Source organism: Polaribacter sargassicola, assembly GCF_021991835.1.
GTDB classification, from domain to species: Bacteria; Bacteroidota; Bacteroidia; order Flavobacteriales; family Flavobacteriaceae; genus Polaribacter; species Polaribacter sargassicola.
The window spans coordinates 173,015-288,357 of record NZ_JAHDAU010000005.1 but is presented as its reverse complement, the minus strand read 5'-3'; the positions used below and the strand labels follow the sequence as shown (position 1 = coordinate 288,357).

The following is a 115,343-nucleotide window of genomic DNA, read 5'->3' as shown; positions in this document are numbered from 1 at the left end:
TAATGTAAATTGGCACTCTATTTTGTATGCTTTTTAAGCAAGAAAAAATAGTTTTACAATTAAGGTTATTATCTAAAGAAACAGTATTTAAAAGAGTATGATTGTAAGAAAAGTGAACGTTATATTCTTTTTCTAATTGTGTTATTTTTTCGGAAAATTTAATTTTTTTTTGCGTTTGTGCTCTACAAAAATTTATAGTAACCAAACAAGCAATTAAAATAACTAATCTTAAATTCATCCGTTAATTAAAGGTAACTGTATTATTTTTATCAATACTATATTTAATTTCCATAGAGGTAAATAAAGTTTGTAATGCTGTATTTAAATCTTTATGTGTTAATGTACCTGTAAATTCTAAAAGATGATATTTTTTTGGTAAGTTAATTTGTACATTATAATACTTTTCTAAATCATTAATAACATTTAACAAGTTAGTTTTGTTGTATTTACTAAACCCATTAATCCATTCTGGTACACTTTTATCATGTGTATAATTAACCAGTTTATCTTGTTTAGCAGTAACCCATTGTCCTTTGGTTAAAATTTTTATATCTGTTTTGTAAACTACTTCTACCTTTCCTTCATAACAAACAACTTCAAAAATATTTTTATTGTTATTTACGTTAAATTGAGTACCCAGAACGTTAATTTGTCCTGTTTTTGTAATAACTTTAAAAGGATTTCCTTTAATAACATCAAAAAAAGCTTGACCATCTAATGTAACAACTCTATTATTTTTCCAATCTTTCTTTTCATAAGAAACACTAGACAATGCATCCATTTTAATAATTGTACCATCAGGAAGTGTAATTTTTTTGTTTTCTGCTATATCTGTAGTAATTGTAGTGGTTTGGTTATTAAAATTAAGAAACATAAAATAACCTGCAGAAATCAATAGTAGTAAACTTGCAGCTATACTTAACCAAGAGATTTTCTTTTTTTGTTTTAATGAAGTAGGAGCAATTACATGTTTTTTACGTGCTTTAAGGTCTTTTAAACCTTTATCAATATCCATTTTTTCTACTTTCCAAGTATCAATATCATCTAAAACAGATTTAAGAGCATCTAATTCTCCAGATTTTTCTAATTCGATTTTCTCTGTATCGTTTAAACGATTATCGAGCCACCGAGCCATAAAATTTTCTTTGTTAAATTTATCGTCCACGATTAAATCTATTTTAATTTACTTTTATACGCACAGCATAACATATTACCCAACCTTAAAAATTGCGTTTTTGTAATTCCGTAATTTCTTTTAATTTTATTAATGCTTTTGCAATACGTTTTTCTACCGCAGTTTGACTAATTTGAAGCTTTAATGCAATTTCTTTGTACGTTAATTTTTCAATTCTATTTAACAAAAAAGCTTCACGCTGTTTTTCTGGCAAAGCAGATATTGTGTCTTCTATTTTTTGTTGAAATTCTTTAGTTCTTAAATAAAAATAAGGATCTTCATAGTCGTGGGTTTGTACTGCATTTTTTTCGAACTTTAAAGCTACTTTTTTAGATCTAATAATATCAATAAACAAATTTTTAGAAACAGTATATAAAAAACCAGCCGCCTTTTCGTAAATAATAGTACTACATTTTGCCCATAATTTAATAAAAGATTCTTGTACAACATCTTCTGCTTGTGCTAAATTACCAAACTTAAAATACAAGTGATTCCTTAAGCTTTCTGCATGTGTTCTATATAAATTATTATATACATCTTCATCGCAAATAGAAAAAGATTTATTCATTTATTCAATTAATTTGAGTAAATATAAGTAATAATTTATAAGAATTGTGGCTTGTAAAAAACAGTAGTAAACGGTAAGAAGATTAAATAGTGTAAATAAGGTACTTATAAAAATAGATTAAGCACAACATGTTTCGCATTTTCCTTGTATTAAAACCTGAGAAACAAATACTTTTCTTTTATCAATTTTAGGAATATTTACAGTTACAGATAAGCAATCTACTTTACCACAACTTAAACATTGAAAATGAGGATGTACATCTTTATGTTCACTAGTTGTACAACCATTACATTTTGCGTACCATTTAAGCCCTTCTTTACCAAGAAAAGAGTGTAAAACACCATCATCTTCTAATTTATCTAAAACACGATAAATAGTTGTTTTGTTAAACTGTGTATCTAATTGTTCTATTAATTGCTTAGCAGAAATAGCTTCTGAGCTATTTTTAAATTGGTTAAGTAATATTTCTACCGATTTTGTTTTCCTAATAATACCCATACAACAAATATAATGCTACTTGGTTGTATTAACAAGTTTTTTATCTACATTTGCAACTCAGTTGTATTAATAATTATTTAAATGATATTTACAAAACAAAAAGCAGACAGTATTGGTGCAATATCAAGCACACTATGTTTAATACATTGTGTTGCAACACCTTTTATTTTTTTAGCACAAAGTAGCTTATTAAATTGTTGTAATGAAGTACCAAGTTGGTGGAAATTATTCGATTATTTTTTCTTAATAATTTCTTTTTTTGCGGTAATCCGTACTACACAAACAACAACCAAGCAATGGGTTAAAACAGCTTTGTGGTTTAGTTGGGCGTTTTTATTTACAGTAATAATCAATGAAAAATTTGAATTATTATCTCTTAACGAAAACATAATATTTATACCAACAATTTCATTAATATATTTACACCTGTATAATAGAAAATATTGCCAATGTAATACAGATAAATGTTGTACACATGAAGGATAAAGAACAGATAATACTTACTGGAGATAATCATATTTCTACAAGCATAAAAACACCTTTGCGTGCAGATGCTTTTGATAAATCTGATGATGAAAAGATAACAAATATTCAACATCATTTTAAAATGATTATGGAAGAAATGGGACTAGATTTAACCGATGATAGTTTGTCTGGCACACCATACAGAGTAGCAAAAATGTATGTTAAAGAATTATTTTATGGTTTAAATCCTGCAAACAAACCAAAACTATCCACTTTTGAAAACAAATATAGTTATCAAAAAATGTTGATAGAACAAAATATTACCATAGACTCTGCTTGTGAGCATCATTTTTTACCAATAGTAGGTTTTGCCAATGTTGCTTATATTCCTAAAGATAAAGTAATTGGTCTTTCAAAAATTAATCGTTTGGTAGATTATTATGCACGTCGCCCTCAAGTACAAGAAAGGTTAGTACTGCAAATTTTAAACGATTTACAAGAAGTTTTAGATACAAAAGATGTTATTGTTTCGGTAACTGCAAAACACCTTTGTGTTTCTTCAAGAGGAATAAAAGATCAAAGTAGTTTTACGACTACTTTAGAGTATGGAGGTTGTTTTTCTGATTCAGAAATAAGAAACGAATTCTTAAAAATTATATCACAACAAAAAATATAATAGACACTATAACAACTATATATTTAATTTTTTAGCTAAAAATAAAATGGATTATAATAGAAGAAAATTTATTTCCTTTATGGGAAAAGCAAGTTTAGCATCACTTGTATTACCTCAATTTTTAATGAGTTGTGGCAATACAGCAAACCCTACAAAAGGATTTAATACTATTTCTGATGAAAGATTGCAAGAACTTCAAAATTTAATTTTAGAAGGAATAACTGCTTCAGATAAAGATGATTTATTGTTAACTAAGGGATTAGATTACCATACCATATTAAAATGGGGAGATAAAATTAGCGATACAGACACTTTTGGCTTTAATAATGATTATACTTGTTTTATTCCGTTTGATGATACGAATCCTAAAGATGGATTATTATGGGTTAATCACGAGTATATAAACCCTTTATTTGTTTCTGGTTTTGATGAAAATATTGAGAACAAATTACCAAAATCAAAAGAACAAGTAGACAAAGAAATGTATAATGTTGGCGGAACTATTGTACGTATAAAAGAAGAAAACGGGGTTTGGAAAGTTGTAAAAAACGATCCGCATAACAGAAGAATAACAGCACAAACAGACATTGCTTTAAATTGGGATACACCAATTAAAGGAAAAAATAGTGTAAAAGGTACACTTGCCAATTGTTCTGGCGGAATTACACCTTGGAAAACATTTATTACTTGCGAAGAGAATTACGATGGTTTTTGGGGGGAAACCATATATGATGAAAATAATGCAGAAAGCCATGTAAATAGTGATTATGGCTGGGAAAACTTTTATGATTATCCGCCAGAACATTATGGTTGGGTTGTAGAAGTAAACCCTAAAGACGGAACCGCGCAAAAACACATTGCTTTAGGGCGTTTTGCACATGAATGTTGTACTTTGTATGAATTAGAAGATAAGAGAGTGGTTGCTTATACAGGTGATGATCATAACGATGAACATTTATATAAATTTATATCTTCTAAACCAGGTTCTTTAAAAGAAGGAACTTTGTATGTTGCAGATACCATTAACGGAAAATGGTTGGCTTTAGATTGGGAAAATCAACCGATATTAAAAAGTAATTTTAAAGACCAAACAGAAGTTTTAATTAGAGCAAGAGAAGCATCAAAATTAATAGGTGCAACACAACTTAATAGACCAGAAGATATAGAGATAGACCCAATTACAGGAAACATTTTTATTACCTTAACAAACAACAAACCTAAAGGAGATTTTCATGGTTCTATTTTAAAAATTGAAGAAAAAAATGGTGCTTTTGATGCTTTAACTTTTAAAGCATCTACTTACATTGCTGGTGGAGAAGAGAACGGTTTTTCTTGTCCGGATAATTTAGCTTTTGATATGTCTGGAAATCTTTGGATAACTACAGACATGTCTGGTAGTGCTATGAATCGAGCAGATAAACCATATATGCCTTTTAAAAACAACAGTTTGTTTGTAATACCAAGGCATGGTAAAGAAGCTGGAAAAGTAATTAGAGTTGCTTCTGCACCAAGAGATGCAGAATTAACGGGGCCTTGGTTTTCTCCAGACGGTAAAACATTATTTTTAAGTGTACAACACCCAGGAGAACAAACCAAAGATGTAAAGAACCCAACAAGTACCTGGCCATTTGATACCGATAATATTCCTAAATCTGCAGTAGTTGCTATTACAGGAGATTTAATAGAAAAAATGAACAGATTAAATATGATAGAGGCTTAATTTAAAACCTTTATCTATCCTTTAAAATATATGGAAGCAATTATTACCATTGTTGGTTTTTTAGGTTCCGGAAAAACAACTTTATTAAACTTTTTAATAGATCGTTTTTCTAAAAAGGATTACCATCCTTTTGTTATTTTAAATGATTATGAAAATGCCCAAATAGACATACAACAGTTTTTAGATAAAGTAGATAATAAATACCTAAAAGCACTTTCTGGTAGTTGTATTTGCTGTAGTGGTATTAACGAACTTAGAAATTATGTAAATGGAATTCCTACTCGTAAAAACGGAATTACATTAATAGAAGCAAACGGAACATCTGATGCTTGTTCTTTAATGGAGTTTTTAGGTGTTGGTGTAAATGATCGTTTTTTACCACCAATACAAATTGCTGTGGTAGATGTAAAAAACTGGCAAAATAGAGGAGAGTTTAATGATTTAGAAGCAAATCAGGTACAAGTATCATCTTTAATTGTGCTTACACATTTAGAAAATGCATCAGAAGAAAGAAAGAATTTTGTAATAAATAATCTAAAAGAAATAAATCCTTACGCTAAAATTAGCACTATAAATACACTTGATCTAGACTTACTACTTGTACTTTCTCCTTCTAAAAATGTAGCAGAAAGATTAGAACATCAAAAAGCACATTGGACTTCTTGTTCTATAGATTTACCTGTTTTACCTAATATTGGTTGTATTGAAGAAATTTGCAAAAAAATACCTAAAAGTATTTTAAGGGTTAAAGGTTGTGCTAAAATAATGAATCAAGAAAATTATACTTATTTTGAAAGAGTGCCAGATGGTAACGTATTTGTTAGGCCATTTAGAGGCATACCAATTACTGGTACAAAACTGTTAACAATTGGTGCTGGAAGTGATCCGTCTTTGTTAGAAAAAATTATTAAATCATCAATTTTAAATAAATAATTTTTTTCGAGTAATAAACCTTTTAAAAAACTAAATTTTAACTAAAATATCTATCGCAACTTTGTTGCATTATTGTAAAAAAAGAATACATTTGTACAATAAATAGATAACAATTATTTGTAATAGCTTAGTATTTTTATACTTTCAATGAAACACAGTCGTTTTAAAAAAAATATCACTTTTTTGTTTCTTGTCTTTTTTCTATCAATGAAAATGACAGGAATGCATTCTTTGTCTCATACAGATGATGGTGAAGAAATTTGTGTTGTTTGTGATTATGCTATTGAAAATAATTTAACACCAACAATTACTCCGGATATTAATGATTTCGAAATAGAAAATATCGAATTTATTATTCAGAAAGAAGTTGCAATTTATTACAATTACACTATTCTTAGTGATTCTATTTTAAGAGAACTCTTTTCTCGTCCACCACCTTTTTTAGTATAAGTTTCTATACATTTTATTCTTTACAAGAGTAATTAGTAGTTAACTCTGTTTTGTGATTTTCTATAAGTAATATTATTGAATTTACACAAAAGTTTAGCACTCACTATTTTTTACTAGATAAATAAACTATTGATAACTAAATCAATAGATGTATGGATTTTATCCTAGTTCTTTATCAAGAACAATTATTAAAATCTTATTGTATTTCAAAATTATGTTAAAAAAAACACTATTAAGTGTCTTACTATTTTTTAGTTTTTACACTGTATCATTAGGTCAAGATCTTTATCAAATTAAAGGTTCTGTACTAAATGCTAATACTTTACAACCTATAGAAGGAGCTAATATTATTGGTAAAAACCGATATGCAATTTCTTCTAAAACAGGAGAATTTATTTTAAAAAATATAGCAAAAGGTACTTATACTTTTACTGTGTCTTATGTTGGTTTTATTACAAAAAAAATTACAGTTAATGTAAATTCTGAAACTGAAAATTTATCTATTCATTTAATAGAAGGTACAACATCATTAGAAGAAATTAAAGTTTTAGGAAAATCTAAAGAAAGAATTGTAAAAGAAATACCAATGGTTTCTCAGTCTGTTTCTAAAGAATTTTTAGAAAACAATAGAGAAAATAGTTTGATGCAAACCCTAAGTAAAATACCTGGTGTAAGCACTATTAATATTGGTTCTGGGCAATCTAAACCTGTAATTAGAGGTTTAGGTTTTAATAGAGTTGCTGTGGTACAAAACGGAATAAAACACGAAGCACAACAATGGGGAAATGATCATGGTTTAGAAATAGATCAGCAAGGAATAGAAAACATACAAATTATAAAAGGACCCGCTTCTTTGTTATATGGTTCGGATGCAATTGCTGGTGTTGTAGATATTCAGCCTAATAAAATTCCATCGAAAAATTCTTTTAATGTTGAAGTAAATATTTTAGGAGAAACAAATAATGATTTAATAGGAGTTTCTGCCGGAATTACATCAAGAAAAGAAAATTGGTTTTATCGTGGTAGACTAACTTACAGAGATTATGGCGATTATAAAGTACCAACAGATCAAATAAATTACGAAAATTACATTTTCGATTTACATAACAACAATTTAAGAAATACTGCGGGTAAAGAGGCTGATGCTAGTATAAGTATTGGTTATGATAAAAACAGCATAACATCGGAAACTTCTTTTAGTAATGTAAATGCCAAAAATGGTTTTTTTGCCAATGCTCACGGATTAGAAGTAAGAACTTCTAGCATAGATTATGATAGTTCTAATAGAGATATAGATTTGCCTTTTCATAAAGTAAATCACTTTAAAATTACCAACAATACTTCTATAAAAACAGATAATCACAAATTGTATTTCGATTTTGGTTTTCAAAACAACCATAGAGAAGAACACTCAGAACCGGTACCACATGGTTATATGCCTAAACCTTCGGATAGTAAAGAAAGAGTTTTTAAAAAGAATACCTATTCTTTTAATGCAAGAGATGCTTTTAAACCAAATAGCAAACACGATATGGTTGTTGGTTTAAATATAGAATATCAAGATAATAATATTGATGGATGGGGATTTTTGATTCCAGAATACGATCGTTTTACAGCAGGAATATTTGGTTATGATCAATTTGAAGTTAACTCTAATTTACACATTTTAGCAGGATTACGTTATGATTACGGGTTTGTAGATACAAAAGCCTATTACGATTGGTTTCAATCAACCATAAATAATGATGATGGTTCTACCTCTTATGTATATTTACAAAGATCGCAAGACAAAACACTTAATTTTGGTAATGTTAGTGCTTCTTTAGGGCTTAGTTATATCAACAATAAAACTACTTATAAAGTAAATATTGGTAGAAGTTTTAGAATGCCGTTGTCCAATGAATTGGCATCAGACGGTGTAAATTATCACATGTATCGTTATGAGCGAGGAAATATAGATTTAGATCCAGAAATATCATATCAATTAGATGTTGATGTAGATCATACTTCAAAATCTTTTAGCATTGGTGTAAGTCCATTTGTAAATATATTTGAAAACTATATTTATTTAAATCCTACTTCTAGTTATTACGAAACTTTACAGATTTACGAGTACACACAAGCCAAGGTTTTTAGAATAGGAGGTGAATTTAGAGCAAATACATCTATTAACAAAAACTTACAATTAGATACCTCTGTAGAGTATGTATATTCTAGACAAACAAGTGGTGCAAAAGAAGGATTTACCTTACCGTTTTCGCCACCATTATCTGGTTTGTTATCTGTAAACTATCGATTAAAAGATGCTTTTTTATTTAAAAATCCGCAATTAATGGCAGATTTTAGAATTACTGCCGCACAAGAAGAAATTGTACCACCAGAAGAAAAAACAGTTGGTTATCAAGTATTAAATATGTCTTTTTTATCAGAATTAGATGTATTTAAAAATAATGATCCGATTGAAATGCGTTTAAAATTGAACAATGTGTTTGATACAAAATACTTTAATCATACAAGTTTTTACAGATTGATAGATGTACCAGAAGCAGGTAGAAATTTATCATTATCTGTAACCATACCATTTTAAAAATAATTTAATACTAGTATAAATAATAATCAAATCAATTTAAATTAACACAAATGAAAACAAAAATTAACAAATCAAAATTTAAAATTTTAGCAGTAATTGCTTTTTTCGCCCTGTCATTTCAATCTTGTAGTAATGATGATGATCCTGTAGATTTAGCAGCACCAGTAATCTCTAGTTTTGAGTATGGAGAAGGTCATCATGACGAAGAAGAAGAACATGATGAGGAAGAAGAAGCATATGCATATAGAGGTTCTGACTTACATTTAGAGGCAGAAATTTATGCAGAAGCAATTGTAAGTAGTATAGAAATCTCTATTCATGCACACGATTTAGCTGTAGGAGAAGGTGAAGAAGAGTGGGATTTTGAGCAAGTATATACAGATGCAAATTATTTAGTGATTAACGCAAGTTTTCACGAACATATTGATATTCCGGCTACTGTACCAGCAGGAGAATACCATGTAGAATTAATAGTTACAGATGAGTTAGGAAATGTAACTGAAGTAGAAGGGCATATAGATATTTTAGATGTAATTACTTTAAGTGATATTTCTATTGATAGTGAAGTGGTTAGAGGAGAAGACTTTCATGCAGAATTTATGATTGACGCTGTAAATGGTATACATAGTATTTCTGTTGATGTACACGCGCACGATATAACACCTGCAGACGGAGAAGTTGAATGGGATTATGAAGTAGAATTTTTAGATGGTTACCATGAAGAAACAGAAGTAGAATTTCATGAGCATATAGATGTTCCGGCTACAGCTCCTGCAGGAGAATACCATATTACTTTTACAGTAGAAGATGAAGATGGTAATACCAAAGAGTACGAGACTCATATTGATGTTACTGCTTCTTAATTAAAAGAAAATAATACTGCATTGTGTATAATTATATACAATGCAGTTTAAAAATTATAGAATGAAATTTACATTAAAATATTTTTATTTTTTATCAATTATAATACTATTTGCTGCATGTTCTGGTAGTGATAGTATTGAAATAGATGAAGAAAAACCAACCATAAGTATTGATTATACAGACGGTTTTCCTCAAGGTTGTACATCTTTAATAAAAGGAGAAACGTATAATTTTAGAGCAATGGTTACAGATAATCAAGAATTAGCCGCTTATAGTATTGACATTCATCATAATTTTGATCATCACACACACGATGATCAAGTTGCAGAATGTAGTTTAGAAGACACAAAAACGGCTGTAAATCCGTTAATTTTTATAGAAAATTACACTATAGAAGAAGGAGGAACAAATTATGAAATTAACGTTTCTATTACAATACCTGATGATGTAGATACAGGCGATTATCATTGTGCATTTTCTGTAACAGACGCAACAGGTTGGCAGTCTAGAACTTCTGTTGACATAAAAATTATAGATTAAAAAACACCAAAACAGTTTACTACATCAACCTAAGTTTGAATATGGATTATTTTTAGATGTAGCTAGCAGTGTCATAAAACTTATTATGGCACTGCTTTTAAAACAGAACCCAAATTATACCAAAAACCAAAAAAAACTAAAACATTGAAAGCCATACAAACAATTAAAACTATTACATTAAACCTATTAGTTTTAACATTTATATTTAGTTCTTGTACTAACAATAAAGAAGAAATTGATTTGGTTTTACCAACAATATCTGAAATTGAAATAGGTTTACATAATAATGAAATAGGAGTTATTGGTGAAGATTTTCACTTTAATGCAGAAGTACTAGCAGGAGACTTATTAGAAAATGTTACCATTAACATAGTACAAAAAAGCGATATAGAATATTCAGAAGAATGGACTTATGAGATTATTTTTACTGAAAGAATTACAGATCTAAAAAATGCTACACTTCATAGACATTTTGATATTCCAGCAGATGCACCAAAAGGAATGTATGATATTGTAATTACAGTAAATGATCAAAATGGAACAAGTTTAGAAGAAGTTAGAAATATAGATTTAATTGATGCTAACGATTTTCCTGAAGTAACGCCATGGGTAAGCGTATTTAGTGTAGATAAAATAAATGAAGACAATCCTAGTGGAGGTTGGAATAACTTTTATAATAACGGAGAATTTAGAAATGAAGAAGAAGCTTTTTTTAATAAAGATGAATCTATATGGTCTTCTTTTCAAATAGGTGATGTTAAAGGCAATGGAATTATGTATGGTCTATTGATAAAAAAGAGTTACAATCATTTACCAGAAAATATAGAAGAAATTGATTTTTCTAAAGTTATTGTAACAGAAGTTGTTGAGCATTTTGATGAAGAGGAAATTTTTATTTTAAAAAATAACAAAGATACTGGGCACTGGAACTATGGAGTACCTTTACAAATAGGAGCAACAGAAGACAATTTAACACCAACTGCAAACGCTATAATAGACGGCAGAGCTTGGGAAACAGGCACCTATTATTATGGTGTAGTATACACAAACCTTTCTTATAATAGAAGTACATTTAAGTATATAGAGTTCGATATTATAATGGAATAATTTACAAAGCAGTGTTATAAAACTTATTATGGCACTGCTTTTTTTTTGATAAATAGTTAAAATAAATGATAGTTTTTTACATTAAAAAAAGATTTTTTTTAAAACACTTTCAATTAATTGCATTTTAACAAACTGTAAAACTATTTTATTAGAATAAAATAAGGATGTTTCTTTATAATTTATTAGCTTTCGAACTCATAAAAAACACCATGAAAATATCTCACATTATTTGTTGTTTCTTACTATTAGTTTCTTGTAAAAAAACGGAACAACAACTTACTAAAATAACGGCAAAAAACATTGCAATAGACAGTATTATTGTACCATCAACAAAAATTAATCAATTAATAGCACCTTATAAAGAGCAACTTACAAGTGATATGCAAGAAAAATTAACTTTTACGCCTGTAAAGTTAACCAAACAAAATATTTCTATGCAAAGTACTTTAGGTAATTTATTAGCAGATTTAAGTATAGAAATGGCGAATCCTATTTTTAAGGAAAAAACAAAAACAACTATCGATTTTTCTATGTTTAACAACGGCGGAATTCGTGCAACTATTCCGGCAGGTAACATATCTAAAGAACACGCATTTAAACTAATGCCTTTTGATAATGAATTTGTAGTTGTTACTTTAAGTGGAGATAAAATAGAGGAGTTGGTTTCTTATTTAATTAAAAACAAAGCTGCACATCCGCTGTCTAAAAATATAGCACTTACTATTAAAAAAGACAAAACTTACACACTTAAAATTAATGGTAAAAATTTTAGCAAAGATAAAACCTACACTGTTTTAACTACAGATTATTTACAAGGAGGTGGAGATAAAATGAATTTCTTTAAAGAACCTTTAAAACTAACTATTTTAGATTATAAAATGAGAGATGCTATTATTGATTATTTTAAAAAAGTAGATTCTTTGCAAACGGATATAGATAACCGCGTAACAATTAAATAATGAAAAGAAGAGATTTTATAAAAAGTACAAGTGCAGTTTCTACTTTAGCTTTAGTAGGTGGTTTAACAATACCTTCTTTTACAACAAAAAAACAAAGGCACATAACTATTTTACACACAAATGACACACACAGTCATATAGAGCCTTTTAAAGCAAATGATAACCGATTTCCTAATAGAGGTGGTGTTGCCAGGCGTGCTACATTAATAAGTAAAATTAGACAAGAAAATAAAAATACACTGCTTTTAGATGCTGGTGATATTTTTCAGGGAACTCCTTATTTTAATTATTTTGGTGGAGAATTAGAGTTTAAATTGATGAGCACTTTGCAATATGATGTTGCTACAATTGGTAATCATGATTTTGATAATTCTATAGATGGTTTATACAAACAATTACCAAACGCTAAGTTCGATTTTGTTTCTGCAAATTACGATTTTAAAAACACCGTTTTAGATACACACATAAAACCTTATAAGGTTATAGTTAAAGACGGAATTAAAATAGGAGTTTTTGGTTTAGGTATAGAGTTAGAAGGTTTGGTTGGTAAAAAAATGTACAAAGAAACCGGATATCTAGATCCAATAGAAATTACACAAGAAATTACTCAAAAATTAAAAAATGAAGAAGAGTGCGATTTAATTATTTGTTTATCACACTTAGGGTATTATTATAAAAACAATCCTAATAAAATATCTGATTTAAATTTAGCAAAAGTTACAAAAGATATCGATTTAATTATTGGCGGACATACACATACTTTTTTACCAAAACCAACTATTGTAAAAAATAATGAAGGTAAAAATTTATTAGTAAATCAAGTGGGGGCTTATGGTGTAAATCTAGGTCGCATCGATTTTTATTTTGATGAAAACAATCATAAAACAGCAAAAGGAACAACCATTTTAGTGTAAAAACTAAACCAAAATTATATCGTTTATGAAAATTCTATCAACAGTTGTATTGTTAGCATTTGCCTTTTCCATACAGGCTCAAAAAAAAGTTATGGAACATGAAGACAAAGCTTTATGGAATCAAATTAAAAATGTGAGTATTTCCAATTCAGGAGATTATCTTTTATATGGTTTAAATAAAGACGAAAAAGATGAAACTTTATTTTTAAAAGATTCTGATGGAAAAGAAATCATGTCTTACAACAGAACCAAAGGAGGTAAATTTACTTACGATTCTAAATTTGCTGTTTTTTCTGTAAATGCTTGGAAAGATAGTATTACAGAAATGAAACGAAAAAAGGTAAAAAAGAAAGATTTCCCTAAAGACACTTTAGTAATTTTTAATATTGCTAATAAAGAAATTAAAAAAATCCCGAACGTAAAATCATATAAAATACCAGAAAAATGGTCGGGTATTGTTGCTTATTATTTAGAAGAAATAACTCCTCAAAAAAAGAAATCAGAAAAAGAAGAAAAGCCTAAATCTAAAAAGAAAAAAACAAAAAAGGTTTCTAGTAAAAATGGTTATCACTTAGTAATAAGACATTTAGAAAATGGTTTAGAAGATACCTTACAATTTGTTACAAAACACGCCATTTCTAAAGAAGGTAAAGTAATAACATACTCAACCACAGGTTTTAAAGATAAAATAAAAAGTGGTGTTTATAAATACGATGTAAAGAAAAGAACTACTAATTTATTATTTGAAAGTCATAACAAAACAACATATCCACAAATCGGTATTTCAAATTCTGGTAAAAAAATAGGTTTTGTGGTAGATGCAGATACTACCAAAGCTTTAATTAAAAAACCTAGTTTGTTTGCTTATACTTTGGGTGATGAAAAAGCCAAAGAAATTGTAGTATCAGAAAAAAATGCCTCTAAATTATTAGTTTCAGCAGATCAAAAATTAGAGTTTTCTAAAAATGAGGAACGTTTGTTTTTTGGCTTAAGAAAACCACCAATAGTTAAAGACACTACTTTAATTGACGAAGAAATTGTAAATGTAGAAGTTTGGACGTATAATGAGCCAAGATTGTACACAGTACAAGAAATGCAAGTTAAAAAAGATCAAAAAAAAGCATACTTATCTTTATATGATTTTACAGAAAATAAAGTAGTACAAATTGCCACTGAAGAATTTGATGAAGGAAAATATGCAGATGAAGGAAACTCTAATTATGCAGTAATTAGTAACAGCACACCTTACATGTTACAAAGCCAATGGACAGGCCAACGCCCAATGGATATGATGAGAGTAAACTTATCTACAGGAGAAAAAACAATGCTAGGTAAAAAGATTTACGGAGGTAATTCTCTTAGCCCGAAAGGAAACTATTTATACGGATATTCTAGAAAAGATTCTACATGGTTTACTTACAATCTTAAAACTTTAAAATACAAATCTTTAACCAAAGGAAAGCAGTTTTACAATGAATTACACGATTATCCAGACGATCCTAGAAGTTACAGAGCATTAGGTTTTACAGAAAATGATAAAGAATTATTAATTTATGATCGTTATGATATTTGGTCTTTCAATCCAGATACTGGAGCATCAAAAAAATTAACCAATGGTAGAGCTACTAATACTAGCTACCGTTATGTAAAATTAAATGACGACGAAAAATCAATTTCTACTAGTAAAAATTGGTTTTTAAAGACCTTTAATGACGAAACAAAATTTAGTGGTATTGCTATTTACAATCCAAAGAAAAATAAAGTAACTCAAATAGTAGAAAGTGGTCATACTTATGGTGATTTTAAAATGGCTCAGCAAGATAATAAAAACAGCATGCTATATACGCGCCAAAATTTCACTGAATTCCCAAACTATTGGTTAACAGATGTCAACTTAAAATCTCCAAAACAAATTACAGATGCAAATCCGCAACAAAAAGAATACAATTGGGGAACTGTAGAAATGGTAGAATGGACCTCTTTAGATGGTATACCTTTAAAAGGAATGTTAGTAAAACCAGAAGATTTTGATCCAAATAAAAAATACCCAATGATTGTAAATTTCTACGAGAAAAGTTCTGATGGATTATACAGATACAAATCTCCTTCTTATGGTAGGTCTACAATAAACTATCCTTTTTATGCCAGTCGTGGTTATTTAATTTTTAATCCAGATATTTCTTATAGAGATGGTTATCCAGGAGAAAGTGCTTTAAACTGTGTAATTCCTGGTATTACCGCTTTAATAGATAAAGGCTTTGTAGACAAAGATAATATTGGTGTACAAGGGCATAGTTGGGGTGGTTATCAAATTGCTTATTTGGTTACCAAAACAAATATTTTTAAAGCTGCAGAATCTGGAGCTCCAGTACCAAATATGATTAGTGCTTACGGAGGTATACGTTGGTGGACAGGCTTAAGCAGACAATTTCAATACGAACATACACAAAGTAGAATAGGTGGTACTCCTTGGGAATATCCGCAAAGATATATAGAAAACTCACCAATTTTTAATATCGATAAAATTAACACACCTTTATTAATTATGCACAATGATGCCGATGGACATGTACCATGGTATCAAGGAATTGAGTTTTTTGTCAGCTTACGTAGATTAGGCAAACCTTCTTGGTTGTTAAATTATAATGGAGAACCTCATTGGCCTTTAAAAATGCAAAATAGAGTAGATTTTAACATCAGAATGGCTCAATTTTTTGATTATTACTTAAAAGGTGCTAAAAAACCAATGTGGATGGAACGTGGTGTACCAGCCATAGAAAAAGGAATTAACCAAGGTTATCAATTAATAGAAGAAGATAAATAAATAGTAGTATGAAATTTAAAACAATAAAAATTAGTCTTCTTTTTGTGTTGATGGCTTTGGGTAGCAAGGCACAAGATTTTGATGCTTTTCAATACAGAACCGTTGGGCCAGAAAGAGGTGGTAGAGTAACCACAGTAACAGGAACTCCACAAATTCATGGCACTTTTTATTTAGGAGCTTCTGGTGGTGGTGTTTGGAAAACCGATGATTATGGTGTTTCTTGGAAAAATGTTTCTGATGGATATTTTGCAACTCCATCTATTGGTGCAATTGAAGTAGACGTAAACGATGCTAACATTGTATATGTTGGTACAGGATCCGACGGATTAAGAAGTAATGTTATTTCTGGTAAAGGAGTTTACAAATCTATTGATGCAGGAAAAACTTGGGAACATTTAGGGTTAAAAGAAACAGGACAAATAGGTGCTGTAGAAATAGATCCTAGAAATAATAATACTGTGTGGGTAGCCGCTATTGGTAATGCTTTTAAAGCTAATAGCCAACGTGGTATTTTTAAAACAACAGACGGAGGAAAAACTTGGGAAAAAATTTTATTTATTTCAGATAAAGTAGGTTTTGCAGATTTAGAATTACTACCAAATAACCCAGATATTGTGTATGCTGCTGCTTGGAAAGCAGAACGTAAACCTTGGACAATTATATCTGGTGGAAACCAAGATGAAGGCGGAATTTATAAATCTATAAACGGAGGTAAAGATTGGACTAAGTTAGATAACGGTTTGCCTAAAAACTTAATTGGTAAAATAGATTTAGCCGTTTCTCCTGTAGATTCTAGCATTTTATATGCGGTTGTAGAAGCTCCTGGTAAAGAAGGTGGCTTGTATAAATCTGTAAATCAAGGTAAATCATTTGTACAAGTTTCTGATAATAGTGGTTTGGTAAACAGACCCTTTTATTACACTAATATAGAATTAGACCCAACAAATCCAGACATTGTATATTCCAATGCAAATCCGCTATTAAAATCTATTGATGGAGGAAAAACATGGAAACGTATGAGTGTACCTCATGGAGATAATCATGATATTTGGTTAAACCCTAACAATCCAGAATTATTAATACAAGCCAATGATGGCGGGGCTAATATTTCTCATAATGGTGGTAAAACATGGTCTTCTCAATTTAATCAACCTACAGCAGAATTGTATCAAGTAGAAGTAGATGATCAATATCCTTATTGGTTATATGCAGGTCAACAAGATAACAGTTCTACAATATCTGTACCTAGTTTTCCACCTAGTGCCATTCAATATCCAGGTATTGGTTGGATAATGAATACAGGAGGATGCGAAACTGGCCCTGCAATACCTAAACCTGGTAATGCAAATATTGTGTACTCTAATTGTAAAGGTAGGTTTTCTGTATTTGATAAAATTACAGGTACAGAAAAAAGTTATTATGTTGGCGCATCAAATATTTATGGTCATAACCCTAAAGATTTAAAATATCGTTTTCAAAGAGTAGCGCCTATTCATGTTTCGCCACATAATCCTGATGTTATTTATCATGGCTCACAATTTTTACATAAAACGACTACAGATGGCGAAATTTGGGAAACCATATCGCCAGATTTAACTGCTTTCGAAGCAGACAAACAAGTTATTTCTGGAGGTCCTATAACAAGAGATATTACAGGAGAAGAGTATTACAGTACCTTATATTCTATTAGAGAATCTAAACTAAAAGAGGGTTTAATTTGGACAGGCTCTAACGATGGTGTAGTTTCTGTAACAAAAGATGGAGGAAAAACTTGGGAAAATGTTACACCTAAAAAAATGCCAAAAGGTGGCCGTGTAGAATCTATAGAACCTTCTCACTTTAACCCTGCAATTGCTTATATAGCTGTAGAAAGACATTTATTAGGTGATGATAAACCATACATTTATAAAACTTCTAATTACGGAGATTCTTGGCATTTGCTTACAACAGAAACAAACGGAATTCCTTCAGATCATTTTACAAGAGTGTTAAGAGAAGATCCTACAAGAGAGGGTTTATTGTATGCAGGTACAGAATTTGGAATGTTTGTTTCTTTTAATGATGGTAAAAACTGGCAATCTTTTCAACAAAATTTGCCTGTAACCCCAATTACAGATATTAAAATATTTCGTGGAGATCTTATATTAAGTACAATGGGTCGTGCTTTTTGGATTTTAGATAACATTACAGCTTTAAGAGATTTAAAAATAAATCAATTAAACAATACACCTGTTTTATTTAAGCCAGATAACACCATTCGTTACAGATACCCTAAAGTAAGTGGTAGAGCAGGAGTGGCACAATATCCTAGAACAAGTGTAATTATTGATTATTATTTACCTAAAGGAAATAAATCTCCAATTCAATTAGAAATTTTAGACGCCAATAAAAATGTTGTGGCAAGTATTGTTAGTGATAAAAAGATGATGTCTAAAATAGAAGAAGTAGAAGACATGAATTTAAGTCAAGTTTTTAGATATGTAGATACAAAACTTGAAACAGCAGCAGGAATTAATCGTTTTCATTGGGATTTACGCCAAAAAGGAGCGTGGTCTAGCAATAAAAGTAGAAGTTTTAAAAGAGGTCCTTTAGTTGCTCCTGGCATTTATACAGCAAAATTAATGGTTGATGGACAATCTTTTGAGCAATCTTTTGAAATTGAAATGGATCCAAGAGTTGAAAAAAATGGATTAACTAAAGCAGACATTATAAATCAAATTGAGTTACAAAAGAAAGTAACGGTTTTATTATCTGATGCAAGAAAACTACAAGCTAAATTAGAAAAAGAAAAATCTGATAAAGCAAAAAAAGTTTTAAAACAATTAAAAAATGGTGATGAAATTTACCCACAACAAATGTTTGTTGCACAGGTTTCTTACTTACTTAATATGATAAGTAATGCCGATCAAAAACCTGGGCAAGAAGCAGAAAACAGATATAAAGAGTTGGTAGAACAATTACAAAAACTACAACAAGAAGCAACTAATTAAACAAAATAATCTAACGGTTTAATTTAATTAATATTTTAGGCATTATTGTTTTCACATAACAATAGTGCCTTTTTTATTTAAATAACTGTAAATGAATGTTATCGCTTTTTACACAGTAAAAAGAGGTATTTTTATTGTAATTTTTTTAAAAAAATTGCCATCTTTTTTAGGTCATTTATAAAAACTTTGTATTTTCGCAATCCTTAAGAAAACAAGGTTGTTTTTTCTATAAAACAATAAGTAAAAAGGGGAGATACTCAAGCGGCCAACGAGGACGGACTGTAACTCCGTTGACTATGTCTTCGCAGGTTCGAATCCTGCTCTCCCCACAATTTACTATTCTATCCAATAAATACTTCAAGTTTTTCTACTATTTTTTTATATTGATAAGTAAAAAATAAAATACTTTAAAATTTTTAAATAAGTTAGATTAAGACATCAATTACAACTCAAAATTTTAATTTAATTCTATTTTCTGAGAATCGCGTATTTTAAAAATAATTTACAAGAGTACAGAATATTCAATTCTCAGGTTATTTCAAATTATAGTATTGCATTCACGTTTATAAATATTATTCCATATTTTAGCGTAAAAAACACGCATAAAATGCAACAATCAATTCAACTTTCAGTAGATGCCGTAGTTTTTGGTTATGAAGCAGGATCAATTTCTGTATTACTCATCAAAAGAAAATATGAACCCTTTAAAGGAGAATGGGCAATTCCTGGTGGTTTTGTTTTAGAAAATGAATCTTTAGAAAGTGCAGTAGAACGAGAATTGAAAGAAGAAACAGGTATTACAATAGATTACCTAGAGCAATTATACACATTCGGAAATCCAAACAGAGATCCAAGAAGTAGAGTAGTGTCGGTAGCCTATTTCGGATTGGTAAAACCGAGTGCCTTTAAAATATTTGCTTCTACAGATGCAGAAGAAGTACAATGGTTTCATATAGACGAACTTCCTAAACTTTCTTTCGATCATGAAGAAATACTAAAAAAAGCAATAGCTAGACTACAAGCAAAAATAACTTACGAACCTATAGGTTTTGAGCTGTTAGACACCAAATTTCCGTTTTCAGATTTAGAAAAACTATACACAACCTTATTAGGTAGAGCTATAGATAGACGTAATTTTAGAAAGAAAATATTGAGCCTAAATATATTAGATCAATTAGATGAAAAAGTTTCTAAAGGCTCAGGAAGACCTGCTAACTTATTTAAATTCAATAAGAAAAGATATTTTAAATTAAAAGAAGAAGGTATTATTTTCGATATCTAAATCATTCAACTAAATAGTTTGTGTAAAATAAACACAAATAAGTTTTGTTAGAATATTCATCTTATATATATTTGTGTTATAATTACGCAAAATATACTATTATGAATGGACTACTATTAACAGACGGTTACAAAACAGGACACCACCAACAATATCCAAAAGGAACAGAAGAAGTATATTCTAACTGGACACCTAGAAGCAATACATATGCACCAAAAGGTTGTAATAAAGTATTGTCTTTCGGTCAGCAATATGTATTTCAATGGTTGCATAATTATTTTCATGATAACTTTTTCTCTAAACCAAAAGCACAAGTGTGTAACGAGCTTAAAGAAGAATTATCTTTGTATTTAGGTACATATTATGATGTAAAACACTACGAAGAATTACACGATTTACAATATTTACCAATAAAAGTAAAATCTCTACCAGAAGGTACAGAAGTACCTATTAGAATACCTATACTAACTGTAGTAAATACAGATAAAAAGTTCTACTGGATTACAAATTTCTTAGAAACTATTTTATCTACCATGTTGTGGCAACCAATGACGTCTGCTACTATAGCCTTACGTTATAAGAGAATATTTAAAGATTGGACATTAAAAACGGATAAAGAGAATTTAGCATTTATCGATTTTCAAGGTCACGATTTTTCTATGCGCGGAATGGGAGGTTTGCAAAGTGCTATATCTTCTGGAATGGGCCATGCTGCTGTATTTTTAGGTTCTGATAGCTTACCAATTATTAGTAGTTTACGCAAATATTACAAAGCAGAAGGTTTTGTTGTAGGTTCTGTAAATGCAACAGAACACTCTGTAATGTGTGCAGGTACAAAGGATGATGAAATAGAAACATTTAGAACTTTAATGAATACGTATCCAAGCGGAATATTATCAGTAGTTAGTGATACTTGGGATTTATGGAAAGTATTAACAGACTATTTACCAAAATTAAAGGATGAAGTTTTAGCAAGAGACGGAAAATTAGTAATTCGTCCTGATAGTGGTGATCCGGTGGATATTATTTGTGGAGAAACAAGAGAACTAGGAGGAAACACACCAAAGGATAAAGGAGTTATAGAGTTACTTTGGGATATTTTTGGAGGAACAGTTAACCAGCAAGGTTTTAAAGTTTTAGATACACATATTGGAGCTATTTATGGTGATAGTATTACAACAGAAAGAGCAGAAAACATCTGTAAGCGTTTAAGCGATAAAGGTTTTGCAACCACAAATGTAGTATTAGGTATTGGTTCTTTTACGTATCAGTTTAATACTAGAGATACCTTTGGTTTTGCAATGAAAGCAACATCTGTAGTAGTTAACGGACAAAGAAGAGAAATTTTTAAAGATCCAATTACAGACAATGGTGTAAAAAAGTCTGCAAAAGGGTTAATTAAAGTTGATAAAATAAACGGAGAATATGTTTTAGTAGATCAAGTAAGTCCTGAACAAGAAAATGAAGGCGAATTACAGGTTATTTATGAAAACGGACAGTTTAAGAATTTAGTTAATTTAGAAGAAATAAGAAATAGAGTAAATAAAGAGCTTTAATTATGTGGTTTAAAAAATTAACAGGTTTTAATGAAATATCACCTGAAAATGTTAGAAAAAACATCATAATAGATGGTAAAAATCTTATTTCTAAAACAAATAATAAATCATTCCAGTTTGGAGAATTAGAAATTGTTTCTTTAGAAGAATTAAGAAAAAAAGCTATTAACTTTCAAACCAATACCCAAATAAAAGTTTCTGAACAGGTAGCGAATGTTCAAGAATTGCATTGCAAAACAGAAAATGAAAATGCGCTTTTTCAAGCAGCTTCGCAATTTAATTTACTAGAAATGGTTGAACCAAGTGTAACACCAGAAAAAGGGATTGATATTTATGACAGAGATTATACTCAAGGTCCAGCTTGTGCTATTGCTTGCGGAGCAGGAACAATATACAGAAATTACTTTGTACCAATAAATGGTAATATTGGTCAAAGTTCAAAGAATCAAGTTGATTGTTTATACAATATAGGTAAACAATTAGGGAATGAAGCACATGATCTATGGGAAATGAAAAATGGGTATGCTTTATTAAGTAAAGATGGTATTCTTAGGATAAATAAAATTATAAGTAATTTATCACAAGAAGAAAGAGAAGTTTTAAAAGGAAAATTAAAAGTTGGAATTCAATGGAATACTGAAGTTACTATTACAGAGAATAAGCAAATAGTATCTCAAATTTATTGTTCTGCACTACCTGTAGCATACTCTCAATTAGAACCTTGGTATTGGGCAAGTTTTGCAAGGGTTATTTTAGAAGCAACCTATGAAGCAACTCTATATGCAGCCATGCTAAATTTACAAAAGAACAAATCTAATAAAGTATTTTTAACCTTAGTGGGTGGTGGAGTTTTTGGTAATGATATCAATTGGATACTAGAATCTCTTTTTAAAGCCATAGAAAAGTTTAAAAACGTTCCTTTAGATGTTAAAATTGTAAGTTATGGTAAATCAAATGCGTTGTTAAAAGAGGCAATTGAAAATTATAATTGTTAAAATAGTTAAAATGAAATACGATATAAAAAAATTTAATGATGGTCAGGTAACTGCTAAAATTGTAGCAAATGGCGATTTAGATATTAAAATACGCGGAAATAGTTACGAAGATTTATTTAGAGCAGCTGCAGTAAAAGAAGCTTGGGATGCCGAAAATACAACTAACAAAAATGCAGTAGCTAGGTTAACCTTATTTTGTTTAATTGGTCAGCGTTCAGACAGACGATTTAATAAAGGAGAATCTTTCGATTTAAAAATCATTTGTAATTTTATCAATAGCATGCAGTTTGATAAAGTGTCTGTTTTACATCCACATAGCCCAATTTCTTTAGCATTAATAAATAATTCTGAAAAAATATCTCATTTCGAATTTGTTAAAAAAACATATCTTAAAATAGGACAACCAATATTGGTAAGTCCAGATGCTGGTGCCTATAAAACCACACATGAGATTGCGGAAAAACTGAATGCAGATTTAGTTCCGTCTAACAAAGTTAGAGTAAACGGAGCGCCTGTAATTAGCATTCAAGGCGATGTGAAAAACAAAGAATGTTTAATTGTAGATGATTTAGCAGACGGAGGAAGAACGTTTAAGTTTTTAGCCGAAGAACTAAAAAAACAAGGCGCATTAAAAGTATATTTATATGTAACACATGGTCAATTCAATTATGGTTTTGATGAGTTAAAAGAAACAATAGATCATATTTATACAACAAATAGTTATAAAGATATTGATGATGATTTTGTAACTCAATTTAAAATTATTTAACCACAAATTAAAAGTTCTTTATAGTAAGTTGAGAAGTAATATATAGTAATATCAAGTTCTCGACTCCGCTTGAATATCATTTAAATTTCATATCCATTAAAATTTAGTTGATATCAGCAAAAAAGGGTTGCACTTTTCCACGAAATTTGTAACATGGAAAATATATTAGTAGCAGGTGCCAATGGTACCACAGGAAAAAAAATAGTAGACTTATTAGCAACATCACAATATTTTACACCAGTAGCAATGGTTCGTGAAGAAGAACAACAAAAGCAATTTGCACAGAGAAATATAGAAACCATTTTAGCAGATTTAGAAGGTGATGTTTCTCATACCGTTAAAAATATTGACAAAGTTATTTTTGCTGCAGGTTCTGGAGGTAAAAAAGTAAAAGAAGTAGATGAAAATGGAGCAAAGAAATTAATTGAAGCATCAGCACAACAAGAAGTTAAAAAGTTTGTGATGTTAAGTTCTATGGGGGCAGATCAACCAAAAGAAGCAGAAGACTTACAAGAATATTTGCAAGCCAAACACAATGCCGATGAATATTTAAAACAAAGTAAATTGCCTTTTACTATTGTAAGACCTGGATCTTTAACCAACAACAAAGGCTCTGGAAAAATAGAATTAAAGCACAAACTGAATAAACAAGGAGAAATTAGTAGAGATGATGTAGCACAAACTTTAGTGAGTGTTTTACACGATACTGCAGGCGCAAATGATACTTTTGAGATTATTAAGGGAGATACTTTAATTAGTAAAGCTCTTCCAAATTAATATTATAAAAATGACATAAAAACCTTAGTTAACTTGGGTTTATTTAAAAAAACTATCGATGTTATATTCGATAGTTTTTTTATGTTTTGAAATATAAGGTTTCTCTAAAGGTAAAGATGACAAAAGCTTTATATCATTTAGAGTGGAGCTTATAAACTTATATATAACATCATATCTTATATTGTGTATAAATAGCCCTGAAATACAGCTATGCATAAATCACTATATAATTGTATTATAATTTATATTATGTTAAATAGAATATTTCAAAACATCTACTCTACATGTTTTGTGTATAATAATTATAATCCTTTAAAACCGTATCTATAAAATCGTTATCAGATTTGTGTACAGAAGTAATTTGGGTTACCTCAATAATTTTATTGCGTAATTTTATAACCGTTTCATAATCATTAAACTTTTTAGCAGATTTAAAAGTATTTTTTATGATGCGTGCATCGTTGTCTGATAATTTTATAACATTAGGATATGTTGGTACATACTTAGTAGAAATGTTTTCTAAAATTGTATCAGAAAATTTTACATCATCTTTAAGATAAATAACTACAGTATTTGCAATTATATCTCCAAACCTTTGGTGTTTATTAGTAAATAAAATTAAAAAAAAACCAAACATTTTACCAAATAAAAAAAGAACTACCAATAAAACAACTTCACTATCTAAACCTAAAGAAGCTACATAAATAAATAAAAGTGTAAATAAATTAAAATCTATCACTCTTAAAAACCAGCGTATTACAAAATCTAAAGTAGATGGTTTAAAACCATCAATATTAATTACTTTTAAATGCAATAGTTTTTTGCCAATTGTTTGTCCGCCCAATAATAATTCTGTGTATAAAGAGTAAAAAGTTACCGGTAAAAAAATTAAAATATCAATAGCTTTTACAGACCAAGAATCACCGTTTACTGCTGTAGAAAACAGTTTAAAACTTAAAAAAGATATAGCAATATATATATAAGCAAATTTTAAAACATTGTCTATAAGAAAGGCAAATAGACGTTGCCAAACATCTGCTAGGCTAAAATTGATGTTTACATTTTGTGCTGTTTTTATTTGGAGTCTTTTCATTCAATATGTAAATTCGCTCTTAATGAGAGAAGTCGCTTTTATAAAGCAAAATAAAGAAAAATGGTTAGAATTTGAACAAGTTATTTCAAATAAAGAAAAAAAACCTTCAGACGACATAGCCAACCTGCATATAAAAATCATGAATGATTTGGTATATGCACAAACTTATTACCCAAAAAGTAAAGTTACACAATACCTTAATAAGTTAGCAAAATCAAGCTTCGACAAGGTTTATCATTCTAAAAGGCGCAGTAAAAATGTTGCTTTGTATTTCTTTTTTGATAAAGTACCACTACTAGCCTACCAATACAGAAAATTTATTTATTTATCATTTATTATCTTTTTTGCCTTCTTTTTAATTGGTTTATTATCTACTTTTAATGATGATTCTTTTGCTAGACAAATTTTAGGAGATAGTTACGTAAATAATACATTAGAAAATATTGAAAGTGGAGACGCTATGGCTGTTTATAAAAGTGGTAGTAATTGGGGTTCTTTTATTGGTATTTATGACAATAACCAACGTGTTGGACTAAATATGTTTCTTTCTGGATTGTTTTTAGGTATCGGAACCGCTTTTTATGTAGTTTATAACGCAATTATGGTGGCTGTATTTCAAGCTTTTTTTTATCAAAATAATAGTTTTTTTGATAGTATAAAAGGTATTTGGATACATGGAACTTATGAAATTTTTGGATTGATTATAGAAGCAGCAGCTGGTTATATAATTGGTGCAAGTATTTTATTTCCTGGCTCTTACAAAAGATTTCAGTCTTTTAAACAAGGTGTTAAATCTGCCTTTTATCTATTTATAAGCACCATTCCTTTTACAATTATGGCAGCTTTTTTAGAAGGTTATGTAACTAGATATGCAAATGTTATGCCCACATTTTTAAGTTTTGTAATCATTGGTTTTAGTTTAATTACCATTAGCTATTACTATTTAATTTTTCCTTTTAAAGTGGCCAATAAACATAATTTACGTTAATGAGAAAATTTTTATATATTCTATGTGTTTGCGTATCAACAGTTTGTTTTGGTACAGATTTACAAAAAGATTCTCTTATTGTTAAAGAAGAAATTTCAGCTAAAAGTATAGACTTTATACAGGAAAGATCTTTTAAAGAAGATTTAAAAGAAAAATACAACGATAAAGATTTTATTTACACCGAAGAAGAAGAACCAGAAGAAAAAAAAGAATCTGAAAGCAATATTTTTGGTGAAGCATTTGTAGGTGTTTTTCTGTTTTTTATCTCCAACGTATTTCCGTATTTGTTAGGTGCTTTTGTCATTTTTGCTATTCTTAAAACCTTTTTAGGTTCAGAAATTAATTTTTGGAATTTTAAAAGAACCAAAAATAAAAAAGCTAAAAAATTGATTTATGAAAACGAAGATATTACCGAAACAGATATTGAGGGATTGTTACAAAAAGCAATCAATAATAAAGAATACAGATTGGCAATCCGTTATTATTATTTATCAGTTTTAAAAACTTTGTACAACAAAAAACTAATTGATTATCATAAAGATAAAACCAATTCAGAATATCTTTTAGAAATTGAAGACAGCATCATAAAAAAAGAATTTTCATATTTATCTTACGTGTATTCTTATGTTTGGTATGGAGATTTCCCTATAGACGAAACCAATTTTAAATTGGCAGAAAATAAGTATCAATCTTTTAAAAAATTATTAGAATAATGATACTTAACTTACTAAAAAAATACGCTCCTCTCCTGCTCTTATTTCTATTAATAAGTTGTAACAAAACAAATTGGGAAGAAAATTTTAAAGAAAAAGAAAAAAGTCCGTTTGGCAATTATATTATTTATAATGAAGCTTCTCAACTTTTAGAAAACAATAATATTACCTTATTAAAAGAGAATATTTACGATTATTTAATTTTACATTCTGTAGTAGATAGTTTAGAAACTAAAAATTATGTTTCTATAAAACATAGCGGTTATAAATACCCTGTAGAAGTTGTACCAGAATTATTAAACTTTGTAGCTAAAGGTAACAATGTATTTTTAGCATTTAATAGTTTTAAAGACAGTTTAAAATCTTCTTTAAATTTTACTACAAATAATTTAGATAAACATAAAAATTCGATTAACGAATTAAAAAAACTAAAAGGCACATTATCTTTTAAGAATAGTACGTTTTCTAAAACTTCTTTTTATTTTGATAAAAATCTTAGAAGAAATTATTTTTTACAATACGATAAAAAAACAACCACTGTTTTAGGTACTATAAAAGTTGATGGAGAAAGTGTACCAAATTTCATCAAAATAAATCATGGTAAAGGAGCTTTTTATTTAAACTTACACCCTGTTGCATTTACCAACTATAATTTATTAAATGGCAAAGAAGAATATGCCGCAAATGCTTTTTCTTATTTGCCTAATAAAGTATATACTCTTTGGGATCCGCAAATAAAATCTAGTAAATATGCTGATAAAAAAGAAGACGATAATAATATTTTTAAATTCTTTTTAGAACATGCTACATTAAAATGGTTTTTATTTGTTTCTTTAATCGGTTTATTATTGTTTATGCTTTTTAATGCAAGAAGAAAACAACGTGCAATTCCGGTAATAGAACCCTTAAAAAATAGTACAGTTGCTTTTACACAAACCATTGCCAATTTGTATTTAAAAGAAGAAGATCATAAGAATTTAGCAGATAAAAAAATTGCCTATTTCTTAGAAAAAGTAAGAACAAAATATTTATTAAATACCAGTAATTTAAATAACGATTTTATTGAAAAATTGGCTTCTAAATCTGGTAATGATTTACAAAAAACAAAATATTTAGTAAATACAATTATTACTTTAAGTAACAAAACAGAATGTTCTAAAGAACAGTTAATTGTATTATATAAAATGATAGAAAATTTTTGATTTATGAATGATATGGAAGCACCTAATAACGAACAAGTACCTAATGATTTAAAATTTGAAAGTAGGCTTAATTTATCTGAATTACAAGACAGTGTTTTAAAGATAAAAAGCCAATTAAAAAAAGTAATTGTAGGGCAAAAAAATATGATGGATTTACTATTAGTTGCCATCCTTTCTGACGGACATGTTTTAATAGAAGGTGTACCTGGAGTAGCAAAAACAATTACAGCAAAATTATTAGCAAAAACAATTGATGTAGATTTTAGTAGAATACAATTTACACCAGATTTAATGCCATCGGATATTTTAGGAACTTCTGTTTTTAATGTAAAATCATCTGAATTTGAGTTTAAAAAAGGACCTATTTTTTCTAATATGGTTTTAATTGATGAAATAAACAGAGCTCCTGCAAAAACACAAGCCGCTTTGTTTGAAGTTATGGAAGAACAACAAATTACAATTGATGGTAAAACTTTTAAAATGACAGCTCCTTTTGTTGTTTTAGCAACTCAAAACCCAATTGAGCAAGAAGGAACTTACAGATTGCCAGAAGCACAATTAGATCGTTTTTTGTTTAAAATAAATGTTGATTATCCGAATGCAGAAGAAGAATTACAAATTTTACTAAAAGAACAAGCTTTAGAAAACACATCTAAAACTAGTAAAATAGAAACAGTTATTACCGGAGATAAAATTGTTGCGTTTAGAAATTTGGTAAATCAAATTAAAATTGAAGAAAACCTTTTAACCTACATTGCTAATATTGTGGTAAATACGCGTTCTAATTCTTTTTTATATTTAGGTGCTTCACCTAGAGCAAGTATCGCAATTTTAAGTGCTTCTAAAGCATTTGCTGCAATAGATGGTAGAGATTTTGTAACACCAGAAGATATTAAAAATGCAACAATTCCTGTTTTAGAACATAGAGTTATTGTAACACCAGAAAGAGAAATGGAAGGTTTGTCTAGCAAACAAATTATAGAACAAATTATAGAATCTGTAGAAATACCTCGATAAAATATTAAAGTTTTAAACTCTTTATAATTATCAAAAAGGACGATATATAAGTCTAAAAATCAAGAAATTAACAAAGTATTGAAATATTTTTATAACACTTTATTTTTAAACAATAGATTCTTCTACTTTTTAGGAGCAATTGCCTTGCTGTTTGTAGTTGGCTTTTTTGTGCCGTTATTTTTTATAATTTCTAAAGTTTTACTTTTTATTTTAAGCTTTTTGGTTTTGGTTGATATCCTAATTTTATATAAAACTAAAAATGCAATAAATGTAACCAGATATTTACCCGAAAGATTATCAAACGGAGACAACAATAAAATTACTATAAAATTAAATAGTCTGTATAATTTTACAACGTATTTAAAAATCATAGAAGAAATTCCGCATCAATTTCAAAAAAGAGATTTTATTTTTAATTTAACTTTATTACCTAAAGATAAAAAAACAATTCATTACGATTTAAAACCTACAGAAAGAGGTGTTTACTTATTTGGTAATATAAATATTTACACCTGTTCTCCTTTAAAATTGGCAACCAAAAAATATATTTTGGGTAAAGAAAAAGAAATAAAATGTTATCCTTCTTTTTTAAAATTAAGAGAATTCGATTTTAAAGCATTTAACAATCATTCCGTTTCTTACGGAACAAAAAAAATAAGAAAAATTGGACATTCTTTAGAGTTTGAACAAATAAAGGAATATGTTTCTGGTGATGATATTCGTTCTTTAAATTGGAAAGCTACTGCAAAAAGAAACCAATTAATGATCAATCAATATGTAGAAGAAAAATCGCAACCAGTTTATTCTATTATTGATAAAGGGCGTGCAATGCAAATGCACTTTAATAATTTAAGTTTATTAGATTATGCCATAAATGCCACGTTAGCAATTAGTAATGTTGTACTTAGAAAACAAGACAAAGCAGGTATGTTGTCTTTTTCTAAAAAACTAGAAGATTGGGTAGTTGCAGAAAAAAGGAATTCTCAAATGAGTTTAATTTCTGAAGCTTTACATAATATAAAAACAGATTTTTCAGAATCTGATTTTAGTACATTATATGCGGTTGTTAAAAGAAAAATAACACAGAGAAGTTTATTAATTTTATATTCAAATTTCGAAACTATAGACGGATTAAACAGACAACTCCCCTATTTAAGAGCTTTGGCAAAAAATCATTTAGTTTTAATTGTTTTCTTTGAAAACACCGAATTAGAAATGCTTACAAAATCTAAAAAAGACGATATTTTAAGTATTTACGACAGTATTATTGCAGAAAAGTTTCTTTTTGAAAAGAAAAGTATTATTAAAGAACTGAAAAAATACGGAATTCAGTCTGTATTAACAAAACCAGAAAATTTAACAGGAGATACAATTAATAAATATTTAGAGTTAAAATCTAGAGGACTTTTTTAATTATAATTTACATTTGTTGATGAACTAACTTTATAAAAAAATAAAATGAATTGGTATTTAAAAGTATTAAAAGATAATTACTCAAATTTTAATGGAAGAGCAAGAAGAAAAGAGTTTTGGATGTTTATATTATTTCAATACATTGCTACTATTGTTTTTGTAATCATTTTTGCTTTTATCGGTGATCTTTTAAATTCTCCTGCAATTATGTTTATCTCTTATGTTTATATTTTAGCTACAATTATACCAAGTTTAGCTGTTACGGTAAGAAGATTGCATGATGTTGGTAAAAGTGGTTGGTACTATTTTGTTTCTATAATTCCGGTAATTGGTGGTATTTGGTTGTTTGTACTTTTATGTTTAGATAGCGAAAACGGCAGCAATAAATGGGGCGAAAACCCAAAAGGTTTTGGCAATAATTCTTTAATAGACCAAATAGGTGTAGAATAACCCCCTATAAAACCTTAATCAATATTCATTTTTTTCAATCTTATTTTATTTTTTAACAACTTAAAATCAGATTAAAAACTAAATAAAACTATTTTTGTTTCCATGAAGATTAAACAAAAATCAGAATTCGAATTTATTGCTATTATGGCATCATTAATGTCCTTAGTAGCCTTGGCAATAGACGCTTTATTACCCGCTATAAAAGACATCAGTATCGCTTTAAATGTTGTTGACCAACACAATAATCAATTATTAATTACAATGATTTTCTTAGGGTTAGGTAGTGGACAATTAATCTCAGGTCCTTTATCTGATAGTCTTGGTAGAAAACCTGTAATATATTTAGGTTTTATTGTTTTTTTAATAGCTAGTGTAATTTGTGTGTTTGCTACCAATTTAGAAACAATGATTGTTGGTAGAATTTTACAAGGTATTGGTATTTCTGCACCAAGAACCATAAGTATAGCAATGGTTAGAGATCGTTTTGAAGGAAATTATATGGCTAAAATAATGTCTTTTGTTGTAGCTATCTTTATACTAGTTCCGGTAATTGCACCAGCATTGGGTAAAATACTTTTAAACTTATATGGTTGGAAAGCCATTTTTTATTTTCAAATGTTTCTTGGTTTATTAATTATGTTTTGGCTCTGGAAAAGACAACCAGAAACATTAAAACCAAAGGATAAGAAAAAAATGAAACTCAGTCTTTTTATAGACGGAACAAAAGAATTTTTAAAACATAAAAATGCTGTAATTTTTACTATTTTTTCTGGCTTTGTTATGGGTTCTTTTATCGTTTATTTAAGTGCTAGTCAGTATATTTTTGAACAACAATATGGTCTAAAAGAAGAGTTTCCTTTTATTTTTGCTTGTCTATCTATGGGTATTGGATTGGCTACTTTTTTTAACGGAACTCTGGTTATTAAATTTGGTATGGAAAAATTAGTGAAAATTTTCACTATCATTTTTACAATCAACCCTTTAGTTTATATTTTATTGTTTTCTCAAACCGAAAATCCAAGTATTTATATAATTATTATTTTCTTTTGGATACAATTTTTTGCATTTGGATTTTTATTTGGTAATACCAGAGCTTTAGCAATGCAACCAATAGGACACATTGCAGGAGTTGGTGCTGCAATAAATGGTTTTGTTTCTACAATGATGGCAGTACCTATTGCATCTTTAATTGGTAGTTTTTTAGATAAAGAAGCTTTGCCTTTATTTTTTGGTTTTTTTGTTTGCGGTACAATTTCTTTTCTTTTAATTATTTATTTAAAATATCATAATAAAAATAATAGTTTAAAAGCTGAAGTTGAGCTACCTGCTAATAATTAAAATATGAGTTTAGATATAATTTTTGAAGATAATTATATTATTTGTGTAAATAAACCAAACAATATATTAGTGCATCATGCACATCACTCTAGAAATGTTGCAGAAGAAAACTCTTTATTACAGTTAATTTTAGAAGAAAAAGGAATTAAAGTTTATCCGATACATAGATTAGACCGAAAAACTTCTGGAATAATTTTATTGGCAAAAGAAACACAATACGTTTCTAAGTTTCAAGAACTATTTACAAACAATCTAATACAAAAAACTTACTTTGGTATTGTTAGAGGGTTTTCTCCAGAAACAAAAACAATAGATTCTCCTGTAAAAGGAAGAGATGCCAAAGTACATAAAGATGCTCTAACATTTTTAAAAACTTTAGAGCAAATTACATTAGAAATTCCTGTAAAACCATATGATTCTTCTCGTTATAGTTTAATTGAATTACTACCAAAGACTGGTAGAATGCATCAATTAAGAGTACATACCAACAAAATTAGTCATCCATTAATTGGAGATCCAAAATATGGAGATAAAAACCATAATATGATGTTTGAAGAAAATTTTACATGTAAAAATATGTTTTTACATGCTGGTAAATTAGAATTTCAACATCCGTTTACAAATGATAAAATGCTATTAAAAGCAGTTTTTCCAAAAGATTGGAGCATACTTTTCCAAAAGTTTTCTTGGAAAAACCCTTTAGATTAAATAATTTCTATAAAAAAACCTTATTTAAAGAAATAAGGTTTTTTAATTTATTATCAATATTAATTATAATCTTGAAAGATGGCGTGCATCATTCTTTTCTTATCATTAATACTTTCTTCTAAAGCAATCATAGTTTCTGTTCTTTTTACTCCAGGAACATCATCTATTCTATATATAATGTCTTTTGCATCATTTGTTCCTTTTGCTCTAACCTTACAGAAAATATTATATTTCCCAGCAGTTACATAAGCTACAGTTACATTGGCAATTTTTCTTAAATCTTCTATAACGCTTTGTGTCATAGATGTTTTTTCTAAATAAACACCAACATGGGCTATAAAAGAATATCCCATTTTTTCGTAATTTAATGTAAGAGTAGAACCCTGAATAATTCCTTCGTCTTCCATTTTTTTAACACGAACATGAATTGTACCTGCAGAAACTAATAACTGTTTTGCAATATCGGTAAATGGAGTTCTAGCGTTTTCAATTAAAATATCTAAAATTTGATGATCGATTTCGTCTAGTATAAATTTTTTCATTTTTTTAAGCATTATTCAAATTACTGAACAAATTTATGAATTTAATTTATTTAATTACTAATAAAACTAATAAATACTTAAACTTTTTTTAGTCAAAATTGATTTCTGAGTGCCCAATTTTAGATTTTAAACTAATTTTATCTACTTTGTTTAATTTTGATACAAATTTATTATCAATAATTAAGTCTTGATATTGGTAAGCACAATCCTTATTACTATCTGAATATCTGTGTATTACATCATAAAAAACACTATCATTATTAGGAATATCAAAGTATTCTTCATAATCATTAAAAGAAATGGAGTTTGTAATATAATAAAGACCTTGAAGGATTGAGAAAAAAGTATATTTTCTTGTTTTCTCCCTTTCATAATCATTTGGATAATGACCAGACTCTATTAATATAGTATTATGACCTAATTTCTGAAAATTATCGCCTGTAGCTGTAGGATAAAACTCATCTGTATATCTACCAACAAAATTAGGAATTATGTTTTGCAGCATTTTATTCATGCTAACAATAACACTCATCGTTTCTATTCTACCTTTTGTTAATTTTCTTGTAATATCCTCTGAAGGAGCTAAAAATGATATAGTTGCAGGATTTGTTGTTCCTCCTACATTAAAAATAGTTCTTTGATCATGTAAGTTAAAACAAAATTTAGGATTAAAATCTTCTAAAATTTCACGAAGAATCTTACTCTCTTTAGCTACTCTATCTACAGCATCTCTATTTAAATCTACATTATTTGCATTAACTCTTGTATAAGCTTGCGCTCCATCAGGGTTTAACATAGGTATAAAAACCAAAGTACATTCTTTTAAAATTTCTGTAAAAATTTTTTCTGAGGAGTTAACTATACAATTAAAAAGGTCGAATAATGCTCTTGTGCCTGTACTTTCATTACCATGCATTTGAGACCATAATAATATTCTTTTAGCACCAGTTCCTATTTCTAATTTATTAATTGGTCTATCATCTTCTGATGTACCAATTTTAGTTATTAAAAATTTAGAGTCATAATTAGAAATAATTTTTTTTATGTCGTTGTATGTAATCCATTTTCCATACAAAGAATCTTCTTTATGCTTAAGGTAAAGAGCCTCTATAAATTCTGGTTGTAAAGTATTCATGTAAAAAATATTATTTTTTTCAAAAGTAAAGAAATTCTTAAAGCAATTAACATTTTTAATTTTTATCCAATATAAATCAATTTACAAATGTAAACACAAAATTGATTTACATTTGTAAACTGCTTGTAGTTTACAAATGTAATCTATAATAAAGTTTATTAATTTACTTTTCTAACAACTAGTTTTATCAGAAAAACTCAATAAAATTCAAGCATAAAACTCAATAAATAATCTCTATTTTAATTTATAACATACTATTATTTAGATTGTAAAATAACAATACTTAAACTAAAGGTTTAATATGTTTATTTACATAATTTTAAATATTTATAGATTAATTTTGATGTTAGATTTACTTTGTTTACATTTGTAATTGTTATAAAATTTACAAATGTGAATACTACTGAATTTACAATTAGACTTAAAAAAATAATGGATGCTTATCAATTGACAGGTTCGTTATTTGCTGATAAAATAGGCGTACAACGTTCTAGTATATCACATATATTATCAGGCAGAAATAAACCTAGTTTAGACTTTGTCTTAAAAATTACATCAGAATTTAATGATGTAGACATTAATTGGCTCTTACACGGCAAGGGAGTATTTCCAAAAAAAACAGAAACAAAGAGCAATAGTACTACCTCTCCTACTTTATTTTCAACAAATAAAGAAGAAACAGAAAATGGTAATGGAAAAAAAATTCAGCGAATTGTTGTTTTTTATAATGATGGAACTTTTGATGAATATCAGAAATAACCGAATTCTGTCTTTTTTCTGTTTTAAACTTATATAATTGCTTTAATTTTGTTCTTATGGATACAATTGATATTAGAACCGTAAATGTTGTTCAATACTTACAACCTTTACGTGAAGGTGGATCTTTACCTGCTATTGTAAAGGGTGATGATGATTTTTTGTACGTGCTTAAATTTAGAGGTGCAGGTCAAGGTAAAAAAGCTTTAATATCTGAATTTATTGGAGGAGAATTGGCAAGAGCCATAGGTTTAAATGTGCCAGAATTAGTGTTTATGAACCTAGATGACTCATTTAGTAAAACAGAACCAGACGAAGAAATTCAAGATTTGCTAAAGTTTAGTGTTGGTTTAAATTTAGGTTTACATTTTTTATCTAGCGCCATAACTTACGATCCACTAGTATCTAAAGTAGATTCTTTAACGGCTTCTAAAGTGGTTATTTTAGATAGTTTAATCAGTAACATTGATAGAACGGCTAAAAACACCAACTTATTAAATTGGAAAAACGAATTGTGGATTATTGATAATGGAGCTAGTTTTTATTTTCATCATAATTGGCAAACATGGGAAAATCATTTAAAAAGAACTTTTCCTTTAATAAAAGACCATGTTCTTTTACCAAAAGCTACTCAATTACAAAAAGCCTCTAAAGAAATATTATTAGCTATAAATACTGATATTGTTAGCAAAATTGTAAATAGCATTCCGGAAGACTGGTTGATAAATGAAGGAGATTTATTTAACCCTGACCAAATGAGAGCTGCATATATTCAATTTTTAAATGCAAAAATTTCTATGATAGATTCACTTGTAAAAGAAGCTGAAGATGCAAGATAAAGTTACGTTTGAATATGCCATTATAAGAGTTGTGCCTAAAGTAGAACGCGAAGAGTTTTTTAATGTTGGCGTAATTCTCTTTTCTAAACGCAAAAAATTTTTAGGGATAAAATACCATGTAGATAGCAATAAATTAAAGGCTATTGCACCAGATTTAGAAATTGATTTACTGAACAATTATTTAAATGCCTGGAAATTAATTTGTAACGGAGGTAAATCTGGTGGTAAAATTGGTGAGTTCGAGATTTCTGATCGTTTTAGGTGGCTAGCTGCCTGTAGAAGTACAATTGTACAAAGCTCTAAAACACATCCTGGTCTTTGTGAAAACCCAGAACTTGCGCTTAATGATATTTTTGAAAAATATGTTTTATAGTTAAGTTTATTTAATTTTTTATCAATAAAGTTGTAGCTAAAAGCTTTAACTAAAAAATTAAATTCCTATTATTGCGGGAAATAATAAAAAGTAAAATGGCGAAAAGAAAACCTTCATTTGCATTACAAGTTAGAATTATCCATAGGTATTTAGGCTTTTTTTTAGCCGGAATTATGTTTATTTATGCATTAAGTGGAATTTTAATGATTTTTAGAAATACCAATTTTCTAAAAAAAGAAGTAATTACCGAGCAACAATTAGCTCCGAATTTATCTGACAGACAATTAAAACCTGTTTTTAAAAAAGGTGCAGACGTAATTAAAGAAGAAGGTGGAATTTTATATCTTAAAGGAGGTACATACAATAAACAAACCGGTCTTGCCATTATTAAAAAACAAGAGTTGCCATTTATTCTTAATAAAATGGAAAAATTACACAAAGCAACTACAGATAGTCCCGTATATTTTTTAAACATCTTTTTTGGTGTTTCTTTATTGTTCTTTGTTTTGTCTGCATTTTGGATGTACACCCCAAAAATGGCAATTTTTAAAAAAGGAATGTATTATGCCATTGGCGGTATTATTTTATCTCTTATTCTAATTTTTGTTTAAAAAAAAGCAATAAAAATTATTTAATTAATTGATTTAGATAAACGTTATAAAAACATTAAAATCAGTTATTTATGCTTTTTTAAAAAATTGAAAAAAACATTGATTAATTATTAATATCATTTAATCCCCATTTATCTAAACTTCTTAAAATATTTTCTAAAGACGCTCCTCTTTTACTTAATTTGTATTCTACCTTTGGCGGAACAACCGGATATACTTTTCTTATAATCAACCCATCTTTTTCTAACTCTCTAACAGTTTGCGTAAACATTTTATTAGAAATGCCAGAAATTTGTTTTTGTAAAACTCCAGAACGCAAACCACCATCTAATAAATGAAATAAAATTAAGGGTTTCCATTTTGTTCCTATCAAATTCATTGTATAATTTAAAGGACATTTAATTTTTTCCATAAAAATTTAATATTTATTTTACTGATAATCATTATTTTACTCTTTTTGGTAACTATAATACTTTTTAGTAAGTTGTTGCCCAAAGAGCAAATATATATTAATTTTGCAGTCTAAATTAAATATGATGACTAAAAATAAAGATTATCCTAAATCATTTTCTCACATAGGTATTACAGTACCTAATATTAAAGAAGCGGTAAAATTCTACTCAGAAGTAATGGGTTGGTATGTAATAATGGAGCCTTCTACAGTAAAAAAAGAAGCAGACACTGCTATTGGTATTATGTGTATTGATGTTTTTGGTGAAGATTGGACAGAATTTGAAATTGCACATTTATCAACATCTGATGGTGTTGGTGTAGAATTATTCTGTTTTCCAAACGGAATTAAAGAAGCGCCAGAGTTCAACCCTTTTAATACAGGTCTTTTCCATTTTTGTGTTCAAGATCCTAATATTGAAGAGTTAATTGAAAAAATTATTGCTTACGGTGGTAAACAAAGAATGCCTATAAGAGAATATTATCCAAAAGATAAACCTTTTAAAATGTGTTATGTAGAAGATCCTTTCGGAATTGTTTTTGAAGTTTACACACATAGTTACGAATTAACATATTCTTCTGGAGCTTACGCAAAATAATAAATGTTATTTCTTTTTAACTAACAAAATCCTTGTAAGATTAAACATTAAAAGTGGTTTGGTTTTATAAGGATTTTCTTTTTGTTGAAAGACAACATTTTATTTGATAAGAAATATTGTTTGTAAATAAGTTTAGCCCTGATTGAGCGGCTTGTTTGAGCTCTTTTTGAGGAACGATAAAAAAGCGAGTAGCGAAAGCAGGAAATAGCTTCTAAAAAAAATTATTTATTTAAATGATTAAAAATCAAATTATTATTGATAGTTACTTTTGGTACTTTAAAATCGAAATAGCTGTGCAAAGGAATTTCGAAACCTTTGTGATTTAAATAATTATTTAAAGCCATATTTAAACCTTGGCTATATAAGTGATGCTCTGCTCCTGTTGGATCTTCGTGATACAAATCGTTTTCTGCAAAACCTTTAAATTCTGGCCCAATAATATTTATTTTAAATTCTTCTGGGTTTTTACCAACCGGACTATGACTTGTACATGCAAATTGATGCCAAAATGCAGATTGAATACAATTATTATAAAACAATTGGCGTACAACCTCTAAAGAATCAATGGTTTCTTGCGCCGTTTCTGTAGGAAAACCAAACATTAAATAAGCGTGTACCATAATATTTTCATCAGAAAAAGCTTTGGTAACTCTAGCTACCTGACCTATATCTACTCCTTTTTTCATTTTAGCCAACAACCTGTCTGAAGCAACTTCTAACCCGCCAGTTACTGCAATACAACCAGATTTAGAAAGTAAAGCGCATAATTCTGGCGTAAATGTTTTTTCGAAACGGATGTTTGTCCACCAAGTAATAAATATTTTTCTTTCTATTAATTTATTAGCTAAAGCTCTTAACATTTTTGGCGGCGCAGCTTCATCTACAAAATGAAAACCTGTAATTCCTGTTTCAGAAATTATTTTTTCAATTTTATTTACCAAATCATCTGCAGTTGTATTTTGGTAATTACCAATATAATCTAAAGTAACATCGCAAAAAGAACATTGTTTCCAATAACAACCGTGAGAAATGGTGAGTTTATTCCATTTACCATCAGACCACATTCTGTGCATCGGATTCATTACATCTAAAAAAGACAAGTACTTATTTGTAGGCAAACCAATATAACTTGGCGCAGGCAAATTTTTGTGATGAAAAATAGTATTTGGTAATTTATCTACATAAACAACCTTATTGTTTTTACAAATAAAAGTTCTTTCTAAAGACTCCTCTTCTATTTTACTTGTTAAAAATTCGGTGATTCTTAATAATGGTCCTTCTCCATCATCTAGCGTAATAAAATCTACAAAATCAAAAATTCTTGGGTCAGATAATCGTCTTAATTCTGTATTACAATAACCACCACCCATTGCAACTTTTATTTTTGGATATTCTTGTTTTATAAATTGTGCACAACGTAATGCCGAAAATAAATTACCAGGAAAAGGCACTGTAAAACAAACTAGATTATATGTATCTTGTTGTAATTGCTCGTTTAACAAATACAACATTTCATCTTCTATTAATGTAGTTTCATATTGTAAACAATCATCAATCGTATCAAAACTAGAAGCGGCTCTACCAATTTGTTCTGCATAACGTGTAAAGGAAAAAAACTCATCTACATTGGCGTTGATAAAATCGCCCAATTCTTCTACAAATAAAGTAGCTATGTGTTTGGCTTTGTCTAAAATACCAAGTTTACCAAACTCTGTACTTAAATCTTTTTCTAATTTTATACGTCTATGTCCGTAAGGTAAATATTCTTTGTGTACAATTTGGTACGCAGCGGTAACTTCTTGCACTCGTAAATAATCCATTACAGAATCTACTTTATTAATGTAATCTTCTTTATTATTGTAAACTAAAGGAAACTCTTTATTACCAAGCATTTCTGCTTGTTTAAAAATAGCATCTATAAATTCTTTAGTAAATACTGCGGTAAACAACTCTATACTTAAATCTAATTGAGTTGTTTTTACATTTTTAGAATCTAAAAACCCTTTAATATAAGCAGTTGCAGGATATGCTGTATTTAATTGCGTAAAAGGAGGTGTTATTAATAGTGTATTTAATGGCATAAATTAATTAAAGTGCAAATATACTACCTGATTTTAAAATGATTAGTTTAAAGTAAAAAACTTGAGAAAAAAATAATTTAAAAAATAGTTAACTATTTTTTAATTAAATAGTTATTAAAAACTTATTTTTATTCTTATTAAGAATAGATTAAGAATGAAATTTATTAATTTAAGAAATCTTTTACTAATTTTTATACCATTGGTATCTATTAGTTACTTTGCTATAAATCATTATTTTAATGTAATTACCCAAAATGAAATAGAAATAATAAAAACTGCTGCTGCAAATGATTTAGATGCAAAAAGTATCTTAATTAATGATATGTACAAATCTCTTGCAACCGATATTGATATTATTCATTGGGGACTTAATAATTACCCTGAACTAAAAAAGAAAAATATAGAAGAATATTTTCTTCATCTGTCTAACTTACAATCTACTTACGACCAAATTAGACTATTAGACACTATAGGGAAAGAAACCATTCGTGTAGATTTTGATGGTATTAACTCTGCAAAAAAACAAGAACAAAATAAGCTGCAAGATAAAAGTGATCGTTATTATTTTAAAGACGCAAAAAATTTAAGCAAAAACGAAATATATTTTTCTAATATCGATTTAAATATGGATTATGGAAAAATTGAAATCCCGCATAATCCTGTACTTAGAATTGCCACAAAAATATATGACAAAGACGGTGTAACTAACGGAGTTATTGTTATCAATTATTTTATGAAAAGCTTATTTAATAAGCTTATTACACAAAGCAAACCAAAACACTCTACTTTCGAATTAATAAATGATAAAGGTTTTTATTTAATATCTAAAGATTCTTATCAAAATTTTAGTCATTTTGTGTCAAATTCTGATAGTTTGGCTCTATACAATACAAACAAACAACTTTGGAATAAAATTAAAAAAACATCTAAAGGTGCAGACATTCAAAAAGATGCTATTTATGTTTATAAAAACTTAATAATTAACAGTAATAGTACCACTAACATTAATTTTAAAGGCGAAAAATCTTTAATTCTTGTTCATAAAATAGACTTAAAAAAAGTAAATGAATCTCAATTTATTTACGCTGTTTATAAATGGGTCTCTTTTGGCCTTTTTTGTCTTTTTATCTTTGCTATTATATTAAGCATACAGTATTATAATTTTAAATTAAAGTCTAAAAACGAAAAATTATCAGATTCTAATAAAGAATTAGAAAAACTAAAAAACAAAATTCAAAAAACTCTAAACATAAAATTAGACGAATTAAAACTAACCGAAAGAAAATTTTATTCAATTTTTAATAATGCTGGTATTGGTATTACTTTGGTAGATTTAGAAGGTAAACCAATTTATCCTAACAAAAAATTTATGGATATTTTAGGTTATACTAAAGAAGAATTGCTTGGTATGCCTTTTTCTAATTTTACACATCCTAATGATGTAAATACAGATTTAAAAAAATTTGAAGAGCTAATTAATAGAGAAGTAAGCTCTTACAATATAGAAAAACGCTACATACGTAAAGACGGAGTTGTTATTTGGGCAGATTTAAATGTATCTTTATTGCTTGATGAAGAAGATAATATTATAAGTGTAATTGGTGCTGTTACAGATATTACAGAAAGAAAAGATGCACAAAGAGAAACCAGAAACCTTAAAAAAATTATAAAAGGACTTAGTTATATTGCTAAAGTTTTAAATATTGAATCTATAGAAAACACGTCTGAAATTAATGAATCTGTAAACTTAGTACAGTACATAGAAAAACAATCTGAAGATATTTTAAATGCCAACAAAGCAAGAGAAGAACTTCTTAAAAACCTAGAAAACAAAAACAAAGAGTTAAATAATTATGCACAAATTGTATCGCATGATTTAAAAACTCCTTTAAGAAGTATTTACACTTTATTTAATTGGATTGATGGTGAAGCTGAAAATAAATTAACCGAAGAAAGTAAAATGTATTCTCAGTTAATTTTAGAAAATATAGAAAAAATGGAATCTTTAATTACAGGGATTTTAAAATATACCAGTATTGATAATAATGAAATGATTGAGTCTGATATAAATACTTATGACCTGGTAAATGAACTAGTAAAATTAATGATTATCCCTAATAATATAGAAGTAAAAGTTGCTAATAATCTACCAATTATACAAGGTAATAGACATAGAATTTTACAAGTATTTCAAAATTTGCTTCAAAATGCTGTAAAAAGTATTGTTGATAAAACTGGTAAAATAGAAATTGGTGTAAAAGATAAAAATCAATTTTGGGAATTTTATATAAAAGACAACGGAAAAGGTATTGAAGAAAGATATTTTAAGAAAATATTTGAACTTTTTCAAAGTGTAGATGAAAATGACGGTAAATCTGGTATTGGTCTTTCTATTGTTAAAAAGGTAGTTAATTTTTATAATGGAGAAATTTGGGTAGAAAGTGAGGTTTCTAACGGAACTACTTTTTATTTTACACTCCCTAAAAACATAACTACTTATATTAAAGAGAAGTAAAAAACTTATTTGCAGTTATTGCTTCTGGCTGAGTAATTAATAAAAAATTAAAAAATGCGAAAAATAATATTAATATTTTTATTTAATTTTCGGCAATATTAAAAAGAAAGAAAAAACTGAAAGAATAACAGACTTGTGTATGAAACGTAGCGTGCAAAAAGACACTAACTTTTCGGATTAACACAGAGCCAAATTTTTATATTTTGTTTTTTAGTTTATCATTTTTTAAAAGCCAAATTAAAAATTTGGCGGACTTTGCAAATAAGCGTGAACCTTTCGGCTAAACACTTGTTAGCTATGTTTTATACACCGTGTTGTGAGTAGTTATTTTCTCGGCAAAACTCTGTATCTAATTAGTAAAAAGTCATCGCAACGACCAAATTTATGCCAACTCTCATTCGTAACTACTCTAATTTGAATATCAATATTATCTCCAATATGTCTTTCTTCTATCAATAAATTTAAAATATTCGAATCATCAACATTATTAATTCCTTTCGCAGAACTCCATTTAATAGTATAATCAGTTCTTTTAAAAGTTGTATCCATTTCTACTTCAATTTTAAGTTTATCTCCTGGGTACAAGTAAAATTCAGGTTTTATGAAACTAATATGTTTATTACCAATATTTCTAGGGTTGAATTGTTCTCTGTATTGAGAATTCCCAAACGAATCCGTAAATTTTAAAATTTTAGGAACATTAAATTCTTCATTCATATTATTTTCTAAGTAATAGTGTTTTATTGAATCTATAATATCATTAGTATAACAGACTATTTGTTCTAAAGCTCTAATCGAAATAGGATTACTATGATAAAGACAATTTCTTGGATAAATAAGACGATTTAAAACTTCAGCCAACATTTCACGTCCAATTTTGAAATTCAATTCAAAATATTTTCTGAAGTGTAATTTAAATAAATGAGGTTTTGTTATAATTTCAATTGAAGTATCTAATAAACAAGCATCAATCGGTCTTGGGTACCGTGATTTTTCAGAATTATATCTTGTCTCTATCTCTTTTCTGATATTTCCATTAAGTAAGAAATTACCTTTATCATCTTTAGCGTTAATATAATTAGTTCCATAATTTGTTCGTAATTCTCTATCGATGACTATTCTCAACCAATATTCAAGACTCTCGATATATTCCTTACCAAATCCCCTTATATCTCTGTCTGGTAAATTGTTTAATGGCATTCGCTGGTTGGTTTTAATTACTCACAACATTGAATATTAATAGTTATTATACAATAGCTACTCAAAATAAAAATTCAAGTAAATTAATTTATAAATTGATTACTGAATAAATTTGTTATAATAACACATAAAATTTAATATTTCCGAGAGTAATTATGATGGAATTGAAAAGAAATTCATAAAAGCTCAAAACAAATCAATTATAATAACTTAGAAATAGCTTCTTCTATAATTGCTATATTTCTAATTTTATTCGGTAAATTTTTAACCTTTTGATCTTGTATCATTTTACGCATTAAATTAATAACAACTTTGTCAAAATTAAAAGATTTGTATTGTTTTCCTTTTACAACCATATCATCAACTAAATTCTGTATTGCTTCAGAGTTATTGCTTTCAGAAACCTGTTTAAAAGCTTTTTCATAAAGTACTTTTGTTGCATCGTCTCCTGATAAAAACATACCAGACAATACACTTTTAGCTATAAAGGGAAGTTCGTTTTCATCATTTTCTTCAATATAAATACGAGTTAAAGGTGTCGCTAATATTTTTTTAACTTCATCTGGCAACTCTTTAGATTTGCTAATTGCTGTTTCTTTATCAATATAATACATTGAAACTAAAGCTTTACCTAAAACAGCATAAGACTCACTATTTAAAGCTTTTAAGAAAATTGATTTTAGTTCTGGGTCTGTTAATTTCCCTAACGTTTCAATCGCTGAAGCTTGTACTAAAGTCTTTTTATCATTGTTGGCTATTTCAATTATTTTTTGAATTGCATCTTTTTTAGAAAACTTATTAATTAAATCTATATTCTGTAAAGCTAAAATTCTAATCTTGTAAGAAGCATCATTCATAGCATTTACAACAGCATTAAAAGCATCTTTTTCTTCTTGTCTTTTTACAACCTCTAATAATGCTTCTTTTCTATGCTCAAAGTTTTCAGCATTTTTTAATTGAAAAATATAATCACTTAAAATCTTATTCTCGCTAATTTCACATAATAAAACACCATCTGCATTTATTTGTATTAAAGTCGGTTGTTTGTTATAATCAAAAGTAAAAGAAGCATCTTTGGCATCTACAAAAACATTATGTCTTGTTTTTTGTCCATTTTCAAAAATATCAATAGCCAAAGGAAATTTAAATTCATTTATGTTTAGTTGTAATAAATTTACTGTAACTTTTTTCTGAATTGTATTGTAATCATAAGAAACTTCTATATTAGGATGACCTGCATTATAATACCATTGATTAAAAAACCAATTTAAATCTTTACCTGTAATTCTTTCAAAAACTAATCTTAATTGATGTACTTCTGCTGCCTTGTATTTATTTTCTGTTAAATATGTTTTTAAACCTAAGAAAAAAGCTTCGTCTCCTAAATAATTACGTAGCATATGTAAAATTGCGCCACCTTTATTGTAACTAACCAGATCGAACATGTCTTCTTTATCATCATAATTAAAACGTACCAAGTTTTTATCACTACTTTGTCCGTTTAAATATGCCTCTCTATCTTCTGCCAAATGCATGTCTGCATTTAGTTTTCCGTACTTATATTCTCTCCATAAATACTCACTATAATTTGCAAAAGACTCATTTAATGTTAAGTTAGACCAACTTTCTGATGTTACTAAATCTCCAAACCAATGATGAAAAAGCTCGTGTGCAATTGTGTTTTCTTGTATATTTTCATCTATTAATTGACCCGGTTTTTGGTAAGCTTGTTCTCCATGTATAACTGCTGTTGTATTTTCCATTGCACCAGAAACATAATCTCTACCAACAATTTGGCTATATTTATTCCAAGGATATTCTACACCTAATATGTTAGAGAAAAATCCTATCATTTCTGGGGTTAATCCAAAAATGTCTTTTGCATATGGTGCATATTCTTTTTCTACATAATAATTTACAGGAATATTTTTATAATTATCTTTAATAACCTCATACTCTCCAACTCCCATAAAAAATAGATATGGAGCATGTTTTTGATCCATTTTCCAATAATCTGTTCTGTTTGATCCGTTTTTTGTTTGACTTTCTAATTTTCCGTTAGATAGTGTTACATATTTATCTGGTACTGTAATGTAAATTTCTTGTGTAGTTTTTTGATTAGGACTATCTATTGTAGGAAACCAACAGCTACTTGCTTCGGTTTCTCCTTGTGTCCAAATTTGTGTTGGCTTATTTTTATCTGCACCGTCTGCATTTATAAAATACAAACCTTTAGCATCTGTTATTGCTGCACTTCCTTTTTGTTTTACTTTTTCTGGTTGTGCTGTATATTTAATATAAACCGTAAACTCCTCTTTTCTAGTATATTCTTTAGGTAATGTTATGCTAATTTTAAAATCATCATATTTATAATTTAACTCTTTATCATTAAGAGAAACAGTATGAATAATCATAGCTTTAGCATCTAATGTAAATGTATTAGTTGCATAAAAATGAGGTTTGGCAGTAATCCAAGCTTCACCATTTAATTGTTTTTTATCAAAATTAAAATCTACTTTTAATTTTGTATGAACTAAATCATGAATCTTATCTCTTTCTGGTTGGTATGTTTTATATGTTTGAGAAAAACCAACAAAACTTACCAATATTAATAGAAAAAATAAAAACTTTTGTAACTTCATATACTTCACTTTCTTAATGTTTCAAAAATAATAAATAATACTACTGAAGCTGTTAATGAGCAGTTAAAAAGATATTTAGAAAATGAAGACATTAAATAAATTAAAAATTTAAGATGATTTATTAATAGTTTCTATATTGTTTGGTTTCTTCAAAAACATGCTCTAAAATTTGTTTTTCTTTATCATCAAACTCCATATTTCTACGTTCCATAACAACAGTTGCTACTTCAAAAAATTTATTGGTTTTATATTCTGTAAAACCAGAAGAACCACCCCAACTAAAAGAAGGTACAAAATTTCTTGGAAAACCAGTACCATAAATATTTGTACAAACACCAATAACAGTACCTGTGTTAAACATAGTATTTATACCACATTTAGAATGATCTCCCATCATTAAGCCACAAAATTGCAATCCTGTTTTTGCAAATCTACCTGTGTTATAATCCCACAGTTTTACTTCTGCATAATTGTTTTTTAGATTAGAGTTATTAGTATCTGCACCTAAATTACACCACTCACCTAAAACAGAATTTCCTAAAAAGCCATCGTGTCCTTTATTAGAGTATCCCATTAAAAGAGAGTTGTTAACCTCACCTCCTACTTTACAATAAGGACCAATAGTTGTACCTCCATAAATTTTTGCTCCCATTTTTAACAAAGCGCCACTACACATAGCAAAAGGTCCTTTTATAGAACTGTTTTCTAAAATAACAGCATCTTTACCTATATATATAGGTCCGGCAGAAGCATTTAGTATAGCAAAAGTTATATTTGCTCCTTCTTCTATAAAAATATTTTCTTTATTAATACATCTAGTTCCTTCTGGTATTGGTTGTGATTCTCTTCCTTTTGTAATTAAATCGAAATCTTGTTGAATGGCTTTAAAGTTTAACGAAAAAATATCCCAAGTATTTTTTACTTGCAACAAATCTTCTGTAAACTCTATTTGTTTGTAAGTATCAAAATTTATTTCTTCTTGTGTATCTTTCGTAAAAAAAGCTAAAACATCTTCTCCTTTAAAAATTGCTTCGTTTTCAGATAAGTTTTTTATTAATTCTACTAAATTTTCATTGGGGCAATAAGATGCATTTATTAATATATTCTCTTCCATTTCTACCATTGGGTATTTGTCTTCTAAATACTCTTCGGTAATTGTAGTTGTAGTTAAACCTAGGTGTTTTTCCCATTTTTCTCTTATGGTTAAAATACCAATTCTAATATCTGCTACAGGTCTTGTAAATGTAAAAGGCAATAAGTTATTTCTAACTTCACTATCAAATAGAATATAATTCATTTTTCTTTTTTTAACTAAAGCAAATTTACTTTAAAAAGAACATTAAACAAACAGATTATAACAATTACAATCTACTTTGTTTAATATAATTTAAATATTGATTTGTAAGTCTTTAAATTTTAAATTGCCAAAAATATTATAAATTAGTAAATAAGTTTTTAAAGCATTTCGCTTTTTTCTTAAAAATAGATGTAAACAAATGAAATCAAATTTTAAACACATAAAAGAATCTCAAATAAGTATATCAGAGTTAATGCTACCTTCTAATTCTAATTTTAGTGGTAAAATTCATGGAGGATATATTTTAAATTTAATGGATCAAATTGCATTTGCTTGTGCCTCTAAACATTCTGGTAATTATTGTGTAACCGCTTCTGTTAATAAAGTTGATTTTTTAAATCCTATAGAAGTTGGTGAATTAGTAACAATGAAAGCATCTATTAATTTTACAGGAAGAACCTCTATGGTTGTAGGTTTACGTGTTGATTCTGAAAACATTAGAACAGGAGAAACAAAGCATTGTAATTCTTCTTATTTTACAATGGTTGCTAAAGATGATAATGGTAAAAGTACACCTGTACCTGGTATTATTTTAACCAACGAAGATGAAGTTAGACGTTTTGTAAGAAGTATTACTAGGCAAAAAGAAGGTCGTAAAAGAACTTCTCGTTTTAGTAGTAATGTTTTTAAAATGAAGGATAATTTACATTTATTAAAAGAAAGTAACTCTAAAATAGAATTAGAGAACAAGTAATTTTCATCATAATTTTAATAAAAAACAGTATTTAAACTAGGAGATGTAATTTTATGTTGAATACTGTTTTTTAATTTCTACTAAACTTCACTAGACTAAATTGTATAAAAAACTCTTTAGTTCTTCTAGTAAATTATCAGTAAAACTTAATATTTCTAAAAAAAAGAGTAAAAATAATTAATAATGATTTGTCTTAACACTATATAAAATTACTTCTGAAGCTGCTGTATAATCTTTATTCCACTTAAAGTAATTACCTGTTTTAAAATAATTATCAAAATTATAGCCATTACTTTTATAATCATACAAAGCGGTGTATTCTTGAGCAATACTTTTAGATTCGCAAACCAAAGCATATTGCAACACTCCATTTACAACACGTAATTTTATGGTAAATTTTTCATTATCTACTGTACCAATTGTTATTTTTTCATCATAACTGCTAGTCCAAACACCATTATCTGGTTTTACATAATATTCTATTACAATATCACCATTTTTCCATTGAACTTTAACAGTCGCAGGAGATCCTGATAAAGTAGCACTGCTTTTACCATGAATTTGAGCTACATAAGTTTGTCCACTTCCTTCACAAAAATTTACTTGTAAAGTAGATTCCATTTCATGAGTTCCTTCATCCATATACCAATTGTCTTCAGTATCTTGTACTCCTTTCCAATATTCTCTTAATTCTGTTCTACAATATTTACCGTCATCTAAATCGGCACCACCAGAAGTTGTAAAACCTGTAAATTTTGTATAGAAAGTATAACTCTCATCATCATTTTTATAAAAATATTTTTTTTCTGTTGATGTTAAATTATACGCTATAATATCTTCATAATATATAGAAGTAGCTTTTTCAGATCCATCTGCTCTATCAATTGGCACAGACAAATACCAGTTTTTCCAAACAAAATTACCTTCATCAGCAACATCATCATCATTGTCATCAATTTCTTCATCATCTATTATTTCTTCTTCTGTAGAAGAACTACTAGTTGTACAATTAAAAACAAAAAAGAGTGAAATCACCAAAAAAGAAAAAAAGATAATTTTGTTTTTCTTCATAATTATTAAAATATATTTTACTTATGTCTTCCTTTTAATTCTTCTTCTATATCTTTTAAAGTAAACCCTTTAGCTTGTAATAGCATTAAATAATGGAATAACAAATCTGCAGATTCATATAAAAATAACTCATCATTATTGTCCATTGCTTCAATTACAGTTTCTACTGCTTCCTCTCCTACTTTTTGGGCAACTTTATTAATTCCTTTAGCAAATAAACTTGCTACGTAAGATTTTTTAGTGTCTTTATTGGCAACTCTTTCTGCAATAACATCTTCTAAAGTTGAAAAGAAACCATAATTTTGATTGTTTTCTCCATTCCAACACGTATCAGTTCCTGTATGACAAGTTGGCCCTTTTGGATTTACAAAAATCAATAAAGTATCATTATCACAATCTAGTTTAATATCAACTAAATTTAAAACGTTTCCGCTTTCTTCTCCTTTTGTCCACAATCTATTTTTAGTTCTAGAAAAAAAAGTAACTAATTTAGTTTCTTGTGTTTTTGCAAAAGCTTCTTCATTCATATACCCTAACATCAATACATTTTTTGTTGTTGCATCTTGTATGATTGCAGGTACTAATCCGTCGTTATTTTTATTGAAATCTATGTTCATAATTGTTGGTTTTGGTTGTTGTTTTTTTGGTTGTTGGCTTTACTAATAACCATCAACTAAAAACAAAAAACTATTTTTATAATCTAACAGGAATATTTTGTTTCTTTAATTCTTCTTTTAATTCCTTAATCGGTATTTCTCCAAAATGAAAAACACTTGCTGCCAAGGCTGCATCAGATTTTCCTTTTGTAAAAGTGTCTGCAAAATGTTGAATTGTTCCTGCGCCACCAGAAGCTATAATAGGAATATTTAATATTTCTGATAAATGTGCCAAAGCCTCGTTTGCAAAACCTCCTTTTGTTCCGTCATGATTCATAGAAGTAAACAAAATTTCTCCTGCTCCTCTTTCTTCCACTTCTTTTGCCCAATCAAATAACTTAATTTCTGTTGGTATTGTTCCGCCTGCCAAATGCACAAACCATTCTCCTTCAATTTGTTTTGCATCAATTGCAACAACCACGCATTGACTACCAAATTTTTCTGCCAATTCGTTTACTAAATCTGGTCTTTTTACTGCAGATGAGTTGATAGAAACTTTATCTGCACCACATTTTAACAATTTATCTACGTGTTCTACAGAAGAAATTCCGCCACCTACTGTAAACGGAATGTTTACTTGCTCGGCAACTTTTAAAACCATATCTAAAGTCGTTCCTCTATTTTCTAGCGTTGCAGCAATGTCTAAAAAAACCAATTCATCTGCGCCTAAATCTGCATATTGTTTTGCTAAAACTACAGGATCTCCTGCATCAATTAAATTAACGAAATTAACACCTTTTACAGTTCTTCCATTTTTAATATCTAAACAAGGTACTATTCTTTTTGTTAACATTTATTCTTTGGTTTTTGGTTTTTAGTTTCTCGTTTTTGGTTTGAGTGATAAACCATCAACTAAAAACTATTAACCGTTAACTATATAATTCTCTAATTGTTTTAAGCTGATTTTATTTTCATAAATCGCTTTTCCAATAATTACACCTTCGCAACCATTTTCTGCTAATTTTGGCAATTCATCAAAAGATGATATTCCTCCTGAAGCAATTAGTTTTAAAGGTTTTACTTCTGATAAAATTTGTTGATAAATATCAAAACTTGGTCCTTGTAACATACCGTCTTTAGAAATATCTGTACAAATTACATACTGAATTCCTTTTTGCTGATAATCAGAAATAAACGGAATTAATTCTAAAGAACTTTCTTCTTGCCAACCGTTTGTTGCTATTTTTCCTCCTGAATTATCAGGATAAAAATCGGCTCCTAAAATTATTTTTTCTGATCCATATTTGGCAATCCAACTTTTAAAAATTTCTGGATTTTTTACAGCAATACTTCCTCCTGTAATTTGATTTGCTCCAGAATTAAAGGCTATTTCTAAATCTTTATCAGATTTTAAACCACCACCAAAATCAATTTTTAAATTGGTTTTAGAAGCTATTTGCTCTAATACTTTATAGTTTATAATCTGACTAGCTTTTGCGCCATCTAAATCTACAACGTGTAAATATTCAATCCCTGCAGCTTCAAATTCTTTTGCAACTTCTATCGGGTTTTCGTTATAAATTTTCTTAGTATCATAATCTCCTTTTGTTAAACGAACGCATTTTCCGTCTATAATATCTATGGCTGGTATTATTCTCAAAATAGTTGTTAGTGTTTAATTGTTAGTGTTTAGTTCTAAAAAATTCTTAAGAATTTTTGCGCCTTCTACTCCACTTTTTTCTGGATGAAACTGAACTCCGTAAAAATTATCTTTTTTTAATGCTGATGCATATTCTATTTCATAATCTGTAGTTGCAATAGCTTCTGCACAATTTTCTGCGTAAAAACTATGTACCAAATACATAAATTCTTTTTCTTCTATTCCTTTAAACAAATCGGATTTTAAATTATAAATAACATTCCAACCCATTTGCGGAACTTTTACAGCATTCGAAAACTTCTTAATATCAACATCAAAAATTCCCAATCCTTTTGTGTTACCTTCTTCAGACGAATTACACATTAATTGCATGCCTAAACAAATACCTAAAACAGGTTGTTTTAAAGTAGGTATTACTTTATCTAAACCACTTTCTTGCAACATTTTCATTGCAGAACTTGCTTCTCCTACTCCTGGAAAAATCACTTTATCCGCAGTTTTTATTTCATCAATATTATTTGATAAAACAGCATTTACACCCAATCTTTTAAAAGCAAACTGAATACTTTTAATATTTCCTGCTCCGTAATCTATAATTACTAATTTCATTTTTTAGCTTTTAACTATTAGCTATTAGCAAAAGGCTAACAGCTATAGGCAGTTTTACAAAACTCCTTTTGTTGATGGTAAAAACATTTTGTTTGCATCTCTTTTTACAGCCATTTTCATTGCTTTTGCAAAGGCTTTAAAAATTCCTTCAATTTTATGATGTTCGTTATCGCCTTCTGCTTTAATGTTTAAATTACATTTTGCACCGTCTGTAAACGATTTAAATAAATGTAAAAACATTTCTGTTGGCATATCTCCAATCATTTCTCTTTTAAAATCTGCTTCCCAAACCAACCAAGGTCTACCGCCAAAATCTACTGCTACTTGCGCCAAACAATCATCCATTGGCAAACAAAACCCGTAACGTTCTATACCTAATTTATTACCTAATGCTTTGGCAAATAACTCTCCTAAAGCAATCATTGTATCTTCTATTGTGTGGTGTTCATCAACCTCTAAATCTCCATCAACTTTTACCGTTAAATCCATTGCTCCATGACGACCAATTTGATCTAACATATGATCGAAAAACTTAACACCTGTATCTATTTCATTTTTACCAGAACCATCTAAATTTAGTTTGATATAAATCTTAGTTTCATTGGTGTTTCTAGTTATTTCTGCAACTCTATCTTCTAGCTTTAAAAACTCATAAATTTCTTTCCAATCTGTAGAAGTTAAGGCAATACAATTTAATATTTCTTGTTTAGAAGTTTCAATTTCATCTGCACCTAATTCTGGATCTTCAGATAAAAAGATTCCTTTTGCACCTAAGTTTTTAGCCAATTCCATGTCTGTAATTCTATCACCTAAAACAAAAGAATTTTCTAAATCATATTCTTCAGAAAAATATTTGGTTAACAAACCTGTTCTTGGCTTTCTTGTTTCTGCATTTTCATGCGGAAAAGTTTTATCTATACAAACTTCAGAAAAAACAACACCTTCTTTTTCGAATGCAGAAATTACTTTGTTTTGAGCTGGCCAAAAAGTCTCTTCAGGAAAAGAATCTGTACCTAACCCATCTTGGTTTGTAACCATTACCAACTCATAATCTAGTTCTTCGGCAATTCTTGCCATATAACGAAAAACCTTTGGATAGTATTCTAACTTTTCTAAACTATCTAGTTGATAATCTACAGGTGGTTCTAAAACTAAAGTTCCGTCTCTATCTATAAATAATACTTTTTTACTCATTTTTTTTCTAGATTGATTTTAATCTTTTAAAGACTAATATTTTATTTTATGGCTCTTAAAGCTCTTAATAATCGTTGATTTTCTTCACAAATACCTACACTTACTCTCAAGCAATTTTCACATAAAGGTTGTGTTGTTCTGTTTCTAATAACCACACCATATTCTATCAATTGATTGTAACGCTTATTAGCATCATCTACCTTTATTAATAAAAAATTACCATCAGAAGGATACACTTTTTCTATATAACCATTACAACCTTCTAACTCTTTTTTAAGACGATTTCTTTCGCTAATTAATTGTGCAACTTCATTATCAATTTCATCTATTTGTTTTAATCTTTCTATAGCTCTTTGTTGGGTTAATTCGTTAACATTATAAGGTGGTTTTATGTTGTTTAAAACTTTTATAATTTCTTTAGATGCATAACAAACACCTAAACGAATACCAGCTAAACCATAAGCTTTAGAAAGAGTTTGTGTAATAATTAGATTCGGAAATTTATTTAATTTCTGTAACCAACTTTTTTCTTCAGAAAAATCGATATAAGCTTCATCTAAAACCACTAAACCTTTAAACTTTTTTAATAATTTTTCTACAGCTGCTACCGTAAAACTATTACCTGTTGGGTTGTTTGGCGAACACAAAAATAGAATTTTACTATTTGCATCTGCAGCTTCTAAAATTTGTTTTATTCTCGGTTGAAAATCTTCACCTAATAAAACCTCTCTATTTTCTATGGCATTAACATTAGCTAAAACACTGTACATACCATATGTTGGTGGCAATGTTATAATGTTGTCTCTATTGGGTTCGCAAAAAGCTCTAAAAATTAAATCTAAAACTTCATCACTACCATTACCTAATAAAATATTTTCTTTAGAAACATCTTTAATTTTAGAAAGTAAATCTTTAACATCGTTTTGTTGTGGATCTGGATATCTATTTACGCCATTTTCAAAAGGATTTTCATTAGCATCTAAGAAAATCATTTTATTAATAGAAATGTCTTTATACTCGTCTCTTGCAGAAGAATATGGTTTTAGAGCTTTTATATTTTCTCTAATTAGGTTGTTGATGTTAAATTCTGTTTTCATAATTTAAAGACTCTTAAAAAAGAGTTTTAGTTACATTTATTATTGCAAATCTTTTAAACGAATTGAAACTGCATTTTTATGTGCTTGTAAACCTTCTGCTTCTGCCATTAATTCTATAGCGTTACCAATAGTTTTTATTCCTTTTTCTGATATTTTTTGAAAAGTAATACTTTTTGTAAAACTATCTAAATTTACACCAGAATACGATTTAGAAAACCCGTTTGTTGGTAATGTATGGTTTGTACCAGATGCATAATCTCCGGCACTTTCTGGCGTGTAATTGCCTATAAAAACAGAACCTGCATTTTCTATATTATCTATATAAAAATCGTTATTATTTGTACAAACAATAAAGTGTTCTGGGCCATATTCATTAATTAATTCTAAAGCAATTTCATCATTTTCTACAAAAATAGATTTAGAGTTTGCAATGGCTTTTTCTGCAATTTCTTTTCTTGGTAACGCTAATAACTGTTTTGCTACTTCTTTAGAAACTTCTGAAATTAATTCTTTTGATGTTGATACTAAAATAACTTGGCTATCTGCACCGTGTTCTGCTTGACTTAATAAATCTGATGCTACGTAACTTGCATTTGCAGAATTGTCTGCAACAACCAACAATTCACTAGGGCCAGCAGGCATATCTATTGCCACACCATATTTGGTAGATAATTGCTTGGCAACTGTTACAAACTGATTTCCTGGACCAAATATTTTATACACTTTAGGAATACTTTCTGTACCAAATGTATAACCAGCAATTGCTTGGATTCCGCCAACTTTTACAATTTTTGTAACACCGCAAAGGTTAGCAGCAAATAAAATTGCTGGATGAATTTTACCTTCTTTATTTGGTGGCGAACACAATACAATTTCTTTACAACCTGCTATTTGCGCAGGAATTGCTAACATTAAAACAGTAGAAAACAAAGGTGCTGTTCCGCCAGGAATATACAAACCAACTTTTGTAATTGGTCTTTTTTCTTGCCAACAAGAAACTCCGTTTGTAGTTTCTACAAAAACTTTTTCTGTTTTTTGTGCTTTATGAAAATTGGTAATATTTTCTTTTGCTAATTCTATAGCTTCTTTTAATTCTTCTGATACTAAATTAATTGCTTCGTTTATTTCTTGTACAGAAACAATATTATTATCTAAAGAAACTCCATCAAACTTTGTGGTGTATTTATCTACAGCTGCATCTCCGTTTTTTTGAATATCTGTAAAAACTTCGTTTACAATACCTTCAATATCATCTACTGTTTTTGTTGGTCTTTCTAAAATTTGAGTCCAATCTTTTTTTGATGGATTTATAATTGTATTCATAATTACTATCTCTTATAAATTAGCTTTTTGCGTTAGGGATTGTAGCATTTGTTTGAGCTCTTTTTTCTTTTTCAGAAAAAAAGCGAGTGCGAAAAGCCCGTTAAAACGCCCAAATAAAAATATTAAAGCACCATTTTTTCTATTGGACAAACTAAAATACCTTCTGCTCCGTTTGCTTTTAATTCGTCTATAATTTCCCAAAACTGATTTTTAGAAATTACTGTGTGTACAGAACTCCAACCTTTTTCTGCTAATGGTAAAACCGTAGGACTTCTCATACCTGGTAACAATTTTAAGATACTTTCTAACTTATTATTAGGTGCATTTAATAATACATATTTAGATTGTCTTCCTTTTAAAACAGACTGAATTCTAAATTGAATTTTTTGTAAAATTGCTCTTCTTTCTTCTGAAATTGCTGGCGAAACTGCTAAAACTGCTTCTGATTTTAATAGTACTTCAATTTCTTTTAATCCGTTTTTAAACAAAGTAGATCCGCTAGAAACAATATCGCAAATACCATCTGCTAAACCAATATTTGGTGCAATTTCTACAGAACCGTTAATTTGGTGTAATTGTGCATCTATATTTTGTTCTTTTAAAAACTTTTTTACTGTTTCTGGGTAAGATGTTGCAATTCTTTTACCGTCTAAATCTTTTAAAGAACTTGCTTCTGATTCTTTTGGTACAGCTATAGAAACTTTACATTTAGAAAAACCTAAACGTTCTACAAATTCTAAATCATTTCCTTTTTCAATTAAAACATTTTCTCCAATAATAGCTGCATCTACAACTCCGTCTCTTAAATATTGAGGAATATCTCCGTTTCTTAAATAAAAAACTTCTACAGGAAAATCTGTAGCAGAAGCTTTTAATTGGTCTTTACCGTTGTCTATAGAAATACCAATGTCTTTTAAGATTCTCATTGAATCTTCATTTAATCTTCCTGATTTTTGTACTGCAATTCTTAAGTTACTCATTTTTATTTTTTTGTTTGATGCCTGAGCAAATTGGTTTTAAAATTGAAAAAACCCGTTTGATTTGCTCAAACGGGTTTATAAATATCTTGATTTTATTCAATACATTTTTAAATCGCCTGAGAGCAATTGTAAAAATGATGATGATGTGCTTGAATAAAAGTCATGTCTTTTTTATTATAATACAAATATTCTAAATTTATTTTGACAAATCAAAATGATTCTGCTATAATTTTCAGAAAAAACAAATATTTATCATTTTTTTATTTTTTGTTATATTTTACAACTCCTTATTAAATAGCAATTAAGAGTATAAATCATCTAAAAAAATGCATAGATATGACTAATGTCATATTAAGAAACTTTTTAAGACGATACTTTTGTGTAACTAACTAAAACAATCACTATCATGAAAAACATAAAAGTACTAGGAAACGGTTGTGCAAAGTACAATAAACTGGCAAAATTGGTTACAGAAGTTGTTTATGAAAACAATCTAAAAGTTACCATAGAAAAGATAGAAGATTATATAATGATAATGGAATACAATATTATGACTATACCTGCATTAGCAATAGATAATGTAATTACCACAAAAAAAGAAATTCCGTCTAAAGAAGAAATACTAAAAATGCTTATTACAAAACAATATCAATACTAAGACAATTAACTATTCTTAGCAGAAATTACTTAGCAGTAAAATCCTTAATTTTATTTATAATTAAGGATTTTTTTTATAAAAATAGTTTTTACACTTTATATACAAACTACTATTTTTGCAGCTATGGAAACACAAAAACAGGTTACTAAAAAATTACAACGTTCGGTAGCAGAAGCAATACAACAATTTTCTATGATTGTAGAAGGCGACAAAATAATGGTTTGCTTATCTGGCGGAAAAGATAGTTATGCTATGTTAAACATGCTGTTACATTTTAAAAAAGTAGCACCAATTAATTTTGATATTGTAGCTGTTAATTTAGACCAAAAACAACCTGGTTTTCCAGAAGAAGTTTTACCCAAATATTTAAGCAATTTAAAAGTTGATTATAAAATTATAGAAAAAAACACCTATAAAGTTGTAATGGATAAAACACCCGAAGGCAAAACAACTTGTAGTTTGTGTTCTAGATTACGTAGAGGAACCTTATATGAAGCTGCCAAAGATTTAGGTTGTAACAAATTAGCTCTAGGGCATCATAGAAATGATATTATAGAAACTTTTTTCTTAAACTTTTTCTTTGCTGGTAAAATGGAAACGATGCCACCAAAATTTAAAAATGATGCTGGAGATTTAGTTGTTTTAAGACCTTTAGCCTTTTGTAAAGAGAGTGATATTGAAGTTTATGCAGATTACATGCAGTTTCCTATCATTCCTTGTAACTTATGTGGATCTCAAGAAAACTTACAACGAAAAAAAGTAAAACAAATGATTTCTGATTGGGAAACAGAATTTCCTAACAGAAATGCTATTATGATGAATGCCTTACAAAACGTGTACCCTTCTCACCTTTTAGATCATAATTTATATGATTTTAAAAACTTAGAAACTAAAATTAATACTACTGTTAGTACAGATTAAACTAAGCTAAAAACGTATTAACATGTTAAATAAAACAAAAAAGAGTGAAAATATTTTTTTATTACTAACCGATTGTTTAGTTTTGCAGAGTAATAGAAAAAATGGCACGTAAAAAAAAATATAACGAAACAGAAGTAGTAGAAAAAGCAATGCACCTTTTCTGGAAAAATGGGTACGAAACTACATCTATGCAAATGCTAGAAAAAGAAATGGGCATTAACAAGTTTTCTATTTACGCTAGTTTTGGTAACAAACAAGGTCTATTTTTAGAAAGTATAAAACATTACAAAGCTCAAATAAATAATATTTTTAAAAAATTAGAAGAATCTAACAATGGTATTTTAGATATTAAAAACTTTTTCTATGATTCTGTAAGTTCTAATTTTAATGACGACAATATAAAAGGATGTCTTGTAACAAACACTTATAATGAGTTTTCTGACAGTGATGATCCGATAATAAAAGAACAAATGATTACTTTTATGGATAAACTTAAAAGTTTATTTGTAGAAAAATTAAGTATGGATACTTCTAAAAGCGAAGAAACCATTTTAAAACAAGCTAATTTTTTACTACTTGCTAAACACGGTTTAGCAGCGGCAGCTAGAGTAAATAGTAAAGAAGAAATTGAAGATTATATAGAAATGATATTTAAAAGTTTATAAACTTTTTTTTAACCCAAAACTAAACGATTGTTTAGAAATAATAAAAATTAAAATAAAAACAAATAATTATGACAACTTTAAAAGTACACAACATCGAGTCTGCACCAGAAGAATCTAAACCATTATTAGAAAAATCTCAAAAAGGATTTGGAATGATTCCTGGTTTACACGGTGTTTTATCTTCTGCTCCAAAAACATTTGAAGCTTACCAAACATTACACCAATTGTTTACAGAAACTTCTTTTAACCCAGAAGAACTAACAGTTGTTTGGCAAACAATAAATGTAGAGCACGAATGCCATTACTGCGTACCAGCACATACAGGTATTGCAAAAATGATGAAAGTAGATGATGCTATTACAGAAGCATTACGTAATGAAACTCCGTTAGAAAACGAAAAATTAGAAGCTTTAAGAACTTTTACTTTAATTATTGTTAGAAATCGTGGTCATGTAACTAAAGAAGAATTAGATACTTTTTATGCAGCTGGTTACGGAGAACAACAAGTATTAGAAATTATCTTAGGTTTATCTCAAAAAGTAATTAGTAATTATACTAATCACATTGCAAATACACCAGTAGACGCACCTTTTCAGCCTTTTGCTTGGAAAAAATAATTAATAATTATATTTACTAAATAATAAAAAAAACCTTCTGCTCAAAAAAGAAGGTTTTAGTGGTAATTATAAACTCTATTTTTACCATAATAAATACTCTAAATTGTATAATAAATGAAAAAATTAAAAATAGATATCGTATCTGATGTTGTTTGCCCTTGGTGTACTATTGGTTACAAACGCTTAGAAAAAGCAATTTCTGAATTAGAAATTCAAGATCAAATAGATATAGAATGGCAACCATTTGAATTGAATCCGAATATGCCAGTTGAAGGACAAAATGTTACGGAACATATTACTGAAAAATACGGAGCAACTATAGAGCAACAAAAGGTTTCTCAACAACAAATGACAGAAATTGGTGAGGAATTAGGTTTTAAGTTTGATTATTTTGATGAAATGCGAATGGTAAATACTTTTGATGCTCATATTTTATTAGAATATGCTAAAGACTTTGGCAAACAAACCGAATTAAAAATGTGCTTAACAACAGCATTTTTTAGTGAAAGAAAAGATGTTTCTAAAAAAGATATTTTAAAACAAGCTTTATTGGATGTTGGTTTAAACCCTGAAGAAGGATTGACAAAACTAGAAGATGAAACTGCTAAAAAAGAAGTTGCGAACAAACAAAATTATTGGAAAAGTTTGGGTGTAAACTCTGTTCCTACAATTGTTTTTAATAGAGAAAGTGCTGTTACAGGAGCACAACCAATTGCTACTTTTAAAAGTGTTTTGTTAGAGTTAATTAAAAAGCAATAATAATTAACAAGTACGCTTTTAATTAAAATACAGGTAAATCAAATAAATTACAAAATGGAAACAAATAAAGTAACATTAAAAGAGCTATTAAGCACAAAACAAAAAGAAGGTGCTACAAAATTTAGTGAAGAAAAAAAACAAATTTATGCAGCAGGAATTAAAAGTGTTATAGAATCTAACATTGTAAATAAAGCTTTTAATGTAGGTGATAAAGCACCTAACTTTACGCTTAATGATGCTTTAAACAAACCTGTTTCTTTATACGATCAATTAAAAAATGGACCTGTAGTTTTAACTTGGTACAGAGGCGGATGGTGTCCGTATTGTAATATTACTTTATATTATTTACAAGAAAAATTACCTGAGTTTAAAAAAGCTGGTGCATCACTTTTAGCATTAACACCAGAATTACCTGATAACTCTATAGATACTGTAGAAAAAAACAACTTAAAATTTACTGTTTTAAGTGATATTGATAATGTAATTGGTAAAAAATATAATGTTGTTTTTAAATTAACCGATGATGTTGCCGCTATTTATCAAGATAGTTTTAACCTAAATGATAAAAATGGGAATAAAAATAATGAATTGCCTTTGGCTGCAACTTATGTTATTGATACAACCGGAATTATTAAATATGCTTTTTTAGATGCAGATTATAGAAAAAGAGCAGAACCATCAGAAATAATTTCTGTTTTAAAAAATCTATAAAATAGAGTTACATTTTAATAATTAATCACATCTAATTTTGTTTGGTAAATAATACTTCTATTTACAACCTAAATTAATATTTTCTTTTTAGTCTTATAAATACAAATAGTATTTATGGCAGGCTTTTCTTTAGTTAAAAAACAAGCAAATCACCTATTTTAATACAACAACAGTGTATTTATTTTTGTATTAAAATAGGCTTGAAACAATATGTTTGTTAATTAAAGAAATATGTACCTAAAATTAAAATTTATAAAAATTAAGTACCTTTTACTTATTTACATTCCGATCATTACAATTTTATATTTGGGAATTAATCAATATTATAAAATTGTTACCAAAAATCAATTAGAGATTATAAAAACTGGTGCTAAAAATGATCTTAATGTAAAAAGTATTTTAATTAATGATACATATAAATCTTTATCTACAGGTATTGATATTATACAAATGAGTTTTTTTAATAATGGAATTCAAGAAAAAGAAAAAGTAACCAATTTTTTACTTCACTTATCTAAATTACATACTAATTACGACCAAGTTAGATATTTAGACACTCTAGGTCAAGAAATTTTAAGAGTAGATTTTGATAGTATTAATGGCGCTAAAGTTCAAGAAAACAACAAACTACAGAATAAAGGTAATAGATATTATTATAAAAATACTACTAAATTAAATAAAGACGAAATCTATTTTTCTAACATAGATTTAAATATAGATTTTGGTAAAATTGAAATTCCTTACAACCCAGTTCTTAGGGTTTCATCAAAAGTATATGATCAAAATAATAAATGGTGTGGTATAATTATTATCAACTTTTTTATGAAAGATCTATTTAATAAGCTAACCACACATAGCAAACTTAAATATTCTTCTTTTGAGCTATTAAATAAAGATGGTTACTATTTAAGCTCTAAAAATAAGATCAAAAATTTTAGTCATATTTTATCAAATTCAGATAGTCTATCATTAAAACAAACACATAAAAACCTTTGGGATAAAATTCAGCAAAACAATAGTGGTAACTATATAGACAAGAACATTATATATGTTTATAAAAAAATAATTATAGACAATAAAAGCACAAATAATGTTAATTATAAACAAGAAAAATCATTAATTCTTATTAATCAAATAGATTTAAAAGAGGTAAAAAAATCTCAAATTATATACGTTGTTTATTTATGGAGCTCTTTTATTATATTAAGTATTTTTATTCTTTTTGTTTTAATAAATATTCAATTTTTCTATTACAACTTACAAGATAAAAATAAACAACTGCTAAATAATAACAAGCAATTAAAAATACTTAAAAATAAAATACAAGAAACTTTAGATATAAAGTTAGATGAATTAAGCTTAACAGAAAGAAAATTTTATTCCATTTTTAACAGTGCTGGTATTAACATTGCACTTGCAGATTTAAATGGTAGACCTGTTTTTGCTAATAAAAAATTTATAAACACTTTTGGTTATTCCGAAGAAGAAATTACCAAATTAACTTTTAAAGATTTTACGCATCCAGATGATGTTAAGGGTAGTCTGTTTAGGTTTAAACAATTAATTGATGGAAAAATTGAACCTTTTAATATAGAAAAAAGATACATTAGAAAAGATGGTAGCGTAATCTGGATTAATTTATTTGTTTCTTTACTTAAAGATGAGCATGATAATATTATTAATGTAATTGCTATTGGTAATGAAATTACAAATCTTAAAAACGCGCAAAAAGAAACCAAAAAACTTAAAAAAGTAATTAAAAGTCTTAACTACATTGCTAAGGTTTTAAATATAGAATCTATAGAAAATGCTACAGAAATTAATGAGTCTGTAAATTTAGTAGAATATATAGAAAAACAATCTGAAGATATTTTAAATGCAAATAAAGCTAGAGAAGAACTTTTAAAAAACTTAGAGCATAAAAACGAAGAGTTAAACAACTATGCACACATTGTTTCTCATGATTTAAAAACACCTTTAAGAAGTATTTACACTTTATTTAATTGGATTGAAGAGGATGCAAATAATAATTTTACCGAAGAAAGTAAAATGTATACTCAATTAATATTAGAGAATCTAGAAAAAATGGAATCTTTAATTAAAGGGATTTTAAGCTACTCTAACTTAGACCAAAATAAAATGCAAGATTATGATATTAATACTTATAATTTAGTAAACGATATTGTAAAATTAATGCCAATACCAAAGTCTATAGAAATTAAGATAGACCCTAATTTACCAACAATTATTAGTAATAAATATAGAATTAATCAAGTATTTCAAAACCTATTAGAAAATGCTATTAAAAGCATAGATAAAGAAGTGGGTATTATAGAAATTGGAGCAAATGAAAATACAGATTCTTGGGAATTTTACATTAAAGATAACGGAAAAGGAATCGATAAAAAATATTTTCATAAAATCTTCGAACTTTTCCAATGTTTAGATAATCCTGATAAAAATTTAGGAATGGGTTTATCTATTGTTAAAAAAGTAATCCAATTTTATAACGGAAAGATTTGGTTAGATAGTGAGGTTTCTAAAGGAACTACTTTTTACTTTAGTTTACCAAAAAATGCATAAAACTTAAAATGTAACAAACGTAATTTATTTTATTTCTTTGCCAAATTAACACTAAAACAGCAAAAACAATAAACATTCATATAAAATTTATTATCTAATATAATTCTATTAATTTTATCGCAAAATAAATTAGATTAATAAAAACATCAAACTAATTACTACCATAATTTAGTTATAAATGTTTTTAAGTTTGTAAGTTTTTATGAAATTAAAGTTAATAAATATAAAGTATCTCCTACTTTTTTATATTCCATTAGTAGCTTTTACTTATTTAGGCATCAACCATTATTACAATGTTGTTAATGATAATCAATTAGAAGTAATAAAAACAAGTGCCGCTAATGATCTTAATGCCAAATCTATTTTAATAAATGAAAAATTTAAATCTTTAACATCAGATATAGATATAATTGACTGGGAGTATAATAAAGATTTTAATAAATCTACAAAACCAGGCAGAAAAGATTTAGAAGAGTTTTTACAAATTTTTATAGACTTACAAAAAAGCTTTCGTCAAATTAGATTTATGAATACTTCTGGCTTCGAAATTTTACGTGTAGATTTTAACGTAAATAATTTATCTACCAGCATTACACAATCAGACAAATTACAAGATAAAAGTAACAGATACTATTTTATAGAAAGTAAAAAACTAAAAAAAGAAGAAATCTATTTTTCTAATATAGATTTACATATGGATTTTGGTGTTATAGAATATCCATATAAACCAGTGGTAAGAGTTGTTAAGAAAACTTATAATCAAAATAAAGAATATACAGGTATTGTTGTTGTTACTTATTTAATGAAAGATTTGTTTTCTAAAATAAAAGAACAAGGAAATACTGAGTTTACAACTTTTGAGTTAACAAATGAAAATGGAAATCATTTAATTACAGAAGACGAAACAAAAAACTTTAATCACTTAATTAACAATACAGATAGTCTGTCTTTACCAAAAACAAACAAAGATTTGTGGGATAAAATACAGCAAAATGATTTTGGTAATTATACAGATAAAAATAATTTATACGTATTTAAAAAGTTAGTTATCAACAGTAAAAGCACTGGTTATAATAATTATAAAGATTCTAAAACACTGTATCTTATTAATAGAATAAATTTAAAAAAAATAAACAACAGTAATTTTACTTATTTAATTTACAAGTGGGGTATTTTTTCTTTGTTAAGTATAATAATCTTAATATGCATTTTAGCCATTCAAAACTTCAATCAAAAATTACAGTATCAAAATAAAAAATTATATGATTCTAATAATGAGTTAAAAAAACTTAGAGATAAAATTCAGCAAACTCTAAACACTAAAATTGATGAATTAAAACTTACCGAAAGAAAATTTTACTCTATTTTTAATAATGCTGGTGTTGGTATTGCTCTTACAGATTTAAACGGTGTACCTGTTTTTACTAATAAAAAATTTAATAATACTATTGGTTATGCAAAAGATGAAATCATTAAAATGGAATTTAAAGATTTTACACATCCAGAAGATTTACAGTCTAACCTAATATTATTTAAAAAACTGGTTAGCCAAGAAATAAATTCTTTTAATATAGAAAAACGTTATATAAGAAAAGATGGTGTTACAATTTGGGTAAATATTTATGCATCTTTATTAAAAGACGAAAACAATAATATTATTAATATAATAGCAATAATTAATGAAATTACGAATCTAAAAGATGCCCAACAAGAAACCGAAAACCTAAAAAGAATAATTAAAAGTCTTAATTATATTGCCACAGTTTTAAATATAAAATCTATAGATGATATTGCCGAAATAAATGAATCTGTTAATCTAGTAGAATATATAGAAAAACAATCTGAAGATATTATAGAAGCCAATAAGGTTAGAGAAGAACTTTTAAAAGATTTAGAATATAAAAATGAAGAATTAAACAACTATGCACACATTGTTTCTCATGATTTAAAAACACCTTTAAGAAGCATTTATACGCTGTTTAATTGGATTGAAGAAGACTCTGAAAATACCTTAACAGAAGAAGGTAAAATGTATACTCAATTAATTTTAGACAATTTAGAAAAAATGGAATCTTTAATTAGTGGAATTTTAAAATACTCTAAATTAGACCAAAGTAAAATGCAAGAGTATAACATTAATACTTTAGATTTAGTAAATGATATTGTAAAATTAATACCAACACCAAAATCTATTCAGATTAAAGTTAACCAAAACCTACCTACAATTGTAAGTAATAAATTCAGAATCAATCAAGTATTTCAAAATTTATTAGAAAATGCCATTAAAAGCATCGATAAAGAAATTGGTATTATAGAAATTGGAGCAAAAGAAAATACAGATTCTTGGGAGTTTTATGTTAAAGACAACGGAAAAGGAATTGATAAAAAATATTTTAAAAAAATATTTGAACTTTTTCAAAGTATAGATGGTGATGACAAAAATTTAGGAATGGGTTTATCTATAGTTAAAAAAGTTATTCAATTTTATAACGGAAAAATTTGGCTAGAAAGTAAAGTGGATGAAGGAACTACTTTTTACTTTACACTTCCTAAAAATCAAACAAAACCATAAAGCTAATTACAAAAAATAAAAACTTAAAAATGAATAACGTTATACTTAATAAGCCTAAAGTATTATTTTTTGATGTTAATGAAACTTTATTAGACCTTACTTCTGTAAAAAAAGAAATTGGCAAGGCTTTAAATGGCAAAGAAGATTTATTATCATTATGGTTTACTACAATGCTACATTATTCTTTAGTAGTTTCTGCAAGTAAGCAATACAAACCTTTTGTTAATATTGGTGCTGCGGCCTTACAAATGGTAGCGGCAAATAATAATATTAAATTAACTAAAACTAGTGCTTTAGAAATAGTTACAAATGCAATGCAGCACTTACCTCCTCACCCAGAAGTAAAAGAAGCTTTAGTTACTTTAAAAAAAGCGGGATATAAATTAGTTGCTTTTACAAACTCCTCTAATAAAGGGTTAAAAAAACAGTTTGAATATGCAAAACTCACACCTTTTTTTGATGAATTATTAAGTGTTGAAGAATCTGGTAATTTTAAACCTTTTACAAATACTTATCTTTGGGGAGCTGATAAAATGAATGAAAAACCAGAAGATTGTATGCTAATTGCTGCACATGGTTGGGATGTTGCTGGTGCACTTTGGGCAGGTTTTAGAGCTGCATTTATAAGTAGACCAGGACAACAATTATTTCCTTTAGCACTAGAAACAGAAATTGTAACTACAGATTTACAAAAAGCTTCAGATATTCTAATTAGTTATACTTAAAATTAATTTTTATAAATGAAACAGCCTCTATTTAATTTTAAAATAGAGGCTGTTTTTATTCTTTTAAAATATAAGAAGTTATTTAATATCAACAACTTCTAAATCAAAAACAAGATCTCTACCTGCTAAAGGATGGTTACCATCTATAACAACACTTTGGTCTTTTACTTCTACAATCATTAAATTCATTTCTTGTCCATCAGGAGATTTAGAAACCAATCCCATACCTACTTTTGGCTCCATATCTTGTGGTAAATTTGCCTTATCTACTTCTTGTATTAAACTTTCATTTACATCACCATATGCATCTTCTTTTGCAATGGTAATCGTCTTTTTCTCATTTAATTTCATATCAATTAAAGCTTGTTCAAAACCAGGTATTAATTGTCCTTGCCCCAAAGTTACTTCTAAAGGCTCTCTTCCATCCGAAGTATCAAAAATTTGTCCATCAGATAATTTACCTGTATAATTTACTTTTACTGTGTTACTCTCTTTTACTTGACTCATATTAAATGTTTCATTTTTTAAAATGCCATTACACAACTTTTATGTAATAACTATTTTATTTTAAATTATAATTTAATAGCCACTAAAACCAAGCCAAACAACTTTTTTAAACCAATAAATAATTATTTTAATAACAAATTAAAAAAGAGAAAGTTGTTTTTATATTATATACCTTACAATAATCGTTTTTTATGATATTAAAAGTTTAAAAATAAACTATAGTAGAATTTCAGCAACTTTGTCAGTAAAATAAAATTATATGACATTTTATCTAGTCAATAAAAAAAAATACAAAAAACAAGTTATAATTTTAAACATTTTATAAACTGTATCTTTGTAAAAGGTCAGAAAAATTTGTAAGTTAATCTAGCTTGCAAGAAATAAAACCTTCCAATAAAATTATTAAGAATAGTAACACAAGTTATTATTATTAAAAGCATCTAATAATACAATCAACAATAAAGTTTTTTCTAGCTTTTTTTACTTCTAGTAAAATCATGATAAATTAATTTTAGTTGAAAATATAATTATCACTTATATAATAATAACAGTAATTTTAAAGATCGTTTAAAAGGTGAATATCAATAATAAAAAAAAAATAAGGCATTGTTTTTTTATCATAATTCTATTAACAAGCAAAATAATATTTGCTCATAATCCAGATTTATCTAATATTCTTATTTCTAAAACCAATAACGGACAAGTTGTTTTACAAATAAATAGTTCTCTAACTGCGTTTCAGCAAGAAGTAAATTTTATAAACGGCGATGGAGCTTATAAATCTCCAGAAGAATTTAGAAACTTGGTTATTAAGCATTTTAGAAACAGCTTTTCTATCATTATAAATAAAAATGATACATTACAATTTACCAATCCTAAAGTTTTTTTAGGGCATGATACTAAGTTTGTTACAGAAATTACTGGGTTACCAGAAAATATAAATAGCATAAAAATAAATAACGAATTCTTTAAAGATATTTACCACAATCAAACTGTTATTTTTTTCTTATTAGATGGTTTTCCTAAACAAAAATATACTTTAAGTACCGATAATAATCATCAATTAAACATCACTTTAGAAGATGGAAATTGGATACATTTAGAAAAAGAAACTAGTATTAATTTAAAACCAATAATCTTTTCATTTGGTTTATTAGTAATCGTTTTAATTATCTATTTTTTAAACAAAAGAAAAAGATAAATCAATAAATAAAATGTAACAGAATCATTAAAATACATTTTATTTTCTTATTTTATAGATTACAAATACTGCCTAAAATATTTAGAATGAAAAAATATCAACTTACAATTTTAATAACCTTGTTAATTGCAACAATTACTTCTTGTAAAAGTGGTAGTGCTAGCTCTAAACAAATATCAGAAGACAAAGTAATTGTTCCTGTAAAAAAAGAAAACTTTTTACCTGCAGGTTTAGCAGAACCTATTTCTGTAGTTAGTAGAACACTTTCTGATGGTACTAAGGCAGATTGTTATAAAATAGTAGTAACAGCAACTCCTACAGACCATGAAATGGGACCTTGGTGTCCAGAAAATATTTCTGATGATTCCTCTGCTGGAGGTATTTGGTTACAAGACGGAGAAGTTTATGATGTAGATGGAGATTTTATTAAAAATTTAGCAACTTTTTATAAAGATGAAACTTGGATGTTGTATGATACAGAAACAGGAAAAATTACAAAAACACAAACAAAACAAGATTGCCAAGAAGCAGCCAACCCTAATGTAGGTGAAGAGTATAAAAATTACTGTGTAGAATGTTTGCCTTCTTATGTAGAAAATATTACGCATACTTATTATATTCCTGTAACTCCTAAAAAAGCTAAATCTGCTTATTCTTTTTCTCGTGGAGGTGGCGGCCCAGGTGCTGGCGGTCCTCCTGACGGACATCAGAGACCAGAAAGACCTGAAAATGGTGAAAGACCAGAGAGACCTGAGAGACCAGAAGGAGGACCTCCAGGAAATAATTCTACAATGCCTTCTAACAGAGGTATTGCATTTAACGGAGTTGTTTTTAATGCTCCTGCTCCAGTAGATAATATTTTAGGCGCTTACACTTTGGCTCCTTTTGATGATGCAGGCGGACATATTAATTTAGCTGAAGGATACCATTATCATGCAGCAACAGGTATTTCTACTAAAATAAAACAAACAGACAATCACGCTGCAATGATTGGTTATGCTTTTGACGGATATGGTATTTATGAAAATACAGATGCAGACGGAAATGAATATACTAATTTAGATGAATCTAGAGGGCATTACGATGATGTAAGAGGTTATCATTACCATGTAGATAAAGCTGGAAATAATAATTTTATAAATGGTTTACGAGGCGAATACGCTTTATAAATTAATCTGATAGTTTTTACTTAAAAAAAGCTCTTGTTATTTAGATAATAAGAGCTTTTTTTATTTTATCACTCATTAACTTTACTAAAAAAAGGTATGCTAGATTGATGAAATTTTGACTAAAAAAGTTAATTTAGCTTTATTAGCTTCGTTATATTTCTACAGAATTTATAAAATGAAAATACTTCATACTGCCGATTGGCATTTAGGACATCGATTACACGAACAATCTCAATTTGAAGAACAAAGTCTGTTTTTAAATTGGTTAGAAAACTGTATAATAGATCAAAAAATAGATGTTTTATTGGTTTCTGGTGATGTTTTTGATACTGGTTCTCCATCCAATCAAAGTTTAGAAATGTATTATAACTTTTTAGTGAAGTTAAAGACAACTAACTGTAAATCTATTGTAATAACTGGTGGAAATCATGATTCTCCAGGAACGTTAAATGCGCCAAAACAAATTTTAAATGCCTTAAATATTTATGTGGTTGGTAAGGCTACAGAAAATATAGAAGATGAAGTCTTTACAATTGATAACAGTAATGAAAAAGTAATTATTGGTGCAGTACCATATTTACGTGATGGAGATATTAGACGTGCTGTTGCTGGCGAAACTTTTGATGAATTAACCGACAAATACAAAACTGCTTTAATCAATCATTATCAATTGGTTGCAGAACAGGCCACAGCAATCAATACAACAAAGTCTCCTATTATTGCTATGGGACATTTATTTGCAACTGGTGGTTCTATATCAGACAGTGAGCAAAATATTTATGTAGGTACTTTAGGGCATATTGGTGCAGAAGACTTCCCTAAAGAATTTGATTATATTGCTTTAGGACATTTACACAGACCACAAATTATTGGTGGAAACGACAAAGTTCGTTATTCTGGTTCTCCAAATATTTTAAGTTTTAGTGAAATTAATTACGATAAAAAAGTAATCGTTTTAACTATTGAAAACAATAAAATAACAAATATTGAAGATGTAATTTTACCCAATTTTAGAAATTTTTATCGCTTAAAAGGAAGCATAAACGAATGTATTAACCAATTTACAAATTGTATTTCTAATGAATACAACTTAATACCTTGGGTAGAAATTGTTTTAAATGAAGAAAATACCATCAATACAGACGAATTAAAAAAATCTGCAGAAAGTTATCCTTTTGAAATCTTAAAAATCTCTCTTAAAAAACAGCGAAAAAATTTAGGAATTGAAGAATTACTAGAAAATACAAAATCAATAAAAGAACTATTGCCTGTTGAAGTTTTTGAAAAAAAATGTGAAGAAATGGGATTTGACATCCAACAAAAACCAGAAATTTGGGATGCTTTTAATGAAATTTTACAAACCGTTAAAAATCAATAAGCGTCTTTTAATATGAGAATTTTAAAGATAGAATTACAAAACATCAATTCATTAAAATCTGAAACTCCTGTTTCTATAGATTTTGAAAATGACAAATTTAAAGACGTTGGTTTATACGCTATTACGGGTTCTACTGGTGCAGGTAAAACTACTATTTTAGACGCTATTACTATTGCTTTGTATCATAATGTGCCTCGCTTTAATAACACAAAAGGTTCTTTATTAAATGTGGTTAGTCACGAAGCTAGCGAATCTTTTAGCAGAATTACTTTTGAAAATGATGGAGTAATTTACGAGTCTTTTTGGAGTATTAGAGTTGCTGATAAAAAGGGCAAAATTTATAAAAATCCGAAAGAAGAAGTGAGTCTTAAAAATTTGACTTCTAATAAAATTTTAGCAACTCAAAAAAGAGATTTAATTACACAAATAAATAACATTACACGTTTAAATTACAATCAGTTTTTACGTTCTGTAATGTTAGCACAAGGAGAATTTGCATCGTTTTTAACAGCTAAAGGTCCTGATAAAGGTAAATTGCTAGAACAAATTACTGGAGAGCAGATTTATAAAAAAATAGGACAAGGTATTTTAGATAGAAAATCCGCAGAAGAAAATAAACTGAAAGAAATTCAGGCTAAAATAAATGCAGAAGATGTTTTAAATGAAGAGACTAAAACGGCTCTAACTGAAAAAGATAAATCTTTAGATGAAACTATTGTAAAAATAGAAAAAGAAATACTATCAACTCAAAAAATTATTGATTGGTATTTAAAAGAAAAAGAGCTGAATGAAGAAGCTGATAGATTGCAGAAGAACTCTAAAAATATTGATGCTTTTGTAGAAAAACATAAAAATGAGCTAGATTTACTTCGTTTAGATGAAAAAGCGTCTCCTTTTAAAGAATTATTGTTAGAATTTAATAGAACTGAAAAAGAAACTTTTGTAAAAGCTTCTGATTTAAAAAAGGTAGAAAATAATTTAATTGAACTAAAACCAAAACTTGAGCTTCAAAAAAAGAAAACAGAATTAGATTCTGAAGTTTTAGATAAAGCAAATAAAACATTTACAGAATGGTTGCCAAAGTTTGATATTATTTCTAAACTAGACAATCAATTAAAAAATAAAATTGAAGACAAGCAGAAAACGTCTTTAAAGCTAACCGATTTAGCTAAAGAAATAAATGTGCTACAGAAAGAAGAACAAAAATTTCTTAAAGAAATAAACAACAATAAAACCAAAATTGAAACTGCAAATACTTTTTTAAAAGAAAATAATGCTTTAAAAGAAGTTCATACACAAATTTCTAATTGGACACAACGCTTAATTACCTTAAAAGGATATAAAAACACGTTACAAGAACACAATAATTTTATTGCTTTTAAAAACAAAGAAATCACAAAAAACACATCAATTTTAAAAGAAGATATTTCTCTTTTTGATAAAAAACAAGCTGAGATTACAAAGCTTGAAAAAGAATATATTGTAATTACAGAAAAATTATCAAAAGATAATATAAATGATCTTTTAGCTCAAGAAAAGGCACTTTTATCAAAAGAAAATAATTGGAAAGAATTTAAAAACCTTTCTGAACAAACAATAAAAGCTACCCAAGAACGAAACACTTTAACAACTGAAAAGAAAACACTTATTACAGATTTAGATCTAATTAAAAAAGAAATAATCACTGTAAAAGAAACCATTAAAAATCAACAAAAATCGGTTGCAGATGCTTCTAAAATATTAGATTTAGAAAGAAGTATTGCTAAATATGAACACGATAGACAGCATTTGGTTGATGGAGAATCTTGTCCTTTATGCGGATCAGAAACACATCCTTTTACCAAAGACTTAAAAAATATTGATATTTCTAAGGCAGAAAAAGATGTAAATAACAGAAAAGATGTTTTAGAAAAATTAATTGACTCTAAAAATGATTTGTATAAAAAAGAAGTACAAAAAAACACTTCTATACAAAGATTAACCAATCAGATTGATAAACTATCTAAAGAGATTTTACAGTTTAATTTAGAAGCTAAAAAGCTAAATATCAATAATGATTTAATTGATTCTACCACAATAAATACTGAATTAAAATCGGTAAAAGAAGATTTAAAATCCGTAGAAGAGATCATTAAAAAAACACAAGAATTACAAGCTCTTAACAATCAATTATCAAATAAAATAAAAGAGCAAAACACCACTATTACCAACTTAAAAACAGCTGTAGCAACACGTAAAGAAACGCTTAAAAACTTAACTAAAGAAATAGATGATAAACAAAAATCAATAGATACTATAACCAAAACTTGTGCTGATTTAGAGACTGATTTAACAAAACAGCTAAACAAATTCAATTACCAATTACCTTCTGTTGAAAACACGAACACGTTTATAGAAAACCTAGAAAAGGCAATACAAAACTATAATAAAACACAAGAAATTTTTAATAAACTTACCGCTCATCAAAATGTTTTAAAAACAAATTTGAGTAACGTAGAAAAACAACAAAAAACTCTTTTAAAAACTAACAAAGAATTACTTGAATCTATAGCCGAATCTGATAAAGTTTTAATCGATTTAAAACAACAAAGAAATACTCTTTTACCCGAAAACATTACTGTTACCGATAAAAGAAATAGTTTGCAAGAAGCAATAAATAAATCAACTCAAAACTTTGATAAAAGCAAAAAAGAATTACAAAATCTATTAGATATAAAAATAGAAAAAGAGGCTTTAAAAATTAAAATAACCAAAGAGAAAAAAGAGGTAGCTGATACTTTTGATAAATTAAAATCGAAATTAAATACTCAAATTTCAAATAGTGATTTTACATCAAAAGAAGATGTTGAAAAAGCTTTATTATCATCCGAAGAAAAATTAAAATATACAGAAAACAAAGAGCGAATAAAAGACAATCAAATAAAATTAAAAGCTTTACAAGAAGCAAATTTAAAAGCAAAAGCACTTTTAAATGATTCTAAAAACTTTGAAATTACACAAACTGAAAGCAAACTTACCTTAGAAACACTTCAACAGAAAAGAAAAGAATGTAACACAGAAAAAGGTAAAATTGCTGAAGCTTTTAGAAAAGACCAAGAAATAAAAAATAGAAATAAAGAAATTTATAAAAAAGTAGAAGCCCAAGAAGCTGTTTGTACAATTTGGCGAGATTTATTTAAAATTATTGGTGGCTCTAAAGATGCTTTTAACGTGTATGTACAGCGTTTAACGCTAAAACATTTATTAGATTTAGCAAACATTCACTTGTACAAATTAAACAAACGCTATTCTTTAAAAATGGAAGAAAATTACAAACCAAAAGAAGAATTGAATTTTAATTTGATTGATCATTATCAAACCGATCAAGAACGTTTGGTAGATACTTCTAGCGGTGGAGAAAAATTTATTATCAGTTTGGCTTTAGCTTTAGGCTTGTCTGATTTGGCAAGTAAAAATGTAAAAATTGATTCTCTTTTTATTGATGAAGGATTTGGAACTTTAGATGGAAATACACTTGAAACGGTAATTTCTACCTTAGAAACTTTACAAGCTCAAGGAAAAATGATTGGTATAATATCTCATGTAGAAAACTTAAAAGAACGCATACCAACACAAATACAAATTACTAAAAAAAGTAACGGGGTTAGTTCTGTTGCAGTTGTTTAAGCATCAATTTATAAAGTAAAATTTCTCTTTTACAAAAAGGTAAACTAACTTATTTAAAGCTAAGATTGTAAAGGAATGTCTGGTAATTTATTTTTAAAACTTGGTGCATTGTCTCTATAAGAAACCATTTTCTTTTTAGAAACCAATACCAATAAATCTTCTGTTAAAGTAAATAAAGTTGCGGTTCTAAAAGATTCTAAAAGTAGTTTTTCTAACTCCACAAATATCTCACTTAAAGTAAGTTGTTTAAATTTATCTTCTGTTGCATAACGGTATTTTAATTCAAAAATTTGTTTTCCTTCCACCAAAAACAAACGTAAATACACATTTAACAAACCTTCACTTTTTCTAATTGGTTTACTTAATGTTAGTTTTACAAACTCATCTTGCATTACACTTTCTTGTAATGCGTCAAAAAAATCTTTAAATTTACTCATGCCACAAAAATAGAAATAACTACCTATAAATTTACATTTACTTCATAAAACATGCTTCTAACATTGCATATAATTCAGGATGTTTTCTTTTAAATAATTTTGGTCTTTCAAAAAAATACTCTCCTGCTACGGCTAAAAATTCAATTTCAGAAGTTCCTCCGTAATTTCTAATATCAGACTTATTTGTGTTGATATCTTCCATTTTTTGATGAACCAATTGCAACCAAGGAATAATGTATTGCTTCTCTAACAAAACAGCCGGAATACCGTCTACTACTCCATCTGCTTTATCTAAAAGATGGATAAACTCATGCACAGCGGTATTCGATTTATCTGTTTTATTATCAAAACCATGATACAAAGCGCGCTTAGACAAAATCATTTGATTTTCAAACCTTCCTGTACCTACTAAACCAGCTATATTTCTGCCTTTAACTTTTGCGTTAAATTGTAAATCTTCATCAAAATAATCAGGATATAATAAAACCGTAGTTAAATTGGTATATTGCCAATTTGGAAATTTAAATACCGGAATTACAGCACTTGCTGCAACCAATAAACTATCAAGTTCTTCTAATTTGCAATGAACAGCTTCAATATTTGTTGTATTTAAAAACTGAACCATTTTTTTACAGAATATTTTTTGATCTTCAGTACTCAAATTTTTATAAAAAAGGATGTTTTTTAACAACAATTGATGCCAATGTTCTGGAACTTCAATTTTATCTAATGATAATGATTTTGCTTTGCTTTTGGGTTTTAAAATGAAATACAAAACAACTAAAATTGAAATGGTAATAAAAATATGTAACATGATATATTTTAAAAAAGGAAAACTACAAAAATATAAGGTTGCATAACAATTAACAGGCAATTTTATGTTGTATTAAAAAATAAAAAAAGCTCAAGAATTAACTTGAGCCTTTACTATTATACAAAGATATTTATTTTACAGTCTACTTAATAAATCTGCTTTTTTATTATCAAACTCTTGTGTAGAAAGAATTCCTTTATCTTTTAAATTTGCTAACTTTTCTATTTTAGAAAAAATATCCTCTTCTAAACCTTGTGTATTATTTACAACCTGTTTAATTGGTTCTGTAACCATAACAGGTTCTTTAGGCGTTTCTATAAAAGAATTTTGCACTTCTGGTTGATGTATTTCTTGTGGTTTATTAAAATTATCCCCACCAGAAACAATCGGCAAGCTATTTAAATTTACAGTACCAAATTGACTTGTAAAAGTAACCGCATAATTACCTCCTTGTTGTTGCCCAACACCACCAATATTATTGTTTAAAGTATCAAAAATTGTTACTTTTCCATTTTCTTGAATTGCCAAACGGTTTATGTTGTTAAAAATAGCATAACTCGTTCCGTTTTGACTACCAGTAGAGTTAGGAAAACCTAAATCTCCCCACCAATTACCAGCAAAACCTCCTTGCTGATTTTCTATTTTTGGTAATGGTTTGTATTGTATTACACCTTGTTGAATAGAGTTAGACAACTCTGCACAAAGACCATCTACAGTATATTTAAGTTGATTGTTAAACATATCTCCAACCATTGTCATACCTCCTTGCATCCATTGTCCACCACCACCTAACTCTGGTATATTAAATTGCGCCATAGAGCCGTTACTATACATTAAACAATGTGTTAAATCTGTAACTGCGTTGGTACTTACTCCGTATCTATTTGCAATGTTTAGCATGTTTTGAAAACTTGCATCTGTGAATATTGCATTCATATTATATATGGGTTTATTTCTTTATTAAATAATTAAATATTGGACTTACAATTTTATTACAAAGGTAGGTTATAGTACTACAAAAAAGATGTTTTTTATTATAGATTTTACTTTTATTTAAAGACATATAATAATGATAATAAACAAGTTAACAATTAACTAATATTCAATTTTAGCATTAAAAATGTAAAAAAAGTTGCTTTCTGTAATCTTTATCAATTAATTAAAAAAATAATACCCACATTATTAAATAATATTACATAAAAGACAAAAAAGAATGTATAAATACGTAATAAAAAGGTGCTATTTTATTATTGATTTACCATCAAAAATGGTATTTAATAATCAAAAATTAACAAAACTGATGTTTTTGTTATTGATTTTTCAACACAAAAAAACTAAATTAGCCTTAAAATCATACCTTTTTAGTATAAGAATGATTAAAAGTTCCTTTTTTAAATAATTTATTACACTTAAACGCACCATTGCTATGACAAGAAAAGACTTTATAAAACAATCTGGAATGTTAGGTTCTGCTCTATTGGTTTTAAATGGATGCAATTTTTTTGATTCAGAAAAAGAGAAAAACTTAATTAAGTTATCTGAAAATCCTATAAAAAAACCTAAAATAGGAGAAGATGTTTTTTCTTATATAAATAGAGAAAAAGGAGCTTTTGATAATACACTTTACAAACAAATTTTAGGTGCAGCTAACGAATTTAAAGAAGGAGATAAAACCCTACAAATTGCCGCAATTGATTCTAAATCTAGAGAAAATGCAAGAACTTTATTAGCTAATACAACACTTAAAGATTTAAATAATCATATTGTATATTCTGATGAACTTTTAAAATTAATTGAGCAATCTATAAAGCCCAATAAAGAAATAGAAACTTGGACGTTACAAGAATTAAAAGATTTTACACTAACCAAGTCAGAAGAAGAAATTAAAGAAATAATGCCTTGTATCAGCAGTGATATTATTGCTTGTCTGGTAAAACTAATGAGTAATGAAGAGCTAATTACTATTGGTAAAAAAGTATTTAATCCGTTACCAAATAGCAAAATAGGTAGCAAAGGTTATATGGGTGCAAGAGTGCAACCAAACTCACCAACAGATAATATAGAAGATATTTCTTGGCAAGTATTTAATGCCTGGTCTTTTGCTGTTGGTGATGTAGTATTGGGTACAAACCCTGTTTCTAGTGATGTAAAATCTGTAGCAAATATAGAAAATGCTTTGTTTGATATTATTTCTACTTTTAATTTAGAAGAAACCATTCCTAATTGTGTGCTTTCGCATGTTGATGTTCAGGCAGAAGTAGAACAACAAGAATTAGCCAATACAGGTATTTGGTTTCAAAGTATTGCGGGTACCGTAAATGCTAACAAAACATTTGATGTAACAATAGAAAAAATGCTGCAATATGCTGCAGAAAGAGATGGCTATTTTGGTTTCTATGCAGAAACAGGTCAAGGTGCAGATTTAACAAACGGACATGCAGAAGGTTTTGATATGGTAATGCACGAAGCTAGAAAATATGGTTTTTTAAGAGTATTAAAACAAAAAATAAACACACTTAAAAAAGATAATAATTCTTGGGTTCATGTAAATGATGTCGCTGGTTTTATTGGTCCAGAAGTTTTTAGAACCAAAGAACAATTAGTACGCTGTTGTTTAGAAGACACTGTAATGGGTAAATTACATGGTTTAACCATTGGCTTAGATATTTGTTCTACTCTGCATATGGATGTAAATTTAGAAGATTTAGATTGGTGTATAGAACAAGTTATGCCTGCAAACCCGGCATATTTAATGGCTTTACCAACTAAAAACGATCCGATGTTAAGCTATTTAACAACCGCTTTTAGCAATCATATTAAAATTAGAGAACAGTTTAAATATAAGGTAAACGATGCAATGTGGAATTTCTTTAAAAAATTAGAAATTATTGATAAAAATGGAAATCCTACAGAACATTTTGGTGATCCTATTTGGGTGTATTCTAAATATTTACAAGCAAAAAATGATAAACGTTCATTAAAAGAAATATACAAAGAAGGTAAAAATGCAATAGCACGTATAGAAAAACGTGGTGTACCAATTGCACAAGGTTACGGAACTAATTATTGGGATTTAAAACCAAAATTGGCTGAAAAAGTACAATATTTATATGATGATGCAAAAGTTAGTTTATGGACAGAAATAGACACTACTTTTATAAAAAAAATACCAACATCTATTGCAATTTCTACCGAATCTAAAGACCGAAAAGATTATGTATATCATCCAGAATCTGGAGAAAAATTAACATTAAACGCTTTAGAAAGAATTAAATCTATTAAAAATAATTGGCAAAAAGAAACTCCAGATGTACAAATAATTATTTCTGATGGATTAAACGCAAGAGCTTTAATGGATGAAGGTCATGTTTTACCTTTTTTAGATGGACTTGTAGACCATTTACAAGAAAAAAAATACATCACAAGTAAACAACATATTGTTGTTAAAAACGGTCGTGTTAGGGCAGGTTATGCGTGTGGAGAAGTACTTTTTGAAAATAAAACAACAGAAAAAAATCATGCAGTTATTCATATAATTGGTGAAAGACCAGGTTCTGGTCATCATAATTTTTCTGCCTACTTAACCGTTGCTTCTTCTTCTGTTTGGAGTACTAAAGGTAGTGTAGACCATAACATATCTAGAGTAGTATCTGGTATTTCTGATACTTCTTTAAATTTAAAGGATGCTATTTTAGATACAACAAAAATTTTAGACGAACTTTTTACCAATCAGCAATAAAATTAAGAAACACAAAAAAGGCTCAAGTTATTATTCTTGAGCCTTTTTTTATATTTTAAAACTATAGGTCTATGGTCTAAAGTTAATTTTACGCATACGTAAGCTTTCTGGAGTAACTTCTAAATACTCATCTGCTTTAATATACTCCATACACTCTTCTAAAGAAAAATCGATTTTTGGTGCAATTTTTACACTATCATCAGTACCTGAAGAACGAACATTTGTTAATTTTTTTCCTTTGATTAAGTTTACACCCATATCATCAGATTTAGCATTTTCTCCAACAACCTGACCAATATAAATATCTTGGTTAGGGTCTATAAAGAAACGTCCTCTATCTTGTAATCTATCAATTGCGTAAGCTGTAGCTTTACCAGCTGCAGAAGAAACAATTGCTCCTTTAATATCTTCAGAAAACTCTCCTTTAAAAGGTCCGTATTCAGAAAAACGGTGGTTAATAATTGCTTGACCAGCTGTTGCTGTTAAAATTTTATTACGTAAACCTATTAAACCTCTAGAAGGAATTGTAAATTCTAAATGTTGTAAATCTCCTTTAGGTTCCATAATTAACAAATCTCCTTTTCTTAAAGAAACTAAGTTAATTGCTTTAGAAGCTACATCTTCTGGTACATCAATAGATAAAGTTTCGTAAGGTTCACATTTAACACCATCTATTTCTTTTAAGATAACTTGTGGTCTACCTACTTGTAACTCATACCCTTCTCTACGCATTGTTTCTATTAATACTGATAAGTGTAAAACTCCACGTCCAAAGACGTTAAATTTATCTTCACTATCTGTAGTATCAACTCTTAATGCAAGGTTTTTTTCCATTTCTTTAAACAATCTATCACGTAAGTGACGAGATGTTACAAATTTACCTTCTTTACCAAAAAATGGAGAGTTGTTAATAGTAAACAACATACTCATTGTTGGTTTGTCTATTTCTGTTCTTGGTAATGCCTCTGGGTTTTCTAAATCTGCAATTGTATCACCAATTTCAAAATCTTCAACACCTGTAATTGCACAAATATCTCCACAAGGAACTTTATCTACTTGTGCTTTACCCATTCCTTCAAAAACGTGTAATTCTTTAATTCTAACTTTTTTAGTAGAACCATCTGCTTTACACAACATGTAATCTTTACCAGCTTCTAAATCACCTCTAAATACACGTCCGATAGCAATTCTACCTGTAAAAGCAGAAAAATCTAAAGAAGTAATTTGCATTTGTGGTGTACCTTCGTTGTATTTAGTTTCTGGGATAGATTCTAATACTGCATCTAATAAAGGTACAATATTATCTGTTTCGTTTTTCCAGTCTGTAGACATCCAGTTGTTCTTTGCAGAACCGTAGATAGTTGTAAAGTCTAATTGCTCTTCTGTTGCTTCTAAAGCAAACATTAAATCAAAAACTTTTTCATGTACTAAATCTGGTGTACAGTTTTCTTTATCGACTTTATTTACAACAACAATTGGTGTTAATCCTAATTCTAAGGCTTTACCTAATACAAAACGAGTTTGTGGCATTGGCCCTTCAAATGCATCAACTAATAATAAAACACCATCAGCCATTTTTAATACACGTTCTACTTCTCCTCCAAAATCGGCGTGACCAGGAGTATCAATTACGTTAATTTTTGTGTTTTTGTAGTTTACAGAAACGTTTTTAGAAAGAATGGTAATTCCTCTTTCTCTTTCTAAATCGTTATTATCTAACAATAAATCTGTACGTTCTTTACGATCGTCTAAGATTTTAGCTTGGTCAATAATTTTATCTACTAACGTTGTTTTACCGTGGTCAACGTGTGCTATAATAGCGATGTTTCTAATTGGTTGCATTTATAAATTCTTAAATTTCGTGCAAAAGTAGTTGATTAAATGTAATTTATTACTATTAATATGTTATTTTTAGGTTGTTATCTCTTATTTTTTAGTAATAAAACCTAATTAATAGTACTTTAATTTAAAAACAACCTCCTTTTAGATTTAATAATTTTACTTTATTTTTATTTTCCATTATAGTTTTAATGGCTGTTTTACTTCTATTACCAGACGCACAATACACAATTAATGGTTTAGAAAAATCTACCTCATCTAATCTATCATCTATCTCATCTAACGGAATATGTTGTCCTCCTATATTATAATCTTCTCGTTCCCAATCTTCACGAACGTCTAATAAATTATAATTTTCTAAATTATTTTCTAATTCTTGTAAGGTAATTTCGTTGTTGCTTGTTTTTATCCCACAGAAAAAATCGTAATCTTCTTCTAACTTATCAATAATTATAGAGCTGTTTTTTTCGTATTTTAATATCATTTGACGCATATTTAATGTGTCATAAATCAATAATTTATTAGTTAACACATCTCCTATTTCACAAATTAATTTAATAACTTCATTTGCTTGTAAACTTCCTATAATTCCTGGTAAAACACCTAAAACTCCAATTTCTGAACAATTTGGAGAATCTCCTGGTTTTGGTGGTGTTGGATACAAACATCTGTAACTAGCACTTTTTTTGTAGTTAAAAACACTTACTTGACCTTCAAACTTAAAAATAGCTCCGTAAACCAAAGCTGTTTCTGTAATAACAGATGCATCATTGGTTAAATAGCGTGTAGAAAAATTATCACTTCCATCAACTACAATGTCATATTTTTCAAACAAAGAAATAGCATTTTCTCGTGTTAATTTCTCTTGATAAACATCGAATTTTATAAACGGATTTAATTTACCTAATCTATTAGCTGCTGTTTTTGCTTTTGATTTACCTATATCGTCTATTGTATATAAAACCTGACGTTGTAAATTACTTTGATCCACTACATCATCATCTATGATTCCGATAGTTCCAACACCTGCAGCTGTTAAATACTGTAAAACTGGGCAACCTAAACCACCAGCGCCAATTACTAAAACTTTGGCTTGTTTTAATTTTAATTGTCCCTTCTCTCCTATTTCATTTAAAATAAGATGACGATTGTATTGTTTTTTTTCTTCTAAAGTTAATTTCATATAAAACTAAACACTTTCAAATTGTTCCCAATCTTTCCAAACTACTTCTAATCCATTGTTTTTTAACATTTTTACAATGGTTTCTGTACTTCTTTCATCCGAAATTTCGAATTGTTCTAAAGATTGCGGAGCTACCGCATAACCTCCTGGATTGGTTTTAGATTCTGCACTGATAGATGTAATTCCTAAATTTACAATATGATTTCTAAAAATCTCGCTTTCTCTTGTAGACATAGATAATTCTACATCTTCATTAAACAATCTAAAAGCACAAATTAATTGTACCAAATCGGCATCAGTCATTTCAACCTTGGGTTCTAATCCACCAGAATGCGGACGTAATCTAGGAAAAGAAATCGAATATTTGGTTTTCCAATACGTTTTTTGCAAATATTGTAAATGTAACGCTGTAAAAAAACTATCAGCACGCCAATCTTCCAACCCAAATAAAGCACCTAAACCAATTTTATGAATTCCTGCTTTTCCTAATCGATCTGGTGTATCTAAACGATAATCAAAATTAGATTTTTTTCCCTTTGGATGATGTTTTTTATACTCTTCTCTGTGATATGTTTCTTGATATACCAAAACAGCATACAAACCATTTTGCACTAAAAGTTCGTACTCTTCTTGATGCAAAGGTTGTACTTCTATGGTAATATTAGAAAATTGAGATCTTATTAATTGTATTGCATTTTTAAGATAATTTACACCAACAGTTCTATTTGCTTCTCCTGTCACCAATAAAATATGGTCGTATCCTTTGTTTTTTAAAAAGGCAACTTCTTTTAAAATTTCTGCATCAGTTAAAGTCCTTCTTGGTATTTTATTCGTCATACTAAAACCACAATAGGTACAAATATTTTGGCATTCGTTACTTAAATACATTGGCGCATACATTTGTATGGTATTTCCAAATCTTTTTTTAGTAAGCTGCTGACTTTTTTGTGCCATTTGCTCTAAAAAAGGTTTTGCTGCAGGAGAAATTAATGCTTTAAAATCTTCTAAATCTAACTTATCTTTTGCCAAAGCATTTTTTACATCAACCGGTGTTTTATCATAAATACTGGCCAATGTAAAATCCCAATTATAAGTATCAAAAAGTGTTTTAAAATGACTCATATTTTAATTTAAAAATGATGTTAATGGACTACTTGCTGCTGCTTTTTTACTTACTGGAGCTAGTTTTGCTTCAAAAGCCATTCTACCAGCTTGTACAGCTATTTTAAATGCTTTTGCCATTGCAATTGGGTTTTGAGAAACAGCAATTGCGGTATTTACCAAAACTGCATCTGCACCTAACTCCATAGCATACGCTGCGTGAGAAGGCGCACCAATACCAGCATCTACAATAACTGGCACATTAGATTGCTCTATAATAATTTCTAAAAAATCTTGAGTTTTTAAACCTTTATTGCTACCAATTGGTGCGCCTAAAGGCATTACACACTGCACTCCTACCTCTTCTAAACGTTTACATAAAACAGGATCTGCATGTATATAAGGCATCACAACAAAACCAAGTTTCACCAATTCTTCTGCAGCTTTTAAGGTTTCTATAGGATCTGGTAATAAATATCTTGGATCTGGATGAATTTCTAATTTTACCCAATTTGTACCCAAAGCTTCTCTAGATAATTCTGCAGCAAAAACAGCTTCTTTTGCTGTTCTTACTCCAGATGTATTGGGTAATAAATTAATGTGACTTTGTTTTAAATGCGATAGAATATCATCTTCATCATTTTGTACATCTACTCTTTTTAAAGCAACTGTAATTAATTCACTTTCTGATGCTAATAATGCTTCTTCCATTAATTTAGAAGAACTAAATTTACCTGTTCCTGTAAATAAACGAGAAGTAAATTCTTTATCTGCTATTTTTAATTTTTGATTCATTTTTTATGTTTTGTAAGGTCGATTAGAAACGAAACACTTGTTCTTGTAATCTATTTGCATGTAAAAGTTTGTGAAACTCAGATATTTTATGGTAGTTTTTTGTAATTTCTGATGATACTGCAATTCCATAAATTCCTGTTTCTAAAATAGCCGAAACATCATTTAAAGTAATACCTCCAATAGCTATAATTGGTGTATTTGTTTGCAATTCTTCTAACAATTTTCTGTAACCATCTAAACCTAAAATCGGACTTAAATTTTTCTTAGTTTTTGTAAACTGAAAAGGACCTAAACCAATATAATCTACTTTTTTTTCTATCAGGTTTTTACAATCTTCTAGTGTATTTGCAGTACCACCAATAATTTGCCAAGATTTTAATTCTTTTCTTACTTCTGTAGGGCAAGCGTCTGTTTTACCTAAATGAACTCCGTCTGCTTTTACAGATGCTGCTACTTTATAATAATCGTTAATTATTAATTTTGTCTGAAAATTATCTGTAATTTCTTTTGCCTTTTTTGCAGTTTCTAAAACAGTATTTTCATCTACATTCTTTAATCGTAATTGCACCAATTCTATGCCTGAACTACAAGTGTTTTGTATATTGTTTAAATGCTCTTGAGGCGTTGCTCCTTGAGAGATATAATGTAATTTATTAATCATTTTTTGAATGTATGAGTTCCTAAAAGGGAATTGTTTGAGTTTAAAAATTGTTCTGTATATAATTTGGCTTGTTTACATGCATCTTCTAAAAGAATTTCTTCTACAAAATTAGAAGCCAATGCAGATGACAAAACACAACCACTGCCATGTTTTTCTGATATTTTATTAGCTGTTGGCGGAATATTCAGTTTTACAATTTTACTGTAATACACCTCGTCCCAACCTTTTTTATCTGTTCTGTGTCCTCCTTTTAGATAAATATTTGTTTTTTCTGATATAAAATCAATAGTTTCTGCTATGGTTTTATCAGGAAATAAATCTTTGATTTCATCATAATTTGGTGTGATAAAATGACAATTTTCCAATACTTTTTCGAAAATTGATAGTTCTTGTTTTCTATGAAATTCAAACCCTGCACTTGCTTTTAAAATTGGGTCTAAAACTATTTTTATTTTTGGATTGTATTTTTTTAAAATCAAAACAACTTCTAATAAAACTTCCCAAGATTGAATGATTCCTATTTTTACCACAGGAATTTTAAAACGTTCGAAAAGCAATTCAATTTGATTTAAAATAACTTGTTTATCTATCCAAATGCAGTCTTTAAAAGCAATATCATTTTGCACGGTAACAGCTGTACAAACCGATAATCCGTACAAACCATGCGCTTCAAAAGTTTTAATATCTGAAGTGATACCTGCGCCACTACTAGGATCTAAACCTGCAATTGTTAATATGTATTTTTTTTGATTCAAATTATTATTTTTTAGTTCTCGACTGCGCTCGAACTGACAATTGTTTTCTTGTTCTCGATACTTTTTATTCCGTTATCACTCCATAAAAACACTCGAACTGACAAACTTTTACAATTAATTTTTCACAGATTCTTCGTAACATTTTTTTATGCTTTTAAAACTCTCAACAGGATTTTCTGCATTCCAAACGCCGCCTAAAACACCAACTCCTTTAAAACCTAATTCTAAGGTTTCTTTTATGGTTTTTGTATTAATTCCGCCCATTCCTATAATTGTTTTATCTATAGAATTCACATCAAAACCTTTGCCTTCGTATCCTTTCTTAGAAATAGATGAAAAAACCGGACTTAATAAATGATAATCAAACTCAAAATAACACTCGTTTAAAACTTCAGGATCATGAAAAGAAGAACTTATTGTTTTACCAAATAAACTTAGATTTTTAAAATATTCACTTGGGTTATCAATATGATCGATTCTCTTTTGTTCTTGAAAATGAATACCTTTTAAATTGAACTCATTTACCAATTCGTGATAATAATGTACCACAATTTTATTATGATATTTTTTATCTATCTGATTTAAGTAGTTACAATGTTCTTGATAATTTTTATCTGGTTTTCTAAAATGATAATATTCTAAACCTTCTTGAAATAGTTGATGAAGTATTTCAATTTCATTTGGAATATCATTTTCTGGTGCTATTAAAACTATCATTTTTTTATGTTTTTGTACAGAAATATATTCTGTTATACGTATTTTGAGTTAGGGATTGAAGTGGCATCCTTTTGCTGTCAGTTCGAGTGAATTTATGTAGTGAAACGGAATAAATTTGTATCGAGAACCAGCAAAAGATATAACGGAAAGCCCGACCACGCTTTTTTCTAAGCGTGGTAACTTCCTAATTATTTTACAAATATACTTCAGATCCTTTTTCTTTAAATTCTTTCGACTTTTCTTCCATTCCTTTTTGAAAAACTTCGTTGTTTTCATCAATTTCATTCTCGGCGGCAAAATCACGAACTTCTTGTGAGATTTTCATAGAACAGAATTTTGGTCCACACATAGAACAGAAATGTGCAATTTTTGCTCCTGCTGCAGGTAAGGTTTCATCATGATATTCACGAGCACGCTCAGGATCTAGTCCTAAATTAAATTGATCTTCCCAACGGAACTCAAAACGCGCCATACTTAAAGCATTATCTCTGTGTTGTGCACCTGGATGTCCTTTTGCTAAATCTGCTGCATGAGCCGCTAATTTATAAGTTACCACACCCACACGAACATCTTCTTTGTTTGGTAAACCTAAGTGTTCTTTTGGCGTTACGTAACACAACATAGCGCAACCGTACCAACCAATCATTGCAGCACCAATACCTGAAGTTATATGATCGTATCCTGGTGCAATATCTGTTGTTAACGGACCTAAAGTGTAAAAAGGAGCTTCGTCGCAAACTTCAATTTGCTTTTCCATATTTTCTTTAATCATGTGCATTGGCACGTGACCTGGACCTTCTATAAAACACTGTACTTCGTGCTTACGCGCAATTTGTGTTAACTCTCCTAATGTTTCTAATTCAGCAAACTGAGCTTCATCATTTGCATCGGCCACAGACCCCGGACGCAAACCATCTCCTAAAGAAAAAGCAACATCGTATTGTTTTAAAATTTCACAAATTTCTTCGAAATGCGTGTATAAGAAACTTTCTTTATGATGTGCCAAACACCATTTTGCCATAATAGAGCCTCCACGAGATACAATTCCTGTAACACGTTTTGCAGTCATTGGCACGTAACGTAATAAAACACCGGCATGAATGGTAAAATAATCTACACCTTGTTCTGCTTGTTCTATTAAGGTGTCTTTAAAAATTTCCCAAGTTAAATCCTCTGCAACTCCGTTTACTTTTTCTAAAGCTTGATAAATTGGCACTGTACCAACTGGAACTGGTGAGTTACGGATAATCCACTCTCTTGTTTCGTGAATATTTTGTCCTGTAGATAAATCCATAATATTATCTGCTCCCCAACGGCAAGCCCAAACAGCTTTTTCTACTTCTTCTTCTATGGATGAAGTTGTTGCTGAATTACCAATATTTGCATTTATTTTTACTAAGAAGTTTCTACCTAAAATCATAGGTTCTGCTTCTGGGTGATTGATGTTTGATGGAATTACAGCACGACCTCTAGCAACCTCACTTCTTACAAATTCTGGAGTAATTTTCTCTGGAATAGAAGCTCCAAAGTGTTCTCCTTTGTGTTGTTTTCTTATTTCGGTCATTTCATCAATTCGTTGGTTTTCACGAATTGCGATGTATTCCATTTCTGGAGTAATAATTCCTTGTTTAGCGTAGTGTAACTGCGTTACATTTTTTCCTTTTTTTGCACGTTTTGGTTTGTTTTTTAAATCGAAACGCATGTGGTCTAAACTTTTATCGTTTAAACGCTCGTTACAATATTTAGACGTAAAAGAATCTAATTCTTCTACATCTCCACGATCTAAAATCCACTGTTCTCTAATTCTTTCTATTCCGTTATGTACGTTAATTTCTTTGTTTGGGTCTGTATAAGGACCAGAAGTATCGTACACAGTAACTGGCTCATTTGGTGTTTTCTTTTTGGTCATAGAATCTGTTGTATCACTTAAAGAAATTTCACGCATGGCCACTTTAATTTGTGGGTGAATTTTACCTCCTACATAAATCTTTTTTGAATTAGGAAAAGGGTTTCTTGTTATTTGTCCTTCTTTTGGAGCTGTGTCTTTATTCTTCATATTATATTTTAAAAGGTGTTGTTTTGTTCAGAATTGAAACTATTATAAATTATTTTAAACTTGTTGAGTTCGTATGAATTTTGCGATTTTAAAAAGTTCTCGATACAATTTTTCGTACCTCAAAATCACTCGAACTGACATTTTCGAATATTTAATTATTAGTAGACTTATCCACCTTGGGTGGATTTAATAATTAAAACAACATCTTCTTGCTGAAGAATTTTAGAACTCCAGTCTGTTCTTTTAACAACACTATTATTTATGGCAATAGCAATACCATTGGTTTTAACTTTTAAAAGGTTTACCAATTCTTGTAATGTTGTGTTTTTAGAAATTTCTTGAGTTTCGTTGTTTACTTTTATAGTCATCGTACTTGATTTTTAAAGTAAACTTTAGAAGAAAATAGATACAAAACCGTACACATATAAATGTAAAGCATGCATTTAAGAATGACTTTTTCCTACGTTGGTATTAACCAAATCAGGTTCTAAGGATATTTCTCAAACTAGATTAACTAGCTACTCCTAAAGTTTAATAGTTCAAATATATTATATTATTATGATATAATTAATAAAGATGAAGTTTTTATTTTTTGTCTTCTGGCAAATCATCTTGAAAAGCCGATGGTAAAATATCTGGAATTAATTTAATTAAAAGAGGCAATAATAATGCTCCACCAGGCAATAAGAAAACGGCTAAAGCAGGTACAGCTTTACAAATATCTAACAACTGTATTCTAATTTTTTCTTTTTCTTCTTCTGATAAACTAGTATGTGTAGATTTCTTAATTAGAGAAACAGCTTCTTTACTTTGCTTTAATTCTAAATCAAGCCTTTTCTTATTTCTAATCAACAATAACTTTATCTCTTCGATACTTGTCATTACAATTTCCTTCTTTTTCTTTCTGTTTTTAACAAATTCAATTCTCTACTTGTTTGTCCGGTAACAGAGGTGTTTTCTTCTGCTCTTCTTATTAAATAAGGCATTACATCTCTAACGGGACCAAAAGGCAAGTATTTTGCAACGTTATAACCTGCATTTGCTAAATTATAACTAATATGATCACTCATGCCATACAATTGTCCAAACCAAAGACGATTGTCATTTTTTTCTATATTGTATTTATTTGCCAAATCCATTACCAAGTAAGAACTTTCTTCATTATGAGTTCCTGCAAATAAAGACATTTTTTGATGTTCCATCATAAATCTAATAGCATCATCGTAATTTTTATCTGTAGCTTCTTTATTTACACAAATCGGAGAAGGATATCCTTTTTCTTCTGCTCTTTCTCTTTCTTTTTCCATATAAGCACCTCTAACCACTTTCATACCAATGTAAAAACCTTTCTGATAAGCTCTTAAATATAAGTCTTTTAAGTAATCTAACCGATCATGCCTATACATTTGTAATGTATTAAAAACAATGGCTTTTTCTTTATTATAGGTTTCCATTAATTCTTCAATTAGGTTGTCTGCAGCAGTTTGCATCCAACTTTCTTCTGCATCTATTAATAAAGGCACATCTTTTTCTACTGCTAGTTTACACACTTTATGAAATCTAGCAACTATTCTATTCCATTCTGCTTTTTCTAATTTTGTTAAACTTTTTCCTTCAGTTATTTTTTGATACAAGGCAAAACGACCAAAACCAGTTGGTTTAAAAACTGCAAAAGGAATTGATTTTTTTTCTTCACAAAATGAAATAATTTTTAAAATCTTATCTAAAGCCTCATCAAAACTTGCTTCTTCATCTTTACCTTCTACAGAATAATCTAAAACACTATAAACATTACCCTTATCATACATATTATCTATAACTGGCAAACAATCATCTTCTGTAATTCCTCCGCAAAAATGATCGAAAACTGTAGACCGAATTAAACCTTCTATAGGCAAATGTGCTTTTAATGCAAAATTTGTTACCAGACTACCAATTTTAACCATTGGTTGGCTTTGTATCATTTTAAATAAAAAATAAGCACGTTCTAATTGAGAATCTGACTTTAAAGAAAAAGCAACTTCTGTATTATCAAAAAGTTTCATTAGATATTATTTTAAACGAAACAAATATAACTATACAATAGTAATATTTGATTTTTTTATTTTTATTTTGCACTCCTAATAAATCATTCATGAAATCTATACAAGCAGTTACATATCCTGTTCATTTTCAAGACAAAGCATATATATATCTTTCTAATTTAATTGAAGAAAAAAACTATTCTACCATTTTTATTTTGGTTGATGAGAATACTTTTGAACATTGTTACCCTAAATTTATTCAAAATTTAACTACTGATAAAACAATTGAAGTTATTGAAATTGAATCTGGAGAAATTAACAAAAACCTAGAAACTTGTGTTGGTGTTTGGAACGCAATTACAGAATTAGGTGGAGATAGAAAGAGTTTGTTAATTACTTTAGGTGGTGGTGTTATTACAGATTTAGGTGGTTTTGTGGCTTCTTGTTTTAAAAGAGGTATAGATTTTGTAAATATTCCTACAACTCTTTTATCTATGGTTGATGCTTCTGTTGGTGGTAAAACAGGTGTAGATTTGGGCGTTTTAAAAAATCAGATTGGTTTGTTTGCAAACCCACAAATGGTTATTGTAGATACAGACTATTTAAAAACTGTTACAGAAAGAGAAATTAAATCTGGTACCGCAGAAATTATTAAATATGGTGTTACTTATGATATTAATCTTTTTAACGAAATAAAAGACAATAAAGATTTAAATATCAGTGATTTAATATTTCGTTCTATAGAAATTAAAAACGAAGTTGTTTTACAAGATCCTAAAGAACAGAACCTGAGAAAAATATTAAATTTCGGTCATACTTTAGGTCATGCTATAGAATCTTTTTACTTAGAATCTGAAGATAAAGAAAACTTAACACACGGAGAAGCAATTGCAATTGGTATGGTTTGCGAATGTTATATGTCTGCTAAATTATTAGGTTTCCCATCAGAAAAAGTAAATGAACTTAAAGAAGTTGTTTTATCTATTTATGAAAAAACAAATCTTTTAAAAGATGATTTTTCGGCTATTATAGAATTATTAAAACACGATAAGAAAAACGTTAACGGACAAGTAAACTTTGTTTTATTAAATGATTTTGAAGACTATAAAATAGATTGTAAAGTACCAGAAGAATTGATTATAGAAAGTATGGAATTTTATAATATTTAATACTTTAACAAATAGATACAAATAAAAAACCTATCATTAATCTGATAGGTTTTTTTATTATATAATTGTTTTCTTAAAATTCTTTTTTACCAAATTCGCTATCAATAAATTTCGATTTATTTTTTACTGCATTAAAAGTGTACGATAGGTTTAAAGTTACCATATCTACCTCGTAAACATAATTGGTTGTTGTATAAAATTGATTTTCTCTTGCAGTAGTTATGCGTTGTTCATTCGTTTTTAACAATCCCATATCTATATTTTGCCATTGTAACGTAGCTATTAATTTATTGTCTAAAAATGCTTTTCTAAAAGTTAAATTAGGCGAATAAAAACGAGAATCTTCTCCCATTGCAGTATTTCTATCCGATAAATAATTAAACGTGAATTGTAAAGATGCATTTTGCCAAAAATTATAAGTAGAATTTAAGTTAAAAGAATAAATTGTTGATTTAGAATCTAAGTTATAACTTCTTTCTACACCATCTCTATGTTTAAAATTTAAAACACCATCAATAGCATAATTATACACATTTACTCCTAAAAAATTAGTCCAATTTTTTGTTGGTTTTAAAGTTGCTCCAACTTCTACACCTATAGAATTACTTTTACCAACATTAGAGTAAACTCTATTAATTATACTATCTAAAACAACTCCATTTTCTTGATAAGCCAATGTATTTACACGATTAATTACATTATCTACATGTCTAAAATAAGCAGTTGCGTAAACAGAATTACCTTTTTTAAGTTTTTTTGTTACACCTAACTCTACTAAATCTATAAACTCTGGTAATAAAGTATTATCTCCTTGCTCAAAAACTTCAGAATGTTCTCTTTCTGCAAAACTATTCATTTTAAAAGTAGTCGTTCTTTCTACTCTTTTACTATAAGCTGTTTTAATGTTTGTTTTATCATTAATTTTATATTGAAGTGATGCTGATGGGAAAATTTTTAGAAAATCGTAATTATAAATATTTTCTGAATCTTCACTTTGTAAAGCTTCTTTATATTCTCTATCCATAGATTCTAAACGCATTCCTGCTGCATAATCCCATTTACTTTTAACCCCTGTAATTTGTAAATATCCAGAATGGATGTTTCTCTTTAAGCTTACATCACTAGAAAATTCTGGTACTAAAATACCATCTCTTTCGTAAACAAATTTACCTGTATGGTCTAAATTTCTAAACTGATAACCAGTTTCTAAAGTACCTAAAGACAAAGGTTTAAATTTATAATCTAAATTAAAACGAGTTCCGTATAAAGGATTATCATTGGTATTATATTCTTTTTGATAAACAATCGTATTATCCGGATGACCTAAATTGTCATTTTCTGTTGGTCCTCCTAAAAAAGTATATTCATATAAAATTGATGTTGAAATTTTAGATTCGTTATTAAATTCATGAGAATAATCAAAACTACCTAAAGCAAAATCTCCTTTTCTAATTCTTAGATTATGATTGTAATAAGCAAATGTATAATCTCTTTCAGTTCCTCCAATTGGTGATATTGAATGATTATCATAATATACAATATCTGCCAAACGCTCTTTAGTACGTTTACCTGCAAATAAACCTAAAGAATAAGAATCAGATTTATTAGGTGTGTAATCAACATTAAAACGACCATTATAGGTAATTTCATCAAAACTACGTTCTCCATCCGAAGGTAAAAAAGTTGTTTTATTTTCAGCTTCATTTACAATAAACATGTCTCCTTCTCTTCTACCTGTTTTATCATTTCTTTGATAACTTGCTCCTACAGAAAAGTTCCATTTATCTGTTCTTTTATTCATAGTTGCATCAATTCCGTATCTTTTTGCAGCTACTTTTGTATCATAATCTTCTATAGAAGGAAAACCACCACGAACATTAATTTGAGTAAAAACACCATTTATTACTCCTTTTTTAGTGATAATATTTAAAATTCCACCTTTTCCTTCAGGGTCGTATTTAGCAGAAGGAGCCGTAATTAATTCTATACTTTCTAAAGCATTTGCTGGCAATTGTGCTAAAATAGTGCTTGCATCACCTTGCGTTGGCTTACCGTTTACTAAAACTGTAAAACCTTTACTACCTCTAACACTAATTTCTCCCAAACCATCTATAGTAACCGAAGGAAGGTTTTTAACAACATCTACAGCATTACCACCAACAGTATTTTGATATTTTTTTGTATCAAAAACCTGTCTATCTATTTTGTGTAAAACCGTTTGCTTTTCGGCTTTAACAACAACTTCATTTAACTGATTATTAGAACCTAAAACTAATTTTATTACTCCTAAATCTTTTTGCTCTCCTTTTTTAGTAATGATAATATTTGGGATTGTTTTAGTTTGATAACCAATAAAAGAAGCTTCTATATAATAATTACCAGGTTTTGTATTTTTAATAGAAAACATACCATTATTATCTGTAACTACACCAGTTATTAAAGTTTTGTTATTTGCAGAATATAAAACTACAGTTGCATATTCTAAAGGATAATTTTCATCGGTTTCAATTACTTTTCCGGTTAATTGAGCTGATATTAAACCAGATGTAAAAATAGTAATTAGTATTAAAGTTATTTTTAATAAATGATTCATAAGTTAATTTTAGTTGTCAACAAATGTACTTTGTAAACTTTTTATTAAATGGTTTATTTGAAAACTTTATGGTCTAAACCATTTTATTCTCCATTTTAAATTCTGTTGGAGTTTTACCTGTATGACGTTTAAAATATTTTGTAAAGTGAGAGGTATCTTTAAAATTTAATTGATATGCAATATTGCTAATTGTTTTATTTGTGTATAATAAAAGTCGTTTTACTTCTTTAATAATATGATCAGAAATTACATCAGAAGCAGATTTGTTACACTCTTTTCTACAAACTGTATTTAAATTTTGTGGAGTGGTGTGTAAACTTTCTGCATAAAAATTTACATTATTTTTTAAAGTATGAGATAACATTTCTTTAAAGTTAATAACAAGATCTGTACTTTCTACATTTTCTACAGCTGCATATTCTACCAATTTAGATAATAAAGCTTTTAAACCACCTTCTATAACTTCTTGATTAACGTATGGCTGATTTTTCTCCCAAACTAAAGCCTCAAAAAAAGCATTAATAGAAAAATCTTTTGCAGATAAATTAATTTTAGATTTATGCTGCAATTTTAAAAGTTGTGTATTAATAAATTTATCTAACGTTTTCTCTAAAAAAGTATCTTTTATTATAATTACATAACCTTTTGGCTTTGTATTAATTTCCCAATGATGTACTTCATCTTTTTTAACAAAAAATACTGTAGATGGTTTTATTGTATAACTTTTAAAATCTAGATGATGAAAGCCATTACCTTCTACAAAATATACAATTTCTAAATATTTATTATGTTTATGTGGTTTTGTATACCTTTTATTAACATCAAATTCTTCTATTTTTATGTCTTTATAGTCTGATATTTTATTGTAAGTATTTATTTTATTTTCCATTAGATTCTTAAAATATCTAAAAATAAGGCAAAAAAAATAGCCTTTTTATAAAAAAAGGCTATTCATTTAAATTTATATAAAAAAATTAAATTTTCTTAACTTTTACAGCATTCATACCACGCATTCCTTTTTCTAATTCAAAAGAAACTTTATCATTTTCTGATATTTGATCAATTAAACCACTTACGTGTGTAAAATACTTTTCGTTATTTTCTGTATCTATAATAAATCCAAATCCTTTAGAAGTGTCAAAGAAAGAAACTTTCCCTTTTCTTACAGGATCTTCTTCTGGTAAATCTTCTTTTTTAGTTACAGAAATTTGAATATCATCTAACTCATACTCTACTTTTAAATCTGGATCTGGTGGAGTATCTGTTAAATTACCATTATGATCTACATATGCAAACTGAATACCTGCAGAACCATTTTCTTCTTTAGCAGCTTTTCTAGCTTCCATCTTCTTTTGCTTGTCCTGACGCTTTTTTAAACGTTTTTTCTCTTTTTCACTTTTACTAAATGTTTGTTGCGATTTTGCCATTAATATATAAAAAGGTTTTAATTATTATTTCTAAAAAGATAAAATACCTAACTGGAAATTCAAAATCAAACTAAAGTTAACTTGTGTAATGAGCGGAGTGTATTCTGTCTTTGCTTTGCAAAGATACTATTTATTAAGGAATTATTTTATTTAAAAAAGTTAAATGTTAAAACTTGTTAAAGTTAAAATTTATTAAAACCATAGTAGCAAAGACTTCGTATGTACTCTAGAAAACTAAAATATAATATTATGAAAACTATTAAAATTATGGCACTTGTGTGTGCAACAGCAATGTCTTTTACTTCTTGTAATGATTCTGAAAATGATATCATTTTAGAAACAGAAACCAAGGTTTTATTTACTTCTAACAACTCTAATGGTAATGTAAATATCTACAATGTATCTAATATAAATGATGTTACTAGCTCTACTCTAACTACAAATACTTTGCAAGCAGACGGTATTTATTATGATGAATCTGAAGATTTAGTTGTACAAGCATCTAGAACTACATTTGGTTTAGAAGGGTATACAGATATTGATGTATCAGAAAATTCTATCTCATTAAATGTGGTTGCAGGAATAACAGGTTCTTTAGATATGAGCAGCCCAAGAGAATTAGCCGTAAACGGAAATTTTTATGTTGTAGCTGATAATACTGATGTAGACGGTAATACGGCTACAAGTGATGGTCGTCTTTTTATTTATACTAAAACAGATGATTCTTTTACCTTAAGAAATGTAATTACTACAGACATTAAACTTTGGGGAATTGTTTTTAAAGGAAATGATTTATATGCAATTGCAGATACTACTAATGAATTAGCTGTTTACACTAATTTTTTAAGTAATACCAGCAATACAACAGTTAGTAGTTCTAAAAAAATAGCTATAGAAGGTATTGTTAGAACACATGGTTTAACTTATGATGCAATGTCTGATATTATGGTTTTAACAGATATTGGAGATGCTACAAACGGACAAGATGATGGAGGTTTTCATATAATTAAAAATTTTACATCTAAATTTAATAGTACATCTAACGGTGCAACATTAGCTGCAAGCGATCAAACAAGAGTTTCTGGAAACAATACTTTACTTGGTAATCCTGTAGATGTTGCTTATGATAATGAAACTGAAACTGTTTTTATTGCAGAAGCTGGCAATAATGGAGGTAGAATTTTAGCTTTTAATAATATAAATTCTGGTGGAAACATAACACCTGTTTATAATGTTGATTTAGCATCTGCTTCTGCAGTTTATTTACATAAAGAGTAAAATTTATTGATTTACTAAAAATTAACGTTAGCCTTCTGTTTTATCAGAAGGTTTTTTTATTTAATAAAATGTTAATTTTTCATTAAATAACCAACTTACATCAACAATTAATAGTATTACTATTACATTTGCGTAAAAAGTTTTCTTACATGCAAGGATTATTATCAGTATTAAAAATTTCCGTTCCCGATAGTATTTGGATTAAAGATCCAGAAACATCAGAACTTGGTAAAAAAATTGTTCAGAATAGTATTTTAATGATACATGAAAAAGGATTTGAAAACTTTAACTTTAAAAAATTAGGTAATAGAATAGGTTCTAATGAAAGTTCTATTTACAGATATTTTGAAAGTAAACACAAATTGCTGTTATACCTAACTTCTTGGTATTGGGCTTGGTTAGAGTATCAATTAGTTTTAGAAACCTTTAGTATTTCTGATAATTTAGAAAAATTAGAAAAAGCAATCACTGTAGTAACAAGAACGGTAAAAGTAGATAATAACTTTTCTCATATTAATGAAAATTTATTATATAAAATTATTGTTACAGAAGACCATAAATCTTTCTTTACCAAAGAATTAAATCAAGAAAAAAAAGAAATTTATTTTGAGGTTTTTAAAAGACTAGTTACTAGGTTACAACAAATGATACTTGCTGTAAAACCAGATTTTAAATACAGTTTAAGTTTAGCAAACACCGTTTTAGAAGGTGGTTTACATCAACATTTTTTAAAAGAATATTTTCCATCAATTACAAATTGTCAAAAAGGTAAAACAACCACTAAATTTTTTATCCACTTAGTTAAATCTGCTTTAAAATAAAATATGGAAACCAACAAAAATCAACTAACTCCTTGGCAACGTTTTTTAGGATTACTAAAATTAGAAAAAAAAGATATTTTTCAAATTTTTTACTATGCTATTTTTGATGGGCTTGTTGCTCTATCATTACCATTAGGTATACAAGCAATCATTAACCTAATTCAAGGAGCAGAAATATCAACCTCTTGGGTTATTTTAGTAAGTGTTGTAACAGCTGGAGTTATTTTTTCTGGAGCTTTACAACTTATGCAATTAAGAATTATAGAAACCATACAACAAAGAATTTTTACAAGAGCTTCTTTTGAATTAAGTTATCGTTTTCCAAAAATAAAAATGTCAGAATTACGCAATTCTTATCCACCAGAATTAGCCAATCGTTTTTTTGATACCTTAACTATTCAAAAAGGTTTATCAAAAATTTTAATAGATATTCCAACAGCATTATTACAGATTATTTTTGCTTTAATCTTGCTTTCTTTTTATCATTCATTTTTCATCCTTTTTGGTATACTTTTATTGTTATTAATTTTTATTGTGTTTAAATACACTGCAAAAAGAGGTTTACAAACAAGTTTAGATGAATCTAAAATTAAATATAAAGTTGCCCATTGGATACAAGAAGTTGCTAGAACTGTAGTTAGTTTTAAATTGTCTGGTAATACAAATTTAGCCATTCAAAAAAATGATATTTTGGTAGAAAAATATTTAAAAGCTAGAGAAAGTCACTTTAAGGTATTGGTTTTACAATTTATGCAAATGATTGGTTTTAAAGTTATTGTAACTGCCAGCTTATTATTTATTGGAGGTGCTTTGGTTTTAAGCCAAGAAATGAATATCGGGCAATTTGTTGCTGCAGAAATTATTATCCTTTTAGTTATTTCTTCGGTAGAAAAATTAATTATTGGTTTAGAGTCTTTTTATGATGTTTTAACATCAATAGAAAAAATTGGTCAAGTTGTAGATAAAGAACTAGAATCTCAAGAAGGTAACAGACCTATATTTAAAGATGGTATTACTGTAGAATTAGATGATGTTTCTTACGGAGTAGAAAATAGAGAAAAACACATTATAAAAAATGTTTCATTAACATTAAACTCTAAAAGTAGAATTTTAGTAATGGGAGAAAGTGGTGCTGGTAAATCTAGTTTAATTAGATTAATATCTGGTGTTATAGAACCAATTGGAGGACATATTTATGTTAATAATTTATCTTTAGAAAGCTTACATTTAAATCATTACAGATCTCAATTAGGTTTATCTTTTTCTGATGAAACTCCTTTTGAAGGAAGTATAAGAGATAATTTAATTTTTGGAAATAAAAATGTAAGTGATGATCTTATATATGAAGCGTTAGATACTGTTGGTTTAACACAGTTTTTAAAAGAACAATCTCGTGGTTTAGATACAATTTTATATCCAGAAGGAAAACAGGTTTCTTATACAATTTCTAAAAAATTAATTTTAGCAAGAGCCATTATTAAACAACCTAAAATAATGATTTTAGAAGATCCGTTAGATCAATTTAATTTAGATGAAACTGTAAGAATAATTGGTTATTTAACAGATGCTGCAAGGCCTTGGGCATTAATTGTTGTAAGTAGTAAAAAAAGTTGGAGAACCGAGTGTAGCCAAATAATAACATTAGAAAAAGGACAAATTAAATCTATAAATTAATAAACGATGTTAAATATTTCTAACAATCATCAATTAAACAAAAAGGTAGATTTAAAACAATTTAAATCTGGCAAAAAAATATTCTCAAAAAAATATTATAAAGCTTTTAATAAGTTTTTAATAGTATTTTCTGTATTAATCTTAATTATACTCTTTTTACCATGGACACAAAATATATCTGGTAATGGTGTGGTTACTACTTTAACTTTAGAACAAAGACCACAAACTATTCAATCTCAAATACCAGGTAGAATAGAAGAATGGTTTATAAAAGAAGGAGATTATGTTAAAAAAGGAGATACAATTCTTAGAATCTCTGAAGTTAAAAGTGATTATTTTGATAATCAATTAATAGAAAGAACCAACCAACAAATAAATGCAAAATCTTCGTCTGTAGATGCATATAAATTTAAAGTAGATGCTTTAAACAGACAAATTGTTGCTTTAAAACAAGAACGTGTTTTAAAATTAGAACAAACACAAAACAAACTATTACAAGCCAAATTAAAAGTTAAAAGTGATAGTATAGATTTTGAAGCTGCTAAAACCAATATTAAAATAGCAGAAAGACAATATTTAAGAACAGAAACGTTACAAAAAGAAGGTTTAAAAGCCGTAAAAGATGTTGAAGAAAAACGATTAAAACTTCAAGAAACTCAAGCTAAATTAATATCTCAAGAAAATAAATTACTAGCTTCTAAAAACGAAGTTATTAATGCCAAAGTAGAAATTTCTAGAGTAGAAACAAGTTATACAGATAAAATTTCTAAAGCACAAAGCGATAAGTTTACTGCAGAATCTAGTGGTTTTGAGGCAAAAGCACAAGTTTCTAAATTAGAAAACAGCAACAGTAATTACAAAGTAAGAAACAGTCTTTTATATGTTACTGCACCACAAAACGGATACATAAATAAAGCTATTAAAGGTGGTATAGGGGTTACATTTAAAGAAGGTGAAGATTTAGTTGGTATAATGCCTTCTAAATACGATTTAGCTGTAGAAACTTTTGTAAGACCTATAGATTTACCGCTTTTACACTTAAACGAAAAAGTACGTGTACAGTTTGATGGTTGGCCTGCAATTGTTTTTTCTGGTTGGCCTAATGTTTCTTATGGTACATACGGTGCAAAAGTAGTTGCTATAGAAAATTTTATTAGCCCTAACGGAAACTATAGAGTTTTATTAGCACCAGATGAAACAGAAGAAAATTGGCCAGAAGCTATTAGAGTTGGTTCTGGAGCAAAAACAATTGCTCTTTTAGAAGATGTACCTATTTGGTATGAATTATGGAGACAGTTAAACAGCTTCCCTCCTAACTATTACCAACCAACTAATAAAACAGATAACAAGAAAAAATAAAGAAAGTAATTAATTTTTAAATTATTACAGTATGAAAAACTATATTTTAATTCTGTTTTTATTGATGTTATCAAATTTTTCTGCACAAGAAAAAGTAGCCTCAGTAATGACATTATCTGAATATTTAGGATACGTAAAAACCTATCATCCGATTGTTAAACAAGCAAATTTAACAATTAACAACAGCGAAGCTAAATTATTAAAAGCAAGAGGTGCTTTTGATCCTAAGGTTGAAGTAGATTTTGATAAAAAGGAGTTTAAGGATACAGAATATTATAACAAATTAAATGCTGCTTTTAAAATACCAACTTATTATGGATTAGAATTTAAGGCTAATTTTGAAAACAATGATGGTTATTATCTAAATCCAGAAAACACAGTACCAACAGATGGTTTGTATGCTGCTGGTGTTTCTGCTTCTTTGTTAAATGGTTTTTTAATTAATAAAAGAATGGCTTCTTTAAAGCAAGCTAAATTATTTATAAATCAAGCAAAAGAAGATCAGCAAATATTAGTTAATGAAATTTTATACAGTGCTGCTCTGTCTTATTTTAATTGGTTAAAAACATACAATGAAAAAAAAGTATATGAAGATTTTTTAAAAAATGCAGAAATTCGTTTTAAAGGAACAAAAAGTGCTTTCTTAGAAGGAGATAAACCTGCTATAGACACTTTAGAAGCAGGTATTACACTTAACAACAGAAAGCTAAATTTAGAAAAAGCTCGTATAAAATTAATTAAATCTAGTTTAGAAATTTCTACATTTTTATGGTTAAATGACAATACTCCTGTAGAGTTACAAGACCATATAATACCAGATGTAACAGTGTTAGATAAAGTAGACAACACTTTTAATATTGCTTTATTTAATGATGCTAATTTTGACATTAATAATCATCCTAAAATAAAATCTTTAGAATATAAAATACAAAGTTTAAAAGTTGATAAAAACCTAAAGTTAAACAACTTACTACCAAAACTAGACATTCAATATAACTTCTTAACAGAAAAACCTAAAGAATATAATTCTTTTACTTATGATAATTATAAAGCAGCAATTTCTTTTAAATTACCTTTATTTTTAAGAAAAGAAAGAGGTGATTTTAAATTAGCTAAAGTTAAGTTACAAGATGCTGAGTTTACAAATGAAGCTGCAAAAGTTACTATCAAAAATAAAATAAGTGCATTACAACAAGAGTTAACTTCTTTTAAAACACAAAATACATATATTAAAAATATTGTAAGAGATTATGATACTCTTTTAAAAGGCGAAGAACGTAAATTTTTCTTAGGAGAAAGCTCTTTATTTTTAGTAAATTATAGAGAATCTAAGTTAATAGAAACCAAATTGAAAGCAATAGATTTAGAAAATTCATTCTTTAAGGCAAAAGCAGACTTATTTAAAGCAGCTGTAATTAGCATTTTAAATTAAGTTTAATCTGTTTCTTCTAACGTAAAAAAATCATTTACAGGAATATTAAATACTGCAGATAACTTTAAGGCTAAAACAGTAGAAGGTACATATCTATTTTTCTCAATAGAATTAATAGTTTGTCTAGACACTCCTATTTTTTTAGCCAAATCATCTTGCGTTAAATCTAAGATTGCTCTTTGTACTTTTAATGTATTTTTCATTTTACTTATTCATTCTTTTTAATTGCCAAAAAAACAATAACTGAACAATTAACATAAAGAATAAAACCTGAAAATAATCAAAAGATTTTAATTCATCATCTTGATTTAGTAAAACTGCCACTCCATAATTAACCAAAGGTTGTGCTAAAGAATATACAATAGCTACTAAAAAAGCCAACCTATAAGATTGAGAACGCAAACTATCTATAAATTCATCTTCTAGTTTTTCTTTAGATAAAGAAATCAGCAATAAACCAATTAACAATATACCGTGTAAAATTGGTCTTATCCATTCTGAATCTTCTATATATTTTCTTACTATCATTAAAACAAAAGCTCCTATTGCTATTATAAAACCAATCTTTTTAAATTGATTTTCTAACTGAAACTTATTCATTTTTTCTAAATTACTTCTTTCTCTTTCACAAATTGATTGTTTTGACATTATATTTTATTTTACAATTAGACAAACATATTTTATATAATGACAAATATACTTTACATTTATATTTTTTACAAGAATTTTTGTATTTTTAAAAAGACTAACAATTAAAAACTTAACAATATGTCTACAAACATAAATAAACCAGCAAAATCATTTTGGGTTATTAGTATCATCGCTTTAATTTGGAATATATTAGGTGTTATTGCTTATTTAGGTCAAGCTTATATGACAGATGAAATGAAAGCTGCTTTACCACAAGAACAACAAACTTTGTATGAAAATATTCCTTTTTGGGTTACCGCTGCATTTGCAATTGCTGTTTGGGGAGGATTATTAGCTAGTATACTTTTGTTAATGAAAAAATCGATTTCAAAAATTGTGTTTATAATATCTTTAATAGGTATTGTAGTGCAAATGTTTTATAACTTCTTTTTAACTAAAGCAATAGAAGTTTATGGACCTAGCGGAATGATTATGCCAATACTTGTATTAATTTTTGGAATATTTTTAGTTTGGTACACTAAAAAATGTGTCGATGATGGAATTTTATCCTAATTCTAAAAAAAGTAGTTTTATTTTATAAATAAATCGTCTTTAATTTTAGGCAATTGTAATTTATATTTTACAGAAACAACTCTAATACAAATAATTACTAGAGAAGAAATTACAAATATGATATTTTCTGGAATATTAAAAATATGTAGAAATAAATAAGTTATCCCACCTGCCAAACAAGCAGATGCATAAATTTCTTTTTCAAATATTAGTGGAACTTTGTTGGTTAAAATATCACGTAAAACACCACCAAACACAGCAGAAATCACCCCCATAATTAAAGCAATTACAGGGTGTAAATTAAACAATAATCCTTTTTTTAATCCTAATAAAGTAAAAACACTTAAACCAATTGTATCAAACAAAAACATCGTATTACTTAAAGGTGCAATCTTGCTTTTAAATAAAAAAGTTAAAATTACGGCAATAAAAATGGTATATAAATAATTAAGATCTCCAATCCAATTTATTGGATGTGCATTAATTAAAACATCACGTAACATACCGCCACCAACTGCAGTAACAAACGCAATAATAACAACGCCAAATAAATCAAACTTTTTATCTGAAGCCACTAAAGCACCACTAATTGCAAATGCAAAAGTGCCTAAAATATCTAAAATATAAATAAGTGTCATTTATATTTATTTTAAAATTTAATTAAACTGTAACTTCAGAAAACTTAATATTCAATTCTTTTTGTAATTGATGTATTTTTTCTAGTTCTGATGGTAAAATAAAAGCTAAAGAAACACCCGTTTTACCTGCTCTTGCCGTTCTACCACTTCTATGTGTATAATATTCTAATTGTTCTGGTAATTGATGATGAATTACAAATTCTAATCCGTTTACATCAATTCCACGTGCAGATACATCTGTAGAAACCAAGTATTGTAAAGTTTCTTTTTTAAAAGCACGCATTACTTTATCGCGTTCTTTTTGTTGCATATCTCCTTCTAATGCAGCGGCAGAAAATCCTTCTTCAATTAAAAAACTGGCTAAACTTTGTGCACCGGCTTTTGTTCTACAAAAAATAATACCTCTTTGATCTTGCCTTTTTTCTAAGAAAGTAACAATATCTCCTACTTTTTCTTTTAAAGTAGTTTTTGCAAAATGATGACGAATATTAGCATTTACCAAAGAGCTTCTATTAATTTCTACTCTTGGTGCGTTCGCATCCATATATGTTTTTACAATTCTTTTAATTTCATCTGGCATTGTAGCAGAAAACAACCATGTTTTTCTATCTGTTTTAGTTGTAAACTTTAAGATTCTATTTAAATCTTGTTTAAAACCCATGCTTAACATTTCATCAGCTTCATCTAAAACAACTGTTTTTACATGACTAATATCTACACTACCTCTTTCTATTAAATCTATTAATCTACCAGGAGTTGCTACAACAATATGTGTAGTTCTCTTAAGATTATTCATTTGTCGGTCTATTTTTTCTCCACCAAAAACAGCTTCTACAAAAATTCTGTCTTCATTATATTTAGTAAACTTAAATAATTGCTTTTTTATTTGTTGAACCAACTCTCTTGTAGGAGATAAAATTAATGCTTGTATATTATCTGACTTAGCATCTATTTTGGTTAAAATAGGTAAACCAAAAGCAGCCGTTTTACCAGTACCTGTTTGGGCTAAACCAATAAAATCTGTACTTCCTTTTAATAAAACTGGTATTGCTTTTTCTTGAATTTCTGTAGGAGCTTTTATTCCTAATTCTTTAATAGCTTTTATATAATTTTTATGGATTCCTAGAGTAGAAAAAGTAGACATTGTAAATTGTATTTTTTTGCAAAGATACTTTTATTTAGATGGTTGTAATACTTTTAAAACATTTTCTCTAATTCTTGTTGGTTTAAATGTTTTAGAATTTAACATTAACCAAACTGTTTTAGCTTTTACTAATAAATCATCTTTTTTATAAAACTCCATAAATCTTACAGAAGTTACACCTTTGGTTTCTCCTACCCAAGTTTTTACAGTTATTTCATCTCCTAAACCTGCTTGTTTTAAATAGTCTATCTCGTGCCTCATAACTACCCAAACATATTGTGGTAAAGGGTTTTCTTTAGTTAAAAAAGACCAATGTTTTGTTGCAATATCATCCATCCATTTTACATAAACTAAGTTATTTACGTGTTGTAAATTGTCTATATCTTCTGATGAAACTTTAATGGTAAGTGTAAAAATATCTTTCAATTTAATCAATTTTAACAAACATAAAAACTTTATGATATTTATAACAATTAATCACAAAATATTTACACACAACTTGGTTTTAATGCTGATATTTGCGCAATCTTATGACAGAATCAGCTAACAAATTAGGAACAGAAAAAATTAGTAAGTTATTAATTAAACAAGCAGGACCCGCTACAATTGGTATTCTTGTAATGTCTTTAAACATGATTGTTGATACTATTTTTGTAGGTCAATGGATTGGTGTTTTGGCAATTGCAGCAATTACAGTGGTTTTACCAATTGCTTTTTTAATTTCTTCTATAGGAATGGGAATTGGTATTGGAGGAAGTTCTATAATTTCTAGATCTTTAGGTGCCGGTAATTCTAGTAAAGCTTTTTTAACTTTTGGTAATCAGGTATTTTTAACTGTAATCTTAGCAATAACTTTTGTAATTATTGGTAACTTTTTTAGTGTACCCATTTTAAATTTATTTGGTGCAAAAGGAGATATTTTACCAATAGCATCAGAATATTTTAAGGTAATTATTTATGGTGTTCCGTTTTTAGCCTTTGCTATGATGGGTAACCCTGTAATTAGAGCAGAAGGTAAACCAAAGTTTGCCATGTATGCAATGATGGTACCTGCAGTTTTAAATGTTGTTTTAGACATTATTTTTATTAAATTTTTTAATTGGGGAATGTGGGGTGCTGGTTTGGCTACTTCTTTTTCTTACATGAGCTGTGGTTTGTATATTTTATATTTCTTTTTATCATCTAAAAGCGAATTAAAAATTATTCCTAAAAACTTTAAATTAGATGCTAAAATTGTTAGAGAAATAGTAGAACTTGGTGGTGTTTCTGTTGTAAGACAAGGCGCTATTAGTGTGTTAATGATTGTTTTAAATTATTCTCTTTTTAAATATGGTGGAGAAATCTCTATTTCTGTTTACGGAGTAATTAATAGAGTTATGATGTTTGCTTACTCGCCAGTAATGGGTGTTTCACAAGGTTTTTTGCCTGTAGCAGGATATAATATTGGTGCTAAAAAAAATGATAGAGTAAAAGAAACTATTAAAAAATCTGTTTTATTTGGTACGTTATTAGGTACTATTATATTTATTGGAATTTTAATATTTAAAGTAGAAATTATACGAATTTTTACGGATGATGTTACCCTTTTAGAAAACACACCAAATGCAATGCTAATTGTGTTTTTAGCAACACCTATTGTAACCATGCAATTAGTCGGTTCTGCTTACTTTCAAGCGTCAGGAAAATCTTTACCAGCTTTATTTTTAACGCTTTTAAAACAAGGAGTTTTCTTAATCCCGTTAGCATATATTTTACCTAAATATTACGGTGTTACAGGTGTTTGGTGGTCTTTTCCTATTGCAGATATTTTTTCTACTCTTATTACTGTTATTGTTTTAAAACGTGAAGTTGATAAGAATTTAAAATAATTTTTAAAAAAATTAAAATAATGATTATTTTTTCAATTATTTATTATTAAAGCAGTATTAACATTTCTTTATTAATTAAATATTTTAGAAATTAGATATTTGATTTTTAATCATTTAAAAAATGAAAAAAAGTTTAGTAATTATCTTTCTATCCACTTATTGTTTAAATTATTCACAGAACATAATTTCTAGTGATAAGAAAATTGAGAATTTAATTCAAATTTGGGGATTGCTCAAATATAAACATCCCAATGTTAGTAAAGGTAACTTTGATTTTGATAAAGAGTTTATAAAACAGTATGATAAAATAAAAACAATTAAAACCCAAGAAGAACTAAATGCTGAATTCTTAAATTGGATTATATGTTTAAATTCTGAAAAAGAAAAAATAAAAACAAATAAAAAAAAGAAAGAATTATTTGCTAAAAATGAAGATTACTCTTGGATAATAAGTTCTAATTTTAGTGAAAAATTAATTGAAATACTTACACTGTTAAAAGATAATTCCAACTTTGGTAAATACTATTCTTTTGTTAATAAAATGTCTAGTACTGTTAACTTTAATAACGATAAAGAGCTTCCTAATTTCGATGCAAAAAAAGAAAGTCATCGTTTTTTGTTTTTAGCATCTTTTTGGAATAAAATGAGGTATTGGAACGTAAATATATATTTAACTGAGACAAAATGGAATAAAGTTTTACAAGAAGTTATTCCTGATTTTTATCATTATGATAAAACTAAATACCAATTGGCAAAAGATAAATTATTTTCTAGATTAAATGATTCTCACGCAAATTATAATTACAGCTCACTATATAAAAATCCTAATAGAAAATTTTCTCTTTATGGTGGAAGAATAATCAATGATACTTTAATTATAAATAAAGTTTTTAATCAAGAATTTGCAAAACTAGAAGGAATAGAATTAGGAGATCTTATTTATTCTATAAATGGAAAAAAAATAAATGATTATTATAATGATAAATTTTCTAATAGTATCAGTACATCAAATAAAAACTATCTAAAAGCTATTTTAGAAAAGTCATATTTATTGTCAGAAACTAAGGATTCTTTAAAAATTAGTTTAATGAAAAAAAATGGTCAAATTAAACAACAGAATATTAAGCTTTATAAATTTTCTAAAAAAATATATAAACCAAAATCTATATTAGATACTTTATCAACTATAAAATGGATAAAAATCAAAGAAAACATAGGCTACATTAACCTACACAAAATTAATAAATTAGAAGTTGAAAATGCTTTTAAAGCATTTAAAAACACTAAAGGGATTATTTTAGATTTACGCAATTACCCACAAAGCTTGAATACAAATGATATTAGTTCTTTTTTATATCCAAAGAAAAAAGTATTCATAAAAATTCTCACTGCTTACTCGCCTTCTATAGGTAAATATGATACTCAATCTGCATTAAAAATCATTAAAAATCCTTTTGTAGCGGGTAAAAACAATAAAGAATTTTACAAAGGAAAAGTTATTCTGTTAGTAGATAGAAATACTGCAAGTAAAGCTGAATTTTTTGCTATGTCTATTCAGAGCTCTCCAAATTGTACTACTATAGGTGAACAAACTTTTGGAGCAATTATGAATAGAAACGAAATTCTTTTAAAAGATAAAACTAAAATTGATTTTACTTCTGTAGGAGCATTTTACCCTGATAATACTAATGCTCAAAGAAAAGGATTAAAAATTGATTTCAAAGTTCAAGAAAAAGCAAAAAAATATAATGTTTATAAATATATTGATGAAGCTATAAAGCTTATTGAAGAAAAATAATATTTTTTTTAAATAATAGATTCTCCGTTTAAATTAGTCGTTAAAACATCGCTAAATAAATTAAAAAACGGACGTAAAGCTTTATAACTTTTATCTATTTCTTCTAAAAAGTTAGGTGATAAAACTTCTGCATCTGTAAAATTTCTAACAGCTATAAATGCTTTTTTTCGTATTAAATCTATGTCTTTATGTTCTTTATCAAAACCTCTTGGGGCAGATTTTAATTCATCTCCTTCAAACTTACCTCCAAAATATTTTATAAAATTTTTATCTTCTAAAATTTCTCTAAATTCAAAAGCATCTTGTTCTATTTCTTTTCTTAATCTTAATAAATCTTCTTTATTAGGTTCCCAAAACCCACCAGCTAAAAAAGATTCTCCTCCGGGTCTTATTCTTAAATAATAACCACCTCTTAATTCTTTACCAAGTCTAGAAAAAGAACCAGCAAAATGTGGTTTATAAGGTGTTTTATCTTTAGAAAACCTTACATCTCTGTAAATTCTAAACAATTTAAATTTATCAATTTCATCATGCTTTTCTAAGTTTTCTCTTACAGCAGCATACAGTTCTTTGGCATTGTTTTGTGCTTTTATAAAAGTAGGTTTGGTATCTGCAAACCAATCTCTAGTATTATTCTTTTTTAAATCTTTTAAGTATTGAAAGCTCGATTTTTCGAATTGCATTTTAATTTAATTTGATAAATTTTAAAAGTTGAAGTTACAAAATAGATTTGTAACTTCGAATTTGAAATGCATCAAAAAAACAAAGATATTCAAAAACGATATGAAGGTTTTTTACAAACAAATTGTTTGTGGAAAAATGATGTGGTTTATAATTTACACCAATTTAAAATTGATGTAAAATCAACAAAAATTGCAATAGAAATTGATGAGAAATTACGTTTAGGTAAATATATAGAACGTTTTGTTTCTTATCAATTACAACAAGATAATAGTATTAAAATACTTTGTGAAAACATTCAGATTCAGAAAGAAAAAATTACGTTAGGAGAGTTAGATTGTATCATCAAAAAAAATGAAAAACCAATTCATTTAGAAGTTATTTATAAGTTTTATTTGTATGATGATACTGTTGGTTTTTCTGAAATTGAACATTTTATTGGGCCAAATAGAAAAGATTCTTTAATAGAAAAATTAAAGAAGTTACATGATAAACAGTTGCCACTTCTCTACTCTACAGAATGTGTAAATTATTTAAAAACAATTCATTTAAAGGCAGATAAAATAGCCCAACAAGTTTATTTTAAAGGACAATTATTTATGCCTTTATCAAAAATAAATAAGAAATTAGAAATTTTAAATTCTGATGCTATTACAGGTTTTTACATCAACCAAAAAGAAATCAATTTATTTAAAAATGATAGATTTTTTATTCCGAAAAAAAAAGACTGGATTATACAACCTCATCAAAATGTAAATTGGTTAAATTTTGATGACTTTAAAAATGAAACAAACCAATATTTAGAAAGAAAGTTTTCTCCACTTTGTTGGATAAAATTGAATAACGGAGAAATAAAAAAAATCTTTTTTGTTTGGTGGACATAAAAAAAGGAACTCTAAATTGAGTTCCTTTTTTTATTATTTGTAAATTATAAATTAATTCACTTTTTGCACATCAGATTTAGAAGCTTTATTCCAAATTTTAATTTCATCATCTTCTGTAACACCCTCTAAAACTTCTACGTTTACACCATCTGAAGTACCTAGTTTTAAAATTTTCTTTTCAAAAGTACCTTCACCAGTTTTAACTTCTACATAAGGCTCTTCTGTATCTTTATCAAATTTTAATAAAGCTTCTTTTATAGATAAAACGCTGTCTTTTTTCTCTAAAATAATATCTGCATTTGCACTGTAACCTGCTCTAATAAAAAACTTATCATCTAAAGAAAGATCTGCTTTAATTGTAAACTGTACAGCACCATTTTCTTCGGTTCCTTTAGGAGCAATAAAATTTAATTTTGCCGGAAATTTCTTATCTTCTATAGCACCAATAGAAACTTCTATATCTGTGTTATTTACTAATTTACCTACTTCAGACTCATCTACTTTACCTTCAAAAATCATTTTATTCATATCTGCAATAGATGCGATAGTTGTACCTTCATTAAAATTATTAGAAGGTATTACTTGGTCTCCTTCTTTAACAGGTATTTCTAAAATAGTACCAGACATTTGTGCAATTACATTTGTATTTGCTGTTGTACTAGAACTAGAAGAACCTTTTTTAATTATTTGATAATTATTTTGTGCGTTTTTAAGGTCTTGTTTTGCTTGATTGTAAGTTAATTCTATAGCTTCAAAATCTGATCTAGAAATAACACCTTTTTCAAATAAGCTTTTGTTTCTCTTGTAAGAAATTTCTGCATTATTTAAACCAATTTTAATATTATCTATGCTTCCTTTTGCACTTATTAAAGTTTGCTCATCTGGCACAACTCTTACGGTTGCTATTAAATCTCCTTTTTTAACTTCTGCTCCTTCTAACAATAAAATTTTATCAATTATACCTCCTATTTGTGGTTTAATTTCTATTTCTTCTAAAGGAGTAACAGTACCTGTTGCAACAGTTTTCTTAACTATTGTTGTTTTAAAAGGTTTTTCTGTTTCGAATTCTAAAATACTTTTCTTATTCTTTTTACCGAACCATATAAGTGCGGCTAAAAATAATACTCCTATTACAATTAAAATGATCTTTGCTCTTTTACTCATGATTGATTTGTTGATTATTTTATTCTTCTCTTAATGCTTCTATTGGTTTTACTACTGTTGCTATATGTGCTGGTATTAAACCGATTAAAGTACCTAACACTATTAATGTTACAAATGCTATTAAAATAATTGGTATGTTTACTGTTGGGTTTATTAATGGAATATCATCATTATTACTTACTGCTGCATCAATAAAAAACAAGATTAAACTTCCAAAAATTATACCTAGCATACCTGCTACTGTTGTTAAAAAAACAGATTCTAATATAATTTGCTGTCTTATACTTTTAGGAGTTGCACCTATAGCTCTTCTAATACCAATCTCTTTTGTACGTTCTTTTACGGTAATTAATAAGATATTACCAATTGCAAAAACACCTGCAATTAATGTAGCAATACCTACAAACCAAGTTAAAAATTGCATACCTGTTAAAAAGCCAGTTACTTTACCTATTTCTTTCCCTAAGTTTACACTACCAAAAGCTCTTTCATCATCTGGATGTACCTTATGCAAACCTTTTAAAGTAAGTAAAATATCTTTTTCCATCTGCTCTATATTAGTACCTTCATTAGCAGTAATCATCATCCAATCTACCTTATTTGCTGTATTGTATACTTTTTTAAAAGTACTAAATGGAATATAAGCACAGTCTCCATCAAAATTTACAGTATTAGAAGGTTCGTAAACTCCAACAACCTTATAACCAATGCTATTAATCTTAATATATTGTCCTATTGGATTTTCATCAATTTCAAACAATTGTTTATACATATCTTCAGATATAACTGCAACTTTTGCTATTGATAGTATGTCATTTTCATTTAAAAAACGGCCATAGATAAGTTTCTTTTTCTGAATTTGATCTAAAACTGGATAATCTCCACTTACTTGAAAAGTACCAGATTGAAAATCTTTAATAATTAAATTACTCGTTTGGTTTCTTGGTGCTAATAATTTAATTTCTTTAGAATATTCAGACTTTAATACCTCAATATCATTCATTGTTAAACTAAACTGTCTTCCTTTTTGAAAACCTTTAAAAGGCGTATCTGTAGACTGTGTCCAAACAAAAACACTGTTTGTTGCAAAATCTCCAAATAATTTATTAAAGCCGTTTTCCATTCCTCTTGCAGCACCTAATAAAACAACTAATAAGAAAATACCCCAAAGAACACCAATAATTGTAATACCAGTTCTTAATTTATTTTTACGAATACTTCCGTAAATTTCTTGCCAACTATCTGAATCGAATAAAAATTTCATAATTAATCTGCTCTTAATGCTACAATAGGTTTAATATTTGCTGCTTTTTTAGCAGGTAAATAACCTGCAATTAACCCAGAAATAATTAAAACAAACGTTGCCCCTATTACAATTCCTGGACTTACACTTGGGTCTTTTATAAAATAATCTTCTTCTAAACTATTACCTATTAGGCTTAAAATATATGTACCTAAAGAAAGACCTACATAACCTGCTATTGTTGTTATTAAAACAGATTCTTGTACAACCATTGCAACAATAGATGATGGTTTTGCACCTAATGCTTTTCTTATTCCAAATTCTTTGGTTCTTTCTTTTATTACAAAAATCATAATATTAGAAATACCTATAATACCTGCAACTAAAGTACCAGAACCTATTAAAATTACTATTCCGTATAAAATACCCATAAACTGCCCAATTCCTTTATTAGCCTCTGCCATATTTCTTACAGAAAGTGCACTTTGGTCGTCTGGGTGAATATTCATTTTACTACGTAAATCGCGTTCCATTTTATTACCAAAAGCAATGGCTTCATCTAAATTTAAGTTTGGGTTATAACCTAAAGCGATCTGGCTTATGTAATCGTTATTACCATACATAATTTGCGCCGTAGATAATGGTATAAAAGCTTTTCTTTCTTCATTATCTCCTCCATCATCAGAAAAAATACCGATTACTAAAAAAGAGCTTCCATTAACATTTACTCTTTTTCCTAAAGCTGGTCTTGCACCAAATAAATCTTCTTTTAACAATCTACCAATAACAATAGATTTGGTTTTTTCTCTAATATCTC

General features: G+C 27.9%; 105 protein-coding genes, 1 tRNA gene and 1 riboswitch (2 of these 107 running past the window's edge). Of the genes, 58 read left to right on the top strand and 48 right to left on the bottom strand.

Annotated features, from left to right (window positions below):
• The 4 genes from KI686_RS10485 to KI686_RS10470 all read right to left on the bottom strand — a co-directional run.
• Nucleotides 1–238, bottom strand: the beginning of a protein-coding gene (locus KI686_RS10485; protein ID WP_237589241.1) for a TonB-dependent receptor plug domain-containing protein. 2,207 nt of this gene lie to the left of the window's left edge; 238 of the gene's 2,445 nt are visible here — the first part of the coding sequence; it begins with the start codon at nucleotides 236–238; its stop codon lies off the left edge, out of view.
• Nucleotides 239–241: 3 nt separating this feature from the next.
• On the bottom strand, nucleotides 242–1,135 hold the full coding sequence (locus KI686_RS10480; RefSeq protein WP_237589240.1) for a FecR family protein: 894 nt from the start codon (nucleotides 1,133–1,135) through the stop codon (nucleotides 242–244).
• 85 nt (nucleotides 1,136–1,220) lie between these two features.
• Nucleotides 1,221–1,742, bottom strand: a complete 522-nt coding sequence (locus KI686_RS10475) for an RNA polymerase sigma factor (RefSeq protein ID WP_237589239.1) — start codon at nucleotides 1,740–1,742, stop codon at nucleotides 1,221–1,223.
• Between the two features lie 117 nt (nucleotides 1,743–1,859).
• Nucleotides 1,860–2,240 (bottom strand): Fur family transcriptional regulator, encoded by a 381-nt coding sequence (locus KI686_RS10470; protein WP_237589238.1) that lies wholly within the window; start codon nucleotides 2,238–2,240, stop codon nucleotides 1,860–1,862.
• Nucleotides 2,241–2,321: 81 nt separating this feature from the next.
• Here KI686_RS10470 and KI686_RS10465 point away from each other — a divergent pair, with 81 nt between their 5' ends.
• The 19 genes from KI686_RS10465 (at nucleotide 2,322) to KI686_RS10375 (ending at nucleotide 24,651) form a co-directional block, all read left to right on the top strand.
• Nucleotides 2,322–2,726, top strand: coding sequence for a MerC domain-containing protein (locus tag KI686_RS10465; protein ID WP_237589237.1), 405 nt, complete (start codon nucleotides 2,322–2,324; stop codon nucleotides 2,724–2,726).
• Nucleotides 2,716–3,381, top strand: a complete 666-nt coding sequence (gene folE, locus KI686_RS10460; RefSeq protein WP_237589236.1) for a GTP cyclohydrolase I FolE — start codon at nucleotides 2,716–2,718, stop codon at nucleotides 3,379–3,381. Before KI686_RS10465 ends, folE begins: the two co-directional genes overlap by 11 nt.
• A gap of 46 nt (nucleotides 3,382–3,427) precedes the next feature.
• Nucleotides 3,428–5,101 (top strand): PhoX family protein, encoded by a 1,674-nt coding sequence (locus KI686_RS10455; RefSeq protein WP_237589235.1) that lies wholly within the window; start codon nucleotides 3,428–3,430, stop codon nucleotides 5,099–5,101.
• A gap of 30 nt (nucleotides 5,102–5,131) precedes the next feature.
• A complete protein-coding gene (locus KI686_RS10450) occupies nucleotides 5,132–6,034 on the top strand; it encodes a GTP-binding protein (RefSeq protein WP_237589234.1) in 903 nt (300 codons plus the stop codon).
• 207 nt (nucleotides 6,035–6,241) lie between these two features.
• Entirely contained in the window at nucleotides 6,242–6,484 is a 243-nt protein-coding gene (locus tag KI686_RS10445) for a hypothetical protein (protein ID WP_237589233.1), read from the top strand.
• 214 nt (nucleotides 6,485–6,698) lie between these two features.
• Complete coding sequence (locus tag KI686_RS10440; RefSeq protein WP_237589232.1) at nucleotides 6,699–9,071, top strand: TonB-dependent receptor; 2,373 nt, start codon at nucleotides 6,699–6,701, stop codon at nucleotides 9,069–9,071.
• Between the two features lie 53 nt (nucleotides 9,072–9,124).
• The gene (locus KI686_RS10435) at nucleotides 9,125–9,937 is read left to right on the top strand and encodes a DUF4625 domain-containing protein (protein ID WP_237589231.1); all 813 of its coding nucleotides are present in this window, start codon (nucleotides 9,125–9,127) and stop codon (nucleotides 9,935–9,937) included.
• 61 nt (nucleotides 9,938–9,998) lie between these two features.
• On the top strand, nucleotides 9,999–10,478 hold the full coding sequence (locus KI686_RS10430) for a DUF4625 domain-containing protein (protein ID WP_237589230.1): 480 nt from the start codon (nucleotides 9,999–10,001) through the stop codon (nucleotides 10,476–10,478).
• A 144-nt stretch (nucleotides 10,479–10,622) separates the two neighbouring features.
• Nucleotides 10,623–11,585 carry a DUF4625 domain-containing protein gene (locus KI686_RS10425; protein ID WP_237589229.1) on the top strand — a complete coding sequence of 321 codons (963 nt, stop codon included), beginning with the start codon at nucleotides 10,623–10,625 and terminating at the stop codon, nucleotides 11,583–11,585.
• A gap of 209 nt (nucleotides 11,586–11,794) precedes the next feature.
• The gene (locus KI686_RS10420; RefSeq protein ID WP_237589228.1) at nucleotides 11,795–12,544 is read left to right on the top strand and encodes a 5'-nucleotidase C-terminal domain-containing protein; all 750 of its coding nucleotides are present in this window, start codon (nucleotides 11,795–11,797) and stop codon (nucleotides 12,542–12,544) included.
• On the top strand, nucleotides 12,544–13,458 hold the full coding sequence (locus KI686_RS10415; protein ID WP_237589227.1) for a bifunctional metallophosphatase/5'-nucleotidase: 915 nt from the start codon (nucleotides 12,544–12,546) through the stop codon (nucleotides 13,456–13,458). The genes KI686_RS10420 and KI686_RS10415 overlap by 1 nt, the downstream gene beginning before the upstream one ends.
• 25 nt (nucleotides 13,459–13,483) lie before the next feature.
• On the top strand, nucleotides 13,484–16,282 hold the full coding sequence (locus KI686_RS10410; RefSeq protein WP_237589226.1) for an alpha/beta hydrolase family protein: 2,799 nt from the start codon (nucleotides 13,484–13,486) through the stop codon (nucleotides 16,280–16,282).
• An 8-nt stretch (nucleotides 16,283–16,290) separates the two neighbouring features.
• Entirely contained in the window at nucleotides 16,291–19,272 is a 2,982-nt protein-coding gene (locus KI686_RS10405) for a WD40/YVTN/BNR-like repeat-containing protein (protein ID WP_237589225.1), read from the top strand.
• Nucleotides 19,273–19,519: 247 nt separating this feature from the next.
• Nucleotides 19,520–19,601 (top strand) — tRNA-Tyr (locus KI686_RS10400).
• Between the two features lie 278 nt (nucleotides 19,602–19,879).
• Nucleotides 19,880–20,554 carry an NUDIX hydrolase gene (locus KI686_RS10395; protein ID WP_237589224.1) on the top strand — a complete coding sequence of 225 codons (675 nt, stop codon included), beginning with the start codon at nucleotides 19,880–19,882 and terminating at the stop codon, nucleotides 20,552–20,554.
• A 101-nt stretch (nucleotides 20,555–20,655) separates the two neighbouring features.
• Nucleotides 20,656–22,110, top strand: a complete 1,455-nt coding sequence (locus KI686_RS10390; protein ID WP_237589223.1) for a nicotinate phosphoribosyltransferase — start codon at nucleotides 20,656–20,658, stop codon at nucleotides 22,108–22,110.
• A 2-nt stretch (nucleotides 22,111–22,112) separates the two neighbouring features.
• Nucleotides 22,113–23,105, top strand: coding sequence for a hypothetical protein (locus KI686_RS10385; protein WP_237589222.1), 993 nt, complete (start codon nucleotides 22,113–22,115; stop codon nucleotides 23,103–23,105).
• Between the two features lie 10 nt (nucleotides 23,106–23,115).
• A complete protein-coding gene (locus KI686_RS10380; protein ID WP_237589221.1) occupies nucleotides 23,116–23,874 on the top strand; it encodes a phosphoribosyltransferase family protein in 759 nt (252 codons plus the stop codon).
• Between the two features lie 153 nt (nucleotides 23,875–24,027).
• Nucleotides 24,028–24,651 carry an SDR family oxidoreductase gene (locus KI686_RS10375; RefSeq protein ID WP_237589220.1) on the top strand — a complete coding sequence of 208 codons (624 nt, stop codon included), beginning with the start codon at nucleotides 24,028–24,030 and terminating at the stop codon, nucleotides 24,649–24,651.
• Nucleotides 24,652–24,931: 280 nt separating this feature from the next.
• Here KI686_RS10375 and KI686_RS10370 read toward each other — a convergent pair whose 3' ends face one another.
• Nucleotides 24,932–25,744 (bottom strand): RDD family protein, encoded by an 813-nt coding sequence (locus tag KI686_RS10370; RefSeq protein WP_237589219.1) that lies wholly within the window; start codon nucleotides 25,742–25,744, stop codon nucleotides 24,932–24,934.
• A gap of 22 nt (nucleotides 25,745–25,766) precedes the next feature.
• Between KI686_RS10370 and KI686_RS10365 the strand changes: the two genes are divergently transcribed.
• The 8 genes from KI686_RS10365 to KI686_RS10330 all read left to right on the top strand — a co-directional run bounded on the left by KI686_RS10365 (nucleotide 25,767) and on the right by KI686_RS10330 (nucleotide 33,573).
• Nucleotides 25,767–26,732, top strand: coding sequence for a stage II sporulation protein M (locus tag KI686_RS10365; protein WP_237589218.1), 966 nt, complete (start codon nucleotides 25,767–25,769; stop codon nucleotides 26,730–26,732).
• On the top strand, nucleotides 26,732–27,445 hold the full coding sequence (locus KI686_RS10360) for a hypothetical protein (protein ID WP_237589217.1): 714 nt from the start codon (nucleotides 26,732–26,734) through the stop codon (nucleotides 27,443–27,445). Before KI686_RS10365 ends, KI686_RS10360 begins: the two co-directional genes overlap by 1 nt.
• On the top strand, nucleotides 27,445–28,647 hold the full coding sequence (locus tag KI686_RS10355) for a DUF4350 family protein (protein ID WP_237589216.1): 1,203 nt from the start codon (nucleotides 27,445–27,447) through the stop codon (nucleotides 28,645–28,647). The genes KI686_RS10360 and KI686_RS10355 overlap by 1 nt, the downstream gene beginning before the upstream one ends.
• 12 nt (nucleotides 28,648–28,659) lie before the next feature.
• Entirely contained in the window at nucleotides 28,660–29,664 is a 1,005-nt protein-coding gene (locus KI686_RS10350) for an AAA family ATPase (protein ID WP_438617007.1), read from the top strand.
• 78 nt (nucleotides 29,665–29,742) lie between these two features.
• On the top strand, nucleotides 29,743–31,077 hold the full coding sequence (locus KI686_RS10345; RefSeq protein ID WP_237589214.1) for a DUF58 domain-containing protein: 1,335 nt from the start codon (nucleotides 29,743–29,745) through the stop codon (nucleotides 31,075–31,077).
• Nucleotides 31,078–31,122: 45 nt separating this feature from the next.
• On the top strand, nucleotides 31,123–31,527 hold the full coding sequence (locus KI686_RS10340) for a DUF805 domain-containing protein (protein ID WP_237589213.1): 405 nt from the start codon (nucleotides 31,123–31,125) through the stop codon (nucleotides 31,525–31,527).
• Nucleotides 31,528–31,629: 102 nt separating this feature from the next.
• Nucleotides 31,630–32,865, top strand: coding sequence for a multidrug effflux MFS transporter (locus KI686_RS10335; RefSeq protein ID WP_237589212.1), 1,236 nt, complete (start codon nucleotides 31,630–31,632; stop codon nucleotides 32,863–32,865).
• Between the two features lie 3 nt (nucleotides 32,866–32,868).
• Nucleotides 32,869–33,573 carry a pseudouridine synthase gene (locus KI686_RS10330; protein WP_237589211.1) on the top strand — a complete coding sequence of 235 codons (705 nt, stop codon included), beginning with the start codon at nucleotides 32,869–32,871 and terminating at the stop codon, nucleotides 33,571–33,573.
• 59 nt (nucleotides 33,574–33,632) lie between these two features.
• On the opposite strand, the gene KI686_RS10325 is transcribed toward KI686_RS10330, so the two are convergent.
• Both KI686_RS10325 and KI686_RS10320 read right to left on the bottom strand, forming a co-directional pair.
• On the bottom strand, nucleotides 33,633–34,115 hold the full coding sequence (locus tag KI686_RS10325; protein ID WP_237589210.1) for an Lrp/AsnC family transcriptional regulator: 483 nt from the start codon (nucleotides 34,113–34,115) through the stop codon (nucleotides 33,633–33,635).
• An 88-nt stretch (nucleotides 34,116–34,203) separates the two neighbouring features.
• A complete protein-coding gene (locus KI686_RS10320; RefSeq protein ID WP_237589209.1) occupies nucleotides 34,204–35,250 on the bottom strand; it encodes a M14 family metallopeptidase in 1,047 nt (348 codons plus the stop codon).
• Nucleotides 35,251–35,682: 432 nt separating this feature from the next.
• Here KI686_RS10320 and KI686_RS10315 point away from each other — a divergent pair, with 432 nt between their 5' ends.
• From KI686_RS10315 to KI686_RS10300, 4 genes are all read left to right on the top strand, one after another.
• Nucleotides 35,683–36,009: a helix-turn-helix transcriptional regulator gene (locus tag KI686_RS10315; protein WP_237589257.1), complete on the top strand. Its 327-nt coding sequence runs from the start codon at nucleotides 35,683–35,685 to the stop codon at nucleotides 36,007–36,009.
• Between the two features lie 56 nt (nucleotides 36,010–36,065).
• A complete protein-coding gene (locus KI686_RS10310; protein ID WP_237589208.1) occupies nucleotides 36,066–36,845 on the top strand; it encodes a HipA family kinase in 780 nt (259 codons plus the stop codon).
• Nucleotides 36,835–37,218, top strand: a complete 384-nt coding sequence (locus KI686_RS10305; RefSeq protein ID WP_237589207.1) for a DUF3037 domain-containing protein — start codon at nucleotides 36,835–36,837, stop codon at nucleotides 37,216–37,218. The genes KI686_RS10310 and KI686_RS10305 overlap by 11 nt, the downstream gene beginning before the upstream one ends.
• Before the next feature lie 95 nt (nucleotides 37,219–37,313).
• Nucleotides 37,314–37,829 (top strand): PepSY domain-containing protein, encoded by a 516-nt coding sequence (locus tag KI686_RS10300; RefSeq protein ID WP_237589206.1) that lies wholly within the window; start codon nucleotides 37,314–37,316, stop codon nucleotides 37,827–37,829.
• Between the two features lie 103 nt (nucleotides 37,830–37,932).
• Here the strand turns inward: KI686_RS10300 and KI686_RS10295 are convergent, their stop codons facing one another.
• Nucleotides 37,933–38,241 (bottom strand): winged helix-turn-helix transcriptional regulator, encoded by a 309-nt coding sequence (locus KI686_RS10295; RefSeq protein WP_237589205.1) that lies wholly within the window; start codon nucleotides 38,239–38,241, stop codon nucleotides 37,933–37,935.
• A 124-nt stretch (nucleotides 38,242–38,365) separates the two neighbouring features.
• On the opposite strand from KI686_RS10295, the gene KI686_RS10290 reads away from it, so the two are divergent.
• The gene (locus tag KI686_RS10290; RefSeq protein ID WP_237589204.1) at nucleotides 38,366–38,878 is read left to right on the top strand and encodes a VOC family protein; all 513 of its coding nucleotides are present in this window, start codon (nucleotides 38,366–38,368) and stop codon (nucleotides 38,876–38,878) included.
• A 221-nt stretch (nucleotides 38,879–39,099) separates the two neighbouring features.
• Here the strand turns inward: KI686_RS10290 and KI686_RS10285 are convergent, their stop codons facing one another.
• Nucleotides 39,100–40,959 carry a B12-binding domain-containing radical SAM protein gene (locus tag KI686_RS10285; RefSeq protein ID WP_237589203.1) on the bottom strand — a complete coding sequence of 620 codons (1,860 nt, stop codon included), beginning with the start codon at nucleotides 40,957–40,959 and terminating at the stop codon, nucleotides 39,100–39,102.
• A 154-nt stretch (nucleotides 40,960–41,113) separates the two neighbouring features.
• Between KI686_RS10285 and KI686_RS10280 the strand changes: the two genes are divergently transcribed.
• Entirely contained in the window at nucleotides 41,114–43,474 is a 2,361-nt protein-coding gene (locus KI686_RS10280) for a sensor histidine kinase (protein ID WP_237589202.1), read from the top strand.
• A 324-nt stretch (nucleotides 43,475–43,798) separates the two neighbouring features.
• Here the strand turns inward: KI686_RS10280 and KI686_RS10275 are convergent, their stop codons facing one another.
• From KI686_RS10275 to KI686_RS10265, 3 genes are all read right to left on the bottom strand, one after another.
• Nucleotides 43,799–44,674 carry a hypothetical protein gene (locus KI686_RS10275; RefSeq protein WP_237589201.1) on the bottom strand — a complete coding sequence of 292 codons (876 nt, stop codon included), beginning with the start codon at nucleotides 44,672–44,674 and terminating at the stop codon, nucleotides 43,799–43,801.
• A 200-nt stretch (nucleotides 44,675–44,874) separates the two neighbouring features.
• Entirely contained in the window at nucleotides 44,875–47,316 is a 2,442-nt protein-coding gene (locus KI686_RS10270) for a M1 family metallopeptidase (protein WP_237589200.1), read from the bottom strand.
• A gap of 121 nt (nucleotides 47,317–47,437) precedes the next feature.
• Complete coding sequence (locus KI686_RS10265; RefSeq protein ID WP_237589199.1) at nucleotides 47,438–48,613, bottom strand: GlmU family protein; 1,176 nt, start codon at nucleotides 48,611–48,613, stop codon at nucleotides 47,438–47,440.
• A gap of 199 nt (nucleotides 48,614–48,812) precedes the next feature.
• Here KI686_RS10265 and KI686_RS10260 point away from each other — a divergent pair, with 199 nt between their 5' ends.
• A complete protein-coding gene (locus KI686_RS10260) occupies nucleotides 48,813–49,367 on the top strand; it encodes an acyl-CoA thioesterase (RefSeq protein ID WP_237589198.1) in 555 nt (184 codons plus the stop codon).
• A 177-nt stretch (nucleotides 49,368–49,544) separates the two neighbouring features.
• On the opposite strand, the gene KI686_RS10255 is transcribed toward KI686_RS10260, so the two are convergent.
• The 9 genes from KI686_RS10255 to hisG all read right to left on the bottom strand — a co-directional run bounded on the left by KI686_RS10255 (nucleotide 49,545) and on the right by hisG (nucleotide 57,897).
• Nucleotides 49,545–50,438: a polysaccharide lyase family 7 protein gene (locus KI686_RS10255; protein WP_237589197.1), complete on the bottom strand. Its 894-nt coding sequence runs from the start codon at nucleotides 50,436–50,438 to the stop codon at nucleotides 49,545–49,547.
• A gap of 17 nt (nucleotides 50,439–50,455) precedes the next feature.
• Nucleotides 50,456–51,055 (bottom strand): bifunctional phosphoribosyl-AMP cyclohydrolase/phosphoribosyl-ATP diphosphatase HisIE, encoded by a 600-nt coding sequence (hisIE, locus tag KI686_RS10250; RefSeq protein ID WP_237589196.1) that lies wholly within the window; start codon nucleotides 51,053–51,055, stop codon nucleotides 50,456–50,458.
• A 76-nt stretch (nucleotides 51,056–51,131) separates the two neighbouring features.
• The gene (gene hisF, locus KI686_RS10245; protein WP_237589195.1) at nucleotides 51,132–51,887 is read right to left on the bottom strand and encodes an imidazole glycerol phosphate synthase subunit HisF; all 756 of its coding nucleotides are present in this window, start codon (nucleotides 51,885–51,887) and stop codon (nucleotides 51,132–51,134) included.
• Between the two features lie 69 nt (nucleotides 51,888–51,956).
• Nucleotides 51,957–52,694, bottom strand: coding sequence for a 1-(5-phosphoribosyl)-5-[(5-phosphoribosylamino)methylideneamino]imidazole-4-carboxamide isomerase (hisA, locus tag KI686_RS10240; protein WP_237589194.1), 738 nt, complete (start codon nucleotides 52,692–52,694; stop codon nucleotides 51,957–51,959).
• A 15-nt stretch (nucleotides 52,695–52,709) separates the two neighbouring features.
• On the bottom strand, nucleotides 52,710–53,303 hold the full coding sequence (gene hisH, locus KI686_RS10235; RefSeq protein WP_237589193.1) for an imidazole glycerol phosphate synthase subunit HisH: 594 nt from the start codon (nucleotides 53,301–53,303) through the stop codon (nucleotides 52,710–52,712).
• Between the two features lie 54 nt (nucleotides 53,304–53,357).
• Nucleotides 53,358–54,497 carry a bifunctional histidinol-phosphatase/imidazoleglycerol-phosphate dehydratase HisB gene (gene hisB, locus KI686_RS10230; RefSeq protein WP_237589192.1) on the bottom strand — a complete coding sequence of 380 codons (1,140 nt, stop codon included), beginning with the start codon at nucleotides 54,495–54,497 and terminating at the stop codon, nucleotides 53,358–53,360.
• 41 nt (nucleotides 54,498–54,538) lie between these two features.
• Entirely contained in the window at nucleotides 54,539–55,594 is a 1,056-nt protein-coding gene (hisC, locus tag KI686_RS10225) for a histidinol-phosphate transaminase (RefSeq protein ID WP_237589191.1), read from the bottom strand.
• Between the two features lie 39 nt (nucleotides 55,595–55,633).
• Complete coding sequence (gene hisD, locus KI686_RS10220) at nucleotides 55,634–56,917, bottom strand: histidinol dehydrogenase (protein WP_237589190.1); 1,284 nt, start codon at nucleotides 56,915–56,917, stop codon at nucleotides 55,634–55,636.
• A 122-nt stretch (nucleotides 56,918–57,039) separates the two neighbouring features.
• The gene (gene hisG / locus KI686_RS10215; protein WP_237589189.1) at nucleotides 57,040–57,897 is read right to left on the bottom strand and encodes an ATP phosphoribosyltransferase; all 858 of its coding nucleotides are present in this window, start codon (nucleotides 57,895–57,897) and stop codon (nucleotides 57,040–57,042) included.
• A 406-nt stretch (nucleotides 57,898–58,303) separates the two neighbouring features.
• On the opposite strand from hisG, the gene KI686_RS10210 reads away from it, so the two are divergent.
• From KI686_RS10210 to KI686_RS10170, 9 genes are all read left to right on the top strand, one after another.
• Nucleotides 58,304–58,555, top strand: a complete 252-nt coding sequence (locus tag KI686_RS10210; RefSeq protein WP_237589188.1) for a thioredoxin family protein — start codon at nucleotides 58,304–58,306, stop codon at nucleotides 58,553–58,555.
• Between the two features lie 123 nt (nucleotides 58,556–58,678).
• Nucleotides 58,679–59,476 (top strand): tRNA 2-thiocytidine(32) synthetase TtcA, encoded by a 798-nt coding sequence (gene ttcA, locus KI686_RS10205; RefSeq protein WP_237589187.1) that lies wholly within the window; start codon nucleotides 58,679–58,681, stop codon nucleotides 59,474–59,476.
• Nucleotides 59,477–59,577: 101 nt separating this feature from the next.
• A complete protein-coding gene (locus KI686_RS10200) occupies nucleotides 59,578–60,141 on the top strand; it encodes a TetR/AcrR family transcriptional regulator (RefSeq protein WP_237589186.1) in 564 nt (187 codons plus the stop codon).
• A gap of 68 nt (nucleotides 60,142–60,209) precedes the next feature.
• A complete protein-coding gene (locus tag KI686_RS10195) occupies nucleotides 60,210–60,758 on the top strand; it encodes a carboxymuconolactone decarboxylase family protein (RefSeq protein WP_237589185.1) in 549 nt (182 codons plus the stop codon).
• Between the two features lie 114 nt (nucleotides 60,759–60,872).
• The gene (locus tag KI686_RS10190; RefSeq protein ID WP_237589184.1) at nucleotides 60,873–61,517 is read left to right on the top strand and encodes a DsbA family oxidoreductase; all 645 of its coding nucleotides are present in this window, start codon (nucleotides 60,873–60,875) and stop codon (nucleotides 61,515–61,517) included.
• A 54-nt stretch (nucleotides 61,518–61,571) separates the two neighbouring features.
• Complete coding sequence (locus KI686_RS10185; RefSeq protein WP_237589183.1) at nucleotides 61,572–62,228, top strand: peroxiredoxin-like family protein; 657 nt, start codon at nucleotides 61,572–61,574, stop codon at nucleotides 62,226–62,228.
• Nucleotides 62,229–62,534: 306 nt separating this feature from the next.
• Complete coding sequence (locus tag KI686_RS10180; protein ID WP_237589182.1) at nucleotides 62,535–64,811, top strand: sensor histidine kinase; 2,277 nt, start codon at nucleotides 62,535–62,537, stop codon at nucleotides 64,809–64,811.
• Between the two features lie 202 nt (nucleotides 64,812–65,013).
• Nucleotides 65,014–67,383, top strand: a complete 2,370-nt coding sequence (locus KI686_RS10175) for a PAS domain-containing sensor histidine kinase (protein ID WP_237589181.1) — start codon at nucleotides 65,014–65,016, stop codon at nucleotides 67,381–67,383.
• Between the two features lie 29 nt (nucleotides 67,384–67,412).
• Complete coding sequence (locus tag KI686_RS10170) at nucleotides 67,413–68,108, top strand: haloacid dehalogenase type II (RefSeq protein ID WP_237589180.1); 696 nt, start codon at nucleotides 67,413–67,415, stop codon at nucleotides 68,106–68,108.
• Between the two features lie 78 nt (nucleotides 68,109–68,186).
• Here the strand turns inward: KI686_RS10170 and KI686_RS10165 are convergent, their stop codons facing one another.
• Nucleotides 68,187–68,615 carry an FKBP-type peptidyl-prolyl cis-trans isomerase gene (locus KI686_RS10165; protein ID WP_237589179.1) on the bottom strand — a complete coding sequence of 143 codons (429 nt, stop codon included), beginning with the start codon at nucleotides 68,613–68,615 and terminating at the stop codon, nucleotides 68,187–68,189.
• 574 nt (nucleotides 68,616–69,189) lie between these two features.
• Here KI686_RS10165 and KI686_RS10160 point away from each other — a divergent pair.
• The 4 genes from KI686_RS10160 to KI686_RS10145 all read left to right on the top strand — a co-directional run bounded on the left by KI686_RS10160 (nucleotide 69,190) and on the right by KI686_RS10145 (nucleotide 76,029).
• Nucleotides 69,190–69,816 carry a hypothetical protein gene (locus tag KI686_RS10160; RefSeq protein WP_237589178.1) on the top strand — a complete coding sequence of 209 codons (627 nt, stop codon included), beginning with the start codon at nucleotides 69,190–69,192 and terminating at the stop codon, nucleotides 69,814–69,816.
• 86 nt (nucleotides 69,817–69,902) lie between these two features.
• A complete protein-coding gene (locus KI686_RS10155; protein WP_237589177.1) occupies nucleotides 69,903–70,985 on the top strand; it encodes a YHYH protein in 1,083 nt (360 codons plus the stop codon).
• Between the two features lie 175 nt (nucleotides 70,986–71,160).
• Entirely contained in the window at nucleotides 71,161–72,363 is a 1,203-nt protein-coding gene (locus KI686_RS10150; RefSeq protein WP_237589176.1) for an exonuclease SbcCD subunit D C-terminal domain-containing protein, read from the top strand.
• A 12-nt stretch (nucleotides 72,364–72,375) separates the two neighbouring features.
• A complete protein-coding gene (locus tag KI686_RS10145; RefSeq protein WP_237589175.1) occupies nucleotides 72,376–76,029 on the top strand; it encodes an AAA family ATPase in 3,654 nt (1,217 codons plus the stop codon).
• A 59-nt stretch (nucleotides 76,030–76,088) separates the two neighbouring features.
• Here the strand turns inward: KI686_RS10145 and KI686_RS10140 are convergent, their stop codons facing one another.
• The 3 genes from KI686_RS10140 to KI686_RS10130 form a co-directional block, all read right to left on the bottom strand.
• Nucleotides 76,089–76,466 (bottom strand): hypothetical protein, encoded by a 378-nt coding sequence (locus tag KI686_RS10140; RefSeq protein ID WP_237589174.1) that lies wholly within the window; start codon nucleotides 76,464–76,466, stop codon nucleotides 76,089–76,091.
• A 37-nt stretch (nucleotides 76,467–76,503) separates the two neighbouring features.
• Nucleotides 76,504–77,280, bottom strand: a complete 777-nt coding sequence (locus KI686_RS10135; protein WP_237589173.1) for a M90 family metallopeptidase — start codon at nucleotides 77,278–77,280, stop codon at nucleotides 76,504–76,506.
• A gap of 135 nt (nucleotides 77,281–77,415) precedes the next feature.
• On the bottom strand, nucleotides 77,416–78,216 hold the full coding sequence (locus KI686_RS10130; RefSeq protein ID WP_237589172.1) for an SHOCT domain-containing protein: 801 nt from the start codon (nucleotides 78,214–78,216) through the stop codon (nucleotides 77,416–77,418).
• A gap of 490 nt (nucleotides 78,217–78,706) precedes the next feature.
• Here KI686_RS10130 and eutB point away from each other — a divergent pair, with 490 nt between their 5' ends.
• Nucleotides 78,707–81,019 (top strand): ethanolamine ammonia-lyase subunit EutB, encoded by a 2,313-nt coding sequence (gene eutB, locus KI686_RS10125; protein WP_237589171.1) that lies wholly within the window; start codon nucleotides 78,707–78,709, stop codon nucleotides 81,017–81,019.
• 69 nt (nucleotides 81,020–81,088) lie between these two features.
• Here eutB and typA read toward each other — a convergent pair whose 3' ends face one another.
• The 11 genes from typA to KI686_RS10070 form a co-directional block, all read right to left on the bottom strand.
• Complete coding sequence (gene typA, locus KI686_RS10120; protein WP_237589170.1) at nucleotides 81,089–82,861, bottom strand: translational GTPase TypA; 1,773 nt, start codon at nucleotides 82,859–82,861, stop codon at nucleotides 81,089–81,091.
• A gap of 124 nt (nucleotides 82,862–82,985) precedes the next feature.
• Entirely contained in the window at nucleotides 82,986–84,041 is a 1,056-nt protein-coding gene (moeB, locus tag KI686_RS10115) for a HesA/MoeB/ThiF family protein (RefSeq protein WP_237589169.1), read from the bottom strand.
• Nucleotides 84,042–84,047: 6 nt separating this feature from the next.
• Nucleotides 84,048–85,163, bottom strand: coding sequence for a 2-iminoacetate synthase ThiH (gene thiH, locus KI686_RS10110; protein WP_237589168.1), 1,116 nt, complete (start codon nucleotides 85,161–85,163; stop codon nucleotides 84,048–84,050).
• A gap of 3 nt (nucleotides 85,164–85,166) precedes the next feature.
• The gene (locus KI686_RS10105) at nucleotides 85,167–85,937 is read right to left on the bottom strand and encodes a thiazole synthase (protein ID WP_237589167.1); all 771 of its coding nucleotides are present in this window, start codon (nucleotides 85,935–85,937) and stop codon (nucleotides 85,167–85,169) included.
• 22 nt (nucleotides 85,938–85,959) lie between these two features.
• Entirely contained in the window at nucleotides 85,960–86,598 is a 639-nt protein-coding gene (gene thiE, locus KI686_RS10100) for a thiamine phosphate synthase (RefSeq protein ID WP_237589166.1), read from the bottom strand.
• Nucleotides 86,595–87,353 (bottom strand): hydroxymethylpyrimidine/phosphomethylpyrimidine kinase, encoded by a 759-nt coding sequence (locus KI686_RS10095; protein ID WP_237589165.1) that lies wholly within the window; start codon nucleotides 87,351–87,353, stop codon nucleotides 86,595–86,597. The genes thiE and KI686_RS10095 overlap by 4 nt, the downstream gene beginning before the upstream one ends.
• 114 nt (nucleotides 87,354–87,467) lie before the next feature.
• Nucleotides 87,468–88,070, bottom strand: coding sequence for a thiamine phosphate synthase (locus KI686_RS10090; protein ID WP_237589164.1), 603 nt, complete (start codon nucleotides 88,068–88,070; stop codon nucleotides 87,468–87,470).
• 193 nt (nucleotides 88,071–88,263) lie between these two features.
• Nucleotides 88,264–90,126 (bottom strand): phosphomethylpyrimidine synthase ThiC, encoded by a 1,863-nt coding sequence (thiC, locus tag KI686_RS10085; protein ID WP_237589163.1) that lies wholly within the window; start codon nucleotides 90,124–90,126, stop codon nucleotides 88,264–88,266.
• A gap of 167 nt (nucleotides 90,127–90,293) precedes the next feature.
• Nucleotides 90,294–90,494, bottom strand: a complete 201-nt coding sequence (gene thiS / locus KI686_RS10080; RefSeq protein ID WP_237589162.1) for a sulfur carrier protein ThiS — start codon at nucleotides 90,492–90,494, stop codon at nucleotides 90,294–90,296.
• A 72-nt stretch (nucleotides 90,495–90,566) separates the two neighbouring features.
• Nucleotides 90,567–90,662, bottom strand: a riboswitch (TPP riboswitch).
• A gap of 49 nt (nucleotides 90,663–90,711) precedes the next feature.
• Nucleotides 90,712–91,008, bottom strand: a complete 297-nt coding sequence (locus KI686_RS10075) for an LETM1 domain-containing protein (RefSeq protein ID WP_237589161.1) — start codon at nucleotides 91,006–91,008, stop codon at nucleotides 90,712–90,714.
• Nucleotides 91,008–92,171 carry a proline dehydrogenase family protein gene (locus KI686_RS10070; RefSeq protein ID WP_237589160.1) on the bottom strand — a complete coding sequence of 388 codons (1,164 nt, stop codon included), beginning with the start codon at nucleotides 92,169–92,171 and terminating at the stop codon, nucleotides 91,008–91,010. The genes KI686_RS10075 and KI686_RS10070 overlap by 1 nt, the downstream gene beginning before the upstream one ends.
• Before the next feature lie 89 nt (nucleotides 92,172–92,260).
• Here KI686_RS10070 and aroB point away from each other — a divergent pair, with 89 nt between their 5' ends.
• A complete protein-coding gene (gene aroB / locus KI686_RS10065) occupies nucleotides 92,261–93,319 on the top strand; it encodes a 3-dehydroquinate synthase (protein WP_237589159.1) in 1,059 nt (352 codons plus the stop codon).
• Nucleotides 93,320–93,392: 73 nt separating this feature from the next.
• Here aroB and KI686_RS10060 read toward each other — a convergent pair whose 3' ends face one another.
• The 3 genes from KI686_RS10060 to KI686_RS10050 form a co-directional block, all read right to left on the bottom strand.
• A complete protein-coding gene (locus KI686_RS10060; protein ID WP_237589158.1) occupies nucleotides 93,393–95,912 on the bottom strand; it encodes a TonB-dependent receptor in 2,520 nt (839 codons plus the stop codon).
• A gap of 73 nt (nucleotides 95,913–95,985) precedes the next feature.
• Nucleotides 95,986–96,801, bottom strand: coding sequence for an AraC family transcriptional regulator (locus KI686_RS10055; RefSeq protein WP_237589157.1), 816 nt, complete (start codon nucleotides 96,799–96,801; stop codon nucleotides 95,986–95,988).
• Nucleotides 96,802–96,886: 85 nt separating this feature from the next.
• A complete protein-coding gene (locus tag KI686_RS10050; protein ID WP_237589156.1) occupies nucleotides 96,887–97,339 on the bottom strand; it encodes a cold-shock protein in 453 nt (150 codons plus the stop codon).
• Nucleotides 97,340–97,588: 249 nt separating this feature from the next.
• Here KI686_RS10050 and KI686_RS10045 point away from each other — a divergent pair, with 249 nt between their 5' ends.
• The 5 genes from KI686_RS10045 (at nucleotide 97,589) to KI686_RS10025 (ending at nucleotide 103,903) form a co-directional block, all read left to right on the top strand.
• Nucleotides 97,589–98,617 (top strand): hypothetical protein, encoded by a 1,029-nt coding sequence (locus KI686_RS10045; protein WP_237589155.1) that lies wholly within the window; start codon nucleotides 97,589–97,591, stop codon nucleotides 98,615–98,617.
• Between the two features lie 149 nt (nucleotides 98,618–98,766).
• Nucleotides 98,767–99,438: a TetR/AcrR family transcriptional regulator gene (locus KI686_RS10040; RefSeq protein ID WP_237589154.1), complete on the top strand. Its 672-nt coding sequence runs from the start codon at nucleotides 98,767–98,769 to the stop codon at nucleotides 99,436–99,438.
• 3 nt (nucleotides 99,439–99,441) lie between these two features.
• Nucleotides 99,442–101,112, top strand: a complete 1,671-nt coding sequence (locus KI686_RS10035) for a peptidase domain-containing ABC transporter (RefSeq protein WP_237589153.1) — start codon at nucleotides 99,442–99,444, stop codon at nucleotides 101,110–101,112.
• 6 nt (nucleotides 101,113–101,118) lie between these two features.
• Entirely contained in the window at nucleotides 101,119–102,471 is a 1,353-nt protein-coding gene (locus KI686_RS10030) for an HlyD family secretion protein (RefSeq protein WP_237589152.1), read from the top strand.
• A 31-nt stretch (nucleotides 102,472–102,502) separates the two neighbouring features.
• Nucleotides 102,503–103,903, top strand: coding sequence for a TolC family protein (locus KI686_RS10025; protein WP_237589151.1), 1,401 nt, complete (start codon nucleotides 102,503–102,505; stop codon nucleotides 103,901–103,903).
• A 2-nt stretch (nucleotides 103,904–103,905) separates the two neighbouring features.
• On the opposite strand, the gene KI686_RS10020 is transcribed toward KI686_RS10025, so the two are convergent.
• Together KI686_RS10020 and KI686_RS10015 are read right to left on the bottom strand one after the other, a co-directional pair.
• Entirely contained in the window at nucleotides 103,906–104,106 is a 201-nt protein-coding gene (locus tag KI686_RS10020; RefSeq protein WP_237589150.1) for a helix-turn-helix transcriptional regulator, read from the bottom strand.
• A gap of 1 nt (nucleotide 104,107) precedes the next feature.
• Nucleotides 104,108–104,551 carry a hypothetical protein gene (locus tag KI686_RS10015; RefSeq protein WP_237589149.1) on the bottom strand — a complete coding sequence of 148 codons (444 nt, stop codon included), beginning with the start codon at nucleotides 104,549–104,551 and terminating at the stop codon, nucleotides 104,108–104,110.
• A gap of 120 nt (nucleotides 104,552–104,671) precedes the next feature.
• Between KI686_RS10015 and KI686_RS10010 the strand changes: the two genes are divergently transcribed.
• A complete protein-coding gene (locus KI686_RS10010) occupies nucleotides 104,672–105,106 on the top strand; it encodes a hypothetical protein (protein WP_237589148.1) in 435 nt (144 codons plus the stop codon).
• Between the two features lie 17 nt (nucleotides 105,107–105,123).
• On the opposite strand, the gene KI686_RS10005 is transcribed toward KI686_RS10010, so the two are convergent.
• The 3 genes from KI686_RS10005 to KI686_RS09995 are packed head-to-tail and all read right to left on the bottom strand — an operon-like array spanning nucleotide 105,124 to nucleotide 107,314.
• Nucleotides 105,124–105,744, bottom strand: a complete 621-nt coding sequence (locus KI686_RS10005) for a trimeric intracellular cation channel family protein (protein WP_237589147.1) — start codon at nucleotides 105,742–105,744, stop codon at nucleotides 105,124–105,126.
• A 22-nt stretch (nucleotides 105,745–105,766) separates the two neighbouring features.
• A complete protein-coding gene (locus tag KI686_RS10000) occupies nucleotides 105,767–106,888 on the bottom strand; it encodes a DEAD/DEAH box helicase (RefSeq protein ID WP_237589146.1) in 1,122 nt (373 codons plus the stop codon).
• 30 nt (nucleotides 106,889–106,918) lie between these two features.
• Complete coding sequence (locus tag KI686_RS09995; protein WP_237589145.1) at nucleotides 106,919–107,314, bottom strand: acyl-CoA thioesterase; 396 nt, start codon at nucleotides 107,312–107,314, stop codon at nucleotides 106,919–106,921.
• A 104-nt stretch (nucleotides 107,315–107,418) separates the two neighbouring features.
• Here KI686_RS09995 and KI686_RS09990 point away from each other — a divergent pair, with 104 nt between their 5' ends.
• Both KI686_RS09990 and KI686_RS09985 read left to right on the top strand, forming a co-directional pair.
• Nucleotides 107,419–108,756, top strand: coding sequence for an MATE family efflux transporter (locus KI686_RS09990; protein WP_237589144.1), 1,338 nt, complete (start codon nucleotides 107,419–107,421; stop codon nucleotides 108,754–108,756).
• A gap of 121 nt (nucleotides 108,757–108,877) precedes the next feature.
• Entirely contained in the window at nucleotides 108,878–110,554 is a 1,677-nt protein-coding gene (locus tag KI686_RS09985) for a S41 family peptidase (protein ID WP_237589143.1), read from the top strand.
• A gap of 8 nt (nucleotides 110,555–110,562) precedes the next feature.
• Here the strand turns inward: KI686_RS09985 and KI686_RS09980 are convergent, their stop codons facing one another.
• Entirely contained in the window at nucleotides 110,563–111,237 is a 675-nt protein-coding gene (locus KI686_RS09980; RefSeq protein ID WP_237589142.1) for a DUF2461 domain-containing protein, read from the bottom strand.
• Nucleotides 111,238–111,303: 66 nt separating this feature from the next.
• On the opposite strand from KI686_RS09980, the gene KI686_RS09975 reads away from it, so the two are divergent.
• On the top strand, nucleotides 111,304–112,119 hold the full coding sequence (locus tag KI686_RS09975; protein WP_237589141.1) for a DUF1853 family protein: 816 nt from the start codon (nucleotides 111,304–111,306) through the stop codon (nucleotides 112,117–112,119).
• Nucleotides 112,120–112,170: 51 nt separating this feature from the next.
• Here the strand turns inward: KI686_RS09975 and KI686_RS09970 are convergent, their stop codons facing one another.
• The 3 genes in view from KI686_RS09970 to KI686_RS09960 are tightly spaced (at most 19 nt apart) and all read right to left on the bottom strand, a layout consistent with a single transcriptional unit that may run on beyond the window.
• Nucleotides 112,171–113,283 carry an efflux RND transporter periplasmic adaptor subunit gene (locus KI686_RS09970; RefSeq protein ID WP_237589140.1) on the bottom strand — a complete coding sequence of 371 codons (1,113 nt, stop codon included), beginning with the start codon at nucleotides 113,281–113,283 and terminating at the stop codon, nucleotides 112,171–112,173.
• A gap of 19 nt (nucleotides 113,284–113,302) precedes the next feature.
• Nucleotides 113,303–114,547, bottom strand: a complete 1,245-nt coding sequence (locus tag KI686_RS09965) for an ABC transporter permease (RefSeq protein WP_237589139.1) — start codon at nucleotides 114,545–114,547, stop codon at nucleotides 113,303–113,305.
• Between the two features lie 2 nt (nucleotides 114,548–114,549).
• Nucleotides 114,550–115,343: the 3' portion of an ABC transporter permease gene (locus tag KI686_RS09960; protein WP_237589138.1), read on the bottom strand. The gene runs 439 nt beyond the window's last position; only the last 794 of its 1,233 coding nucleotides appear in the window; the start codon falls outside the window, past its right edge; it ends in the stop codon at nucleotides 114,550–114,552.

Coding starts and splice junctions, on each gene's coding strand:
- KI686_RS10370 (WP_237589219.1), bottom strand. CDS start 25,744: ATGAAAAGACTCCAAATAAAAACAGCACAAAATGTAAACATCAATTTT.
- KI686_RS10420 (WP_237589228.1), top strand. CDS start 11,795: ATGAAAATATCTCACATTATTTGTTGTTTCTTACTATTAGTTTCTTGT.
- ttcA (WP_237589187.1), top strand. CDS start 58,679: ATGGAAACACAAAAACAGGTTACTAAAAAATTACAACGTTCGGTAGCA.
- KI686_RS10060 (WP_237589158.1), bottom strand. CDS start 95,912: ATGAATCATTTATTAAAAATAACTTTAATACTAATTACTATTTTTACA.
- KI686_RS10330 (WP_237589211.1), top strand. CDS start 32,869: ATGAGTTTAGATATAATTTTTGAAGATAATTATATTATTTGTGTAAAT.
- KI686_RS10030 (WP_237589152.1), top strand. CDS start 101,119: ATGTTAAATATTTCTAACAATCATCAATTAAACAAAAAGGTAGATTTA.
- KI686_RS10130 (WP_237589172.1), bottom strand. CDS start 78,216: ATGAATGCAATATTCACAGATGCAAGTTTTCAAAACATGCTAAACATT.
- KI686_RS10295 (WP_237589205.1), bottom strand. CDS start 38,241: ATGGAAAAAATTAAATGTCCTTTAAATTATACAATGAATTTGATAGGA.
- KI686_RS10135 (WP_237589173.1), bottom strand. CDS start 77,280: ATGTTACATATTTTTATTACCATTTCAATTTTAGTTGTTTTGTATTTC.
- KI686_RS10380 (WP_237589221.1), top strand. CDS start 23,116: ATGAAATACGATATAAAAAAATTTAATGATGGTCAGGTAACTGCTAAA.
- KI686_RS10055 (WP_237589157.1), bottom strand. CDS start 96,801: ATGGAAAATAAAATAAATACTTACAATAAAATATCAGACTATAAAGAC.
- KI686_RS10265 (WP_237589199.1), bottom strand. CDS start 48,613: ATGAATTATATTCTATTTGATAGTGAAGTTAGAAATAACTTATTGCCT.
- typA (WP_237589170.1), bottom strand. CDS start 82,861: ATGCAACCAATTAGAAACATCGCTATTATAGCACACGTTGACCACGGT.
- hisD (WP_237589190.1), bottom strand. CDS start 56,917: ATGAATACAATTATAAATCCATCAAAAAAAGATTGGACTCAAATTTTA.
- KI686_RS10155 (WP_237589177.1), top strand. CDS start 69,903: ATGAAAAAATATCAACTTACAATTTTAATAACCTTGTTAATTGCAACA.
- KI686_RS10190 (WP_237589184.1), top strand. CDS start 60,873: ATGAAAAAATTAAAAATAGATATCGTATCTGATGTTGTTTGCCCTTGG.
- KI686_RS10195 (WP_237589185.1), top strand. CDS start 60,210: ATGACAACTTTAAAAGTACACAACATCGAGTCTGCACCAGAAGAATCT.
- KI686_RS10285 (WP_237589203.1), bottom strand. CDS start 40,959: ATGCCATTAAATACACTATTAATAACACCTCCTTTTACGCAATTAAAT.
- KI686_RS10435 (WP_237589231.1), top strand. CDS start 9,125: ATGAAAACAAAAATTAACAAATCAAAATTTAAAATTTTAGCAGTAATT.
- KI686_RS10390 (WP_237589223.1), top strand. CDS start 20,656: ATGAATGGACTACTATTAACAGACGGTTACAAAACAGGACACCACCAA.
- thiE (WP_237589166.1), bottom strand. CDS start 86,598: ATGATTAATAAATTACATTATATCTCTCAAGGAGCAACGCCTCAAGAG.
- KI686_RS10310 (WP_237589208.1), top strand. CDS start 36,066: ATGGATACAATTGATATTAGAACCGTAAATGTTGTTCAATACTTACAA.
- KI686_RS10375 (WP_237589220.1), top strand. CDS start 24,028: ATGGAAAATATATTAGTAGCAGGTGCCAATGGTACCACAGGAAAAAAA.
- KI686_RS10470 (WP_237589238.1), bottom strand. CDS start 2,240: ATGGGTATTATTAGGAAAACAAAATCGGTAGAAATATTACTTAACCAA.
- KI686_RS10170 (WP_237589180.1), top strand. CDS start 67,413: ATGAATAACGTTATACTTAATAAGCCTAAAGTATTATTTTTTGATGTT.
- KI686_RS10290 (WP_237589204.1), top strand. CDS start 38,366: ATGACTAAAAATAAAGATTATCCTAAATCATTTTCTCACATAGGTATT.
- KI686_RS10075 (WP_237589161.1), bottom strand. CDS start 91,008: ATGACAAGTATCGAAGAGATAAAGTTATTGTTGATTAGAAATAAGAAA.
- KI686_RS10045 (WP_237589155.1), top strand. CDS start 97,589: ATGAAAACTATTAAAATTATGGCACTTGTGTGTGCAACAGCAATGTCT.
- KI686_RS09990 (WP_237589144.1), top strand. CDS start 107,419: ATGACAGAATCAGCTAACAAATTAGGAACAGAAAAAATTAGTAAGTTA.
- KI686_RS10040 (WP_237589154.1), top strand. CDS start 98,767: ATGCAAGGATTATTATCAGTATTAAAAATTTCCGTTCCCGATAGTATT.
- KI686_RS10335 (WP_237589212.1), top strand. CDS start 31,630: ATGAAGATTAAACAAAAATCAGAATTCGAATTTATTGCTATTATGGCA.
- KI686_RS10275 (WP_237589201.1), bottom strand. CDS start 44,674: ATGCCATTAAACAATTTACCAGACAGAGATATAAGGGGATTTGGTAAG.
- thiC (WP_237589163.1), bottom strand. CDS start 90,126: ATGAAGAATAAAGACACAGCTCCAAAAGAAGGACAAATAACAAGAAAC.
- KI686_RS10395 (WP_237589224.1), top strand. CDS start 19,880: ATGCAACAATCAATTCAACTTTCAGTAGATGCCGTAGTTTTTGGTTAT.
- hisIE (WP_237589196.1), bottom strand. CDS start 51,055: ATGAACATAGATTTCAATAAAAATAACGACGGATTAGTACCTGCAATC.
- KI686_RS10255 (WP_237589197.1), bottom strand. CDS start 50,438: ATGAAGAAAAACAAAATTATCTTTTTTTCTTTTTTGGTGATTTCACTC.
- moeB (WP_237589169.1), bottom strand. CDS start 84,041: ATGAAATTAACTTTAGAAGAAAAAAAACAATACAATCGTCATCTTATT.
- aroB (WP_237589159.1), top strand. CDS start 92,261: ATGAAATCTATACAAGCAGTTACATATCCTGTTCATTTTCAAGACAAA.
- thiS (WP_237589162.1), bottom strand. CDS start 90,494: ATGACTATAAAAGTAAACAACGAAACTCAAGAAATTTCTAAAAACACA.
- KI686_RS10050 (WP_237589156.1), bottom strand. CDS start 97,339: ATGGCAAAATCGCAACAAACATTTAGTAAAAGTGAAAAAGAGAAAAAA.
- KI686_RS10465 (WP_237589237.1), top strand. CDS start 2,322: ATGATATTTACAAAACAAAAAGCAGACAGTATTGGTGCAATATCAAGC.
- KI686_RS10440 (WP_237589232.1), top strand. CDS start 6,699: ATGTTAAAAAAAACACTATTAAGTGTCTTACTATTTTTTAGTTTTTAC.
- KI686_RS10035 (WP_237589153.1), top strand. CDS start 99,442: ATGGAAACCAACAAAAATCAACTAACTCCTTGGCAACGTTTTTTAGGA.
- hisG (WP_237589189.1), bottom strand. CDS start 57,897: ATGAGTAACTTAAGAATTGCAGTACAAAAATCAGGAAGATTAAATGAA.
- KI686_RS10405 (WP_237589225.1), top strand. CDS start 16,291: ATGAAATTTAAAACAATAAAAATTAGTCTTCTTTTTGTGTTGATGGCT.
- KI686_RS10105 (WP_237589167.1), bottom strand. CDS start 85,937: ATGAATCAAAAATTAAAAATAGCAGATAAAGAATTTACTTCTCGTTTA.
- KI686_RS10005 (WP_237589147.1), bottom strand. CDS start 105,744: ATGACACTTATTTATATTTTAGATATTTTAGGCACTTTTGCATTTGCA.
- KI686_RS10325 (WP_237589210.1), bottom strand. CDS start 34,115: ATGAAAAAATTTATACTAGACGAAATCGATCATCAAATTTTAGATATT.
- KI686_RS10175 (WP_237589181.1), top strand. CDS start 65,014: ATGAAATTAAAGTTAATAAATATAAAGTATCTCCTACTTTTTTATATT.
- KI686_RS09985 (WP_237589143.1), top strand. CDS start 108,878: ATGAAAAAAAGTTTAGTAATTATCTTTCTATCCACTTATTGTTTAAAT.
- KI686_RS10475 (WP_237589239.1), bottom strand. CDS start 1,742: ATGAATAAATCTTTTTCTATTTGCGATGAAGATGTATATAATAATTTA.
- KI686_RS10090 (WP_237589164.1), bottom strand. CDS start 88,070: ATGATAGTTTTAATAGCACCAGAAAATGATATTCCAAATGAAATTGAA.
- KI686_RS10185 (WP_237589183.1), top strand. CDS start 61,572: ATGGAAACAAATAAAGTAACATTAAAAGAGCTATTAAGCACAAAACAA.
- KI686_RS10455 (WP_237589235.1), top strand. CDS start 3,428: ATGGATTATAATAGAAGAAAATTTATTTCCTTTATGGGAAAAGCAAGT.
- KI686_RS10340 (WP_237589213.1), top strand. CDS start 31,123: ATGAATTGGTATTTAAAAGTATTAAAAGATAATTACTCAAATTTTAAT.
- KI686_RS09965 (WP_237589139.1), bottom strand. CDS start 114,547: ATGAAATTTTTATTCGATTCAGATAGTTGGCAAGAAATTTACGGAAGT.
- KI686_RS10350 (WP_438617007.1), top strand. CDS start 28,660: ATGGAAGCACCTAATAACGAACAAGTACCTAATGATTTAAAATTTGAA.
- KI686_RS10365 (WP_237589218.1), top strand. CDS start 25,767: ATGAGAGAAGTCGCTTTTATAAAGCAAAATAAAGAAAAATGGTTAGAA.
- KI686_RS09975 (WP_237589141.1), top strand. CDS start 111,304: ATGCATCAAAAAAACAAAGATATTCAAAAACGATATGAAGGTTTTTTA.
- eutB (WP_237589171.1), top strand. CDS start 78,707: ATGACAAGAAAAGACTTTATAAAACAATCTGGAATGTTAGGTTCTGCT.
- folE (WP_237589236.1), top strand. CDS start 2,716: ATGAAGGATAAAGAACAGATAATACTTACTGGAGATAATCATATTTCT.
- KI686_RS10360 (WP_237589217.1), top strand. CDS start 26,732: ATGAGAAAATTTTTATATATTCTATGTGTTTGCGTATCAACAGTTTGT.
- hisF (WP_237589195.1), bottom strand. CDS start 51,887: ATGTTAACAAAAAGAATAGTACCTTGTTTAGATATTAAAAATGGAAGA.
- hisB (WP_237589192.1), bottom strand. CDS start 54,497: ATGAGTAAAAAAGTATTATTTATAGATAGAGACGGAACTTTAGTTTTA.
- KI686_RS10480 (WP_237589240.1), bottom strand. CDS start 1,135: ATGGCTCGGTGGCTCGATAATCGTTTAAACGATACAGAGAAAATCGAA.
- KI686_RS10300 (WP_237589206.1), top strand. CDS start 37,314: ATGGCGAAAAGAAAACCTTCATTTGCATTACAAGTTAGAATTATCCAT.
- KI686_RS10430 (WP_237589230.1), top strand. CDS start 9,999: ATGAAATTTACATTAAAATATTTTTATTTTTTATCAATTATAATACTA.
- KI686_RS10415 (WP_237589227.1), top strand. CDS start 12,544: ATGAAAAGAAGAGATTTTATAAAAAGTACAAGTGCAGTTTCTACTTTA.
- KI686_RS10150 (WP_237589176.1), top strand. CDS start 71,161: ATGAAAATACTTCATACTGCCGATTGGCATTTAGGACATCGATTACAC.
- KI686_RS10320 (WP_237589209.1), bottom strand. CDS start 35,250: ATGAATACTTTACAACCAGAATTTATAGAGGCTCTTTACCTTAAGCAT.
- KI686_RS10200 (WP_237589186.1), top strand. CDS start 59,578: ATGGCACGTAAAAAAAAATATAACGAAACAGAAGTAGTAGAAAAAGCA.
- KI686_RS10010 (WP_237589148.1), top strand. CDS start 104,672: ATGTCTACAAACATAAATAAACCAGCAAAATCATTTTGGGTTATTAGT.
- KI686_RS10385 (WP_237589222.1), top strand. CDS start 22,113: ATGTGGTTTAAAAAATTAACAGGTTTTAATGAAATATCACCTGAAAAT.
- KI686_RS10305 (WP_237589207.1), top strand. CDS start 36,835: ATGCAAGATAAAGTTACGTTTGAATATGCCATTATAAGAGTTGTGCCT.
- KI686_RS09980 (WP_237589142.1), bottom strand. CDS start 111,237: ATGCAATTCGAAAAATCGAGCTTTCAATACTTAAAAGATTTAAAAAAG.
- KI686_RS10270 (WP_237589200.1), bottom strand. CDS start 47,316: ATGAAGTTACAAAAGTTTTTATTTTTTCTATTAATATTGGTAAGTTTT.
- hisH (WP_237589193.1), bottom strand. CDS start 53,303: ATGAAATTAGTAATTATAGATTACGGAGCAGGAAATATTAAAAGTATT.
- KI686_RS10070 (WP_237589160.1), bottom strand. CDS start 92,171: ATGAAACTTTTTGATAATACAGAAGTTGCTTTTTCTTTAAAGTCAGAT.
- KI686_RS10260 (WP_237589198.1), top strand. CDS start 48,813: ATGAAATCAAATTTTAAACACATAAAAGAATCTCAAATAAGTATATCA.
- KI686_RS09970 (WP_237589140.1), bottom strand. CDS start 113,283: ATGAGTAAAAGAGCAAAGATCATTTTAATTGTAATAGGAGTATTATTT.
- KI686_RS10315 (WP_237589257.1), top strand. CDS start 35,683: ATGGATGCTTATCAATTGACAGGTTCGTTATTTGCTGATAAAATAGGC.
- KI686_RS10355 (WP_237589216.1), top strand. CDS start 27,445: ATGATACTTAACTTACTAAAAAAATACGCTCCTCTCCTGCTCTTATTT.
- KI686_RS10445 (WP_237589233.1), top strand. CDS start 6,242: ATGAAAATGACAGGAATGCATTCTTTGTCTCATACAGATGATGGTGAA.
- KI686_RS10140 (WP_237589174.1), bottom strand. CDS start 76,466: ATGAGTAAATTTAAAGATTTTTTTGACGCATTACAAGAAAGTGTAATG.
- KI686_RS10165 (WP_237589179.1), bottom strand. CDS start 68,615: ATGAGTCAAGTAAAAGAGAGTAACACAGTAAAAGTAAATTATACAGGT.
- KI686_RS10210 (WP_237589188.1), top strand. CDS start 58,304: ATGAAAAACATAAAAGTACTAGGAAACGGTTGTGCAAAGTACAATAAA.
- KI686_RS10145 (WP_237589175.1), top strand. CDS start 72,376: ATGAGAATTTTAAAGATAGAATTACAAAACATCAATTCATTAAAATCT.
- KI686_RS10025 (WP_237589151.1), top strand. CDS start 102,503: ATGAAAAACTATATTTTAATTCTGTTTTTATTGATGTTATCAAATTTT.
- KI686_RS10015 (WP_237589149.1), bottom strand. CDS start 104,551: ATGTCAAAACAATCAATTTGTGAAAGAGAAAGAAGTAATTTAGAAAAA.
- thiH (WP_237589168.1), bottom strand. CDS start 85,163: ATGAGTCATTTTAAAACACTTTTTGATACTTATAATTGGGATTTTACA.
- hisC (WP_237589191.1), bottom strand. CDS start 55,594: ATGAAAACAGAATTTAACATCAACAACCTAATTAGAGAAAATATAAAA.
- KI686_RS10280 (WP_237589202.1), top strand. CDS start 41,114: ATGAAATTTATTAATTTAAGAAATCTTTTACTAATTTTTATACCATTG.
- KI686_RS10410 (WP_237589226.1), top strand. CDS start 13,484: ATGAAAATTCTATCAACAGTTGTATTGTTAGCATTTGCCTTTTCCATA.
- KI686_RS10020 (WP_237589150.1), bottom strand. CDS start 104,106: ATGAAAAATACATTAAAAGTACAAAGAGCAATCTTAGATTTAACGCAA.
- KI686_RS10000 (WP_237589146.1), bottom strand. CDS start 106,888: ATGTCTACTTTTTCTACTCTAGGAATCCATAAAAATTATATAAAAGCT.
- KI686_RS10450 (WP_237589234.1), top strand. CDS start 5,132: ATGGAAGCAATTATTACCATTGTTGGTTTTTTAGGTTCCGGAAAAACA.